This window comes from Halomonas sp. NyZ770 (genome assembly GCF_020616575.1).
GTDB lineage: Bacteria > Pseudomonadota > Gammaproteobacteria > Pseudomonadales > Halomonadaceae > Vreelandella > Vreelandella hamiltonii.
Genome location: NZ_CP085143.1, coordinates 2067100 through 2180137, shown reverse-complemented (window position 1 = coordinate 2180137; position 113038 = coordinate 2067100). Strand labels below are relative to the sequence as shown.

At 59.0% G+C, this 113038-nt stretch carries 107 protein-coding genes, 4 tRNA genes, 2 rRNA genes and 1 pseudogene (2 of these 114 running past the window's edge); 77 read left to right on the top strand and 37 right to left on the bottom strand.

Annotation, left to right across the window (positions count from 1 at the left end; all coding sequences use genetic code 11):
• On the bottom strand, nt 1–869 hold the 5' portion of the coding sequence (locus LG409_RS10075) for a hypothetical protein (RefSeq protein WP_227406584.1). The gene continues 448 nt to the left of window position 1, outside the view; only the first 869 of its 1317 coding nucleotides appear in the window; the start codon lies at nt 867–869; the stop codon falls past the left edge of the window.
• Nucleotides 870–1095: 226 nt separating this feature from the next.
• Between LG409_RS10075 and LG409_RS10070 the strand changes: the two genes are divergently transcribed.
• The 9 genes and pseudogenes from LG409_RS10070 (at nt 1096) to LG409_RS10030 (ending at nt 8112) form a co-directional block, all read left to right on the top strand.
• Complete coding sequence (locus LG409_RS10070; protein WP_227406583.1) at nt 1096–1416, top strand: hypothetical protein; 321 nt, start codon at nt 1096–1098, stop codon at nt 1414–1416.
• A gap of 325 nt (nt 1417–1741) precedes the next feature.
• Nucleotides 1742–2107 (top strand): glyoxalase superfamily protein, encoded by a 366-nt coding sequence (locus LG409_RS10065; RefSeq protein WP_227406582.1) that lies wholly within the window; start codon nt 1742–1744, stop codon nt 2105–2107.
• A gap of 87 nt (nt 2108–2194) precedes the next feature.
• Entirely contained in the window at nt 2195–2584 is a 390-nt protein-coding gene (locus LG409_RS10060) for a DMP19 family protein (RefSeq protein WP_227406581.1), read from the top strand.
• 66 nt (nt 2585–2650) lie between these two features.
• Nucleotides 2651–4582 (top strand): AAA family ATPase, encoded by a 1932-nt coding sequence (locus LG409_RS10055; RefSeq protein ID WP_227406580.1) that lies wholly within the window; start codon nt 2651–2653, stop codon nt 4580–4582.
• 483 nt (nt 4583–5065) lie between these two features.
• Nucleotides 5066–5180: pseudogene (locus LG409_RS10050) on the top strand (transposase); the annotation flags it as partial.
• A gap of 73 nt (nt 5181–5253) precedes the next feature.
• Entirely contained in the window at nt 5254–5766 is a 513-nt protein-coding gene (locus tag LG409_RS10045; RefSeq protein WP_264477634.1) for a DUF523 domain-containing protein, read from the top strand.
• Nucleotides 5747–6712, top strand: a complete 966-nt coding sequence (locus tag LG409_RS10040) for a 5'-nucleotidase (RefSeq protein WP_227406579.1) — start codon at nt 5747–5749, stop codon at nt 6710–6712. Before LG409_RS10045 ends, LG409_RS10040 begins: the two co-directional genes overlap by 20 nt.
• Before the next feature lie 30 nt (nt 6713–6742).
• Nucleotides 6743–7363: a LysE family translocator gene (locus LG409_RS10035; protein ID WP_227406578.1), complete on the top strand. Its 621-nt coding sequence runs from the start codon at nt 6743–6745 to the stop codon at nt 7361–7363.
• A gap of 188 nt (nt 7364–7551) precedes the next feature.
• Nucleotides 7552–8112 carry a GNAT family N-acetyltransferase gene (locus tag LG409_RS10030; protein WP_227406577.1) on the top strand — a complete coding sequence of 187 codons (561 nt, stop codon included), beginning with the start codon at nt 7552–7554 and terminating at the stop codon, nt 8110–8112.
• A gap of 159 nt (nt 8113–8271) precedes the next feature.
• Here the strand turns inward: LG409_RS10030 and LG409_RS10025 are convergent, their stop codons facing one another.
• Nucleotides 8272–9183, bottom strand: coding sequence for a LysR family transcriptional regulator (locus tag LG409_RS10025; protein WP_227406576.1), 912 nt, complete (start codon nt 9181–9183; stop codon nt 8272–8274).
• A gap of 95 nt (nt 9184–9278) precedes the next feature.
• Between LG409_RS10025 and LG409_RS10020 the strand changes: the two genes are divergently transcribed.
• The 3 genes from LG409_RS10020 to LG409_RS10010 all read left to right on the top strand — a co-directional run bounded on the left by LG409_RS10020 (nt 9279) and on the right by LG409_RS10010 (nt 10862).
• Nucleotides 9279–9800, top strand: coding sequence for a DMT family transporter (locus tag LG409_RS10020; RefSeq protein WP_227406575.1), 522 nt, complete (start codon nt 9279–9281; stop codon nt 9798–9800).
• Nucleotides 9801–9878: 78 nt separating this feature from the next.
• Nucleotides 9879–10400, top strand: coding sequence for a GNAT family N-acetyltransferase (locus tag LG409_RS10015; protein WP_084123792.1), 522 nt, complete (start codon nt 9879–9881; stop codon nt 10398–10400).
• A 51-nt stretch (nt 10401–10451) separates the two neighbouring features.
• The gene (locus LG409_RS10010) at nt 10452–10862 is read left to right on the top strand and encodes a thiol-disulfide oxidoreductase DCC family protein (RefSeq protein WP_039179873.1); all 411 of its coding nucleotides are present in this window, start codon (nt 10452–10454) and stop codon (nt 10860–10862) included.
• Between the two features lie 109 nt (nt 10863–10971).
• Here the strand turns inward: LG409_RS10010 and LG409_RS10005 are convergent, their stop codons facing one another.
• Together LG409_RS10005 and LG409_RS10000 are read right to left on the bottom strand one after the other, a co-directional pair.
• Nucleotides 10972–11259, bottom strand: a complete 288-nt coding sequence (locus tag LG409_RS10005; RefSeq protein WP_039179876.1) for a type II toxin-antitoxin system RelE/ParE family toxin — start codon at nt 11257–11259, stop codon at nt 10972–10974.
• Nucleotides 11252–11473, bottom strand: a complete 222-nt coding sequence (locus LG409_RS10000; RefSeq protein WP_016914058.1) for a TA system antitoxin ParD family protein — start codon at nt 11471–11473, stop codon at nt 11252–11254. The genes LG409_RS10005 and LG409_RS10000 overlap by 8 nt, the downstream gene beginning before the upstream one ends.
• 107 nt (nt 11474–11580) lie before the next feature.
• Between LG409_RS10000 and LG409_RS09995 the strand changes: the two genes are divergently transcribed.
• Nucleotides 11581–12168 carry an NAD(P)H-binding protein gene (locus LG409_RS09995; RefSeq protein WP_227406574.1) on the top strand — a complete coding sequence of 196 codons (588 nt, stop codon included), beginning with the start codon at nt 11581–11583 and terminating at the stop codon, nt 12166–12168.
• A gap of 116 nt (nt 12169–12284) precedes the next feature.
• Here LG409_RS09995 and LG409_RS09990 read toward each other — a convergent pair whose 3' ends face one another.
• A complete protein-coding gene (locus LG409_RS09990) occupies nt 12285–13211 on the bottom strand; it encodes a LysR family transcriptional regulator (protein WP_227406573.1) in 927 nt (308 codons plus the stop codon).
• Nucleotides 13212–13332: 121 nt separating this feature from the next.
• On the opposite strand from LG409_RS09990, the gene LG409_RS09985 reads away from it, so the two are divergent.
• The 5 genes from LG409_RS09985 (at nt 13333) to LG409_RS09965 (ending at nt 17601) form a co-directional block, all read left to right on the top strand.
• Nucleotides 13333–13764 carry a VOC family protein gene (locus LG409_RS09985; RefSeq protein WP_227406572.1) on the top strand — a complete coding sequence of 144 codons (432 nt, stop codon included), beginning with the start codon at nt 13333–13335 and terminating at the stop codon, nt 13762–13764.
• A 12-nt stretch (nt 13765–13776) separates the two neighbouring features.
• The gene (locus LG409_RS09980; RefSeq protein WP_227406571.1) at nt 13777–14379 is read left to right on the top strand and encodes a glutathione S-transferase family protein; all 603 of its coding nucleotides are present in this window, start codon (nt 13777–13779) and stop codon (nt 14377–14379) included.
• A gap of 432 nt (nt 14380–14811) precedes the next feature.
• Complete coding sequence (locus tag LG409_RS09975; protein ID WP_227406570.1) at nt 14812–15174, top strand: GtrA family protein; 363 nt, start codon at nt 14812–14814, stop codon at nt 15172–15174.
• 29 nt (nt 15175–15203) lie between these two features.
• Nucleotides 15204–16133 (top strand): glycosyltransferase family 2 protein, encoded by a 930-nt coding sequence (locus LG409_RS09970; RefSeq protein WP_227406569.1) that lies wholly within the window; start codon nt 15204–15206, stop codon nt 16131–16133.
• Nucleotides 16120–17601, top strand: a complete 1482-nt coding sequence (locus tag LG409_RS09965) for a glucosyltransferase domain-containing protein (RefSeq protein ID WP_227406568.1) — start codon at nt 16120–16122, stop codon at nt 17599–17601. Before LG409_RS09970 ends, LG409_RS09965 begins: the two co-directional genes overlap by 14 nt.
• Before the next feature lie 112 nt (nt 17602–17713).
• Here the strand turns inward: LG409_RS09965 and LG409_RS09960 are convergent, their stop codons facing one another.
• Nucleotides 17714–18601: a LysR family transcriptional regulator gene (locus LG409_RS09960; RefSeq protein WP_227406567.1), complete on the bottom strand. Its 888-nt coding sequence runs from the start codon at nt 18599–18601 to the stop codon at nt 17714–17716.
• A gap of 169 nt (nt 18602–18770) precedes the next feature.
• On the opposite strand from LG409_RS09960, the gene leuC reads away from it, so the two are divergent.
• The 18 genes from leuC (at nt 18771) to LG409_RS09870 (ending at nt 38663) form a co-directional block, all read left to right on the top strand.
• Entirely contained in the window at nt 18771–20222 is a 1452-nt protein-coding gene (leuC, locus tag LG409_RS09955) for a 3-isopropylmalate dehydratase large subunit (protein ID WP_081138978.1), read from the top strand.
• Between the two features lie 3 nt (nt 20223–20225).
• Complete coding sequence (gene leuD / locus LG409_RS09950; protein ID WP_227406566.1) at nt 20226–20873, top strand: 3-isopropylmalate dehydratase small subunit; 648 nt, start codon at nt 20226–20228, stop codon at nt 20871–20873.
• Between the two features lie 30 nt (nt 20874–20903).
• The gene (gene leuB, locus LG409_RS09945) at nt 20904–21989 is read left to right on the top strand and encodes a 3-isopropylmalate dehydrogenase (protein WP_039179899.1); all 1086 of its coding nucleotides are present in this window, start codon (nt 20904–20906) and stop codon (nt 21987–21989) included.
• Nucleotides 21990–22149: 160 nt separating this feature from the next.
• Complete coding sequence (asd, locus tag LG409_RS09940) at nt 22150–23262, top strand: aspartate-semialdehyde dehydrogenase (RefSeq protein ID WP_039179900.1); 1113 nt, start codon at nt 22150–22152, stop codon at nt 23260–23262.
• A 195-nt stretch (nt 23263–23457) separates the two neighbouring features.
• On the top strand, nt 23458–25518 hold the full coding sequence (locus LG409_RS09935; RefSeq protein ID WP_227406565.1) for a FimV/HubP family polar landmark protein: 2061 nt from the start codon (nt 23458–23460) through the stop codon (nt 25516–25518).
• A 9-nt stretch (nt 25519–25527) separates the two neighbouring features.
• On the top strand, nt 25528–26466 hold the full coding sequence (truA, locus tag LG409_RS09930) for a tRNA pseudouridine(38-40) synthase TruA (RefSeq protein WP_039179907.1): 939 nt from the start codon (nt 25528–25530) through the stop codon (nt 26464–26466).
• Nucleotides 26463–27095, top strand: coding sequence for a phosphoribosylanthranilate isomerase (locus tag LG409_RS09925; RefSeq protein ID WP_227406564.1), 633 nt, complete (start codon nt 26463–26465; stop codon nt 27093–27095). Before truA ends, LG409_RS09925 begins: the two co-directional genes overlap by 4 nt.
• Before the next feature lie 72 nt (nt 27096–27167).
• A complete protein-coding gene (gene trpB, locus LG409_RS09920; protein ID WP_039179913.1) occupies nt 27168–28406 on the top strand; it encodes a tryptophan synthase subunit beta in 1239 nt (412 codons plus the stop codon).
• 8 nt (nt 28407–28414) lie between these two features.
• Nucleotides 28415–29218, top strand: a complete 804-nt coding sequence (gene trpA, locus LG409_RS09915; RefSeq protein WP_189463530.1) for a tryptophan synthase subunit alpha — start codon at nt 28415–28417, stop codon at nt 29216–29218.
• A gap of 95 nt (nt 29219–29313) precedes the next feature.
• Nucleotides 29314–30315 carry an acetyl-CoA carboxylase, carboxyltransferase subunit beta gene (gene accD / locus LG409_RS09910; RefSeq protein ID WP_039179919.1) on the top strand — a complete coding sequence of 334 codons (1002 nt, stop codon included), beginning with the start codon at nt 29314–29316 and terminating at the stop codon, nt 30313–30315.
• The gene (gene folC, locus LG409_RS09905; RefSeq protein WP_227406563.1) at nt 30308–31603 is read left to right on the top strand and encodes a bifunctional tetrahydrofolate synthase/dihydrofolate synthase; all 1296 of its coding nucleotides are present in this window, start codon (nt 30308–30310) and stop codon (nt 31601–31603) included. Before accD ends, folC begins: the two co-directional genes overlap by 8 nt.
• 17 nt (nt 31604–31620) lie before the next feature.
• Complete coding sequence (locus LG409_RS09900) at nt 31621–32304, top strand: SPOR domain-containing protein (protein WP_144983242.1); 684 nt, start codon at nt 31621–31623, stop codon at nt 32302–32304.
• Nucleotides 32305–32306: 2 nt separating this feature from the next.
• Nucleotides 32307–32855, top strand: a complete 549-nt coding sequence (locus LG409_RS09895; RefSeq protein WP_039179928.1) for a CvpA family protein — start codon at nt 32307–32309, stop codon at nt 32853–32855.
• Nucleotides 32856–32959: 104 nt separating this feature from the next.
• Nucleotides 32960–34480: an amidophosphoribosyltransferase gene (gene purF / locus LG409_RS09890; RefSeq protein ID WP_227406562.1), complete on the top strand. Its 1521-nt coding sequence runs from the start codon at nt 32960–32962 to the stop codon at nt 34478–34480.
• Nucleotides 34481–34570: 90 nt separating this feature from the next.
• Complete coding sequence (locus tag LG409_RS09885; protein WP_144983245.1) at nt 34571–35770, top strand: O-succinylhomoserine sulfhydrylase; 1200 nt, start codon at nt 34571–34573, stop codon at nt 35768–35770.
• 221 nt (nt 35771–35991) lie between these two features.
• On the top strand, nt 35992–36567 hold the full coding sequence (locus LG409_RS09880; RefSeq protein WP_096922870.1) for a cytochrome b: 576 nt from the start codon (nt 35992–35994) through the stop codon (nt 36565–36567).
• Between the two features lie 70 nt (nt 36568–36637).
• Complete coding sequence (locus LG409_RS09875) at nt 36638–37222, top strand: YceI family protein (protein WP_193461891.1); 585 nt, start codon at nt 36638–36640, stop codon at nt 37220–37222.
• A gap of 109 nt (nt 37223–37331) precedes the next feature.
• A complete protein-coding gene (locus tag LG409_RS09870; RefSeq protein ID WP_446719100.1) occupies nt 37332–38663 on the top strand; it encodes an MATE family efflux transporter in 1332 nt (443 codons plus the stop codon).
• A gap of 13 nt (nt 38664–38676) precedes the next feature.
• Here the strand turns inward: LG409_RS09870 and LG409_RS09865 are convergent, their stop codons facing one another.
• The 4 genes from LG409_RS09865 to LG409_RS09850 all read right to left on the bottom strand — a co-directional run bounded on the left by LG409_RS09865 (nt 38677) and on the right by LG409_RS09850 (nt 42851).
• Entirely contained in the window at nt 38677–40161 is a 1485-nt protein-coding gene (locus tag LG409_RS09865; protein WP_227406560.1) for an NCS2 family permease, read from the bottom strand.
• A gap of 218 nt (nt 40162–40379) precedes the next feature.
• The gene (locus LG409_RS09860; RefSeq protein WP_096922872.1) at nt 40380–41570 is read right to left on the bottom strand and encodes an amino acid aminotransferase; all 1191 of its coding nucleotides are present in this window, start codon (nt 41568–41570) and stop codon (nt 40380–40382) included.
• A complete protein-coding gene (locus tag LG409_RS09855) occupies nt 41571–41909 on the bottom strand; it encodes a 4a-hydroxytetrahydrobiopterin dehydratase (protein ID WP_096922873.1) in 339 nt (112 codons plus the stop codon).
• Between the two features lie 30 nt (nt 41910–41939).
• On the bottom strand, nt 41940–42851 hold the full coding sequence (locus LG409_RS09850; RefSeq protein WP_144983261.1) for a GGDEF domain-containing protein: 912 nt from the start codon (nt 42849–42851) through the stop codon (nt 41940–41942).
• A 291-nt stretch (nt 42852–43142) separates the two neighbouring features.
• On the opposite strand from LG409_RS09850, the gene cobA reads away from it, so the two are divergent.
• The 4 genes from cobA to dcd all read left to right on the top strand — a co-directional run bounded on the left by cobA (nt 43143) and on the right by dcd (nt 46760).
• Nucleotides 43143–43958: a uroporphyrinogen-III C-methyltransferase gene (cobA, locus tag LG409_RS09845; protein WP_227406559.1), complete on the top strand. Its 816-nt coding sequence runs from the start codon at nt 43143–43145 to the stop codon at nt 43956–43958.
• A gap of 178 nt (nt 43959–44136) precedes the next feature.
• Nucleotides 44137–45228 carry a kinesin gene (locus LG409_RS09840; protein ID WP_144983264.1) on the top strand — a complete coding sequence of 364 codons (1092 nt, stop codon included), beginning with the start codon at nt 44137–44139 and terminating at the stop codon, nt 45226–45228.
• A gap of 153 nt (nt 45229–45381) precedes the next feature.
• Nucleotides 45382–46182, top strand: coding sequence for an iron-sulfur cluster carrier protein ApbC (apbC, locus tag LG409_RS09835; protein ID WP_052196470.1), 801 nt, complete (start codon nt 45382–45384; stop codon nt 46180–46182).
• A gap of 11 nt (nt 46183–46193) precedes the next feature.
• Entirely contained in the window at nt 46194–46760 is a 567-nt protein-coding gene (gene dcd, locus LG409_RS09830) for a dCTP deaminase (RefSeq protein ID WP_039182260.1), read from the top strand.
• Between the two features lie 100 nt (nt 46761–46860).
• On the opposite strand, the gene purN is transcribed toward dcd, so the two are convergent.
• Nucleotides 46861–47604: a phosphoribosylglycinamide formyltransferase gene (gene purN / locus LG409_RS09825; protein ID WP_227406558.1), complete on the bottom strand. Its 744-nt coding sequence runs from the start codon at nt 47602–47604 to the stop codon at nt 46861–46863.
• A complete protein-coding gene (gene purM, locus LG409_RS09820; RefSeq protein ID WP_227406557.1) occupies nt 47601–48680 on the bottom strand; it encodes a phosphoribosylformylglycinamidine cyclo-ligase in 1080 nt (359 codons plus the stop codon). The genes purN and purM overlap by 4 nt, the downstream gene beginning before the upstream one ends.
• Before the next feature lie 192 nt (nt 48681–48872).
• Here purM and LG409_RS09815 point away from each other — a divergent pair, with 192 nt between their 5' ends.
• Both LG409_RS09815 and hda read left to right on the top strand, forming a co-directional pair.
• Nucleotides 48873–49976 carry an AI-2E family transporter gene (locus LG409_RS09815; protein WP_039182252.1) on the top strand — a complete coding sequence of 368 codons (1104 nt, stop codon included), beginning with the start codon at nt 48873–48875 and terminating at the stop codon, nt 49974–49976.
• Nucleotides 49973–50677, top strand: coding sequence for a DnaA regulatory inactivator Hda (gene hda / locus LG409_RS09810; protein ID WP_039182250.1), 705 nt, complete (start codon nt 49973–49975; stop codon nt 50675–50677). Before LG409_RS09815 ends, hda begins: the two co-directional genes overlap by 4 nt.
• A 100-nt stretch (nt 50678–50777) precedes the next feature.
• Here hda and LG409_RS09805 read toward each other — a convergent pair whose 3' ends face one another.
• Nucleotides 50778–51152, bottom strand: coding sequence for a phasin family protein (locus LG409_RS09805; protein WP_039182247.1), 375 nt, complete (start codon nt 51150–51152; stop codon nt 50778–50780).
• A gap of 353 nt (nt 51153–51505) precedes the next feature.
• On the opposite strand from LG409_RS09805, the gene LG409_RS09800 reads away from it, so the two are divergent.
• Complete coding sequence (locus LG409_RS09800) at nt 51506–52882, top strand: class II fumarate hydratase (RefSeq protein ID WP_193461895.1); 1377 nt, start codon at nt 51506–51508, stop codon at nt 52880–52882.
• A gap of 37 nt (nt 52883–52919) precedes the next feature.
• Here LG409_RS09800 and LG409_RS09795 read toward each other — a convergent pair whose 3' ends face one another.
• Nucleotides 52920–53990 (bottom strand): endonuclease/exonuclease/phosphatase family protein, encoded by a 1071-nt coding sequence (locus tag LG409_RS09795; protein ID WP_227406556.1) that lies wholly within the window; start codon nt 53988–53990, stop codon nt 52920–52922.
• A 181-nt stretch (nt 53991–54171) separates the two neighbouring features.
• Between LG409_RS09795 and LG409_RS09790 the strand changes: the two genes are divergently transcribed.
• Together LG409_RS09790 and LG409_RS09785 are read left to right on the top strand one after the other, a co-directional pair.
• Nucleotides 54172–54248 (top strand) — tRNA-Val (locus LG409_RS09790).
• A 20-nt stretch (nt 54249–54268) separates the two neighbouring features.
• Nucleotides 54269–54345, top strand: a tRNA-Val gene (locus LG409_RS09785).
• A gap of 42 nt (nt 54346–54387) precedes the next feature.
• On the opposite strand, the gene LG409_RS09780 is transcribed toward LG409_RS09785, so the two are convergent.
• The 4 genes from LG409_RS09780 to LG409_RS09765 form a co-directional block, all read right to left on the bottom strand.
• The gene (locus LG409_RS09780; RefSeq protein ID WP_096922881.1) at nt 54388–54855 is read right to left on the bottom strand and encodes a GAF domain-containing protein; all 468 of its coding nucleotides are present in this window, start codon (nt 54853–54855) and stop codon (nt 54388–54390) included.
• A gap of 95 nt (nt 54856–54950) precedes the next feature.
• A complete protein-coding gene (locus tag LG409_RS09775) occupies nt 54951–55745 on the bottom strand; it encodes a MetQ/NlpA family ABC transporter substrate-binding protein (RefSeq protein WP_227406555.1) in 795 nt (264 codons plus the stop codon).
• A gap of 136 nt (nt 55746–55881) precedes the next feature.
• On the bottom strand, nt 55882–56535 hold the full coding sequence (locus tag LG409_RS09770) for a methionine ABC transporter permease (RefSeq protein WP_026001709.1): 654 nt from the start codon (nt 56533–56535) through the stop codon (nt 55882–55884).
• Nucleotides 56516–57559, bottom strand: a complete 1044-nt coding sequence (locus LG409_RS09765) for a methionine ABC transporter ATP-binding protein (RefSeq protein WP_039182229.1) — start codon at nt 57557–57559, stop codon at nt 56516–56518. Before LG409_RS09765 ends, LG409_RS09770 begins: the two co-directional genes overlap by 20 nt.
• 462 nt (nt 57560–58021) lie before the next feature.
• Here LG409_RS09765 and LG409_RS09760 point away from each other — a divergent pair, with 462 nt between their 5' ends.
• The 10 genes from LG409_RS09760 to moaE all read left to right on the top strand — a co-directional run bounded on the left by LG409_RS09760 (nt 58022) and on the right by moaE (nt 65802).
• A complete protein-coding gene (locus LG409_RS09760; RefSeq protein WP_227406554.1) occupies nt 58022–58648 on the top strand; it encodes a riboflavin synthase subunit alpha in 627 nt (208 codons plus the stop codon).
• A 192-nt stretch (nt 58649–58840) separates the two neighbouring features.
• Nucleotides 58841–60139, top strand: coding sequence for an NCS2 family permease (locus LG409_RS09755; protein ID WP_227406553.1), 1299 nt, complete (start codon nt 58841–58843; stop codon nt 60137–60139).
• 34 nt (nt 60140–60173) lie between these two features.
• On the top strand, nt 60174–60719 hold the full coding sequence (locus tag LG409_RS09750) for an adenine phosphoribosyltransferase (RefSeq protein WP_039182221.1): 546 nt from the start codon (nt 60174–60176) through the stop codon (nt 60717–60719).
• A 6-nt stretch (nt 60720–60725) separates the two neighbouring features.
• Nucleotides 60726–61205: a xanthine phosphoribosyltransferase gene (gene gpt, locus LG409_RS09745; protein WP_016914007.1), complete on the top strand. Its 480-nt coding sequence runs from the start codon at nt 60726–60728 to the stop codon at nt 61203–61205.
• 1 nt (nt 61206) lies between these two features.
• Nucleotides 61207–61890 (top strand): uracil-DNA glycosylase, encoded by a 684-nt coding sequence (gene ung, locus LG409_RS09740; RefSeq protein ID WP_227406552.1) that lies wholly within the window; start codon nt 61207–61209, stop codon nt 61888–61890.
• Between the two features lie 97 nt (nt 61891–61987).
• Nucleotides 61988–62617, top strand: a complete 630-nt coding sequence (gene upp, locus LG409_RS09735) for a uracil phosphoribosyltransferase (RefSeq protein ID WP_039182214.1) — start codon at nt 61988–61990, stop codon at nt 62615–62617.
• An 89-nt stretch (nt 62618–62706) separates the two neighbouring features.
• Nucleotides 62707–63936 (top strand): uracil-xanthine permease family protein, encoded by a 1230-nt coding sequence (locus tag LG409_RS09730; RefSeq protein WP_144983286.1) that lies wholly within the window; start codon nt 62707–62709, stop codon nt 63934–63936.
• Between the two features lie 23 nt (nt 63937–63959).
• Nucleotides 63960–64520 (top strand): molybdopterin-guanine dinucleotide biosynthesis protein B, encoded by a 561-nt coding sequence (gene mobB, locus LG409_RS09725; RefSeq protein ID WP_227406551.1) that lies wholly within the window; start codon nt 63960–63962, stop codon nt 64518–64520.
• 4 nt (nt 64521–64524) lie between these two features.
• The gene (moaC, locus tag LG409_RS09720) at nt 64525–65319 is read left to right on the top strand and encodes a cyclic pyranopterin monophosphate synthase MoaC (RefSeq protein ID WP_227406550.1); all 795 of its coding nucleotides are present in this window, start codon (nt 64525–64527) and stop codon (nt 65317–65319) included.
• A 3-nt stretch (nt 65320–65322) separates the two neighbouring features.
• A complete protein-coding gene (gene moaE, locus LG409_RS09715) occupies nt 65323–65802 on the top strand; it encodes a molybdopterin synthase catalytic subunit MoaE (RefSeq protein WP_096922888.1) in 480 nt (159 codons plus the stop codon).
• Nucleotides 65803–65834: 32 nt separating this feature from the next.
• Here the strand turns inward: moaE and LG409_RS09710 are convergent, their stop codons facing one another.
• On the bottom strand, nt 65835–67433 hold the full coding sequence (locus tag LG409_RS09710) for a ribonuclease J (RefSeq protein ID WP_227406549.1): 1599 nt from the start codon (nt 67431–67433) through the stop codon (nt 65835–65837).
• Nucleotides 67434–67707: 274 nt separating this feature from the next.
• Here LG409_RS09710 and purU point away from each other — a divergent pair, with 274 nt between their 5' ends.
• Together purU and LG409_RS09700 are read left to right on the top strand one after the other, a co-directional pair.
• Entirely contained in the window at nt 67708–68562 is an 855-nt protein-coding gene (gene purU / locus LG409_RS09705) for a formyltetrahydrofolate deformylase (RefSeq protein ID WP_189464045.1), read from the top strand.
• 23 nt (nt 68563–68585) lie between these two features.
• A complete protein-coding gene (locus tag LG409_RS09700) occupies nt 68586–69257 on the top strand; it encodes an energy-coupling factor ABC transporter permease (protein ID WP_189464044.1) in 672 nt (223 codons plus the stop codon).
• 34 nt (nt 69258–69291) lie between these two features.
• Here LG409_RS09700 and lexA read toward each other — a convergent pair whose 3' ends face one another.
• Nucleotides 69292–69969, bottom strand: coding sequence for a transcriptional repressor LexA (lexA, locus tag LG409_RS09695; protein ID WP_096922892.1), 678 nt, complete (start codon nt 69967–69969; stop codon nt 69292–69294).
• A 224-nt stretch (nt 69970–70193) separates the two neighbouring features.
• Here lexA and LG409_RS09690 point away from each other — a divergent pair, with 224 nt between their 5' ends.
• From LG409_RS09690 to LG409_RS09675, 4 genes are all read left to right on the top strand, one after another.
• The gene (locus tag LG409_RS09690; RefSeq protein ID WP_039182189.1) at nt 70194–70880 is read left to right on the top strand and encodes a TetR/AcrR family transcriptional regulator; all 687 of its coding nucleotides are present in this window, start codon (nt 70194–70196) and stop codon (nt 70878–70880) included.
• Nucleotides 70858–71373 (top strand): L,D-transpeptidase, encoded by a 516-nt coding sequence (locus LG409_RS09685; RefSeq protein ID WP_144983298.1) that lies wholly within the window; start codon nt 70858–70860, stop codon nt 71371–71373. The genes LG409_RS09690 and LG409_RS09685 overlap by 23 nt, the downstream gene beginning before the upstream one ends.
• An 83-nt stretch (nt 71374–71456) precedes the next feature.
• A complete protein-coding gene (gene nagZ / locus LG409_RS09680) occupies nt 71457–72476 on the top strand; it encodes a beta-N-acetylhexosaminidase (RefSeq protein WP_039182183.1) in 1020 nt (339 codons plus the stop codon).
• Between the two features lie 30 nt (nt 72477–72506).
• A complete protein-coding gene (locus LG409_RS09675) occupies nt 72507–73085 on the top strand; it encodes a hypoxanthine-guanine phosphoribosyltransferase (RefSeq protein ID WP_096922894.1) in 579 nt (192 codons plus the stop codon).
• A gap of 9 nt (nt 73086–73094) precedes the next feature.
• Here LG409_RS09675 and ppsR read toward each other — a convergent pair whose 3' ends face one another.
• The gene (gene ppsR / locus LG409_RS09670) at nt 73095–73928 is read right to left on the bottom strand and encodes a posphoenolpyruvate synthetase regulatory kinase/phosphorylase PpsR (RefSeq protein ID WP_016913992.1); all 834 of its coding nucleotides are present in this window, start codon (nt 73926–73928) and stop codon (nt 73095–73097) included.
• A gap of 357 nt (nt 73929–74285) precedes the next feature.
• Here ppsR and ppsA point away from each other — a divergent pair, with 357 nt between their 5' ends.
• Both ppsA and ggt read left to right on the top strand, forming a co-directional pair.
• Nucleotides 74286–76670, top strand: coding sequence for a phosphoenolpyruvate synthase (ppsA, locus tag LG409_RS09665; RefSeq protein ID WP_227406548.1), 2385 nt, complete (start codon nt 74286–74288; stop codon nt 76668–76670).
• Nucleotides 76671–76852: 182 nt separating this feature from the next.
• Nucleotides 76853–78640 carry a gamma-glutamyltransferase gene (gene ggt / locus LG409_RS09660; RefSeq protein WP_039182172.1) on the top strand — a complete coding sequence of 596 codons (1788 nt, stop codon included), beginning with the start codon at nt 76853–76855 and terminating at the stop codon, nt 78638–78640.
• Nucleotides 78641–78662: 22 nt separating this feature from the next.
• Here ggt and LG409_RS09655 read toward each other — a convergent pair whose 3' ends face one another.
• The 3 genes from LG409_RS09655 to acnB form a co-directional block, all read right to left on the bottom strand.
• Nucleotides 78663–80546 carry a glycerophosphodiester phosphodiesterase family protein gene (locus tag LG409_RS09655; protein WP_052196471.1) on the bottom strand — a complete coding sequence of 628 codons (1884 nt, stop codon included), beginning with the start codon at nt 80544–80546 and terminating at the stop codon, nt 78663–78665.
• Nucleotides 80547–80633: 87 nt separating this feature from the next.
• The gene (gene rraA, locus LG409_RS09650; protein WP_193461906.1) at nt 80634–81128 is read right to left on the bottom strand and encodes a ribonuclease E activity regulator RraA; all 495 of its coding nucleotides are present in this window, start codon (nt 81126–81128) and stop codon (nt 80634–80636) included.
• 143 nt (nt 81129–81271) lie between these two features.
• Complete coding sequence (gene acnB, locus LG409_RS09645; RefSeq protein WP_096922897.1) at nt 81272–83875, bottom strand: bifunctional aconitate hydratase 2/2-methylisocitrate dehydratase; 2604 nt, start codon at nt 83873–83875, stop codon at nt 81272–81274.
• Between the two features lie 531 nt (nt 83876–84406).
• Here acnB and miaE point away from each other — a divergent pair.
• Together miaE and LG409_RS09635 are read left to right on the top strand one after the other, a co-directional pair.
• Nucleotides 84407–85063, top strand: coding sequence for a tRNA-(ms[2]io[6]A)-hydroxylase (gene miaE, locus LG409_RS09640; RefSeq protein ID WP_026001703.1), 657 nt, complete (start codon nt 84407–84409; stop codon nt 85061–85063).
• Between the two features lie 30 nt (nt 85064–85093).
• A complete protein-coding gene (locus LG409_RS09635) occupies nt 85094–88999 on the top strand; it encodes an AAA family ATPase (RefSeq protein ID WP_193461908.1) in 3906 nt (1301 codons plus the stop codon).
• Here the strand turns inward: LG409_RS09635 and LG409_RS09630 are convergent.
• Genes LG409_RS09630 through queC form a run of 4 tightly spaced genes read right to left on the bottom strand, consistent with a single transcriptional unit; the run spans nt 88996 to nt 91491 of the window.
• Complete coding sequence (locus LG409_RS09630; RefSeq protein ID WP_052196469.1) at nt 88996–89280, bottom strand: YkgJ family cysteine cluster protein; 285 nt, start codon at nt 89278–89280, stop codon at nt 88996–88998. The genes LG409_RS09635 and LG409_RS09630 overlap by 4 nt on opposite strands.
• Nucleotides 89277–90110, bottom strand: a complete 834-nt coding sequence (locus LG409_RS09625) for a 6-carboxytetrahydropterin synthase (RefSeq protein ID WP_039182156.1) — start codon at nt 90108–90110, stop codon at nt 89277–89279. The genes LG409_RS09630 and LG409_RS09625 overlap by 4 nt, the downstream gene beginning before the upstream one ends.
• Complete coding sequence (gene queE / locus LG409_RS09620) at nt 90110–90784, bottom strand: 7-carboxy-7-deazaguanine synthase (protein WP_193461909.1); 675 nt, start codon at nt 90782–90784, stop codon at nt 90110–90112. Before queE ends, LG409_RS09625 begins: the two co-directional genes overlap by 1 nt.
• Complete coding sequence (queC, locus tag LG409_RS09615; RefSeq protein ID WP_227406547.1) at nt 90784–91491, bottom strand: 7-cyano-7-deazaguanine synthase QueC; 708 nt, start codon at nt 91489–91491, stop codon at nt 90784–90786. The genes queE and queC overlap by 1 nt, the downstream gene beginning before the upstream one ends.
• A 193-nt stretch (nt 91492–91684) precedes the next feature.
• On the opposite strand from queC, the gene LG409_RS09610 reads away from it, so the two are divergent.
• Together LG409_RS09610 and LG409_RS09605 are read left to right on the top strand one after the other, a co-directional pair.
• Nucleotides 91685–92101, top strand: a complete 417-nt coding sequence (locus tag LG409_RS09610; protein ID WP_039182150.1) for an SRPBCC family protein — start codon at nt 91685–91687, stop codon at nt 92099–92101.
• Entirely contained in the window at nt 92094–92762 is a 669-nt protein-coding gene (locus LG409_RS09605; protein ID WP_096922902.1) for a VTT domain-containing protein, read from the top strand. The genes LG409_RS09610 and LG409_RS09605 overlap by 8 nt, the downstream gene beginning before the upstream one ends.
• A 9-nt stretch (nt 92763–92771) precedes the next feature.
• On the opposite strand, the gene LG409_RS09600 is transcribed toward LG409_RS09605, so the two are convergent.
• The 8 genes from LG409_RS09600 to LG409_RS09565 all read right to left on the bottom strand — a co-directional run bounded on the left by LG409_RS09600 (nt 92772) and on the right by LG409_RS09565 (nt 101109).
• Nucleotides 92772–93011 (bottom strand): DUF2789 domain-containing protein, encoded by a 240-nt coding sequence (locus tag LG409_RS09600; protein WP_039182146.1) that lies wholly within the window; start codon nt 93009–93011, stop codon nt 92772–92774.
• Nucleotides 93012–93096: 85 nt separating this feature from the next.
• On the bottom strand, nt 93097–94167 hold the full coding sequence (locus LG409_RS09595; RefSeq protein ID WP_144983322.1) for an asparaginase: 1071 nt from the start codon (nt 94165–94167) through the stop codon (nt 93097–93099).
• A gap of 29 nt (nt 94168–94196) precedes the next feature.
• Complete coding sequence (locus LG409_RS09590) at nt 94197–95399, bottom strand: MFS transporter (protein WP_193461911.1); 1203 nt, start codon at nt 95397–95399, stop codon at nt 94197–94199.
• A gap of 9 nt (nt 95400–95408) precedes the next feature.
• Nucleotides 95409–95912, bottom strand: coding sequence for a hypothetical protein (locus tag LG409_RS09585; RefSeq protein ID WP_039182141.1), 504 nt, complete (start codon nt 95910–95912; stop codon nt 95409–95411).
• Between the two features lie 75 nt (nt 95913–95987).
• Entirely contained in the window at nt 95988–97244 is a 1257-nt protein-coding gene (locus LG409_RS09580; RefSeq protein ID WP_039182139.1) for a DEAD/DEAH box helicase, read from the bottom strand.
• Nucleotides 97245–97491: 247 nt separating this feature from the next.
• Nucleotides 97492–98088, bottom strand: a complete 597-nt coding sequence (locus LG409_RS09575) for a PqiC family protein (RefSeq protein ID WP_096922905.1) — start codon at nt 98086–98088, stop codon at nt 97492–97494.
• 11 nt (nt 98089–98099) lie between these two features.
• Nucleotides 98100–99773 carry an intermembrane transport protein PqiB gene (gene pqiB, locus LG409_RS09570; RefSeq protein ID WP_039182135.1) on the bottom strand — a complete coding sequence of 558 codons (1674 nt, stop codon included), beginning with the start codon at nt 99771–99773 and terminating at the stop codon, nt 98100–98102.
• Entirely contained in the window at nt 99766–101109 is a 1344-nt protein-coding gene (locus LG409_RS09565) for a paraquat-inducible protein A (RefSeq protein WP_227406546.1), read from the bottom strand. Before LG409_RS09565 ends, pqiB begins: the two co-directional genes overlap by 8 nt.
• A 185-nt stretch (nt 101110–101294) precedes the next feature.
• Here LG409_RS09565 and LG409_RS09560 point away from each other — a divergent pair, with 185 nt between their 5' ends.
• The 6 genes from LG409_RS09560 (at nt 101295) to LG409_RS09535 (ending at nt 109318) form a co-directional block, all read left to right on the top strand.
• Complete coding sequence (locus LG409_RS09560) at nt 101295–102269, top strand: calcium/sodium antiporter (RefSeq protein WP_096922908.1); 975 nt, start codon at nt 101295–101297, stop codon at nt 102267–102269.
• A gap of 221 nt (nt 102270–102490) precedes the next feature.
• Nucleotides 102491–103906, top strand: a complete 1416-nt coding sequence (locus LG409_RS09555) for a cytochrome ubiquinol oxidase subunit I (RefSeq protein ID WP_039182128.1) — start codon at nt 102491–102493, stop codon at nt 103904–103906.
• A 3-nt stretch (nt 103907–103909) separates the two neighbouring features.
• Nucleotides 103910–104911 carry a cytochrome d ubiquinol oxidase subunit II gene (gene cydB, locus LG409_RS09550; RefSeq protein ID WP_039182126.1) on the top strand — a complete coding sequence of 334 codons (1002 nt, stop codon included), beginning with the start codon at nt 103910–103912 and terminating at the stop codon, nt 104909–104911.
• 3 nt (nt 104912–104914) lie between these two features.
• Nucleotides 104915–106591 (top strand): thiol reductant ABC exporter subunit CydD, encoded by a 1677-nt coding sequence (cydD, locus tag LG409_RS09545; RefSeq protein ID WP_227406545.1) that lies wholly within the window; start codon nt 104915–104917, stop codon nt 106589–106591.
• Nucleotides 106588–108294: a thiol reductant ABC exporter subunit CydC gene (gene cydC, locus LG409_RS09540; protein WP_227406544.1), complete on the top strand. Its 1707-nt coding sequence runs from the start codon at nt 106588–106590 to the stop codon at nt 108292–108294. Before cydD ends, cydC begins: the two co-directional genes overlap by 4 nt.
• Before the next feature lie 31 nt (nt 108295–108325).
• Entirely contained in the window at nt 108326–109318 is a 993-nt protein-coding gene (locus LG409_RS09535; protein ID WP_227406543.1) for an adenosine deaminase, read from the top strand.
• A 40-nt stretch (nt 109319–109358) separates the two neighbouring features.
• Here the strand turns inward: LG409_RS09535 and LG409_RS09530 are convergent, their stop codons facing one another.
• A complete protein-coding gene (locus LG409_RS09530; protein ID WP_096922911.1) occupies nt 109359–110342 on the bottom strand; it encodes a cytochrome-c peroxidase in 984 nt (327 codons plus the stop codon).
• A gap of 405 nt (nt 110343–110747) precedes the next feature.
• Between LG409_RS09530 and LG409_RS09525 the strand changes: the two genes are divergently transcribed.
• The 4 genes from LG409_RS09525 to LG409_RS09510 all read left to right on the top strand — a co-directional run.
• A 16S ribosomal RNA gene (locus tag LG409_RS09525) occupies nt 110748–112280 on the top strand.
• Nucleotides 112281–112365: 85 nt separating this feature from the next.
• Nucleotides 112366–112442, top strand: a tRNA-Ile gene (locus LG409_RS09520).
• 114 nt (nt 112443–112556) lie between these two features.
• Nucleotides 112557–112632 (top strand) — tRNA-Ala (locus LG409_RS09515).
• Between the two features lie 244 nt (nt 112633–112876).
• Nucleotides 112877–113038: ribosomal RNA gene (locus tag LG409_RS09510) — 23S ribosomal RNA — on the top strand (it continues 2732 nt past the right edge of the window).
• The 16S and 23S rRNA genes sit together here with 2 tRNA genes alongside, the layout of an rRNA operon.

The following is a 113038-nucleotide window of genomic DNA, read 5'->3' as shown; positions in this document are numbered from 1 at the left end:
GTGTGCTGACGCAAACGGCGCAGGGTAAAGCGCGGCCCCGCAGGCAGGTTGCTCAGCAGCGCCACGCCGGGAATCAGAAAGGTAATGATGCTGACGATGCTCAGCGCAGGCGTCAGCCAAACATGGAACAGCATGACCAGCGCCGCCATGCCCGCAGGCATGAACAGGCTACGCGGCGATAGCGAAAAGCCATCCACCTCGCGCAAATCGAACCGCCGCCGTAGCTCCCAGGTGGTAAACAGCCCCGCCAGCATGGCCAACGGAAACCCCACCACGGCAATCTGCGCGTACTGCACCTCTGGCGCCAGGGCGATGACCACCGCCATGGAGGCAAAAAACGGCGACCACAGCGCCGCGCTGCTCAACCCCCGGTTCAACGCCAACAGCTGCGGCGTGGTCAACGGCCCGCGCCGGGCCAGCCGGTCGCCCACCATCAGCACCGTGGAAAGGTTCAGAATGGTGCCCAGAAAATGCACCCCCAACCAGGTACGCAGCACGCCCGCCGCCCCCGTCAACCGCCTGCCCGGCGCACGCTTGTTGCCCTGGGTGCCGATCAGGGAAATAAAGCTCACCCCCACCAGCATGGTGGCCACGAACACATTGCCCTGCAGCATGGCAGGCCAGTCCACCGCCGCCCCATACACCGTGTGCGCCACCACCAGCATCGTAGCCCCCAGCGCGCTCAACACCCCCGCCTGACGCCGCGAACGCCGAGGAATCTCCCGCCACAGCAACGCCACCGCCGCCCACAGCAGATAGCTCACCCCCTGCGCCGCCGCGAAAGCCCCGGTAAAGCCCACCACCTGCATCAACAGCCCCAGCAACAACAACCCACCCGCCACCCGCTGCCGCCTCGTCGTCTCTTGCATCGCACACCCTTACTGGTTGAGTTAGCAGGCTAAGCTGCTTTGCAAAAGAAGGCCAGCAGCAAGAGCGAGGGAAGAGGTGAGACAGCAGATGCTGGGGATGCACCATGTGAGAGATGGCAGATTCGGGGGATAACAGATGTGAGAAATGACAGCGGTGCGAGCTGACATATGTGAGAGATCACAGTTGTCAGAGTTGGACGGTGTGGGGAAAGGGCAGGCATGTCAGATGAAAGATGTGGGAGGACGCTTCAGCGCGCGACGATCAAGCCACCAACCCAACGATAACGCCTCCAACACCGACAACGCCTCCAACAACGATAACGCCTCCAACAACGATAACGCCTCCAACAACGATAACGCCACCAACAACGATAACGCCACCAACAACGATAACGCCACCAACAACGATAACGCCACCAACCCCGTAGCGCGGCGTAACGAGCAAAGCGAGGCACCCGCGAAGCACCGCAACGCGGTGCCGATAAAGCCACCCAAGCCAATCACAAAGCAAGAGACCACTTCAGCCCGCAAAGATCAAACCACCTAGCCAGCCAACCCCGTAGCGCGGCGTAACGAACGAAGTGAAGCACCCGCGAAGCACTGCAACGCGGTGCCGATGCAGGCACCCAAGTCACGAAAAAATTTTCGCCAGATAGGTGACCTAAGCAGATTTTATGAATAGAGTATGATTGAGCAGGCAAAACGAGCGGGCAAGATAATAGGGGATATGTAGCCTGATCTAATTGAGTGTTTCTTAAAATCAATAGGTTAGGTGGTTTTTGGGGCTGTATAACATCAATGACTGTGATCGCTTAGTTATTGGGGTTATGTAGCGGGCTATATAACCAGTGTTATGTGTAAGGAGAGCATGGATGCAATTTCAAGCCATCCCAATTATCCGAATCTTCGATGAAGCCAAGGCCAAAGAGTTCTACCTAGAGTTTCTTGGCATGTCGCTGGATTGGGAGCACCGCTTTGAAGCGGGCTTTCCTATCTATATGCAGGTTTCCCGCGGGGATCTGGTCTTTCACCTTAGTGAACATTCCGGTGATTGCACTCCCGGTTCCAAGACGTTCGTGAATACAGATGAGCTTGAGACCTTGCATCACGAAATCACGTCTCGGGATTATAGGTACTCTAGACCGGACATTACGACAGCGCCCTGGGGCGACAAGGTGTTCGAAGTGGTAGATCCGTTTTCAAATAGAATCCTGTTCAATGAACGCACCATCACATAACCAGGCGCTCTTGTCGGACAATTTCTCCACCGCTTCGCGGCTACAAAATTGCCGCAAAGCTCTACGTTATGTACTCAAATGTTCGAGATGAGCTACAAGATTCCATGTACAGAATGTGGAGTAATGGTTTTGCCAAGTACCGCAGAGCGTATAGGCGGATTTTGCATGTCCTGTAAAAATGGTACCCGTAGGAATATTGAAAAAGTTCAAGAGTGCTGCAAAAGAGAAGGAGAACTCAATAAAACTTACCCCTTCCATGAGTTGTGTAGAGAACTAGTCGTTAAAGTCTACAAACAAGAAGCTCTGTCGGATGACGAAAAATTGTATTATTCCGTTAATACGCTTGGCGGCGAAGTCTACAACGGTGGCTTTGTTCAATATTTCGAAAACTCTTCTGGCGAGCACTATCGTGATGCAGAGCTTGGCATTTTTCTTTTGGAAAAAACCAACTCTTTAAGGTTGTCGATACCGTGTTAATTTAATGCTTGAGTAATGGGTAGTATCTAAATTGGGAAGTGCAATTTTTATTGAATGGGATAGATAATGATCGTCGGCCTGCTTTTACGAAATATAAAATGTTACAAAGGCATAAATTTCATACCACTTGTTGATTATGAGACTGAAACAGTAACTATACTGACTGGAGGAAACGGGGTAGGGAAGTCAACAGTGCTAGAATCAATAAACTATATCTTGAATTCTCAAGATGTAGTTGAGTGGGAAATTACCATTGATGAGAAAAAAGACAGAGGGTTTGTTTGTCCTGTTTTTCTTGTAGATTCAGAAGATTTTGCTGATGATCCTAAGAAAAAGAAAATATCAGATGTCTTTTGGAATGCAGATTTAGCTAAATTTCATCAACATGGGGACTGGGTAAAAGATTTTATTAGTTGGCGAGACAATTTAAGAGAAGTGACGGATACTTCCAAGAAGTTTCTGATTCCTATTGGGAGAACTAGCAAAAACGATATTGTTTTCACATCCACTTTTCATAGCTTGATAGAAAACAGAAAGGTTGATGGTATGTCGAAATCTTACTTTAAGGATTTGCTATCAAGAATACTCGGATTGTATTCTTATATATACATACCCGTGGAATCATCAATAAAGAGCATACTTTCAATCCAAGCAAAAGAGATGCAAGCAATGATGGACAAGAGGATAATAGATGAAATAAAAGGAATTTTAGAAAAAAAGTCAAGTGCAAAAGAAAGCATAATGGATATTATAAATAAAAACCTTCATGAGTACATAGATGGCTTGAATTCCAAATTCCATGATGGTTATAAATATCAGCCGCGAGGCTTGAAAAAGAATCTATCTACAATCGACGTAACTAAACTAGTTGTCAAAGAGTTTTTTGAAAATAGAATCCTAACAAAAAATGGCAAACTTATAACAAGTCTAAGTTCCGGGCAACAGAGGTTGGCATTGATTGATGTAGCAACAACCATGTTGTCTTCTGATAACAATTCAAAGTATATTATACTATCAATAGATGAGCCTGAGGCATCACTTGAGGTGTCTCAAAGATTAAAGCAGTTTAACAGGCTTTCAGAGCTCTCAGATAAATTTGGTCATCAATGTTTTTTTACTACTCATTGGTACGGGATGTTATTGAAGCCATTTAACGGCCATTTAGTTCATATTAGAGATGATGAGCAGCCACCAAATATTAAGGGCTTTCGTCTTGATTCTTTATTTGGCAAACGGAGTGATATCCCTGATGATATTGAGCTTAAAGGCTTTTTTGATTTCATGAGTTCATTGATATCTACAATGAAATCAAGTGACGAAAATTGGATTATATGTGAAGGGGTTGAGGACGCAATATATTTAAAGTGCTACCTACACAATAAGGTTAAAAATTTAAACATAATACCTTTTAATGGCTGTGGAAATATCAGGAAATTGTTCAGGTTTTTAGAAATTCCCTTTTTAGATGATGCAGAAAGAAGCTCTATAAAAGGAAGAATTATGTGTCTTGTCGATACAGACGAAAGAAATTTGATCATAGAGCAGACATATAAGAATTCTTCTTATGGGAAGAAGCTTAACTTTTCTAGAATTTCAATAAATAGAGAAAAAGACGTTTCATCTATAGTTAGCATAGCAAACCCAAATGCCATAAATACAGAAGTTGAGGATCTATTGCACGTAAAGCCTTATACCGAAACTATTTTACATCTGAGTAAGATGCAGTTAGAAATATCGAGTGAGTTGGCCGAATTTTTAGAGCTTTATAAAGTTGATTATACGAATCATAAGCATGCTAAAACAAGTAGAGGGTTAGGTCCTTTCAAGCCAAAAAATATGGAGGGACATGAGAGGAAAGATGAGTTTGTTGCTTTCCTAAATAGTAATAAAATGAAAATGGCAATAGCAAAGAGTTACCCGCAGTTTCATAGCCAACATGAGTCTGAGATTGGGGAAATGGGATGGGTCAGTGACATAGTGGATTTTTTTTTAAAATAGAAAGCTGATTTTTCGAAAATGAACATAGGTTGCCAAAATTGAAAAATCTACTCTTGTTTTTTTTGAAAATAAAAAAAGCCGTTATTAGGTAAAGCCAAAAAAGGGCTTATAGGCCAAGGCCCTGTGCCGCAGGGCCAGGCTCAGCGTTGTGCGGCAATCATAACACATAGTGATGAGCCAGATTGAGATAGTTTGGATGCAGAATTTTATAAAGCCCAAGATCAACTGGATAAAAAATTAGAGAGTTTCGCAATTGAGGTTAGGTTGGTAAATAATGCATAATAAGTCAAAGCGCTAAGCTTGGTAAAGCTGTCACCTTTTTTGTTTCATAAAAGCTGCCATTTCCGCCAAGCCGGTATTTGAGGCCTTAAATATATCCAAGTTGGGAGTGTTAGTTGGAAATATTTATGGGGTGGATCGACATAACCCCGGATTGAGTAGCGCTAAACTTTAGAGTCCAATCCTATGCTAAGGAGATGGGACATGAAGAGGCGTTTCAGCGAAGAACAGATCATTGGCTTCCTGGGCGAAGCCGAGGTGGGACTGCCTATCAAGGCACGGCTTCTCAGAGGCCAGTTACTATCTGTGGCGCAGGCGACGTCGGTTGTACTGCTGATGAGAGTAGGCGTCTGCATCACAGTGGCAGGGGGATAAATGTGAAAAAAGTGCTAATGAGTGCCTGTCTTCTAGGGAAAAGTGTCCGATACGACGGTGGTAGCCTACCGGTACATGATCAAATCGTGGCGCGGTGGATGTCTGAAGGCCGAGTGGTATCTGTTTGCCCAGAGGTGGAAGCAGGCATGAGTATTCCCAGGGAGCCTGCGGAAATCTTCGAGGGCTGTGGAAACAGTGTGTTAGACGGTAAGGCCGACGTCATGGAAAAAGGCGGCCACATTGTGTCTGATAGTTTTATTGCTGGTGCGTCGGTGGCCCTGGAGCTGTGCAAAAGGTTTCATATTGAAATAGCCGTGCTGGCTGAGGCTAGCCCCTCCTGCGGCAGTTCATTCATCTACGACGGTCACTTCTCAGGAAATAGGAACCCTGGGATGGGGGTTACCGCTGCGCTGTTGCGCCGACACGATATTCAGGTATTTAGCCAGCATGAAATCGAGGATGCTAATAAGGCACTTGACGCAACAAGCCCACCACCCACAAAGGACACGCATGCCCTACGAACTCGATAACCGTCTGGTCATTGGCGTTGCCTCCAGTGCGGTCTTTGACCTGAGCGAATCCGATGCCGTCTTTCGCCGCGAGGGGGAGGAGCAGTACCGCGAATATCAGGAAAAGAATCTTGAGGTTCCGCTCCCCAAGGGCATCGCGTTTCCGTTTATCAAGCGGCTACTGGCGTTGAACGACTTGAGCCCCAGCCCGGAAGACCCGCTGGTGGAGGTGGTGCTGCTGTCACGCAACGACCCGGATACCGGCTTGCGCGTCATGAAAACCATCGAGCACTACGGGCTGGGCATTACCCGGGCGATCTTCATGCAGGGGCGTTCGCCCTATGAGTACATTCCCGCGTTGAACATTGCGCTATTTTTGTCTGGCCACAAGCCAGACGTGGAGGCCGCCATTGGCAGCGGGCACCCGGCGGGGCAGGTGCTGGATTCCATGTTTGACGACGATGAAGACGACCAGACACTGCGCATCGCTTTTGACTTTGATGGCGTGCTGGCGGGCGACGAATCCGAGTCGGTCATGCAGGCATCAGGTCTCACGGCCTTCCACGATCATGAAGTAAAGAACGTGATGCAGCCCCACCATCCTGGGCCACTGAAAGAGTTCTTGGTACGCATTTCAAGAATCCAGTCGGCGGAAGAAGCGTACAAGCAGCAGCACCCCGAGTATGAAAACCGTATACGCGTGTCGATTGTCACGGCCCGCAATGCGCCTTCTCACGAACGCGCCTTGAAAACGCTGAAAAGCTGGGGCGTCATGGCCAACGATGCGTTTTTCCTCGGCGGCATTGAGAAGGGCAGGGTGCTGGGTGTGTTGAAGCCGCACATCTTCTTCGATGATCAGTCTGGTCATTTGCAGTCCGCCAGTGCGGTGGTGCCTTCTGTTCATATTCCGTTTGGTGTCACCAACCAGCCCAGAGCGAAGGCAGACGAGCTTGCTGCCGGGAACTGACCCTATTTACTTTACAAGTTGGGAACCGACATGACCCTGATGACGCTCCTGTTATTCATACCTGCATGTTTTGCCCTGAACATGGCCCCCGGCCCCAACAACCTGCTCTCCATGGCGAATGCCAAGCGATACGGCATACGGGTGGCCTGCTATGCCGGGATGGGGCGGTTGGTGGCCTTCGTGGGCATGATTACATTGGCCGCTACCGGGTTGGCCACCGTGCTGCATACCTCCGAAAAGGTGTTTCTCGCCGTCAAAATCGTCGGTGGGCTGTACCTCTTCTGGCTGGCGTATCAGCTCTGGAACGCAGACCCAGCAGAAGGCGATAGCGAGGCGCCGGGTGGCAAAAACCTGCTTCAACTGGCGAGACAGGAGTTCCTGCTGGCAGCGGGCAACCCCAAAGCCATCCTGATCTTTACCGCGTTCCTGCCCCAGTTTGTCGACCCTGCGGGTTCCGTAGGGCTTCAGTTCCTGATACTCGGGGCGCTATTTCTGATGCTGGAGTGGGTCGCCATCGCCGGTTACGCGTTCTTCGGCAAGGCATTGCGCCACTGGTTCTCGCGCCCCTCCATGCGGCGCCTGTTCAATCGAGTGTGTGCCGGGTTATTGGGAAGTGCGGGAGCAGGGCTGCTATTGGCCCGCCGTGAGTGACAATGTTGCTGGGTGCATTTCGCTCAGCTCAGTGGCGCGGCCTCGCGGGTGCCTCGCTGATCGCTCGTTACCACGCGCTACAGGGGTGGCTGCCCTTGGTGGCGCGCCGTGTGCGGCTTTGTTTCGCCAAAGGGTTAAATTGACTGACTTGGTGATGGTAGCTAGCCAGTGCTAGATATGGAAATGGAGTGCTGACATTGAAAGGATTATTTTTCCCCGTGCTTGAAACTGCGCGGTTGATACTCAAACCCTTGGCCATCGATGACTCGGATAGCCTGCTGGAAATCTTTTCTGATCATGAGGTCATGCGATACTGGAACACTGCACCTTGGGCAACGATTCAGGACGCCATTGATTTCATTAATGGAAGTCATGAGTCGATGCGCCGTGAAGTGTCGCTGGTGCTCGGCGTGTATGTGAAGTCGACAGGTGAGTTGGCTGGCAAGTGCATGCTGTTCAGCTACGATCAAGCATCCAAACGGGCTGAAATCGGGTTTGGGTTGGGCCGTTCATGCTGGGGGCAGGGGTATATTCATGAGGCTGGCGAGGCGTTGATTCAGTACGGCTTCAACTCATTGGGGCTCCGGCGGATTGAAGCAGAGATTGACCCAGAGAACCAGGCGTCAGCGAAAGCACTAGGTAAGCTCGGGTTTTCTCAAGAGGGGCTGCTAAGGCAGCGCTGGGAAGTCAATGGCGTTGTCTCTGACTCGGCAATGTATGGGCGCTTGGTCAGTGATCTTCCCACATAGCGGATGGCGGTGTCCGCCCGCTGGTGGAGCCTGGATGGCTGCCTACTTTTCTATTGGTGGCGCTGCCTCGCGGGTGCCTCGCTGATCGCTCGTTACCACGCGCTACGGGTGTATTACCTTGGGTAGCGGGTAGCATCGTCGTGAGGCGATGCGCTCATATCACGCGCTTTCTCGCAGTATTTCAATGATCGTTTGCCTTAGCCAGTTGTGCCCGGGATCGCTTTCTCGCCGTGAGTGCCAGACCATGTCGTATGCAAACGGGTCGATGGGGTAAGGGGGCGCGAAGAGCTGCAGCGGTGAGTCTTCCAGAAATAGATCGAAGCTGCGCTGGGCGGTTGTCACGATCAGGTCGGTGTTGGCCACCACACGGCTGGCGGCGCCCCAGTGGGGCAAAGTGATGGCGATCCGGCGGGTGACGCCTTCGCGATGCAGCGCGTTCTCTATCTCGTTGCTTTCACTGCTGTGCATGGCCACCAGCACGTGGGGCCTCGAAAGCCACGCCGTTTTATCCAGGCTGCCTGTGCTGGGCAGTGTGTTTTTATCCGCCGCACAAACGAAGTGTTCGATGAAGAGCGTATGGGTGCGCAATTCATCGGAAAGGGGCGACGGGAACACGCCAAACGCCATGTCGATCTCTCCATCATGGACCCCTGCCAGCATCGAGGCTCGGCTGCCTTGCGCGACTTGAAGCTCGACCCCCGGGGCGTCGGAGCGCAAGCGCTGTACCAAGCCCGGCAGAATTACCCGAGAGCCATAGTCCGACATGGTCAGCCGAAACACCCGCTTTGCCTGGGCGGGGTCGAAGGCGGGCTGGTCGAGCAGTGCGCCGAGCTGATGCAGCGCTTCCGTCAATGCCGGTAGCAGCTCGCTGGCGCGAGAAGTGAGCTCCAGTTTGCCTGTTCGTCGCACCAGCAGCGGGTCGTCAAAGATGGCACGCAGGTGGGCGAGTGCATGGCTCACGGCAGGTTGGCTTTTATGTAAGCGGCGTGCTGCTCGCGAGACATGCTTTTCCACCAGTAGCGCGTGTAGGGTAACCAGCAGGTTGAGATCGATGCGTCTTAAATTATTCATAGCTCGAATAGTTGAAAATAAAAAAAGGAATTTCAATTCTTGAAATGAATTATACAAGATAAAAGGCACCTTACAGATGTATCAGGAGTCTTGGCATGAACTCATTTTTCAGCGTAGTGGCACTGGCGGCAGTGGCGGTTATCGCGGGCGCTTTGGTGCCGTTTCAAGCAGGTAGCAACGCCGAATTGGGCCGAGCGCTGGGCCATCCTCTTTGGGCGACACTGGTCTCTCTGATGGTGAGTATTCTGGTCGTTATCCCCATTGCGCTGGCGATGCAGGCAGCGCCTCCTGTTCTGGGGGCTACCAGGCACCTTCCCGCTTGGGCATGGCTGGGCGGCGTGGCAGGCGCTATCTATGTGACGTCGGCGCTGATACTGGTGCCGCGAGTGGGAGCCACCAGCTTCATGGTGTGTGTGATTGCAGGGCAGTTGATCGCATCGCAGCTGCTGGATTACCACGGCTGGATGAACTTGCCTGTCAGAGAGCTCAGCATGGGGCGTGTGTTGGGAGTGGCGCTGGTATTGGCGGGCATGGTGACGGTGCTGTGGTTCTCACCGACCCATACACCACCTCGACAAAGTGCTGGACAGGTGGTGACGGGCAACGTTTCCTCATGAAGCGGCTAGGCATTTTGGTTAACCTTATCCATCCAATAGGTCCACCCAATAGCGCTCGAACAGTCAAGGAGCGGCATCATGAACGGAGTAACGCTGCGTACAGCTCACGATCATGAGTTGGGGGCGCTGGTAGCCATCGACGATGATGCGGGCCAGCTGTTCGTTCGTGCTGGGCTCGACATCGATATCGAGCAGGGGCATCCTTTTGTTGTATCGGAACAGCAGCGGTGGGCTCTTGCCATTGAACGCGGGCTTGCCTTGGTGGCCGCTGACACTGGCAATAGGCCTGTCGGCTTCATGATCCTCGGTGGCGTTGATGGAGAGCCTTATCTGGATCAACTTTCCGTACGCACGGGCCATATGCATCAAGGGATAGGTAGCATGCTGGTTCATCACGCTATTTCATGGAGCGGTCATCGGCCCCTCTGGCTTACCACCTATGCGCATTTGCCCTGGAATAAGCCCTTCTACGAGAAACATGGTTTTGTGAAGCACCCGGAAGAAGAGTGCGGTGCAGAGCTCTGCGCTATCTTGCGAGAACAGCGCGCAGCGCTTCCCGACCCGATGCAGCGGATTGTAATGGTGCGCCGTTGCCCGTAGTGTCAGGCAACCTACCCATGTCGAACGAACGCCTTCTTTTTTCAGGAGCCTATGGATAATCGGCATATCGTGATATTCGATGGTGTGTGCAACTTCTGCAACGGCGCGGTGAATTTCATCATCCAGCGAGATCCAGAGGGCGTCTTTGCCTTCACCCCGATGCAGAGTGAGTTGGCCCAGGAGCTGACGGAGCGCTTCGACGTTCCTGATGTGGGCACGGACACCCTGGTGCTGATCAAGAAGGGTGAGTGTTATGTGCTCTCGGATGCTGCCCTTGAGATCGCCAAAGACCTGAAAGGGCCTTGGCGGCTGTGCTATGTATTCAAGAGGGTGCCCAGGCCGATCAGGGACGCGGCTTATAAACTATTCGCGCGGCATCGCTATCGGCTCTTTGGTAAGAAAAATGCCTGTATGGTGCCGTCAGCAGAGGTGAAGTCGCGGTTTGTGGGGGTTGATACCTGATTCGTGAGGCGGGTGTATTCAGTCAGGTGATGGTGAGGCGTGGGTTGCTTACCTTTTCTCTCGGTGGCGCGGCCTCGCGGGTGCCTCGCTAATCGCTCGTTACCACGCGCTACTGTCGTTTGATATCGCGGTAGAAGTTTTCGTGTGAGCCCAGTGCCATCAGCTCAAGCACAAGAACACCCTCATGGAAGCTATAACCCAGGAGGGGCAGTTGCTTGTTCATTTTGAACTTGTGTACTCGCAGGAAAGCCAGGTCGCCTTTCTTCTGTTCTCCCATATAGGGGTCGGCCATTAACTGCCTGATGACGGAGTCCAGGTCTTTTTTTTGATTTGGCTTGAGTTTTTTGACCGCTTTCTTGAAGGAAGGCGTTTGTAATACGCTGGTAGCGCTAATCAAAATCGTAGGCCTCCAGCTTTCCAGCATCACGTTCTGCCTGTGCGATGATGGCTTGGCGGACAAAGTCGTAGGGCAAATCGGGGTTGTCTTCCATCATCTCGCCGATTTTTGCCCAGTGTTCTATTTGCTTGGGTGTTGTACGGTGTAAAGCCCTTGCCATGATGGCCGCTTTATCCACCAGTTCTTTATCTAAGCGTATGCTTGCAGTAGACATCAGTCACTCCTGTCGTTGGACTTAAAAAACTGTAGCGTGACGCTACACCAGTAGCAAACTGCTGCGTACTGGCTTGACCAGACGTTCACATTTTCAAGAGGTCAATCATGCCCACCACCGCCATCGTTCTTGGTGCCACTGGCGCCATTGGCCAGCACCTCGTGACGCAGCTTTCCCAGCGCGATGAGGTGGAGAGCGTCATTGTCTTGACCCGCCGCGAGCTGGATATTGCCCGTGAATTTCCCCACGCGAACGCTTCCAGGCTTCAGCCTGTGCTGTTGGATTTCGAACAACTGGAAGCTGAGGTTGCCGAACGGGTGCCCGCTGGTGCCATGGCGTTTGTAGCGCTGGGCACCACGAAAAAGCAGGCAGGGAGTAAAGCGGCGTTTCGTCGCGTGGATCATGGGTTGGTGCTGGCGTTTGCCCGTGCCTGCAAAGCGGCGGGGGTGAGCCGGTTGGCCGTGGTGACGACGCACGGTGCCAATGCTCGCTCGTCGATATTTTATAACCGCGTGAAAGGCAAAGTGGAGCGGGATATTCAGGCGCTGGGGTTGCCCTGTGTGTTCTTTGCTCGGCCTTCGCTGTTATTGGGGCGGCCGCAGGATGGGCGCTTGGCAGAGACGTGGGCGAGCGCGGTGCTGGCGCCCGCAGCAGGCTGGATGCCCGCCTCCGTGAGGCCCATTGATGTCCGCTAGGTGGCTACTGCCATGACGGTGGCGGCTCTGGGGGAGGCTCCGGGAGCCACGTCGCGGGTGTTGTCGAATGCTGATATGCACCGCTGTAGTGCGGCTGTGGGGCAAGGGGCTAGTGGCTAGTGGCTAGTGCCAGGGTCGATGTGGATGCTGTGTGATGCCTGAAGCCGTGCTTGCAAAGGAGCAGCGACGCTATCCAGAAAATGCCGAACACGGGGCGACAGTAAGCGGCTGTGGGGAAACACGAACTGCACGGGCAGGGCGGGTGCGCTGTAATGTGAAAGCACGCGTACCAGGGTGCCGCTCTCCAGGTCTTCCTGCGCCTGGTAGCTGAGAACACGACAAATGCCTAATCCGTCGCGGGCAGCCGCCAGGCTGGCATCTATCTGGTTGGCACTCACCACCGGGTTGACGCGTTGCTCCCAGCGCTCTCCTTCTACTTGCAACACCCAGACATCGCCCGCGGGCGCAAAGCAGATAGTGGGCCAGTCTGCCAGCTGCGACGGGTGTTCGGGTTCGCCATGCTGAGCGAGGAAAGCGGGGCTGGCGCAGAGCACGTAAGGGGTTTCACCAACAGGGCGCGCCACCAAGGAGCTGTCGGCGAGGTGGCCGATGCGTAGCGCCAAGTCGAAGCCTTCTTCAATGACATCCACCACTCGGTCCATCAAGGCGAGTTCTACGCGCATGGTGGGGTTCTGCTTCAGCCACTGGTTGATGAGCGGGGCTAGGTGCAGGCGGCCAAACATCACCGGAGCCGTCACCGCGAGCTTGCCTGAAGGAACACCGCGACGATGTTCCAGCTGTGCTTCGAAGGCCTGAATTTGTGAAGTGATTTGGCGGGCATGCTCCAGATATTCCTGGCCTTCCAGTGTGAGCGCTATGTGCCGCGTGCTTCGGTTGAGCAGGCGAACGCCAAGCTGCTTTTCAATATTGGCCAGGGTACGCACCACAGCGGGGGGAGATTTACCCAGTGCCTCGGCGGCGGCGGAGAGGCTGCCGTGTTCCGCGATGGCGATAAAGGTCGCCATGGCCTTGAGCTTATCCATCAGCGGGCACCTTCGAAGGGGATGATTTGTGCAAAAAGCTGAATGATCCTGACAGCCTGACACCATTTATCGAGCATACAGAATAACGTCTACTGGGGGCCTCATCCACCAGGAGTGTGCCATGCAGCAGCCCCAGGCAATACGCCAATTCGATCATGTCGGTATCCGAGTCAGCGACCGAGAGGAAGCCGTCGCCTTTTATGAGCGGCTGGGTTTCAAGGAAGTGCGGCGCTTTGAAAAGTACGAAGCCAATGAGATGGAAACCACCGATGGTGTGAGAATCAATCTGATCTACAACGCGACCCGCTTGCCTCATCAACGCAACGTGCTACTGGACGAGCCGATCAAGCTGCCAGGCGTCACCCACCCGGCCTTCGTGGTGGATGACCTTTACGCGTTGCGCGAGTGGCTGATCGCTGTAGGTATTCCCATCACGGAAGACATACACCCGCTTGGCCCACGCCGCATCACGCTATTCATCCGCGACCCGGACCGCAACGTGCTGGAGTTCAACCAGCTGTTGCCCTCGCCAACCCTAACCACACCCCATTGACCAGGTGACACGATGACACTCTACGATCTTGACGTATCAGGTAATTGTTACAAAGTGCGCTTGCTGGCAGCCTTGGCAGGTATCGAGCTGAATTTGGTGTCGGTTGACCTTGCCCATGGCGAACACAAGCAGCCGCCGTATATCGACACCGCTCCTTGGGGGCAGGTGCCGTTTCTGGAGGACGGCGAGGTCAGGTTGCGAGATTCTCAAGCCATTCTGGTTTATCTGGCGCGCAAGTATGCGGGGCACCAGTGGTGGCCCGATGGTGCAGCCCAGCAGGGTGACGTCATGCAGTGGCTCTCCACCGCCGCCAATGAGATTCATGCAGGCCCCAATGCGGCTCGGCTGATCGACAAGTTCGATGCCGCGCTGGACAGGCCCCGCGCGTTGGAGATCAGCCACCAGGTGCTTGCACTGCTGGAGCAACACCTCACCCAGCATGCCTGGCTGGCCATAGGCCGTCCTACCATTGCAGAGTGTGCGATGTATCCCTACGTTGCGTTGAGTGAAGAGGGAGGAATTTCATTGGCGGAGTATCCTGCCATTCAAGCGTGGTTGATGCGCGTACGACACCTGCCGGGATATATCGGTATGCCGGGAGTGCCTGACGCATAACGGGGCTGGCGCCATGGGGAAGTGAGCGCTTTCCCATGGCTGATTAAGAGAACAGCAACTTAGGTCGTATTCTAACATTGTCGCAACTAAGCACATTGGTCACATGATTTGTAAGAGAAATATGATTATCTCGCGCTATTGAGCACAATACTTGTCTCAACGGCAGCTTCCCTGTGGTGCCGTCGCCCAAGGCAGACTTAACGCAAAACATGTACTATCAATTCAATTAGTGATGATTGTCAGTTTCAAATTTTGTTCTTTAGATACGAGGGTTTTTTATTTTTTTAAATATTTATTTTTAGTTTTATATATGTGTTTACGCAACTACTTTTTCTTTCACTGCAATATGCATTTTAATTTGATATTTTGTTTTTTTTAGTATATCATTCAAGGCTTTGGTTTTTGTCATCTGAATGGTATAGATTTTGCTTCATGAAAAATATATTTAGCGTTCTTAGGTTTTTGCTGGTCGGAGGGGCGGCAACAGCTATCCATTTGGTTGTAGCATTCATTTTATTTGCGGCATTTTCGGATATTAATGTCTATTTAGTGAATGTGATAGCTTTTCTAGTGGCTTTTCTTTTTTCATATTTTGGGCACAGGTTTTTTACTTTTCGGAAATATGGGAGTTTCTATCTTTTTTTGATGGTTGCTCTGTCTGGTTTCTTTATTAATAATTTCATATTATTTGTTCTTTCGGCTGTAGGGGTTTTTGGTTTTGTTGCTTTATGTTTTTCTACATTGAGTGCTGCGGTTTTTACTTATTTTCTGTCGAGATTTTTTGTGTTTAAATAAGTATAGAATTCTACGCTGTGGGAGGCGGTATGCTGGTTTCTTTGCTAGTCCCTGTTTATAATGAAGAAGAGTCAATAGAAAAGTTTTTGGATGTCATTGATAGTGACCTGGATGGGCTTGATTGTGACCTGGAGATCATTTTTATCGATGATGGGTCCGTAGATAAAACCATGAATGTCATTAAAAAGTCCATGTCTAAAGACTCGCGTGTCAGATATATAAAGTTATCGCGTAATTTCGGTAAAGAAGCTGCGATGACAGCTGGACTTGACTATGCGCTTGGTGATGCAGTAGTGCCAATTGACGTTGATCTACAAGACCCACCTGCTCTGATACACCAATTTGTCCACTTGTGGAAACAAGGTTATGACACGGTATATGGGATGCGAGCTTCTAGAATTGATGATGGGCGCAGGAAGCGTGCTTCAGCAGGGCTTTTTTATAAGATTTTCAATAGGTTGTCAAATACAGCAATTCCCTCGAACGCAGGCGATTACCGACTGATGAGTCGGCGCGTAGTTGAAGTCATTAAAAAAATGCCTGAACGGAATCGCTTCATGAAAGGTGTTTTTGCTTGGCCTGGGTACTCTTCTGTAGGTGTTGAGTATGATCGGCCAGCTCGCTTTGCTGGCAAAACCAAGTGGAATTATTGGAAGCTATGGAATTTTGCTTTAGATGGGTTGACTGGATTCTCTACTTGGCCTTTAAGAGTGTGGTCTTACGTTGGAGGTGTAATCGCATTAATTAGTTTGCTGTATATGCTGTATATAATATTGCGCACCTTGATTATGGGTGTTGATTGGCCGGGCTACGCTTCTTTAATGTCAGCTGTGCTATTCTTTGGTTCTGTCCAGTTGATATCAATTGGTGTGCTTGGAGAATATATAGGCAGGTTGTATGTTGAGGTAAAGGGCAGGCCGGTTTACGTGGTGGAGAGTTCGTCTGATGAAGGGAAATGAAGAAATGCATTTTGAACGCTTTGACAAGCGAAATCTGCTGATATTTGTACCTTGTCTGTTGTTTGCTATGCCAATTATATTCTCTGGTGTTTTTTATAGAGATGATTACTGGAGAGTCGTTACGGGAGAAAATTTCTGGGGCTGGGCTGGTAGGCAAGGAGCTGACCAAATTGCACATGTGCTGTCACTTAGCAAATTCCATGTGGATTCTTATCCCTTGGGCTACATTCTTTCAATTGTATTTATATGCTATGTGCTATTTATTATTTCGAAGCATTATGCAATAAAAAAAGATTATGCGATTTTGTCTTTGTCTTTTCTATTTGTCAGCCCTTTCTTTTTGCAAAATTTAGCCTATCGTTTTGACGCGCCTCAAATGGTACTAGGCGTGGCTCTCTCCATTTTGGCTTTTTATAGATCCAATGGGAAGTCTGCCAATACTATGGTTTCGGCATTGTTATTGGTATTGGCTTTGTGTCTTTATCAACCGGTTGTTAATATTTTTCTTGGGCTTGTAGCGGCGAATTTTTGTTTCTTGATTAAAAAATTTTATCGAGATAGATTCGTAATGTATGTATGGGATGTGGCTGTTTTTGTTTTAGGCTATGTTCTTTATTATTTTTTTCAGGTTTTAATAAATGGCGGGGTGGCAAGAAGTGGTACTGTGAATTCAACAGAACTTTTGGGTTCATTGATGGACGTATTTGTATATGTATACGAAATTTCAGCCTCGCTTTTTGTGGGGTATTCATTGTATTTCTATGGGTTGTTTTTTCTGCTATCTATTTTTTGCATGTTTTTACTGTATTGGGATTTTGTTAAAAGTCATTTGTCAGTGAGAAAGAAAGTGCTGGCTTCTTTGGTTTTGTTAAGCATGCCTGTACTATTGTTTTTCTCGGCGACTGGCCCCTCTTTTGTTTTGGAAGAAGGTGTTACTGATGTAAGGGTGCTGGTTGGGTTTGCATCGGTTTTTATGTTTTTTGCAATTCCTATACTTAAAAAAATGCCATTCCATATGTCGACAGTAGTGGCTCTTCTACCTGTTTATATAGCGATTGTGCTGTCTTTTCAATTTGCAAATGCTACTAAAGCGCAAAGAATTTTTGAGGATAGGATTTTGTCCAATGTCTCATATGATCTAAGCTTTTCTGATACTGATTTTGGGGATGTTTATGTTGCAGGCGTAATGCCTACTGCTCCTATGGCAAAAGTGATTGTTGAAAAGCAGCCGTTTATAGATTTTATTCTAAGTCCAATGGCTTCATGGATTTCAGGTCCAGCACTTTTTGGTCAAGGTAATGAAAATGTTAAGATAAGTTGGGAGCTTATTGGGCAAGATTTGGTTGATGATATTTGTTTGAACGTGGAAAGCCCCCAAATTGAAAGAAAGTTTTATTCTATTTACAACTATGAAGGACGTTCGATTGTCTATGTTGGGGAAGAGGACTTGCTATGTGATGAAAGTTAATCGTTTTTAATGTGTGTCATTTTTTTGGTGGTGAAATGAAAGAAGCGTAGCTGGCGCGTGCATAAAAATATTAAAAGGAGGCATTAGAATATTACGTGATTGACCAGTCTGCTCATGGGTCTTGGGCATTCTCCAGCGCTTCGATCATCCTGCGGGCAGCGTTGGAGAGCGTGCGGTTGTGGTGCACCAGATAACCCAGTGGGCGGTGGATGGGGTCGGTATCCACCGGTAGCTCGACCAGTTCGCTGTCGAGCATGCTTTCCGGCAGCAGGCTCCAGCCTAGCCCGACGCTGCACATCATCTTCAGGGTTTCCAGGTAGTTGGTGGACATGCTGACCGGCAGGGTCAGGCCGGCGGCCTGGAAGCGCTGGCCGATCAGGGTGTGAGTGAAGGTCTTGGCTCCAGGCATAACGCAGTTCACCTCGCACAGTTCGGCCAGGCTCAGCGTGGCCTGGGTGCGGCTGCGCTGGGCCAGCGGGTGGTCTTTGGCGCAGACGAAGCAGAGCCGGTCGCGCCAGAGTTCGACCACCTGCAGCTGCTCCACCGGGTGGGGCGCCAGGGTGACGATGGCCATTTCCAGGGTGCCATCCACCACGCCCTGATAGGCAAGCTCGGAGTCCAGGAAGTGCAGGTCGAGGGCCACTTCCGGATGGCGCTGGGTGTAGAGCTTGAGCAGCGGCGGCAGCCGGTGCAGGCCGATGTGGTGGCTGGTGGCCAGGGTGAGCTTGCCGCCCACCTGGCCGGAAAGGTTGGCCAGTGCGCGGCGGCTGTCGTCCACGGTGAACAGGATACGCTGGGCGCGGGGCAGCAGCAGGTTGCCCGCCTCGGTGAGGGTGATTTTTCGCCCGATACGGTCGAAAAGCCGCGTGCCCAGCAGCTCTTCCAGCGTGGCAATGCGCTTACTCACCGCTGGCTGCGTGAGGTGAAGCTGCTCGGCGGCCCGGGAAAAGCTTTGGGTTTGCACTACGGCAAGAAAGGCTTGCAGGCTTTGGGTATCCACGGCGGCTCCCTGGTCATCTATTCCTGTTTGGAATCTAAAGTATGAATAACATGAATTGCTTTTATGTGCGAGTCGGGTAACACTCGGGTCATCGTCCATGACGCCCGCGACAAGAGCGGCCCGTAGAAGCCGCCAACACGACTAGCAGGGCACTGCCCAGGAGAGCCACATGTCAGGTCAAACCCTTTACGACAAACTCTGGAACCAGCACTTGGTCAAGCAGCGCGATGACGGCACGGCGCTGATCTACATCGACCGCCAACTGCTCCACGAAGTGACCTCGCCACAGGCGTTTGAAGGCCTGCGTCTGGCCAACCGCAAGCCCTGGCGTCTGGATGCCAACCTGGCCACCCCCGATCACAACGTGCCCACCACGGTGAAAGAGCGTGCCGAGGGCAACAGCGGCATCAAGGACCCGGTCTCGTTGATTCAGGTGCAGACCCTGGACGACAACTGCCAGGCCTTCGGTATCGAAGAGTTCAAGATCAACGACCCCCGCCAAGGCATCGTGCACGTGGTGGGCCCCGAGCAGGGTGCCACACTGCCCGGCATGACCGTGGTGTGCGGCGACTCGCATACCGCCACCCACGGCGCCTTTGCCGCGCTGGCCCACGGTATCGGCACCTCGGAAGTGGAACACGTGCTGGCTACCCAGTGTTTGCTGGCGCAGAAGATGAAGAACATGCAGGTGCGCGTGGAAGGCGAGCTGGGCCTGGGCGTGACCGCCAAGGACGTGGTGCTGGCCATCATCGGCAAGATTGGTACCGCCGGCGGCACCGGCTATGCCATCGAGTTTGCTGGAAGCGCCATCGAATCGCTCTCCATGGAAGGCCGCATGACCGTGTGCAACATGGCCATCGAAGCGGGTGCCCGGGTGGGGCTGATTGCGGTCGATGACACCACCATCGATTACCTCGCCGAGCGCCCCTTTGCGCCCACCGCCGAGCAGTGGGAAGCCGCCGTGGCCGACTGGCGCCAGCTGGTCTCCGATGCCGATGCCCACTTCGATAAAGTGGTCACCCTGAAGGCCGAAGAGATCGAGCCTCAGGTAAGCTGGGGCACCAGCCCCGAAATGGTCACCGGTATTTCCGGTCAGGTGCCCGACCCCCAGGCCGCCGATGACGAAACCGTCCAGCGCAGCCACTCCCGCGCGCTGGAGTACATGGGCCTGCAGGCCAACCAGAAAATTACCGATATCAAGCTGGACAAGGTGTTCATCGGCTCCTGCACCAACTCGCGTATCGAAGACCTGCGTGAAGCCGCCAAGGTGGCCAAGGGCAACAAGGTAGCCGATACCATCAAGCTGGCCATGGTGGTGCCGGGTTCTGGCCTGGTGAAGCGCCAGGCGGAAGCCGAAGGCCTCGACAAGATCTTCATCGAAGCGGGCTTCGAGTGGCGCGAGCCGGGATGCTCCATGTGCTTGGCCATGAATGCCGACAAGCTGGGCGCTGGCGAGCACTGCGCCTCGACCTCCAACCGTAACTTCGAAGGTCGTCAGGGGTATGGCGGGCGTACGCACCTGGTGAGCCCGGCCATGGCCGCTGCGGCCGCCATTGCTGGCCACTTCGTCGATGTCCGTACCTTGCCCGCCAACGATGCCACCCACGCCCAGGAGGCCTGAGCCATGAAAAAGTTCGAACGTTTTGAAGGCATCGTCGCGCCTCTGGACCGTGCCAATGTCGATACCGATCTGATCATTCCGAAGCAGTTCCTGAAGTCCATCAAGCGGACCGGCTTTGGCGTGAACCTGTTCGATGAGCTGCGCTACCTGGACGAAGGCCAACCCGGTCAGGACTGCTCCCAGCGCCCGCTGAATCCGGATTTCGTGCTGAACCAGCCGCGCTTCAAAGGCGCCGAGGTACTGCTGGCACGGCGTAACTTTGGCTGCGGCAGCTCCCGCGAGCACGCGCCCTGGGCGCTGGAAGATTTTGGCTTCAAGGTAGTGATTGCCCCTAGCTTTGCCGATATCTTCTACAACAACGCGTTCAAGAACGGCATCCTGCTGGTGACACTGGCCGAAGAGCAGGTAGATCGTCTGTTTACCGAGGTGGATGCCAACGAAGGCTACCAGCTGGACGTCGACCTGGAGCACCAGCGCGTGATCACGCCCAGCGGCGAGATTCTGGAATTCGAGGTCGATGAATTCCGCAAGCACTGCCTGCTGAACGGCCTGGACGATATCGGCATTACCCTGCAAGACGAAGAGGCCATTCGCAGCTTCGAAGCGCAGCATCGTCAGCAGCGCCCGTGGCTGTTCCGTCAGCCCGCGTAAGTCTTCCATTTTTTGTGCTAAGGATTGAGCATGACTCATAAGGTGTTACTGCTGCCCGGTGATGGTATCGGCCCGGAAATTGCCGCCCAGGCGGCGCGTTTGTTGAAAGCCTGCCAGGACGCTGGTCTGGACATCGACGTGGAAGAGGGCCTGGTGGGCGGCTCGGCCTACGACGTACACGGCGAGCCGCTGCCCGCCGAAACGTTGGAAAAAGCCAAGGCTGCCAGCGCGATTCTGCTGGGTGCCGTGGGCGGCCCCAAATGGGACAAGATCGAAGACCTCTCCAAGCGTCCTGAGAAAGGCTTGCTGGGCCTGCGCAAGAACCTGGGCCTGTTTGGCAACCTGCGTCCGGCCATGCTCTACCCGCAGCTGGCCAGCGCTTCCAGCTTGAAGCCCGAGCTGGTGGCCGGGCTGGATATCATGATCGTGCGTGAACTCACCGGCGGCATCTACTTCGGCCAGCCCCGGGGTATCGAAGTGCGCGACGGCGAGCGGGTCGGCTTCAATACCTATATCTACTCTGAAAGCGAAATCGAGCGCATTGGCCGTGTCGCCTTCGAGATGGCCCAGAAGCGCGGCAAGAAGCTCTGCTCGGTGGACAAGGCCAACGTGCTGGAAGTGACGATTCTGTGGCGTGAGGTCATGGAGCGGCTGGCACCGGAATACCCGGATGTAGAGCTGTCACACATGTACGTGGACAACGCCGCCATGCAGCTGGTGCGTGCACCGAAGCAGTTCGATGTGGTGGTCACCGGCAACATGTTTGGCGACATTCTCTCCGATGCCGCCGCCATGCTGACCGGCTCCATCGGCATGCTGCCTTCTGCATCGCTCAACGAGAGCGGGCAGGGCATGTACGAGCCTTGCCACGGCAGCGCGCCGGACATCGCAGGCCAGAACGTCGCCAACCCGCTGGCCATGATGCTCTCGGTGGCCATGATGCTGCGCTACTCGCTCAATGAGCCCGCCATGGCCGAGCGCATTGAAGCGGCAGTGGGCAGCGTGCTGGACGACGGCCTGCGCACGGCGGATATCGCTTCCGAAGGCACCCGTCGGGTCTCCACGGTGGAGATGGGCGATGCGGTGCTGGCGGCCTTTGCACAACGCTCAGCCTAAGGCTTGCAAAAAGAGCATGGGCAAAAAGGAAGCCTGCTAATGGGTTGATTCGCTTCGACTCGTCGCAAAGCAACCAACGTCGGCTGCCCCAAGGGGTGGCCGACGTCGTGTCGGATATTTGTGTATAATACTTATCTCATTCTTGGTTGGAGGACTTCACATGTTGAAAGTCGGTTTCGTGGGATGGCGTGGCATGGTGGGCTCTGTGCTGATGCAGCGCATGCAGGAAGATGGTGATTTCAACGGTATCGAGCCGATCTTTTTCACCACTTCTCAAGTTGGCCAGCCCGGCCCCGACATCGGCGTGGACGTGCCTCCGCTGAAAGATGCGTTTGCACTGGATGACCTGAAAGCGCTGGACGTGATCATCACCTGCCAGGGCGGTGACTACACCAAGAAGGTCTACGGCGACCTGCGCAGCGGTGGTTGGCAAGGCTACTGGATCGATGCCGCCAGCACCCTGCGGATGGAAGACGAAGCCACCATCATCCTCGACCCGGTGAACCGCAAGGTCATCGATGCGCAACTGGCGAAAGGTGCCAAAACCTTCGTGGGCGGCAACTGCACCGTCAGCCTGATGCTGATGGGTCTGGGCGGCCTGTTCGAGGCCGATATGGTCGAGTGGATGACCTCCATGACCTATCAGGCGGCGTCCGGCTCCGGTGCCAAGCACATGCGCGAGCTGCTCAACCAGATGGGCCACCTGCGTGATAGCGTGGCCAGCGAATTGGCCGACCCGGCCAGCGCCATTCTGGATATCGACCGCAAGGTCACTGCGGCCATGCGTGGCGGCGACTTCCCCACGGAAAACTTCACTGCGCCGCTGGCGGGCAGCCTGCTGCCGTGGATCGACACCAAGCTGGAGAGCGGCCAGAGCCGCGAAGAGTGGAAGGGCAGCGTCGAGACCAACAAGATTCTGGGTCTGCAGAACAACCCGATTCCCATCGATGGGCTTTGCGTGCGCATCGGTGCCATGCGTTCCCACAGTCAGGCGTTCACCATCAAGCTGAAGCAGGATGTACCGCTGGACGAGATCGAAGAGCGCATTGCCAAGCACAACGAGTGGGTTCGCCTGATTCCCAACGACAAGGAAGCCACCGTGGCAGGCCTGACCCCGGCAGCAGCCACGGGCACGCTGCAAGTGCCGGTAGGTCGGCTGCGCAAGCTGAACATGGGCGGTGAATACCTCTCGGCCTTCAGCGTGGGCGACCAGCTGCTGTGGGGGGCCGCCGAGCCGCTCAAGCGCATGCTGAAGATCCTGCGCGAGCAGTAATCCAGCGCCGGTCGTCAGGTAAACCAGTGGGAAGCTGTTCGCAGCTTCCCATTTTTTTGCCTGTCAGGCGTGTCGAGGGTGCATTGGCCCAAGCGGCATGTTAAATACGTTATGATAAAAACGAATTAAGTCATTGTGATGGGTGAACGTCTCGGCACAATGTAACGCAGGGAATCGCAGGCAGTAGGGGCCGTAATGAAAAACAAGCTGGCATGGTTGTCATGGCTGCCGCTAGGTGCGGTAAGCCCGTTGGCGCTGGCCGTGGGGCTGGGGCAGGTGACGGTCAACTCACCGCTGCAGGCACCGCTGAATGCCTCCGCACCCATCGTGGATGTCTCCGAGGCTGCGCTGGGCGAGTTACGGGTGGAGGTCGCTGACGAAGCGGCCTTTACCGCCCAGGGGCTGGAGTGGACCCCGCTGGCGGCCAGCGTGCGCGCCGAGATTGAGCGCCTGCCCGGCGGTGCTCGGGTGGTGCTGCGCACCGAGCAGGCGGTGCTGGAACCCTGGCTGGATCTGCTGTTGACCATCAGCGGCCCCGATGGGCGTAGCGCCGAGGCGTTCACGCTACTGTTCGACCTGCCGGAGAGCGCCGCCAGTGCGCCGGTGGCGGCACCGGCCAGCAATGTCAGCCTGTCCGCGACGGCTGCACAAGCCCCGCCACAGGCAGTCTCTTCTTCGCCATCGCCATCGTCCGCATCCGTGGCCAGTGCGGCCCAGGCGCCTGGCGGAACGGCCTATGTGGCCAGCGGTGATTCACTGTGGGGCGTGGCGGCGCGGGTCAAGCCCGCCGAGGTCAGCGTCCAGCAGATGATGCTGGCCCTGGTCGAAGCCAACCCGTCGGCGTTTCCTTCCGGTAACCCGGATGAACTTCTCGCCGGGCAAACCCTGGTAGTGCCAGGTCGCGAGCAAATCATGGCACGTAGCCCCAGCCAGGCATCCCAGGCGGTGCAGGCCATGCGGCAAACGGCGGCGGCGCCCGCGCCTGCGTCAACCCCTGCGGCGAGCGAACCCGAGGCCACGGCGGCGGCGCCATCGTCAGGCGAGGAGCCGGTGCTGGCCGACGAGGCGCTGGCCGCGAGCGAGCAGTTGCCGCAGGGCGCGCCAGAAGGCCCATTGGCCGAGGGTAATGCCGAGGGCGATACAGAGGGCGAGACAGAGAGCGAGCTGGCAGGGCTGACCCTCAACGACCTGGCAGAACAGCTGCGCGAAAGCCAGGCCATGCTGCAAACCGTCCTCGAAGAGCGTGATCTGATGCGGGCGGAAATGGCCGCGCTGCGTCAGGAGGTGGCCTCGTTGACGGAGGCGCTACAGGCGTCTCAACAGGAAACCCAGCGTGCCCTGGCCGCCGCAGAAGCCATGGCGGCCAGCGCGGGTCAGGCGGCTGGTGCGCGAGCGTCTGGGCCGGGGGGGATCGCACGGCTGGAGGCCTATCAATGGCCGCTGGCCAGTGCCGCCCTGGCGCTGTTGCTGGGGGCACTGGTGTGGTCACGCAAACGCCGCGAGCGCCAGTGGGAGGACGTGCCAGCGCCCGCTGCTGCCGTGGAAACGTCCCCACGGCGCGCCGAGCCAGTCATGGAAAGCACCGGCACCGCTGGCGCGCCTCTGGCGGAGCCGCCCCTTGCCGAACCACCGCCTTTCGATATCCCGAAAGCGCCGCCGCAGGTAGCCGAGCGCTATGAGCAGGTGTCTGCTGCTGACGAGCCGGTGACCGACGAGCTTGCTGTCCAAGAGCCTGTTGCTCAAGAGCCTGGTGAGCATAGCCCCTTGGAGGAGCCATCTTCGCAAGCCAGCTCCCCGGAGTGGAGTTCAAGCGAGGAAGAGGTCGAATCCGCTGTCGATGAAGATGAAGCCGCCCTGGAAGCGGCTTTCCTGGACACCCCCGAGCCCGTCGAAGAGCCAGCGCCGCGGCCGCCGCTGGCGCTGGAAGAGCCAACGCTCGTCGAGCCGACGCCCGCCGGAGTGAATCAGACCGCGCCCGACGCTTTGCCGGAACGGGAGGAGGATGCTGCGGAGCCGTCGACGCCCCAGGCGCCTGCGCAACCGGTGCCGGACGATCATCGGGCGCACTATATCGATTATCATCCGCCCTCGCTGCAGGCCAACGAGCCAGACGAGGCCGAGACTTCCTTGTCAGGAAAAACGGACGCGCCACCGCTGCGCACCCGCTATACCCCCGAAGAGGAGTGGGAAATCGAAGAGGTGGCATTCGAGCCGCGACGTCGGGATAATAGCGACTCTTCCAAATCCTCCAAATGACGTGGCTTGATGACGCTGTTCTACCACTTTGATGAAACACAACCGCTGGCTGGCCGACTGGCCATGGGCGTCGAATATGACGGCACACGTTTTTGTGGCTTTCAGCGCCTGAAGCATGCCGCCTCCGTGCAACAGGCCATCGAAGATGCGCTGGGCAAGGTGGCGGGGGCGCCCGTGCATATCTACGCCAGCGGCCGTACCGATTCCGGTGTGCACGCCACGCGCCAAGTGATTCACTTCGACCCGCCGGTACAGCGCACTGAAAAAGCGTGGATCTTCGGCTCCAATACCAATCTGCCCCGAGACGTGGCGGTGCGTTGGGTGAAGCCGGTATCCGACGATTTTCATTCGCGCCTTGGCGCGCTGGCACGCCGTTACCGCTACATCTTTCTGAATCAGATCAGCCGCCCGGTCATGGAGCGCCACAACGTCACCTGGTGTCGCGACCCGCTGGATGCCGATGCCATGCATCGTGCGGCCCAGGTGCTGGTGGGCGAGCACGATTTCAGCAGCTTCCGCGCGGCGGGCTGCCAGTCGAAATCCCCCTGGCGCCAGATGCACTTCGTCGAAGTGAAGCGTTACGGCCCGCTGGTGGTGATCGATATCCAAGGCAATGCCTTCCTGCATCACATGATCCGTAACATTGCCGGAGCGCTGGCCAGCGTTGGCCGGGGGGCGCAGGACGAAGGGCATATCGCCCGCCTGCTGGCGATGAAGAATCGCCAGAAGGGCGATGTCACGGCGCCTGCCTGCGGCCTGCATTTCGTCGACTCCCTCTACGACGAACGTTTCGAGATTCCCAAGGAGCCGCTGGGGCCCAATCTGCTGGCCTTCACCGGCGAGTGGACCGGCGAGCGGGCGCTGCCGGAGACGCCCAGAGTGGCCGCCCGGCGCCAGCTCACCTTTACCCAGCAAGCCAGCCCTGAACAGCAGGAGAGCGCCTCATGACCGCACCTGGTCGCACGCGTATCAAGTTTTGTGGCTTTACTCGCCACGAGGACGTGGCCCAGGCCGTGGCGCTGGGGGTCGATGCGCTGGGGTTCGTCATGTGGCCCAGGAGCGCGCGGGGTATCGACCCTGATGCGTTGGCGGCGCTGGCAGCACCGGTACCGGCTTTCGTGACGCGGGTGGGGCTGTTCGTCAACCCTGACGTGGCGCTGGTGGAGGCGTGTTTGCCGCACCTGGATTTGATCCAGTTCCACGGTGACGAGCCCGCCGACTTCTGCGCCCAGTTCGATCGCCCCTGGATCAAGGCGCTGCGCATGCGTGACGACCTTGACCTGCATCAGGCAGCGCAGCAGTACGCGGCCGCCCAGGCACTGCTGCTGGACGCCTACCGACCGGGCGTGCCTGGTGGAACCGGAGAAACCTTCGACTGGTCTAGAATCCCCGCAGCCCTGCAAAAACCTGTTATTCTGGCGGGTGGGCTGACGGTCGAGAACATTGCCGCCGCGGTGGCGCAGGTGGCTCCCTATGCGGTTGATGTATCAGGGGGAATCGAAGCCGCCCCAGGCCAAAAGGATGCTCGGCGAATGGCCGACTTCGTGGCTCAGGTCGGGCGGGCCGATCAGCGCTGACGAGGGGCGTGAAACCCTTCTTCCGCCTTTACGTATTCATTCATCTTTGCCTTTCTGGCGATCCTGTGAGGTATGCCTGTGACAGTCTCAGCAACTGAAACCAAGTTCAGCGACCTGACCCGAATGCCGGATGCCCGTGGTCACTTTGGCCCCTATGGCGGCCGGTTCGTGTCGGAAACCCTGAGTTACGCTCTTGAAGAGCTGGAGCAGACCTACTTCAGCCTGCGCGACGACCCGGCCTTTCAGGCGGAGTTCGACCGCGACCTGGCGCACTATGTGGGTCGCCCCTCGCCGCTGTATCACGCCGAGCGCTGGTCCAACTCACTGGGTGGCGCACAAATCTGGTTGAAGCGCGAAGACCTCAACCATACCGGTGCCCACAAGGTGAACAACACCATCGGTCAGGCGCTGCTGGCCAAGAAGACCGGCAAGCCTCGGGTCATCGCTGAAACCGGCGCGGGTCAGCACGGTGTGGCCACGGCCACGGTTGCTGCGCGGCTGGGGCTGGAGTGCGATGTCTACATGGGCGCCGCCGATGTCCAGCGCCAGAAGCTGAACGTGTACCGCATGCGGCTGCTGGGCGCGCGGGTCATTCCGGTGGAGTCCGGCACCCGCACGCTCAAGGACGCCATGAACGAGGCGTTGCGTGACTGGGTCACCAACGTGGACAACACCTTCTACATCATCGGTACCGTGGCCGGGCCGCATCCGTACCCGCTGCTGGTGCGCGATTTCAACGCCGTGGTGGGGCGTGAGGCGCGCCGCCAGTCGCTGGAGCAGATCGGCCGCTTGCCGGATGCGCTGGTAGCATGCGTGGGCGGTGGCTCCAATGCCATTGGCCTGTTCTACCCGTTCGTCGAAGATGACGCCGTGGCCATGTACGGTGTCGAGGCAGGGGGCGACGGGGTGGAAACCGGCCGCCACGCCGCGCCGCTGTCTTCCAATGCACCGCGTGGCGTACTGCACGGCAACCGCACCTACCTGATGTCCGATGAAGCGGGTCAGGTGATGGATACTCACTCCATCTCCGCAGGCCTCGATTATCCTGGCGTTGGCCCCGAGCACGCGCTGTGGAAAGACGCCGGTCGCGTGCAGTATGTGGCCGCCAACGACCAGCAGGTGCTGGAAGCGTTCCGCGAGCTGACCCGCATGGAGGGCATCATGCCTGCGCTGGAGTCTGCCCATGCCTTGGCCCATGCCAAAGTGCTGGCGCCCACCATGCGGCCTGATCAGCATATCGTGGTGAACCTTTCAGGGCGTGGTGACAAGGACATCATGACCGTGGCTAACATCGACGGCATCGAGTTTTAAGGGCTAGCATGAATCGAATCGACCAGCGTTTTTCCGAATTGAAGCAGCAGGGCCGCAAGGCTCTGATCCCTTACATCACCGCCGGGGACCCTGCGCCCCAGTACACGGTAGGCTTCATGCACGCCCTGGTGGATGCCGGGGCCGATGTGATCGAGCTTGGCGTGCCGTTCTCCGACCCGATGGCGGATGGCCCGGTCATCCAGAAGGCCTGCGAGCGGGCTCTGAAGCAGGGCACCCGGCTGGTGGACCTGCTGGACATGGTGGCCGAGTTTCGCCAGACCGATACCCAGACACCCATCGTGCTGATGGGCTACCTGAATCCTATCGAACGCATCGGTTACACGGCCTTTGCCGATAAAGCCGCCAGCGTCGGTGTGGACGGCGTGCTGGTGGTGGACATGCCGCCGGAAGAGGCGGACGAGTTCGGCCCGCTGCTCAAAGCGCGCGGCTTGGCAGCGATTTTCCTGGTTGCGCCTACCACTTCTCATGCCCGTGCCGCTACAATATGCGCCCACGGTGAGGGGTATCTTTACTATGTGTCGCTCAAAGGCGTGACCGGGGCGGCCACATTGAACGCAGCCGATGTCGCTGAACACCTGGCGCCGCTGCGTGACATGACCGATTTGCCGCTGTGCGTTGGGTTCGGCATTCGCGATGGGGTGACGGCCGCCGAGGTGGCGAAAGTCGCCGATGGCGTGATCGTCGGCAGCGCGCTGGTCAACCGCATTGCGGACAGCGTGGAGGCCCCTGAAACCATCGCCGGACAGTTGAAGAGCGTGTTGGCTGAAATGCGGACCGCCATGGATGCCTGAGTGCATCCTCTCATCGTCTACACTGAATCTTGAATTGACGACACTCATCAAGCTTGGCTTTGCCAAGCGTTGACGTATACGGAAGCCTTTTTGATATGAGCTGGTTAGACAAGATCGTGCCCTCCATGGGGCGTATCCAGCGGAAGGACCGTCGTGCCAGCGTGCCCGATGGCCTCTGGCGTAAATGTCCCAAATGCGAGGCGGTGCTGTACCTGCCGGAGCTGGAAAAGCACCACAGCGTCTGTCCCAAGTGTGACCATCACTTGCGTCTGACCGCCCGCAAGCGCCTTGACTGGTTCCTGGACAAGCAGGGGCGCGAAGAGGTGGGGGCCGAGATCGAGCCCAATGACCGCCTCAAGTTCCGCGACTCCAAGAAGTACAAGGACCGCCTGACGGCTGCCCAGAAAGAGACCGGTGAAAAAGACGCGCTGGTTGCCATGCGTGGCGAGCTGGATGGCCTGCCGGTCGTGGCCGTGGCCTTCGAGTTCACCTTCATGGGCGGCTCCATGGGTGCCGTGGTCGGCGAAAAGTTCGTGCGCGCGGCCACCATTGCGCTGGACGAGGGTATTCCGCTGATCTGCTTTGCTGCCTCGGGTGGCGCGCGGATGCAGGAAGCGCTGTTCTCGCTGATGCAGATGGCCAAGACCTCGGCAGCACTGGAGAAGCTCAAGCAGGCGGGCGTCCCCTATATTTCCGTGCTGACCGACCCGGTGTTTGGTGGCGTTTCCGCGTCGCTGGCCATGCTGGGTGACCTGAACATTGCCGAACCCAACGCACTGATCGGTTTTGCAGGCCCTCGTGTCATCGAACAGACCGTGCGCGAAACGCTGCCGGAAGGTTTCCAGCGCAGCGAGTTTCTGCTCGAACACGGCACGGTCGACATGATCGTACATCGTCATGACATGCGTGCGCGTGTCGGTGGTGTGCTGCGCAAGCTGACCCATCAGAACCCACTGCACGTCAGCGGTGAGCCGGAAGTCGATGCCGAGATCGCGGAGCCAGTGGTGGATGAAGCAGCTCTGGCCGATGCCGCAGAAAGCAGCGCTCAGGCAGAGCCTGCCAAGCCTGCGAGCGATGACGCGTCGCGCAATGCCTAGCACGTTAGCCGAATGGCTGAATCATCTTGAGACGCTGCATCCGGTAGGCATCGACATGGGCCTGGAGCGGGTGTCGCAGGTGGCCCGGCGCATGGGGCTGCTGGACCGCCCCCTGGCCCGCCAGGTGATTACCGTGGCAGGCACCAATGGCAAGGGCTCGACCCTTGCCATGATCGATGCGGTGGCGCGGGCGCATGGCCTGCGCACCGGTACCTACACGTCTCCTCATCTGCTGCGCTATAACGAGCGGGTCACACTGGAAGGGCGCGAAGCCAGTGACCAAACCCTGGTCGAAGGCTTCATTCAGGTGGAGGATGCTCGCCTGGAAGCGCCCGCCATCAGTCTGACCTACTTCGAGGCGGGCACTCTGTGTGCGCTCTGGTGTCTGGCCAATGCCGAGCTGGATCTGGCGGTATTGGAGGTAGGGCTGGGCGGGCGGCTGGATGCCGTCAACATCATCGATGCCGATGTGGCCATCGTGACTACCATCGCGCTGGATCATGCCAATTTCCTGGGGACCGATCTGGCTCAGATCGGGCGCGAAAAAGCAGGTATCTTTCGCCCCCTGAAACCCGCCGTGCTGGGAAGCTTGACGCTGCCCACGAGCGTGCTGGACACGGCCATTGCCGTGGCTGCGCCCAGCTACGTGCTGGGCGTGGGTTTCAGCCATAGCGCGGGTGACGAGCCGCCAGGAACTCCTTGGTGCTGGCATGGGCTCAACCGTGAAGGGGATACTCTTTCTCTTGACGCGCTGCCAGACCCAGGCTTGCCCATCGACAATGCGGCGACGGCGCTGCAGGCGCTGGCGCTGGCAGGCGTGCCGTTGAAGGTGCGGCCGGTCAGTGAAGCGCTGGCCACGGTGACGCTGCCGGGGCGCATGCAGTGGAGCGGGCAGTGGTGCCTGGACGTGGGGCATAATCCGCATGCGGCCAGCTATCTGGCGCGCAGGCTTCCCGCGCCGCCTGCCGGTGGTCGCCAGTGGGGGCTGCTTGGCATGCTCAATGACAAGGATGCCGACGGTGTGATCGAGGCATTGTTGCCGCGTATCCGTGACTGGGTCTGCGTCAGCCTGGAAGGCGAACGTGGCCGCTTGGCCAGCGAGCTTGCCGAGCGTATTACGTCGCTGGGCGGGCGCGTGTATCATTGCGCCGATTCTCCGCAGGCCGGGGCAGAGTGGCTGGCTCAACGGCTGACGCCAGAGGATCGGGTATTGGCAACGGGGTCATTCTTTACCGTGGCAGCGCTACTGGCGATGTCACTGCCTCAAGCATCGCCGCAGGCACGTTAAGCTGGAGGGAGAGGGATATGAAATACGGTAAAACGGAACGCATTAGCGGTCTCGTGATTCTGCTGGCCGTGCTGGCGATCATCGTGCCGTGGTTGATGAGTGACCCGGCTCCCCGGGAGGAGCGTCCGCAGCCCACCTTCGTGATCGAACAGCCGGTGAACGTGGTGCGTCAGGACGTTCCTGTGCCCGAGATGCCTGCTTCCATCAACGCGCCGTCTCCCCTCGAGCCGCTGGAGAATGCCGAGGTAGTGGACGAGCCCATCGAGGTCGTGCCGCTGGAACCGCAGACCGAGGCCGTTGCCAGTGCGCCCGCTGAGACGCCTCCGCCAGCGGCACCCGCCGAAGCGCCGCGCAGCGAACCGACGCCCGCTCCCGCCAATGACCCGATTGCCGAGCTGGTGGCTGCTAACCAGAACCGTGGCAGCAGTAGCAGCGGCAGCAGCAATGGTTCTGCTCCCCAGGCTCAGCAGCAGGGCGAATGGGCCGTTCAGGTAGGCAGTTTTGGCGATGCCGCCAATGCCCAGCGAATCAGCGACCAACTTACCAATCAAGGTTTCCGCGTTTTCCAGCGCCCGCGTGACAACAACCTCACCACCGTGCTGGTGGGCCCGTACGGCTCTTCAGAAGATGGCGAGGCGGCGTTGGCGCTGGTGAAAGAGCGCGCCAATGTTCAAGGCCTTCTGGTGCGGGTAAGAGACTGATCATGGCGCTGACCTGGATTGATGCCGTTTTTCTGGCCGTGCTGGCGCTATCGATGCTGGCAGGCTTCGTACGGGGCTTCGTGCGTGAATCGCTGGGGCTGGCTGCCTGGGTCGTCGCGCTGATGGTGGCGCGGGTGCTGGCCGAGCCGGTGGCCGAGCTGATGGCCGGCTTCATCGAGAGTTTCGATGCTCGCCTGGTGCTGGCCTTTGCGCTGGTCATCTTTGCGGTGATTCTACTGTGCGGAATCGTGATACGTATCGTTCACGCCGCCGTGGAGTGGGTGGGCATGGGGCTGTTGAACCGTTTTGCGGGCGCTGCGTTCGGGCTTGCCCGTGGCGCGGTCATCCTGCTGGTGGTGACCGTGCTGATCACCTTGACACCGTTGGCAGACCTTCAGGCATGGCAGGAAGCCTCGCTGCGCCCCACCTTCATCGAGTTGCGGGACTGGGCCGTAAGCCAACTGGACCAGTGGGAGCGTGAGCTGCCGACGCCACCGGCGTCGCTGCGCGATGTCTCGCTCCCCGAATTGCGCGTACCCGTTCAGCAGTAGCCGAGCGGTGGATGTCGTGCCGCTGTCTGGCAGCGGCACGAGTAAGTTTGATGATCATACGGGTTTGCACCAGCAAGCCGTGGTTTTAAAGCGAGGTAACTGGAATGTGCGGTATAGTGGGCCTTCTGGCCAAGCAGGCGGTAAATCAGGGAATCTACGATGCCCTGACCGTACTTCAGCATCGGGGCCAGGACGCTGCCGGCATGATGACCTGGAGCGAGGGACGCTTCCTACTGCGCAAGAGTAACGGCCTGGTCCGTGACGTTTTCCATACTCGCCACATGGCGCGCCTGAAAGGCAACCTGGGCATTGGTCACGTGCGCTATCCCACTGCAGGCTCCTCCAGTGAGGCCGAGTCTCAGCCGTTCTACGTCAACTCCCCCTACGGCATCGCGCTGGCCCACAACGGCAACCTGACCAACTCAGAGCAGTTGAAGCAGGAGCTGTTCTCCACGGACCTGCGCCATATCAATACCAGCTCCGACTCGGAAGTTCTGCTCAACGTCTTCGCCCACGAGCTGGGCAAGCAAGGGCTTCACCTGGAAGCCGAGGACATCTTCGATGCGGTGCGTCGCGTGCATCGTCGCTGCAAGGGTGGCTATGCGGCCGTGGCGATCATCAACGGGTTCGGTATGGTCGCTTTCCGTGACCCCCACGGCATTCGCCCGGTAGTGTTCGGCACGCGCCAGGACCCCAACGGCCAGGAAGTGATGATCGCTTCCGAGTCGGTGGCGCTGGACGTGGGTGGTTTCGAGCTGGCGCGTGACCTGGCGCCGGGCGAGGCCATCTTCGTCGACATGCAGGGTCAGATTCACACCCAGGTATGTGCCGACCGCCCCGAACTGCGTCCGTGTATCTTCGAGCACGTCTATCTAGCGCGCCCCGACTCCATCCTCGATGGCGCTTATGTCTACGGCACGCGCATGCAGATGGGTCGCAAGCTGGGCGACCGCATCATGAACGAGTGGCCCGACCACGATATCGATGTGGTCATCCCGATCCCGGACACCTCACGTACTTCGGCACTGGAGATGGCCCAGCATCTTGGCGTCACCTACCGCGAAGGCTTCATGAAGAACCGCTACATTGGCCGGACCTTCATCATGCCAGGGCAGACCCAGCGCAAGAAATCGGTGCGTCAGAAGCTGAATGCCATCGATGTCGAGTTCAACGGCAAGAACGTACTGCTGGTGGATGACTCCATCGTGCGCGGCACCACCTGCAAGCAGATCATCCAGATGGCCCGGGATGCCGGTGCCCGCAAAGTCTATTTCGCCTCGGCGGCGCCCCCGGTGCGTTACCCCAACGTTTATGGCATCGACATGCCCGCGGCCACCGAGCTGATTGCCCATGGCCGCACGGAAGATGAAGTGGGTCAGCTGATCGGCGCCGACCGCATTTTCTATCAGGACCTCGAAGACCTGAAGAGCGCCTGTCGCGAGGTCAACCCCGAGATGGAAGCCTTCGATTGCTCGGTGTTCGATGGCAACTACGTCACCGGCGATATCGACGAGGCCTACCTGGCGGTACTGGAAGCTAGCCGTAACGATGCGGCCAAGGACAACAGCGCGGGTGACCATGCGCTGGTTGACATGCACAATCAGGACGATGACCTGGACGACTGAACGCGCATGCGCTGGCAACTTTCCCTAGGGGGAGTTGCCGGGGGAATGGACGTTTTGGAAGCTGGACGTTTTGGAAAAGAGGGCGCTGCCATGCATGATGATCATCACCAGGAGGAGTGGTCGCTCGAAACGCTCGCCATTCGCGCGGGGCACCACCGCACGTTTGAGCAGGAGCATGCCGAGCCGATTTTTCCCACCTCGAGCTTTGTTTACGAGAGTGCTGCCGAAGCTGCCCGCAAGTTCGGTGGTCAAGAGCCGGGTAACGTCTACTCGCGCTTCACCAATCCGACGGTACATACCTTCGAACGCCGACTGGCGGCCCTCGAAGGCGGTGAGCGCTGCGTCGCCACCAGCTCTGGCATGGCTGCCATTCTTTCCACTGCCTTGGCACTGCTGTCGGCGGGGGATGAGATCGTGGCCTCGCGTTCGTTGTTTGGCTCTACGGTCAGCCTGTTCGACAAGTATCTGGGCAAATTTGGCATTACCACGCGCTATGTGGAGCTTTCCAATCTGGCAGCCTGGGAAGCCGCGGTGACGCCCGCAACTCGGCTGATGTTCGCCGAAACGCCGTCCAATCCGCTTTCCGAAGTGGCCGATATTCCGGCCCTGGCAGCGTTGGCGAAGCGCAGCGGGGCCTTGCTGGCCATCGATAACTGTTTCCTTACGCCTGCTCTGCAACAGCCGCTGGCACTGGGGGCCGACCTAGTGATTCACTCGGCCACCAAATACCTGGATGGCCAGGGGCGCGCCGTGGGTGGAGCGGTGGTGGGGCGTCATGACCTGCTGGAAGAGGTGTTTGGCGTCGTGAGGACCTGTGGCCCTTGCCTGAGTCCGTTCAACGCGTGGATCTTCACCAAGGGGCTCGAGACCCTGTCGCTGCGCATGAAGGCCCACTGCGAGAACGCCTTGAGCCTGGCCCGCTGGCTCGACCAGCACCCCGCCGTCACTCGGGTGTATTACAGCGGCCTGGAAGCGCACCCTCAGCATGCGTTGGCCAAGCGCCAGCAGCAGGGTTTTGGTGCCGTGCTGGGATTCGAGGTGCTGGGTGGGCAAGAGGGCGCCTGGCAGGTGATCGACGCCACGCGCATGCTGTCGATTACCGGCAATCTGGGCGATGTCAAAACCACCATCACTCACCCGGCCACCACGACCCACGGGCGCCTTTCCGATGAGCAAAAGGCCGCCGCAGGGATTGCGCCGGGGCTGATTCGGGTAGCCGTCGGGCTTGAAAGTCAGGCGGATATCCAGCGTGACCTGGCCCGTGGCCTGGATGCGCTGGCTGCTCGTTGAAGTACGATATTGTGACGACTGACCGGCCGAGAGGCCGGTTTTTTATTGGCGAAATACGCCGACGTTTCATAAAGTGACACGGTACGGGCACGATGAAACGGTTTTTCCGAACGATGCGTTCTGCTTTTTTCAGCAGTGTTTTGTCATGCGAAAGGTTATGATTTTCATAACAAGTGAAGCATGCTGTGGGGCAGCGTGCAGCCGTCAATGGGGAATCAAGGATGTGGCGTAATACACGCAGTGGCTGGGGGGTGATCAGTATCGCGTTTCACTGGCTGAGCGCTTTGACCATCATTGGGTTGTTCGCGTTAGGCTGGTGGATGACCGGGTTGGGTTATTACGACCCTTGGTACAATCAGGCTCCCTGGATTCACCGCTCGGTGGGTGTGCTACTGCTGCTGGTCACCTTTGGCCGATTGGCTTGGCGTTTCATGCAGCCGACCCCCGCGGCCGAGGGAGGGCGATTCGAGCGTCTGGCGGCTCACCTTGGCCACATCGCACTTTACGTTTTGATGCTGACGGTACTGTTCAGTGGCTACCTGATTTCGACCGCCAACGGGCGTTCCATCAGTGTGTTTGGCTGGTTCGATGCCCCTGCCATCCTGCATGGCCTGCCCAATCAGGCCAGCGTGGCGGGCGACATACACTGGTACAGCGCGTTGGCGCTCATGGTATTGGCAGGTGGGCATGCGTTGGCGGCATTGGTGCATCATTGGCGCTGGCGGCACGACACGCTGCGCCGCATGGTCAACCCGCGCCATGCGCAGCCAAAGCCCCATGCCCAGCCAAAGATTTGAACCCCTGTTCTACTCACCGCGGACTCATGATGGATCCGCAGTTTTGACCAAGGAAAGCGAGGAGATAGCAATGTTGAAGAAGACAGCGATTGCCACGGCACTGGCCGCAGCGGCTCTGATTCCCTTGAGCCAGGCTCAGGCGGCTGATTATCAGATCGATATCGAAGGCCAGCACGCATTCGTGCAGTTCAAGATCAACCATCTGGGCTTCTCTTACATTCTGGGCAGCTTCGAGACCTTCGATGGCCAGTTCCACTACGATGCCGACGACCTGGATGCGTCTTCCGTCTCCATGGAAGTGCAGGTCAACAGCCTGACCACCAACCATGCCGAGCGTGACCGTCATATTCTGAGCGCTGACTTCCTCAACGCCAGCGAATTCCCCACGGCGACCTTCACGTCCACTGGTTTCGAAGCCACGGGTGACAACGAAGGCGTGGTGACCGGCGAGCTGACGCTGCACGGCGAAACTCAGGAAATCGAAATGCCGGTGACCCTGATGGGCGAAGGTGAAGATCCCTGGGGTAACTACCGCGCTGGTTTCGAAGGCAGCACCATGCTGACGCTGAGTGATTTCGGCATCGACATGAGCGACTTCCCGGAAGCCATGCACGAGCTGGAGCTGTACGTCACCTTCGAAGGCATCCGCCAGTAAGCGATGACTGATCAGAACGCTGCCACCTTCACGGGTGGTGGCGTTTTTTGCGTTTTAAAGCCCCCGTAAATCGAGCAATACACCAAGGAGGCCGCCGTTGGCAGCCGCTATGCAACAACGTGAGTTGGCTATCACCCTGTGGCGTCAAACCTGGCCCATGGCCATTGGTGTTCTGGCGCTGCTCGGGTTTCAACTGGTCGACAGCGCCTTCATCGCGCGGCTGGGCACGGCCCCGCTGGCCGCGCAGTCGTTCACTTTTCCGCTGTCGTTTTTGATCATTGGTATTCAGGTGGGGATGGGCATCGCCATTGCGGCGCTCATCTCCCGAGCCCTGGGGGCCGGTGAGCAGGCCAGAGCCAGGCGCTTGAGCAACCTGGTGCTGTTGGCGGGTGGTGCGGTCATCGGTGTGCTGGCCGTCGTGCTTTGGGCGTTGCAGGAGCCCTTGTTCAGCCTGCTGGGGGCCGACCAGCGTGCGCTAGGGCACATCCGAGCCTACTGGGCGCCGCAGCTGTTCGCCGCCTGGTTGGGCGCCTTGCTTTACTTCATCTACAGCGTGTTTCGCGCCCACGGCGATACTCGGTTGCCTGGCAAGATGATGGTGGTCAGCAGCCTGGTGAACCTGGTGCTGGACCCGCTGTTCATTTTTGGCCTAGGCCCCTGGGAGGGGTGGGGGTTACCGGGTGCTGCCTGGGCCACGGCCATCGCCTTTGCCGTGGGCTTGTGGTTTACCTGCCGCAAGCTCTATCGGCGTGACTGGGCGACCTCGGTGGCGCTGTGGCCAGAGATCAAACGCTCCTGGCGGCCTTTCACCGGCATTGCCGCGCCAGCCATGGTCAGCCAGCTGATGCCGCCGCTGGCCGCCATGCTGGCGATTGCGGCGGTGGCGGGGCTGGGGGATACCCAGGTCGCGGCCTGGGGGTTGGCCAGCCGATTGGAAACCCTTTCGCTGATGGTGATTCTTGCCATGACCATGTCGCTGCCCCCCTGGTTGGGGCGCTGCTATGGGGCTGGAGACTGGGAGCAGATTCATCGTCTCATGCGCCTGGCGCTGACCGTGGCCGTGGCCTGGCAGTTGGCGTTGGGCGTGTTGTTGGCGCTGGCGTCACCCTGGGTGGCCATGGCGCTGGCCGGTAATCCGGAAGTGCAGAGCGAGCTGGCGCTGCTGATACGTTTTCTACTGCCCAGCTATGCGGCGCTGGGCGTGTGCATGCTGGTGGTGTCGGCGGGCAATGCGCTGGGCTGGCCGCTGCGGGCCATGCTGCTCTCCAGTGCGCGGCTGTTCGTGTGCTACCTGCCGTGCCTTTGGGTGGGTGCGCAGCTGTTTGGCTGGACGGGGCTGGCTGCGGGTGCCGCGGTGGGGAATGTGCTGGCAGGCCTGATGGCCTGGGGAGCGCTGCGGCGTATTCTCTCCCGCCCGCATCGGCGGGCGGGAGTGTCATGACCCGACGACAGGTTCAGTGCTGGCGGCGTGATTCCTGAAACGAGAAGTACAGGAATAGCAGCGCCATGGCGAGGTAGCCCATGACGAAGTCGGGGGCCGCATTGAAGGCCAGCTGGGGTGCATGCATCAGGCCAACGAATGAAAAGCCCGCCGCGATGGCGGCAAAGGCCGCTGCCCTGCGGAACTGATGGTCGATCACCGACACGGTCATGGCGCCCAGCAGGATGGCCATGAACATGGCACCTTGCCCCAGCACGACGATGGCGCTGGAGATGTCGCTGACCACCTCACCTGCTCCCCGGTTGAAGCGCGTCATCACGTAATTGGCGAAGTAGGGCAGCATCGCCAGGGCGATGGCCGGGTAGTAGCGGGTATCGTTGGCCTGGAACGCAGTGGCAATCATGGACATTCCCACGAACACCAGAATAGGCGCCACGACGGAGACCGGGATGATGGCCGCCAGGGCAGCAATCAGCCCGAACATGGTGGCCAGCGCGTAGACGGCGCCGTTCAGCAGGCTATAGCCGCGCCCGGCGCCCATCCATTTGGCACCCACCGTGGCAATGTAAACCGTCGTCGGGAACACGCCCCCAAACAAGGCCCCGATCATGGTGCCTGCACCATCCACGGCCTGGCACTCCCGTACATCGTACTTGTCGCCTGCGGCTTCCATGGCCTCGACGTTGTTCATGGTTTCGATGGCGTTGTACAGGGTAATGGGCAGCACCACGGTCAGGACGGCCAGCATGCCGGTGAACAGCAGGCCCAGCCCTTCGAACCAGGCGAGATTGGGCAGCAAGGGGTAGAACCCCAGGTGGGTGAAGGCATCGCTGAAGCGCTCGGTGCCTGCATCGCCAATCAGGTAGGCCATGGTCGTCCCGATGACGATGGCAAACAGCGAGGTGGGGAGCTTGAAGGGCATGCTCACCCTGGCGACCAGGCCCACGATGATGATCCCCAGCACCAGTAGCCCGATCACCGGCATTTCCAGTGTCTTGAACAGCATTTCACCCGCAATGAAGGTCAGCGCAACGCCTGCCACGGCACCCAGCATCGCGGCTCTGGGCAGGTGATACTGTACCCAGCGGCCCACGACGCTGATCAGGGCTTCGATGGCACCGCTGATGAAGCAGGCGGCCACGGCGACTTTCCAGGCGAGTTCGGCATCGCCGGTCAGCTGTTTGGCGGGCAGCAGCACCCCGAACAGGAAGACGAACATCACCGGCGTGGAAATACCGTAGGAGAGCGCCGTGACGTCGCTGCGGTTCTCCTTGCGCGCCAAGCGAGCGGCGCTCCAGGCGTAGTAGAAATTGCCCACCATGACGGCGACCGCCGCCCCTGGCAGCACCTGCCCATACACGATGGAAGCAGGGAAACCCATGCCCAGCATGGTAATGGCGATAATGACGAAATTGGCGATGTTGTTCTGGAACAGCGCAAAGAAAGCGTCGGTATCTTCTTTTTTGTACCAGGGGTAGGGAGTGCTGGCAGCCGCCATGTTGTGCCTCTCGGTTATGGTGTGTTGTATACAAGGCTACGCTGAGTGTGCCGAATATTTGACTAATCGGTCAAGCGTTGCGTTGTCACGGACGCCGCGCGGGCGCCCCAGGCTCTGGCGGCGAAGGCGCAATTGTACACATCATTGCCCAAGAGGTTGATCTTTCTAAACAAAAACGCCCAGGCCAAAGCCTGGGCGTGATACGTCGGTGCGCGAGATCAGTCGTTGACTGCCGCGATGGCCTTGGCCAGGTAGGGGAGGTTCTCGTGGGAGAAGCCTGCCACGTTGGCCCGGCCCGAGCGCACCATGTAGATGCCGAACTCGTCGCGCAGGCGGTCTACCTGTTCCGGAGTCAGGCCTGTGTAGGAGAACATGCCGCGCTGCTCGGCTACGCAGGCGTACTTTTCCGCCAGACCGTAAGGCTTGAGTGCCTCGACGAAATCGCGACGCAGGGTATTGATACGGTCGCGCATCTCCGTCAGCTCTTCACGCCACAGGGCGGACAGCTCGGCATCGTGGAGGATTTCACTGACGATGGCGCCGCCGTGGGCGGGCGGATTGGAGTAGTTTTCCCGAGCAACGATGGCCGCCTGAGAGCGTACGTTTTCCATCTGCTCGGCGTCCTTGGCCACCAGAATCAGGCAGCCAGTGCGCTCGCAGTAGATACCGAAGTTCTTGGAGCAGGAGCTGGTGATGATCACCTCATCCAGGTTTTCAGCCAGCAGACGAACGCCGTAGGCATCTTCTTCCAGCCCTTCGCCGAAGCCTTGGTAGGCGAAGTCGATCAGCGGCAGCAGCTTGCGCTCTTGCAGAACGGCCATGACTTCCTGCCACTGGGCTTGAGAAAGATCGAAGCCGGTGGGGTTGTGGCAGCAGGCATGCAGCACGACCACGTCGCCTTCGGGGATCTGCTTGAGTGCTGCCAGCATGCCCGCGAAATCCAGACGGTTCTCGGCATCGACGTAGGGGTATTTGTGCAGCGCAATGCCCGCCGCGGTGAAGATGCCGTGGTGGTTGGGCCAAGTGGGGTCGCTGACCCAGATGCCTTTGCCGGGCAACTGGCTGGCAATGAAATCGGCCGCCAGACGCAGAGCGCCCGTGCCGCCCGGTGACTGCGTGGCGCTGGCACGGTTGGCTTTCAATACCGCTGAGTCGGCACCCAGTACCATGGGCAGCACGGCATCGCCATAAGCAGGCGCGCCATGGGAGCCGATGTAGGTCTTGGTGGTTTCATTCTTGAGCAGGCGAGCTTCTGCTTCCTTGACCGCACGCATGACCGGGGTATTGCCCGCTGCGTCACGATATACACCGACACCAAGGTCCACCTTCTGCGGATTGGTGTCTTTCTTGAAAGCTTCGATCAACCCGAGAATGGCGTCTCCAGGGACTCGCTCAATTTGCTCAAACATTTATTCGACTACCTCGTCGGTTCTGGCGGCAAGAATGAAATCATTGAGATGCAGGCCGCGCAGGGTATGCGTCCACCAGGTCACGGTGGTGTGCCCCCACTCGGTCACGATGACCGGGTGATGCCCAGCCTGCTCGGCGACCTCACCGACACGCTGGGTAAATGCCAACGCATCCGCGAAATCACGAAACGCAAAGCGTCTCGTCAACTTCATGATGCCATCGTGTTCGATAATCTGCCACTCTGGAAGTGCGGCCAGATGGGGTTGGCATGCCTCATGAGCGAGCGGCATGGCATCTGACGACACGGGCTGGAAGGCAGTGCGAGCGAGGCTTTGCATGGTGGGTCTCCGAAGGCGACGTTACTAGCGTCAGGGTAGAAGACGCACGCAGTCCCGGCCAACCTCCTTGGCGCGATAGAGCGCCTGATCCGCACGCTCCATCAGGCTGGTCAGGGGTTCGCCACAGCGGTACTCCGCAACCCCGATGCTCAGCGTGACGCTGCTCTGGCCAATGCCGAAATCGTGCTCGGCGATGGTTTTGCGCAGGCGGTCGGCAAGCGCATGGCATTGCTGCAGCGAGGTGAGCGGCAACAGTACCATGAACTCTTCACCTCCCAGGCGGGCAACCACGTCTTCACAGCGCAGCAGCGAGCAGGTCAACGTGGCGAGCTGTTTGAGTACCTTGTCGCCCTGCAGATGTCCCCAGGCGTCATTGAGCTGCTTGAAGTGGTCGATGTCGATCATCATGACCGACAGTGGTGAGCCATGGCGCGTGCTCAGGGAGCTCAAATGCGTCAGTTGCAGCATCAACTTGCGCCGGTTGGCCAGGCCGGTCAGCGGGTCGGTGTCGCAAAGCCGACGCAGGCGCTGCTCTTCCAGCACCTGGTCGGTGATGTCCATCATGATACCGCTCCAGCGCACGCCATTGGTGAAAGGTTCGGGGTTGGCGCTGACCGCGATCCAGCGAGGGTTTTCTTCTGGAAAGGGGAATCGGAAGCGGGTGGTCAGCGGCAGCATCCAGCGTGCTGAGCGTTCGATGGCCGACATGATCTTTGGGTAGTCGCTGCCAGTGAGTTGTTCCAGCAGCGGCTGGGCATCTTCGGCGAGCTGGTGTTTGTCGATATAGGCAAGTGCCATGCCACCCCCTTCCAGATAGGGAAAATGCATATGGCCAGCGTGCGTGCGGTAAAACTGAAAAATGACCCCTGGGATGCTGCTGATCAACTCTTCCGTGCCCGGGGCGGCAGGCTTGGAAGTAACGGATGCCTCATTCACGGACATGCGTGAATCTCCAGACGATAGGCCTATTATAAGTTAGCTGTGAAGATTAGCCCTAAATAGGTAAATGGGATGTAAGCCATTGCTGACAAATTGTCTTTTATTAATAATTTTTTGGAATTAAAAGCAGATTTTAAATTCTATATGGCTCGTTTTTGGCGGAGATGGCCTGTGCAGAGCGCACCATTCGGTTTAAAATTACTTTTCGGCATATGAATTATTATTCTTATTACTTTGGTGGCGGGTTTGGCTGCACAGCAATCACACGAGGTGGATACGTCCATAATGGCAACCATGAGCGCACAGACAGGCGTTGGCCGTGTCAGTTTGGTAGGCGCAGGGCCAGGCGACCCGGAGTTACTGACCCTGAAAGCCTTTCGTCGGCTCAAAAGTGCCGAGGTGGTGCTTTATGACCGTCTGGTGAGTGATGAAATCATCGCGCTGCTGCCACAGGAAGCCGCGCGCTACTATGTGGGCAAGGCGCGTTCGTCCCACAGTGTGCCTCAGGAGGGAATCAATCAGGCATTGGTGGAATGGGCTCGGCAGGGCAAGCAGGTGGTGCGTCTGAAAGGTGGCGACCCGTTCATTTTTGGGCGTGGGGGGGAAGAGCTGGAAACCTTGGTGGCTGCCGGTATCGAGGTAGACGTCGTGCCCGGCATCACCGCCGCCTCGGGGTGTGCGGCTTATGCTGGCATACCGCTGACCCATCGCGATCATGCGCAATCCGTGCGTTTCGTGACCGGGCATTTGCAGCAGGGCGAGTTTACCCTCGATTGGCCTACTCTGGCGCAGCCTGGCCAGACCCTGGTGTTTTACATGGGACTGAGTAATTTGACGGCCATTTGTGAGGGGCTGATGGCCCATGGTTTGCCACCGGAAACGCCCTTGGCGCTGATCGAGCAGGGAACCACGCGTCAGCAGCAGACCCATACGGGCACCCTGCGGCAACTGCCGACGGCTTTTCTGCAAGGTGCCATCCAGCCGCCTACGCTATTGATCGTGGGAAGCGTGGTGACATTGCATGCGCGCCTTTCGTGGTTCGAGGTGGAACAGGGAGCCGCTCAGGGCTTTGGTGAAGAGAGCCATCTTTGCAAAGTGCATCGCCCGTGACGGCATCTGGCCACTCGAGAGAGGCAGGCTTCGAAGCCGTATCTTGCTGAGCGCTGGCGATATGCGGGTGGCTGTGTATGCTGGTAAGGACTACTTTTAGAAACGATCGTTGACGATAGCGAGCGATTTGACACTCACGTTGCTATTACCAGCAGCCAAGCGAAGAGAGGGATGCAGCATGTCAGAAGCAAACCACCCAGAGCCGCACACACCTGCTGGCAAGCCTGATATGAAGACGCTGTTTCAGGATAACCGCGTCAAGGGGATTGCCGGTATCGCGGCCATTGCGGTGATATGGGCCATCATGGCGCAGTCCAATGCAGGCACCCATCGTGATCGCGTCGAGCGGCTGGAAGGCCAGCTCAACAGTGTCGAGCAGGAGAATGCCCAGTTGAGCCAGCGCCTGGCCGAGGTCGAAGAAGCCGAAGCCGACCTGACCGCCATGCGTGAAGAAATTGCCTTGTTGGCGCAGCAGCAGGAAGAAGCTTCTGAAACGCTGGCGTCTGCTCAGGGCGAGGTAGGCACCGTGCAGTCGCGTCTGGAGGAGTTGGAAGCGCAGCGGGATGCCCTTGAGCAGGAAGTGACGTCACTGGAAGAGCGTCTGGCGGGCGCCGAGAGCGAGATGGAAAGCCTGCGCGAAGCGCGCGACCAGATCGTCAGTGAGCGTGATGAGGCCGAGTCTAGCCTGCAACAGATCGAAGATGCCCGTGAAAGCGCGGAGCAGGCGCGTCAGGAGGCTGAAGCGGCTCGTCAGGAAGCCGAAGAGCAGCGCCAGCAGGCGGTAGAAGAGCAGACGGCTGCCGAAGACGAGCTCAGTGAGCTGGAATCCCAGGTCAACGAGGCCAATGAGCGCCTGGCCGAGCTGGAAGAGCAGATTGCCAGCCAGCAGAGCGAGCTGGAGTCGCTGCAGGAAGAGCGCGATAGCGTGACCAGCGAGCGCGATGCGATGCAGTCCGAGATCGAGTCCATGACCCAGCTGCGCGAGGAGGAAGAAGAGAGCCTGAGCCAGGTGCGCGGTGAAATGGATGACCTTATGGTGGCGTTGGACATTGGCCGTGAGGAAGTCGCCAATGTCGAGAGCGATATCGAGACTCGCGAAGAGCAGCTGGAACGCTTGGAGAGCCAACTGCGCGAGTGGCGTGAAGAGCTGGCCGCGCTAGGCGACCGCCTGCACGTGGATGATGCTGCCAACGATGAGGTGCCTGACCTGTCAGGTGATCAAGAGAGCGATGGCGACGACGCTGACGCTGACGATACGCAAGCGCAGTAAACGGAGTTCCGATGGCTGAGGCCATCGTGTTCTTCCAAGAGCGGGCACGGGGCTTCCCATGCCCGCTTTTGTTTTTGTCGGTTTAGAAATGGGCGGTGGAGGAGTATCATTCCCGCCAGACCATGCAGGTATTCAACAACGGGAGAGCCATTGATGGATGGTGTGAAACATATCGTGGCCGTGGCCTCGGGCAAGGGTGGTGTCGGCAAGTCGACCGTGACCGTGAATCTGGCGCTGGCATTGTCGGCTCAGGGCTACCGTGTGGGCGTGCTGGACGCCGATATCTATGGACCCAGCCAGGCCCAGATGCTGGGCGTCAAGGAGGGCATGCGTCCTCAAGCCGGGGAGAACAATACATTTTTGCCCCTGGAAGCACACGGCATCCAAGCCATGTCGATGGCGTTCATGGTCAATACCCGTGATGCCATGGTATGGCGTGGCCCTATGGTGGTGGGGGCGTTCCAGCAGATGCTCACCCAGACCCAGTGGGACAACCTGGACTTCCTGCTGATCGACATGCCGCCCGGTACCGGCGACATTCAGTTGACCCTGGCGCAGAAAGTGGCCGTGTCGGGTGCGGTGATCGTGACGACACCTCAAGACATCGCGCTGCTGGATGCTCGCAAGGGCATCGAAATGTTCCGCAAGGTCAATGTGCCTGTGCTGGGGGTAGTCGAGAACATGAGCCTTTACCACTGTGAGCAGTGCGGCCATGAAGCGGCGATCTTTGGCACCGGTGGCGGTGACCGCATTGCCGAAGAGTATGATACGGCGGTGTTGGGTCGGCTGCCGCTGACCCTGTCGATTCGTGAATTGGCCGACTCCGGGCGCCCCAGCGTGGTTGCCGAGCCGGAGAGTTCCGTGAGCCAAACGTTTGCCGAGATTGCCCGTCAGGTGGCGCAGTCCGTCAACGCCCATCAATCCGGTGGCCCGACGATTTCCTTTAGCGAGTGATGAAGTAACCGATGAGCATTAAATCAGACAAGTGGATCCGCCGTATGGCGCAGAGCGATGCCATGATCGAGCCCTTCGAAGCCGAGCAGGTGCGCTACGTCAACGATCAGCGGGTGATCTCCTACGGCACGTCCAGCTACGGATACGATGTGCGCTGTGCCGATGAGTTCAAGGTGTTTACCAATATCCACTCGGCGATTGTCGATCCCAAGTCGTTCGATGACAAGAGCTTCGTCGATGTGAAAGGGGACGTGTGCATCATTCCCCCCAACTCGTTCGCGCTGGCACGCACGGTGGAGTACTTTCGTATTCCGCGTAACGTGCTGACCATTTGTCTGGGCAAATCGACCTACGCGCGCTGCGGCATCATCGTCAACGTGACGCCACTGGAGCCGGAGTGGGAAGGCCACGTGACGCTGGAGTTTTCCAACACGACCAACCTGCCTGCCAAGATCTATGCCCATGAAGGCGTTGCCCAGATGCTGTTCCTCGAATCCGACGAGGTCTGCGAAACCTCGTACAAGGATCGCGGCGGCAAGTACATGGGACAGCGTGGGGTGACCTTGCCCAGAACGTGATGGGGAAGGACTTAGCGATCAGTCATCGTCAGATGGCAGGATAAAAAACGCCCTGATGCAGTGATGCATCAGGGCGTTTTGGGTTGGGCGCAACGATGGGTCAGGCGTCGTTGGCTTCTTCGTCCAGCTCTTCGGCGGCATCCGCATGGGAAAGACGCATGCCGTGGGGCGGTAACAGGTGGCCATCCATGCGTGCGCCTTCGGCGGTGTATTGCAAGCGTCCTTCAAGGAACCAGTGAACGGCAATCGGGAAGATCAGGTGTTCACGGGCGTGGACCTTCTCCTTGAGGGTCTCGACGCTGTCGTCGGCGGTGACGGCGAGCTCGGCTTGCAAGACCACCGGCCCTCCGTCCAGCTCTTCGGTGACGAAATGCACGCTGCAACCATGCTGGGCAACGCCATCGGCCAAGGCTCTGGCGTGGGTGTTGAGGCCCTGGTAGGCAGGCAGCAGCGACGGGTGAATGTTGAGCATTTTGCCCAGGAAGCGCTGTACGAAGCGTGGCGTCAGAATCCGCATGAAGCCCGCCAGAACAATGAGATCCGGCTCATGGCGTTCGATCACCTTGATCAGCGCGCCGTCGTAGGCGTCGCGGCTATCGTATTCACGGTGGGGCAAAGCCACCGCTTCGATACCCGCTTCGTGGGCGCGCTTCAGACCGTAAGCGTCCGGCTCGTTGGAGATGACCGCGACGATTTCGCCGCCCAGACGGTCGTGCTGCTGGGCATTGATCAAGGCCTGCAGGTTGCTGCCGCTACCGGAGATCAACACCACGACACGACGTGCTCCCACGGGTTCCGGGGTCAGGTCGTTGATGGTATCCGTGCTGTACTCGGTACTGCTCATGCCTGCGGGCCTGCCTTGAGGTTGTTCAGCACCACGGCCTCGTCCTCGCGTGCCACGATGTGACCAATCTGGTACACGGTTTCACCTTGAGCCTGCAAGTGAGCCTTGGCGGCTTCCGCCTGGCTCGCAGGCACTACTACCACCATGCCGATGCCGCAGTTCAGCACGCGGTGCATTTCGGTTTCGTTGACGTTGCCCTTGGCTTGCAGCCAGTTGAATACTTCCGGGCGCTGCCAGGTGGTCAGGTCGATCTTTGCCGCCAGGTGGTCGGGCAGCACGCGGGGAATGTTTTCCAACAGGCCGCCGCCGGTGATGTGCGACAGCGCATGTACCGCCAGCTCCGTTTCACGCATCATCGAGAGCAGCGATTGCACATAGATGCGCGTGGGGGCCATCAGTGCCTCGCTCAGCGGCTTGCCGTCCACCTGCTCTTCCAGCGACGCCTGGCTGACTTCGAGGATCTTGCGAATCAGGGAGTAGCCGTTGGAGTGAGGGCCGGAAGAGGCGAGGCCCAGCAGTACGTCGCCTTCGGCAACCTTGCTGCCGTCCAGGATCTCCTCTTTCTCCACGACGCCAACGCAGAAGCCGGCCAGGTCGTAGTCGTTGCCTTCGTACATGCCGGGCATCTCGGCGGTTTCGCCGCCCACCAGGGCACAGCCGGCCAGTTCGCAGCCTGCACCAATGCCGGTGACCACGTCGGCGGCGATATCCACGTCCAGCTTGCCCGTGGCATAGTAGTCGAGAAACAGCAGCGGCTCGGCACCGGCCACGATCAAGTCGTTGACGCACATGGCTACCAGGTCGATCCCAATAGTGTCATGCTTGCCCAGGTCCATGGCCAGACGCAGCTTGGTGCCTACGCCGTCGGTACCAGAGACCAGTACGGGTTGACGGTAACCCGCAGGCAGCTCGCACAGGGCGCCGAAACCGCCGAGGCCGCCCATGACCTCCGGGCGTGACGTGCGCTTGGCCACATGCTTGATGCGGTCCACCAAGGCATTGCCTGCATCAATATCGACGCCTGCGTCCTTGTAGCTGAGAGAGGGAGTCGACTGGGAAGAGGAGGTCTCGGTCATGACGGGTCCTGTGAAGCCTATGCAAAGCGATTGTGCTGGCAAATTGCCAGTGCCGGAGCGATAACGGCCTGCGATTGTATCACTGCGCGACGTAAGTCGCACCGATGGACACGTTATCAGATGCGTGCTGGCCAGGTTTTGTTACTATTCATTGCTTGACGCTGACCGTTTATCCAGGAAGGAGAGAGTGAAATGCGACATTCGTGGTGGGGCATCCTGTTTTTGGTGGCCCTGGTTGGCGTTGTATATTTGCTGGATGCCGTCTTGATGCCCTTCATTGCCGGACTGATTCTGGCGTACCTGGCAGACCCGTTGACCAACTATTTTCAGCGGCTGGGCCTCAAGCGGGTGTGGGCGGTCAGTAGCGTATTCCTCATTTTACTGCTGGTGCTGGCCATCAGTCTGTTGATTCTGATTCCGCTGGTCATCCAGCAGATCAAGCAGCTTGGGGAGATGGTGCCGGGGGTGTTCGACTGGGTGGAAAACTACCTGGCCCCGCAGGTGCAGGAGTGGACGGGGTATGACCTGCGTTCCGAGCTGGACAATGTTCAGGAGACCCTGGCTGAAAATTGGCGCGATGCCGGTAGCTACCTGGCCCAGGCGCTTGGTCAGATCGGCCGTTCGGGCATGGCGTTTGCCACGTGGGTGACCTATGTGGCGTTGATCCCGGTGGTCACCTTTTACCTCTTGCTCGACTGGAACCGGTTGCTGAACAATCTGATCGACTTGATTCCGCGTCACTGGGTCGATGACGCCACTCGGCTGGCCAAGCGCTGTGACGAGGTGTTGGCGGCTTTCCTGCGCGGGCAGTTGCTGGTCATGCTGTGCCTGGGCATTATCTATGCGGTGGGTCTGACCCTGATGGGGCTGAATTTTGGCCTGTTGATCGGTGTCATTTCTGGCCTAGTGAGCATCGTCCCCTTTCTGGGGTTCATCGTTGGGCTCAGCAGTGCCTTGGTGGTGGCATTGTTCCAGTTCGACAGCTGGTGGGCGCTGTTGGGAGTGCTGGGGGTATTCAGCCTGGGGCAGGTCATCGAAAGTGTCGTGCTGCAGCCCAAATTGCTGGGTGACAAGATTGGCTTGCACCCGGTGGCGGTCATTTTTGCGGTACTCGCGGGGGGCAATCTGTTTGGCCTGACCGGGGTGCTTCTGGCCTTGCCAGCGGCTTCGGTCATCATGGTGCTGCTCAAGGAAGTCAAAGAGCGTTACCAGAACAGTGCCTTGTATGATGAGACGCTGGAGCCGACGTCGCCGCCGCACGAACTGGGTCTCCAGGACAAAAGGGAGTCTTCATGAGCCGATTGCCGGCACAGTTACCGCTCGGGGTGGGGTTGCGTGATGACGCAACGCTGAACAATTACTATCCCTCGAGCGGTAATGCAGCTCTGGTGCAGCATCTGACGCAACAGCTGTCGCCAGATGCCGAGCCGTTCATCTATCTTTGGGGCGCGCCGGGCAGCGGCCGTAGTCATCTGTTGCAGGCGGCCTGCCACGCGGCGTCGGATCAGGACAAGCGTGCCCTTTACCTGCCGTTGGCCGACCTGGGCCATTTCCCACCGCTGATGCTGGAGGATATCGAGCGTCTTGACCTGGTGGCCATCGACGACCTCGAATACGTCATCGGGCGCAAGCGTTGGGAAGAGGCGTTGTTCCATGCGTTCAATCGCTTGCGAGATGCTGGCAAAGCGCTCTTGATCGCCGCCAATGCGCCGCCCAGGCGGCTGGACGTCGTGCTACCGGATCTGGCCTCACGGTTGACCTGGGGGGTGACGTTTCATCTTCACCCGCTGGATGACCAGGAGCGCCTGGCCGCCTTGAAGCTGCGGGCTCGGGTCAGGGGAATGGAGTTACCCGACGATGTGGGGCGGTATATCCTGCATCGCGGCCCCCGGGAGCTTGGCGAGCTGTGTCGGGCGTTGGAGACCCTGGATCAGGCGTCGCTGTCGGCCAAGCGCAAGCTGACCATCCCTTTCGTGAAAGGCGCACTCAACTGGTAGACATCATTGGCAGGCACCATGAAAAAGCCCCGAGCACAGCGTGCTCGGGGCTTTTTACGTTGGGCTGGCCTCACTCACGTGCCACCAGCCTGGCGTTTGATCAGGCGCTCTTGCTCATTTTGCTGGCGGCTGCCTGAGCCTGCTTGACGTTTTCTTCGGTCAGCTTCTGGCTTTTCTGCAGGAAATCCTGCTGCAGCGATACTACCTTGTCAGCGTCGCCCTTGACGCGCTCGGCCAGGTCCTTGGCCACTTTTTGCTGGCTTTCCATGTAGCTGCGCAGGCCATCGGCATCCTTGACGCTCATCAGCTGACGCACCTGAGCGATGCCGGTGTCCACGTACGCTTTGTTCGCGTCCAGCTGGGCATTCAGCAGTTTTTCAGAGTAGTCGATGCTCAGGGTCATGTAAGCACGGGCAGGTGCCATGAACAGGTTGTCGAACTGCTGAGTCATTTCGTTGGTGTTGAAGGTACGCATGGTGATGTCTCCTGGCCTTGTTTTGGGCAAAGTCTTGGGCAAAGTCTTAGGCAAACGGATTGCTGATCGAGTAGGGCAATCCAATATTCAAGGCTCAGCAACCGCGTTCCTGAAATCGCTACTGCAACTGCTGACCTCATCTTGCTTTGCAGCATAACAGCTGTTTTTGTGCAGTGCAACATGGCGCAATCGCCTCTTGCCCTCCATGCTGTGGGGACGCTGTTTACCGATCCACGGAACATCGCTACACTTTAAGTTATGGATAATCATTATCATTTGTTCGTCGGTGCTGGCTATGCCAGCCATTGACGAGCGAACTGAACTCGATGAGCCAATTGGAAAAGGAGAGCACCATGAGCACGCGGATTGAACGAGACAGCATGGGCGAGCTGGAAGTGCCCGCAGAAGCCCTCTACGGTGCCCAGACACAGCGGGCGGTGAACAACTTCCCGGTGTCGGGCACCCCGCTGCCCGCGGCGTTCATTCACGCCGTGGCGCGCATCAAGCTGGCTGCCGCGCGCAGCAATCAGGCGCTGGGGCTGCTGGATGAGCAGCGCGCCGCGGCCATCGAAAAGGCGGCCATGGCGGTGATCGACGGGCAGTACGATGAGCACTTCCCAGTGGATGTGTTCCAGACGGGGTCGGGCACCTCCACCAACATGAACGTCAATGAGGTGCTGGCGACCCTGGCCAGTCGTGAAGGGGTCGAGGTCACGCCCAATGATCACGTCAACATGGGGCAGTCCAGTAACGATGTCATCCCGACCGCCATTCATCTGTCCGCGGCGATTGCGGTACATGAACAGCTCCGACCTGCCTTGGTGCAGCTGAAAGAGACCATCGACCGCCGTGCCGAAGCGCTTTCCCACGTTGTGAAGACCGGGCGCACGCATTTGATGGACGCCATGCCGCTGCGCATGGACCAGGAACTGGGTGGTTGGTCCAGCCAGGTGGGGCAGGCCATCGAACGTTTTGACAGCGCTCAGCAGCGGCTTTGCCGATTGGCGCAAGGCGGTACGGCAGTGGGCACGGGTATCAATACGCCTGAAGGGTTTGCCGAACGGGTGGCCGAGGACCTGAGTCGACAAACAGGGCTTTCTCTGGTGCCCAACGACAGCTTCTTCGCCAGCCTGGGCTCTCAAGATGCTGCCGTGGAGCTGTCCGGGCAGCTGCGCGGCTTTGCCTGTGTGGTGATGAAAATTGCCAATGACCTGCGCTGGATGAACTCTGGACCGCTGGCAGGGCTGGGTGAGATCGAGCTGGAGGCGCTGCAGCCGGGGAGCTCCATCATGCCTGGCAAGGTCAATCCGGTGATTCCCGAGTCCGCGGCCCAGGCGGCGGCTCAGGTGATCGGCCTGGACACGGCGGTGACCGTGGCCGGGCAGAGCGGTAACTTTCAGCTGAACGTGATGCTACCGCTGGTGGCGGCCAATCTGCTGACCTCCATTACGCTGATGAGCAACACTGCCACGCTGCTGGCCGAGCGGGCCATCGCCACTTTCAAGGTGCGCGAGGACAATTTGCAGGGGCCGCTGGCGCGCAACCCGATTCTGGTCACGGCACTGAACAGTGTCATTGGATATAACGCTGCCGCGGCCATTGCCAAGAAGGCGTATCAGGCGGGTCGGCCCATCATCGACGTGGCCGAGGAAGAAACCGACCTGGACCGCGCGACCCTGGAGCGCTTGCTTGACCCGGCGGTGCTCACGCGTGGGGGGATTCCTCAGTAAACAGCCGCGCTCTGGCCTGGTTCAGGCCAGTTTGGCGTCAGGTCTGCTGCTCTTCGCTCTTGCCTTGCGCAATGGTGGCACTGGCTTCCTGACGCTCTTCCGAACTGGCGGAAGGGGTGTCGTGCTCATCCTGGCGCGCCGGCTGGTAGCTGAGCGTCGCCAGGATGGGGAAGTGATCCGACCCGAAGTCTTCCAGGCGCTCCATGTGGGTGAGCGTAAACTCCTCACTGACGAACACATGATCCAGCGGCCAGCGCAGCACAGGGTAGTGGGCGTGAAAGGTGCTGAAGAGCCCGCGGCCGCGCCGGGGGTCGAGCATGCCACTGACCCTGCAGAACAGCCGCGTGGTGCGCGACCAGGCCACATCGTTGAGATCGCCCGCCACGATGGTGGGGAAAGGCTCTTCGTGGACTTCCTGGCCTACCCATAGCAACTCGGCGTCGCGCCACAGCGACTTTTCGCTCTCGCTGGGGGCGGGCGGTCTGGGGTGCAGGGCGTAGAAGCGAATCTGTTCGCCGTTGTCCAGGGTGACGCGCGTGTGGATGGAAGGGATGTCGTCCTGAATGAGCCACTTTACCTGTGGGTTGCTCAGCGGCAGGCGCGAATAGAGATGCATGCCATACAGGTTGTCCAGCGGCACCTTGACGCTGTGGGGCCACCGTTCGTGGAGAACGCTATCGAGCTGCTCTTGCCACCACTGGTCGGATTCGAGAGTGAGCACCACGTCTGGCTGGTGGCGCTCGATCATGGCCAGCAGTTTCGCTGACTGGCGGTTGGGCGTGAGCACGTTGGCGATCAGCAGCGTCAGCGTCGGGGCCTGGCTGTCGGCGTGGGTGGCCTTGACCTGGACTGGCCAGCAGCGGGTCCAAGGGATAATGTAGCGCAGTTGAAGCAGCAGGCTCACCAGGGAAGCCGCCAGAGCAATGTTCTGCCAATTGCTAGCAGGCAGTATCAGCCCGCTCAGCAGCGCACAGAGCGCCGCTGCTGTCGCCAGCTGCAAACGTGGAAATTCGACGCTGCGAATCCACCACCAGCGTAGGCGGACTCTGGCCAGCAGCGTGGCGAACAGGAGTGTCAGAGCGGTACAACCCAGTAATGGACCGAGCAAGCGATACCTCCTGGCATCATGATATGGCGATTTAACGTAGATGCAGCTTAGTGGTTACGTTTATCAAGTGTCGATATAATTCTTCCAGCTCAGGCGGTTGCCAGAGCCTTGCAGAGAAGAAGACGTAAAAATGACTTGCAATTCAGCTATAAAGCCGTAGAATACGCATCCGTTGCACAGCAGGACCATAGCTCAGTTGGTTAGAGCGCCACGTTGACATCGTGGAGGTCGGCGGTTCAAATCCGCCTGGTCCTACCAATCATGTGCAGCCACGTTTCAGGACCATAGCTCAGTTGGTTAGAGCGCCACGTTGACATCGTGGAGGTCGGCGGTTCAAATCCGCCTGGTCCTACCAGATTCTCCAAAAAGCCCCGAGCACTGCTCGGGGCTTTTTGCGTTATGGGCGGGGCAGATCGGTCTGGCGAATGAAGGTATCGACCAGCGCCTCGATGCCGGCCTGGTCCTGGGCGCTGAAGCGGGCCAGCTGGGGGCTGTCGATATCCAGAACGCCCCATAGCCAGCCATCCTGAACGATGGGGACGACCAGTTCGGACTGGGAGGCCGCATCGCAGGCAATATGGTCGGCTACGGCGTGTACGTCGTCGACTCGCTGGGTGGTGCAGCTGCGCGCCGCTGCGCCGCATACTCCCTTGTTGAACGGAATGGGGTTGCAGGCGGGCTTGCCCTGGAAGGGGCCTAGGGTCAATATTTCCGGCTGGCGCTGCAGGTAAAAGCCTACCCAGTTGAGCTGTTCCAGCGATTGCTGGATGAACGCGCTGGTCTGGGCGCTGTTGGTCAGCCAGTCGCGTGTGTCCAGCAGGGCAGCGAGCTGACGATTGAGCAGGTCATAATCGATGGGGGTCATGTTGTTTCCCGGTTCGGATCAATGTCTCGGATAAAAACGCATCAGGCCAGCCTCGCGGCTGGCCTGATGGCAAAGCGTGTGTGCTGCTCGGCGGATTATTCTTCGATCCAGCCAGGTACGGCGGCACCTTTGAACAGCTCGGTGGCTTTCTCGATGACTTCGTCGCGCTGGTAGGCTTCGACCAGTTGGCGAATCTCTTCACGCTCTTCGTCACCGCCACGTACGGCAATCAGGTTGACGTAGGGAGACTCGGGGCCTTCCTTGATCAATGCGTCATCCAGGCTGAGGCCTGCTGGCTGAGCAAAGGTGTTGTTGATGAAGGCCATGTCCACGTCGGGCAGTACGCGAGGCAACTGCGCTGCTTCGATTTCACGGAAGCGGAAGCCGCGCGGGTTTTCAGCGATGTCGATGGGGGTGGCTTCCAGGAGCGTCGGATCGTTCAGCGTGATCAGACCTTCGTTGTGCATCAGGATCAGAGCGCGACCTTCATTGGAAGGGTCGTTCGGCAGGGCGATCTGAGCGCCGTCCGGCAGTTCATCGATGCTGCTGTATTTTTCAGAGTAGGCGCCAATGGGGTACACGAAGGTGTAGCCGGCGATGGCAAAGTCGTAGCCACGGTCGTTGATCATGGCTTGCATGTAGGGCTCGTGCTGGTAGGCGTTGGCATCCAGGCTGCCATCGGCCAGTGCCGCGTTGGGCGTCACGTAATCGGTAAACTCGATGATTTCGACGTTCAGGTCGAACTCTTCCTTGGCAATGCGCGCCGCGACTTCCATGACTTCGGTTTCCGGGCCAGCGACCGTGCCCATCTTGATGGTGCGCGTGTCGGCGTTGGCGACGTTGATGGCCAGTGCCAGGGCGGTCAGGCTGCCAATAACGAGTTTTTGCATGGCGTTGCTCCAGTGTTGAGGTGAATCGTGTTGCAATGATGCGGTAATAAGAAGCGCAAGTCTAATTCGTTTTCGCTATATGTGGCTATGCTGATCAAAGCTAAAAGCTATGTCATTTCGCTGAGCCGTCGGTGGCTTACTTGCGATCGCTTTTGCGTACCAGATAGTCGCCCAGGCTTTGGAAACCTTGCACCATGACCACCAGAATCACCACGGTGATCAGCATGATGGTCGGGTTGAAGCGGTTGTAGCCATAGCGAATGCCCAAATCGCCAAGGCCGCCGCCACCAACGGCGCCTGCCATGGCCGAGTAGCTCACCAGGGTCACCACGGTAATGGTGAGACCGGTGATGATGCCGCCGCGTGCTTCAGGGATCAGCACCTTGGTGATGATTTGCCAGGGCGTGGCGCCCATCGACTGGGCGGACTCGATCAGGCCGGGCGAAATTTCGTTGAGCGCGCCTTCGATCAGACGGGCGACGAAGGGGATGGCCGCGATGGTCAAAGGAACCGAGGCGGCATTGATGCCGATGGAGGTGCCGACCAGCATTCGCGTGAAAGGAATGATGGCGACCATCAGAATGATGAACGGAATCGAACGGCCTACGTTGGTGATGATGCCCAGTGCCTGGTTGAGTACCGGCATGGCCAGAATCTGCCGGGGCCGCGTGACGTACAGCAGCACCCCCAGCGGCAGGCCCAGCAGTGTGGCGATGACGCCGGACACGGCCACCATGTAAAGGGTGTCCAGCGTCGCCTGTAACACGAGATCAAACATTGCGCTGGACATGACCCAGTACCTCCACCTGTAGTTGATGCGATTCCAGATAAGACATGGCTTGCTCGGTCTGTGCCGGAGTGCCCAGCAGCTCGGCGATCATCAAGCCCAGCGTGCGCTCCTGAATCGACTCGACCTTGGCCTGCAGAATGCTGACATCCACGCTGCATTCGCGCGCCAGACGTGAAATCAGCGGCGTGGAGACCGCATCGCCCGAGAAGGTCAGCCGCACCACTGGGTGGGTCTGCTCGCCGGGCTGCGCTTGCAAGCGCTCCAGCAGCTCCTTGGGTGGGCTCAGCTGCAGGAAGTCGTTGAGGAACTCGCGACCTAGCTGGGTGGCTGGTGCGGTAAAGAAATCGCCGACTTCGGCGTCTTCTACCAGTCGCCCGCCGGAAATCAGACTGACGCGATGGCAGATCGATTTGACCACTTCCATCTCATGAGTGATCAGCAGAATGGTAATGCCCAGCTGCTGATTGATGTCGCGCAGCAGTTCCAGAATGGAGCTGGTGGTTTGCGGGTCCAGGGCCGACGTGGCCTCGTCGCAGAGCAGTACGTTGGGCTTGCTGGCCAGCGCCCGGGCAATGGCCACGCGCTGCTTCTGACCACCTGAGAGTTGCGCGGGGTACTGCTTGGCCTTGTCGGCCAGACCGACCATGTCGAGCAGTGGCAAGACGCGGTTCTTGATGGCGCTGCGCTTCTCGCCCATCAGCTCCAGCGGCAGCGCCACGTTATCGAAGACTGTGCGCGTGGTGAGCAGGTTGAAGTGCTGAAAGATCATGCCGATACGATGGCGTGCCTGATTCAGGTCGCGGCGGCTCAACTGAGTCATTTCCTGGCCGTCGACCTGTACCTTGCCACTGGTGGGGCGCTCCAGCAGGTTGACGCAGCGGATCAGGGTCGATTTGCCTGCGCCGGATAGGCCGATGACGCCGTGAATGCTGCCCTTGGGGATCGTTAAATTGACATCCCGAAGGGCGTGAACGGCGCTGGGGCCGCTACCGTAGGTTTTGCTTACGTTGCTAAGTTCAATCATAGCGTCTGCCTTAATGTTAGGCCGAAGACGGAGTGCGGGGGAGGCGAGCGTAGGGAGGGTAACAAAAAAAAGGCCACCCTTGCGGGTGGCCATCAACGCTGGACACACCCTTTTAGCTGCACTTCACGTGGTTACAGGAACCGCGTGGACGCCCGCAATCTGGGTACAAATCGGCGTCATTACATTTGCGGCGAAAGTCTAAAGAGAGGTGGGTGAATTGTCAATTAAATACGGTCTATTTCATGTTTAAGCGTGCTTATACAGAGTTTTTCGCTTTTTTAGGGCTTGTTTTTAGTTTTTGATACTGAATTGGGTCTTTTCAGGCTGCGTTGGACAGCAAAAAACACGCTGTTCAAGCACTTGCCGGGCCTGCACTGCACAAGGTTGGGGCATAGGGTGTAAGCTTGCGGAAATTTTTACAGCTTGAGCCAGTTCGCTGGCGAATCAACAGAGGGAAAGTCCATGTTCACCGGTATTGTGCAAGGTATCGCCGAAGTCGTCGAAGTGCTGGAGCTGGAGGCGTTTCGTACCCACGTGGTGGCGCTGCCCGAAGAGCTGCGTGAGGGGCTGGAAATTGGTGCGTCGGTAGCACACAACGGGGTCTGTTTGACCGTCACGCGCATCGAAGGTGAGAAGGTCAGCTTTGATTTGATGCGTGAAACGCTGCGATTGACTAATCTTGGTGCAATCGAGGTGGGGCAATGCGTCAATATAGAGCGTGCAGCCCGTTTTGGTGATGAAATTGGCGGGCACTCCATGTCCGGGCACATCATCTGTATGGCCAAGGTCGTGACCATCGAGGAAGCCCCCAACAATCGTCGGCTGTGGTTCTTGCTGCCCCCCTCCATGGCCAAGTTCGTGTTCGAGAAAGGCTACATTGGCGTGGATGGTATCAGCTTGACCGTGGGGGACGTACGACCGGCTGGCGCTGGGGAAGGGGTGGAGTTCAGCGTCAACCTGATTCCCGAAACGCTGTCGCGCACCATGCTCAAGGAGCGACTGGTCGGAGACTGGGTCAATATCGAGATCGACCCGCAAACCCAGGTCATCGTGGAGACCGTGGAGCGGGTGCTGGCGAGTCGGCTGTAGAAAATTATCGGCCAGTGTTGACCAATCGGTTAGCTTATGGCCTGAAGTTTGCTAATCATAAGATAGGGGCGCCATCGCCCTTTCATTCGCTGCACACGGGGTACTCGCATCGCGCAGTGCCTTTCGGTAGTATGTGCGGCTTTTCTCGCACCAAGGGACGCATCCAGCGTAAGCGCGAAGGATAAAAACGACATGAAATTTCTGGACGACTACTTCAAGCTCGCCGAGCAGAAGACCAACGTAAAAACCGAGGTGATTGCAGGGGTCACCACGTTCCTTACGATGGCCTATATCATCTTCGTCAACCCGAGCATTCTTTCCGAAGCCGGCATGGATTACGGTGCCGTGTTTGTGGCGACGTGTCTGGCGGCGGCCATTGGCTGTTTCGTGATGGGGCTATGGGCCAACTACCCCATTGCCCAGGCGCCGGGGATGGGTTTGAACGCCTTCTTTACCTATGGTGTCGTGCTGGGAATGGGCTACACCTGGGAGGCCGCGCTGGGGGCGATATTCTTCTCGGGCCTGACCTTCTTTCTGCTGAGTATCTTCAAAATTCGTGAGTGGATCATCAACTCGATTCCGCTGTCGCTGCGATTGGGCATTGCGGCGGGTATCGGCCTGTTCCTGGCGATGATCGCCCTGAAGAATGCGGGCATCGTGGTGTCCAATCCGGCGACCTACGTGGCGCTGGGCGACCTGTCCCAGCCGCCGGCCATTTACGCCTTGTTGGGCTTTTTCGTGATTACCGCGCTGGCCTACCTGCGCGTGACCGGTGCGGTGATGATCGGTATTCTTGGTGTGACCGTCATGGCCATGGTGCTGGGCCACAACCAGTATGGCGGGATCATGTCCATGCCGCCTTCCATCGCGCCGACGTTCATGGCCATGGATCTGATGGGTGCGCTGGACGTGGCCATGCTGAGCGTGATTTTTGCGTTCCTGTTCGTGGACCTGTTCGACACCTCGGGTACGCTGGTGGGCGTGGCACACCGTGGCAAGCTGCTGGACAAGGATGGCAAGCTGCCGCGCATTGGTCGTGCCATGATGGCTGATAGCACGGCGTCCATGGCCGGTGCTGCGCTGGGTACTTCCACCACGACCAGTTACATCGAGTCGACAGCGGGCATTGCCTCGGGCGGCCGTACCGGACTGACGGCGGTGGTCGTTGGCGTACTGTTTTTGATCAGCCTGTTCTTTGCGCCGCTGGCGGGTTCCATTCCGGCCTATGCCACGGCGGGCGCTCTGCTGTACGTGGCGGTGCTGATGGCGGGTAGCCTGGCGCATGCCAACTGGGAAGACCCCACAGACGCCGCGCCGGTGCTGATCGCTGCGCTGGCCATGCCGCTGACCTTCTCGATTGCCGAGGGTATTGCCCTGGGCTTCATCAGCTACGTTGCCATCAAGACCCTGTCAGGTCGATTCAGCGACCTGAATCCGGCAGTGGTCGTGCTGGCGCTGCTGTTTGCAGCAAAATTCCTGTTCCTGGGCTAACTGCCCGCATTTTGACTAATCAATGAGAGACGCGATGAGCATCTACGGCGATTACATTAAGTCCGTTATTCGCACGGTTCCTGACTGGCCAGAGCAAGGAGTGAACTTCCGTGACATCACTCCGCTGCTGCAAAACAGCGCTGCCTTTCGCAAGCTGATCGATAGCTTCGTGCACCGCTACCAGGAGATGAACCTGGATGCCATCGCGGCGATTGACGCTCGTGGCTTCATTATTGGCGCCCCGTTGGCCTATGAGCTGGGCTGCAGCTTCGTGCCGGTGCGCAAGAAGGGCAAGCTGCCGTTCAAGACGATCAGCGAGACCTATACGCTGGAGTATGGTCATTCGGAAGTCGAGCTGCACGCCGATGCTTTCCAGCAGAATGACCGTATTTTGTTGATGGATGATCTGATTGCCACCGGCGGTACCATGCTGGCAGCGGCCAACCTCATTCAGCGCTGCGGCGGCCAGGTCGTCGAGACGGCAACGATCATCGACCTGCCTGAACTGGGTGGCTCTACCAAAATTCGCGATGCGGGCTATAGCGTATTCGCGGTCTGTTCCTTTAATGAAGACGAGTAACGCCCCATGAGCAGCGAACGCTACCACCAACACTTCACCGTCTCCTGGGATCAGATTCATCGTGACGTTCGTCAGCTGTGCCATTTGCTGATCGAGCGTGACTTCAAGGGGATCGTGGCGATTACCCGAGGCGGATTGATTCCTGCGGCGCTGATTGCCCGTGAACTCAACATCCGCCTGATCGACACGATCTGCATCAAGAGCTACGACCACATGAACCAGGGTGGCCTGGACATCATGAAGGGCGTCGACCACGACGGCGAAGGCTGGCTGCTGGTGGATGATCTGGTCGACACCGGCAAGACGGCGCGTGCGGTGCGTGAAATGCTGCCCAAGGCGCATTTCGTGACCATCTACGCCAAGCCCGAAGGTCGGCCGCTGGTGGATCAGTACCTGACCGAAGTGGCACAGCAGTGCTGGATTCAGTTCCCCTGGGACATGGGCATTGCCTATGTCGAGCCTCTCGCCGACCAGATGAAGAAGTAACATGTCGACTCCGCTACCCAATGACTGGCAACAGTGGCTGGGGCAAGAGTTCAAGGCCGACTACATGTCGGCCTTGAAAGCCTTTCTGGCTCAGGAAAAAGCGGCCAAGAAGGTCATTTATCCTCATTCGTCCCACTGGTTTCGTGCGTTCGAGCTGACCCCGCTGGCCTCGGTCAAGGTGGTCATTCTCGGTCAGGACCCCTACCACGGCCCCAACCAGGCACATGGCCTGTGTTTTTCGGTACAGCCAGGGGTGCCGGTGCCGCCGTCGCTGGTCAACATCTATAAAGAGTTGGCGGCGGACGTAGGTTTTACACCGGTGCGCCATGGCTTCCTGGAACCCTGGGCCAAACAGGGCGTATTGTTGCTGAACACTGCGCTGACCGTGGAGCAGGGCAATGCAGCGTCGCATCGCGGCAAGGGCTGGGAGGCGTTCACCGACCGGGCCATCGAAACCGTCAGCCAGCACGGCGAGCCCTGTGTGTTTCTGCTCTGGGGCAGTCATGCCCGCCAGAAGAAAGCGCTGATCGATACCCAGCGCCATTTGGTACTGGAGTCGCCACATCCTTCGCCACTGTCGGCACACCGTGGTTTCTTCGGTAATCACCATTTTTCCAAGGCAAATCAGTTCCTCCAGCAGCAGGGCCGTACGCCTATTACGTGGCAATTGCCGGAAAAGCCTTAACCTGATGGTCAGTTGCGGGTAGAATGGCGCGCAATTTTGATCGCGTGTCGATGCGATCCTGATTGCCATCCCGAATCCCCTGTAGTGAGGAAGTCCCATGAGTGTGTACGCCATTAACCATCCGCTTGTTCAGCATAAACTGGGACTCATGCGTGAAGCTGACCTGAGCACGAAAAGCTTTCGTGAATTGGCGGGTGAGGTGGCCAAGCTGCTGACCTACGAAGCGACCAAGGGTCTGGAACTTGAAAATCACGAGATTCAGGGATGGAACGGTGAGCCTATCGCGACACAGCGTCTCAAGGGTAAAAAAGTCACCATCGTGCCCATTCTGCGAGCGGGTCTGGGCATGCTGGAAGGCGTGACCGACCTCATCCCCAGTGCCAGGGTGAGCGTTGTAGGCCTTTACCGTGATGAGGAAACGCTGCAGCCGGTGCCATACTTCGCCAAGTTTGCCAACGATATCGAAGAGCGCATGGCCATCGTCATCGACCCCATGCTGGCGACCGGTGGTTCCATGGTGGCGACACTGGACATGCTGCGTGAGCGCGGTTGTGAACACATGAAAGTGATCGTGCTGGTGGCTGCCCCTGAAGGGATCAAACGGGTGCAAGATGCTTATCCTGATGTAGAAATCTACACCGCGTCGGTAGACGACCGACTCGATGAGAATGGCTACATCGTCCCCGGCCTGGGAGATGCCGGCGACAAGATTTTCGGAACGCGTTAAGCGCTCCGTAACATACAGCCCCTTACGCACCGCGTTGGGGGCATTTTTTTGCCTCCGTTATCTACGATAAACCTTCCTGGAGTGGTGCAATGACAACGAATAGTGCACAAGAGTCGTGGCCTAAACTACTGCTGACCGGCGGACAAATGCTGTTCGTCGCGTTTGGTGCCTTGGTGCTGGTGCCGCTGCTGACGGGCTTGGACCCCAGCGTGGCCTTGTTTACCGCTGGAGTGGGCACGCTCGTTTTCCACGGCATTACGCGCCAGACGGTGCCGGTCTTTTTGGCTTCTTCCTTCGCTTTCATTGCCCCCATTCAGGGGTCGATTGCCAGCTTTGGAGTCTCTGCCACCATGGGCGGGCTGATGGCCGCCGGGTTGGTATACGTGGCCATTTCACAGGCCGTTCGACTGAAAGGCACGGCCTGGTTGCACCGCTTGTTGCCACCGGTGGTGGTGGGGCCGGTCATCATGGTCATTGGTCTTGCTCTGGCGCCAGTGGCGGTCAGCATGGCCACGGGTGAAACCAGTGACAACATTGGTTACGGTGCGGCGATCTTTCTCTCCATGGCCAGCCTGTTGGTGACCCTGGTGCTGGCCGTCTTTGGCCGCGGCTTGCTGCGTCTGGTGCCCATCATGGGCGGTATTGCGGTGGGCTACCTACTGGCCCTGCTGATGGGGGTGGTCGATTTTACCCCGGTCAGGGAAGCGGCCTGGCTATCGGTGCCAAATTTCACTGCCCCTAGTTTTCACTGGGCCGCAATTCTGTTCATGATTCCGGTGGCCATCGCACCCGCTGTGGAGCATATCGGCGACATGGTGGCGATTGGTTCGGTGACTCGCAAGAACTACCTGGAAAAACCCGGCCTGCATCGCACGCTGCTGGGTGACGGCCTGGCCACGACCACGGCGGCGCTGTTCGGTGGTCCGCCCAATACCACTTATTCCGAAGTGACCGGCGCGGTGACGCTGACCAAGGCGTTCAACCCGAAATACATGGTGATTGCCGCCGTGCTGGCCATCGTGCTGGCATTCGTCGGCAAGCTGGGTGCCTTGCTGCAAACCATTCCCGGTCCGGTGATGGGCGGCATCATGACTCTGCTGTTTGGCTCGATTGCCGTGGTGGGCATGAATACCCTGGTGCGCGCAGGGCAGTCGCTGACGGCGGCGCGTAATCTGGTGGTGGTGTCGCTGATTCTGGTCTTCGGCATTGGTGGCATGCAGTTCGGGGGTGGTCAATTCACCTTGCAGGGCGTAAGTTTGGCAGCCTTGGTGGGCATTGCGTTAAACTGGCTGTTGCCTGCAGAGAAAGAAGGCGAATAGTCGCTCAGTTGACGAGGTATGCCATGAAAGAGCCACCAAACTGTGGGTTTCCGGTGCTGGGCGTCGCCGCGTGGAGCGGGACGGGAAAGACCACGCTGCTCGAACAGCTGCTGCCTCGGCTGCGAGCACTTGGCCTGTCGGTGGCGGTGATCAAGCATGCCCATCACCAGTTCGAGGTGGATCAGCCTGGCAAGGATAGTTACCAGTTGCGCAAGGCCGGAGCGGCCCCGATGCTGGTGGCATCGAGTCGCCGTCTGGCACTGATGATGGATCTGCCGACAGAGGAAGAGCCGGATCTGGCGTATCTGCTTTCGCTCATGGCACCGCATGCGCCAGACCTGGTCATCGTCGAAGGTTTCAAAGCCTGGCCCATCACCAAGCTGGTGCTCTACCGAGAGGGCATTGGTGATGCGCACATCCTCGATGACCCGCATGGGGTGGCCGTTGCGCTGAGTGGCGCGGCGCCTGTGCCTCTGCGTGAGGATGTGATGCGGCTGAACCTCGACGACATTGATGGTATTGCCCGCTGGGTGTTCGACTGGGCTGCCGAGCAGCGCCACTCTCTGATTGATAGCAAAAGGTGACACGATGCAGTTAACCCACCTCAATGCCCAAGGCGAAGCCAACATGGTCGATGTTGGCGACAAGGCTGAGACACGCCGAGAGGCCGTTGCCTCTGGACGAATCGTGATGAGCGCTCAGACGCTTCAGCTGCTGACGGACGGTGCCTTGCCCAAGGGTGATGTGCTGGCCACGGCGCGCATCGCCGGTATTCAAGCGGCCAAGCGTACCCACGAGCTGATACCGCTGTGCCACGCCTTGGCGCTTTCCAAGGTATCGGTGGACTTCGAGATCGACCACGACAACGGTTGGGTCAACGTCACGGCGCTGTGTCGCCTGAATGGCCGGACGGGGGTAGAGATGGAGGCCCTGACGGCCGTGTCCGTGGCCTGCCTGACGCTGTATGACATGTGCAAGGCCGTCGATAAAGAGATGCGCATCGAAGCCGTGCAGTTGGAGAGCAAGCAGGGAGGCAGCCGGGGAGACTACCAGCGCCTGATGCCCGCGCCCATCGTGACCGGCGAAGGGGTCTCCGGGGAAGTAAGCCTTGGGGAGCGTTGCTCATCTCCCTGCGTGCGGGTCAAGTTTTTGGCCGAGCTGCGCGAGCGAGTCGGGGAAAGCGATGTGTCGGTGGATCTGGACCGCTTGCCGAGCCGCAACGTCGCGGGCCTGAAGGCGGCGCTCAGCGCTCAGGATGCGCGCTATGCGCTGTTGTCCGATCAGCGTACGTTATGTGCCATCAACCAGGTCATGGCCAGCGACAGTTCGCGCATTACCGACGATGACGAAGTGGCGTTCTTCCCACCGGTCACGGGAGGCTAAGCCATGGCGCTGCTTGAGCATCCGCATAAAGCGCTCGTTGTCGAGGTCACCGAGGACAGCTTCTCCATGGCGCATGGCTACGAGCAGGCGCTTCGGGGTCGCACGGATATCGGCGCGGTGGTCAGCTTTACCGGGCTGGTGCGCGACTTCAACGAGTCGCCCGATGTACTGGGCTTGACGCTGGAGCATTACCCGGGAATGACCGAGCGCAGCCTGATGGAGATCGCCGAGCAGGCCTGGCAACGCTGGTCGCTCCAGGCGGTGCGCATCATTCATCGGGTGGGAGATTTGGCGCCAGGTGACCCCATCGTTCGCGTGCTGGTCGCCAGTGCGCATCGCCGGGATGCCTTCCTGGCCTGCGACTTCGTCATGGATTATCTCAAGACTCAGGCGCCGTTCTGGAAAAAGGAGCGTGCACGGCAGGGGACGTATTGGGTCAAGGAGCGCAAGACCGATCAGCAGGATGCCGAGCGCTGGTCGTGAGCTGCTCTTCAGCCTGCTGACCTGGAAAGGGACTACTGTCGGTCCAGTTCCTCTTCGGTGGGCATGTCGGCTGCCATGATCTGCAGATGCACCTCTGGCATGTGTTGCAAGTGGTTGGTCAGCCAGTGCATCAGGCGCGGCTGCAGGGCGTGTCGCAAGTCTGCCAGCGTTTCCGCTTCGATCTCTTCCAGCTGCTCGTCCAGCCAGTCGCTGAAGCTCTCTTCGTCCAGTGGGCTGGCCCCCGTGGTATCCAGCATCATCCGGCCAATGCGCCACCAGCCAGTCTCGGTGGCGGTGACCGGTAGTGCCAGAAACAGGCTTCCGCGCCGTGCGCCGGGAGTCTGGTGCTCGAGCCCGGGGTGGGGCCTCACGCTGTTTTGATCGACGATGCAAGGTGGCTGGGGGTGGCGTGTTTCCAGGCGCAGGCCCTGGTTGTCCAGCGCGATCATGTCGCCATTGAGCGGCGCAAGGGGCGCGCTGATGCCCAGCTGTTCGGCCAGTGCCTGGTGGGCCTGCTGATGTCGAGCTTCACCGTGCACGGGTAGCAGGGCTTTTGGGCGCACCCATTGGTAAAGCTTCTTGAGCTCTTCTTGGGCTGGATGCCCTGTGGCATGCAGCTCGGGATGATTGTTTTCATCGAAGAGGTCGACACCCAGCTGTAACAAACGTTTTTTAAGCTGTTCGATGGGGCGCTCATTGCCCGGGATGGCCTTGGCGGAAAAAATGACGCTGTCACCGGGCTCCAGGTCGACGAAGGGATGACGGCGTTGCGCCAGTCGTTGAAGCGCAGCGCGTGGCTCACCCTGACTGCCCGTGGCAATGATCACGACTTCTTCGGGAGGCAGGTATCCCAGATCGTGGGACGGGACCAGCGGCGGGAAGTCGTCCAGGTAGCCCAACCCTCTGGCCACGCTCACCATGCGCTCCATGGAGCGGCCCATCAAGCTGACGCGGCGTCCGCAGGCTTGTGCGGCACGCCCGATGGCCAGAACCCTCGCCAGGTTGCTGGCGAAACACGATACCACGACGCGCCCCTTGCACTTCGCAAGGGTGCTGGCCAGTGCCTTGGCGACATCGCCTTCGCTGGCCGACTGCCCTGGCATGGGGGCATTGGTAGAGTCACCCACCACCAGGTCCAGAGGGGCCAGCGCGCGGAAATGGGCGGCATTCACCGGCGCACCGATGAGCGGCTCCGGGTCCAGTTTCCAGTCACCCGTATGCAGAACCCGATAGTCGCCTGCCTGCATCATGATGGCGCAGCTTTCAGGTATGGAGTGGGTGACACTCAAGTAACGCAGGGTAAAGGGCCCGCGCTCAACCGCATCGCCGGGTTCGATGATTTCGATGGCAGCGCTGCTGAGCTGGTGTTCGGCAAACTTGTGGCGCAGCAGGCCCGCCGCCAGCGGGGTGGCAAAAATAGGGCAGCCCCAGCGCGGCCATAGCCAGGCGACGGCGCCGATGTGGTCTTCATGACCATGGGTGATGAACAGCGCGGCAGGCGTGATACCGAGGGTCTGCAGGGTGTCGGTGTTGGGTACCTGCAGCGGCGAGTTGGGCAGATCTTGACGAATCATCATGCCGCAATCGACGGCGATCCACTGATCGTCGTATCCATACAGCGTAAGATTCATTCCAATTTCACCGCATCCACCTAGCGGAAGCAGGTGCAGGGGCGGGCGGCGACGGGGACGAAGTTGAACGCGTGGTGGATGCATCGGTCATGAAAAGCCTGGGAAGTAATCTCTTAACTATACGGGAAGGGAGGGGCCTGTAACAATCATCGCGGCACTGCACCACAGTGCTTGGTCGCAGCGCTTGCGTTACACTAGCGCGCCTGGTGAGGCTTGCCTGTCGGCAGGTAAGTCCCTGGCGAACGTGCCGTTACATACGCAAGAGTGTTCATTGATGTCTCATTATTACCGTTTAGTTGTGTCGTGCCCGGATCAGGTGGGCATCGTGGCGCGTGTTTCCAGCTTCATTGCCCAGCAGGGCGGCTCGATTACCGAGGCCAGCCAGCACTCCGACCTGGAGACGGGTCGCTTTTTCATGCGTTACGAAATTCTCGCCGATTCATTGGGCATGTCGGCCGAGGCGCTGCGCACGGCGTTCGAACCCGTCGCCGCCGAATTCGATATGCAGTGGTCACTGGTGGACACCCAGAAGCGCCGCCGCGTGGTGTTGATGGTGTCGCGGGAATCCCACTGCCTGGTGGATCTGCTGTATCGCTGGCAGGCAGGCGAGTTGGATTGCGATATCGTCAGCGTCATTTCCAATCATGACGACATGCGTTCACTCACCGAGTGGTACGGCATTCCTTATCATCACGTGCCGGTGGACCCGGCCAACAAGCAGGCGGCTTTCGAGCAGGTACAAACCCAAATCGATGCGGCACGGGCCGACTGTGTCGTGTTGGCGCGGTACATGCAGATACTGCCCCCCTCGTTGTGCGAGCGCTATGCCGGGCGCGTCATCAATATTCATCACAGCTTCTTGCCCTCCTTTGCCGGGGCAAAGCCTTACCACCAGGCTTACGAGCGTGGCGTCAAGCTGATCGGTGCCACCTGCCATTACGTGACCGAAGAGCTGGATGCGGGGCCCATCATCGAGCAGGATATCCATCGGGTAAGCCACTGCCACACGCCCACCGACCTGGTGCGCTTTGGCCGTGATGTGGAAAAAGCCGTGCTGGCTCGCGGCCTGCGCTGGCATCTGGAAGACCGCGTATTGATTCACGGTAACAAGACCGTCGTGTTCAGCTAACTCGCCCACCGGGGAGGGGCGCCATGTCCTTTGCACAAAGCGTGCTGGCCACCTGGGCACTGCTGGTTACCTGGCTGGTGTCGGCAGGTGCGCTGGGGTGGGTGCTTTGGCAGCGCCCCTGGCAGCCGCTGCTGGAAGATACCGGTTTGCAGCATCGCTGGATGGCCGCGACGCTTGCCGTGATGCTGATGTGGCAGCTGCGGGCCCAGGCGGTCGATTGGTTGACCCTGCATCTGGTGTTCACGGTGCTGATGACATTGGTGTTCAAGGTGCCCCTGGCCTTGATCAGCAACCTGCTGCTCAACGTGGCGATGGTGGTGATCGGGCGCAATGCCTGGGAGCTGTTGGGGCCCAACGTGTTGGTGACGGGACTGGTGCCCGCCGTGATCACGGGGGTGGTATGGCGTATCGTGGATCGCCGCTTGCCGGACAATCTGATGGTGTTTCTGTTTGCCTGCGGTTTTTTCGGTGCTGCGCTGGCCACGCTAGGAGGCGGGCTGGCGGCCGTGGGGTTGATTCTGGTGGCGGGCACCGACCCTGAAGCGATCTATCTGGCTCAGGAGTATGCCCGCTTTTTACCCTTGCTGATGCCCTCGGAAGCCTTCATCACCGGCATGCTGCTGAGTATCTTGCTGGTCTACCACCCGCACTGGGTCGCCACGTTCAACGACCATCGTTACATCGATATGCAGTAGGCGGTGGCTTGGTCCAGTGCCCTGGCCCAGTATTTTAGCCCAGTGCCTGGCCGTTCCCGCCTCGGATGACGCCTACCCCGACGCCTTCGATATCCAGCTGTTGAGTTCTCAGGTCGATTTCGATGGGGGCGAAGTCTTCGTTCTCGGCGAGCAGCGTGACGTGATGCCCCTGACGTTTAAAACGCTTGACCGTGACTTCGTCTTCCAGGCGCGCGACGACGATCTGACCGTCACGCACGCGGTCGGTACGATGCACCGCCAGCAGATCGCCTTCCAGAATGCCCACGTCCTTCATCGACAGGCCGCGAACTCGCAGCAGATAGTCGGCCTTGGGGGTGAAGTACTCTGCAGGGAGCGGGCAGTAACGGTCGATATGCTCCGCTGCCAGAATGGGACTGCCCGCCGCGACTTCGCCAATGACCGGCAGCCCGCTGGGCGTGGCATCGTTGGCGGCGCTGGCAGGCTCGGCTGCCGGGGGCGTGGCGTCGAGCGGTTCCTGGTTGGGCAGGCGAATGCCGCGGGACGTATTGCGAATGATGCGAATGGCACCTTTGCGCTCCAGAGCGCGCAGATGCTCTTCGGCGGCGTTGGGGGAACGAAAGCCCAGCGCCTTGGCGATTTCGGCGCGGGTAGGGGGGTAGCCAAGCTCGCCCATGGTCTTCACGATAAAATCATATACATGCTGCTGGCGTGCGGTGAGTGGGCGTGACATATCAGACTCCAAACAGTGAAAAGACAGTCGCTACATGTCCGTAAAATCAGTATGTGTTTAAGTATACAGTATGTTGCTCTGTCCAGTACATGATGAGTTGCAATCCGTACCGTGGCACGCAGCCTGAACCTTGAGCGGGATAATCGTTTGAGCCAGCAGGGGTAATGGCATACTATTCGCCAACGCGATCGCCATGTTTTAAACACCTGTTTTGGGAGGGCGCTATGGCCCAGTCGGATACGGTCACACGTATTTTGGATACGGCAGAGGTGCTCTTTGCAGAGCGGGGGTTTGCCGAGACATCACTGCGCAATATCACCAGCAAAGCGCGGGTCAACCTTGCTGCCGTCAATTATCACTTCGGGTCGAAGAAAGCGCTGATACAGGCGGTATTTGCCCGTTACCTGGACCCGTTCTCCGAACGCTTCCATACTGCGCTGGACGAGCTGGAAGCGCGCTACGAAGGCCAGGCCATTCCTCTGGAGGTGCTGCTGGAAACCATGGCCACTACCGTGCTGGCCGTGCCTGCCGAGCGGCATAGCCTGAAAGTGTTCATGCGGCTGCTGGGGCTGGCTTACAGCCAGGCGCAAGGACACCTGCGTCGCTACATTCAGCAGCAGTATGGCGATGTCTTCACGCGCTTCACGGAGTTGGTGCGCCGGGCGACCCCCGAGCTGCCAGATGCCGAGCGTTTCTGGCGGCTGCACTTCATGCTGGGCACGGTGATTTTCACTCTGTCTGGCCTGGATGCACTGCGCGATATCGCCGCCAAGGATTATCAAGAGCAGGTAACGGTACGCGACTTGATCCGACGTCTGCGCCCCGTCGTGGTGGCGGCCATGAGCGCGCCGATGCCGTTGCCCGCAGCAACCGTGGATGAGAAGCCCCATGCACACGCCCAGATTGGCTGACCTGCCGCCCGTTGACGGTGGCTGGATGGAAATCGACACCGAGGCCCAACGCCTGCGCTGGTGGCAGGGGAGCGCGCTAGAGCATGAATGCGCCATTTCGACGGGCAAGGCCGGCGTAGGGCAAGAAGAGGGCAGTGGACGTACTCCGTTGGGTTGGCACTACATTCGAGCAGCGATTGGCGATGGGCTACCCGAGGATGCGGTCTTTCGGGGGCGTCGTTGGACCGGAGAGGTCTACTCTGCCGATTTGGCGGTCGAATTCCCCGAGCGCGACTGGATCTTGACCCGCATACTGTGGCTATGTGGCCTGGAGCGCGGTATCAATCGCGGCGGCTGTGTCGATTCCCAGCGTCGCTACATCTACCTGCACGGTACTCCCCCTGACCAGCCCATGGGCCTTGCTGCTTCTCACGGCTGTGTGCGTCTACGTAATCCCGACCTGCTCTGGCTTTTCAAACGGGCTGTGCCGGGTACGCCAGTATGGCTGCATTGACGTTTTCCCCGCTGGCATACTCCACATTTTGAAAGATCACACGGGTGGTCTAGAATGACGCCCTTTTTCCTGGACCCAGTACGATGACTCAACCTTTAGGCCCGGTCATGCTCGACCTGGAAGGCCAGACCCTGACCAAGGAAGACAAGCGCCTGCTGAAGAATCCCGCGGTAGGTGGCGTGATTCTGTTTGCTCGTAACGTGGAAAGCGCCACCCAAGTGCGGGAGCTGTGTGACAGCATTCGTCGTGTGCGCGGCGACCTGCTATTGGCCGTCGACCAAGAGGGCGGTCGGGTCCAGCGTATCCGGCAAGGCGTGACGCGCCTGCCGCCCATGGCTCGGATTGGCGACGTGTTTGCCCATGATCAGTCGGTAGGGCTGGCGCTGGCCAAAGATACCGGCTGGCTGCTGGGCATGGAAATGGCCGCCTGTGGCCTGGACATCAGCTTTGCCCCCGTGCTGGACGTGGACAGCGGTATTTCCAGCGTGATCGGGGAGCGCAGCTTCAGCCGAGACCCTCAGCACGTCGCCTTGCTGGGGCAAGCCTTCGTGCACGGATTGCATGAGGCGGGAATGGCAGCTGTGGGCAAGCACTTTCCCGGCCACGGCGGCGTGGGGGCCGATTCGCACACCGCCCTCCCTGTCGATGAGCGTCCGCTCTCGGCCATCAAGGAGCACGACCTGGTGCCCTTCAGCCAGCTTGCCACGCTGCTCAACGGCGTCATGCCCGCCCATATCGTCTACTCTGCCTTCGATTCGCGTCCGGCCGGTTTTTCGCCCAGTTGGCTAGGCATGCTGCGTGAGTCGCTGGGCTTCAAAGGCTGCATCTTCTCGGATGACCTGAGCATGGCGGGGGCTCATGAGGCGGGTGGCCCCGCCGAGCGTGCCAAGGCTGCCCTGGCAGCGGGCTGCGACATGCTGCTGATCTGCAACGACCGTGAGGCTGCGCTGGAAGTGGTGCAGGCCTGTCATGACGTATTCAACAAGCGGCCCGCCAAGCTGCGTTATGGTCGCGCGCGACCGCAGCTGGAAGCACTGGCCGCGCTGGGCCGTTGGCGCAAGACCCACGCCAGGCTGGAAGCGCTGGTCGCTGACGCCAGCTAATTGACCCATAAACTGTTTTGGAGAGGCTCGATGTCCAAATTGGATAAAGAGGCGCTGGAGTCGCTGGACTCCATGCGCGAGTTGATGGACAACGCCGACTGCTTGATTTCACAGGAGCAGGTCGAGCGTGCGCTGGACCGTATGGCGGAAGAGATTACCCGTGACCTGGGCGATAAGCTGCCGGTTTTCTACTGCGTCATGAACGGAGGGTTGATCACCACCGGTCATCTGCTGACGCGTCTGGGTTTCCCACTGGAAGTGGACTACCTGCACGCTACCCGCTACCGCAATGAACTGCGCGGCGGCGAGCTGTTCTGGCGGGTCTCTCCGGAAGTCCCCATGGCGGGTCGGCATGTGGTGATCGTCGACGATATTCTCGATGAAGGCGCCACCCTGGCGGCCATCCTGGCGTACTGCAAGGAAGCCCAGGCTGCCAGCGTGACCACTGCCGTCCTGGTGGACAAGCAGCACGACCGCAAAGCGGTGCCTGGCCTGAAGGCCGATTACTGCAGTCTGGAAGTCGCCGACCGCTACGTCTTCGGTTTCGGCATGGACTACAAAGGCTACTGGCGGAATGCCCCGGGGATTTTTGCGCCCAAGGGCATGTAAAGCACTGGCCTAGCGGGGCGAGAAACGTCTTGCCAGGCCGGTTTCGGCAATCATGCGGGTGGAGATCTCCTCCACGGAGAAGCGTGTGGTGTCGATGAAAGGAATGTTCATGCTGCGGTAGAGCGATTCGGCCTGCTCGACTTCCTGCAGGCACTGATCCATGGAGCTGTAGCGGCTGTTGGGGCGACGCTCGTTGCGAATGGCCGCCAGTCGCCGGGCATCGATGGTCAGGCCGAACAGCTTGTGCCGGTGCGGTGCCAGCGCTTTCGGCAATTTCAAGTGGCCATCTTCATCCAGGTCGTCCTCGGTCAGCGGATAGTTGGCCGCGCGAATGCCGAATTGAAGCGCCAGGTACAAGGACGTTGGCGTTTTACCGCAGCGAGATACCCCCACCAGAATGATGTCTGCCTTGTCGTATTGATGGGTGCGGGCACCGTCATCGTTATCCAGTGCAAAATGCACCGAGTGGATACGGTCCATGTAGACATCGTCGCTGCCTATGGAGTGGGTGCGCCCCACGCTATAGGAAGAGTGCGTTCCCAGCTCTTGCTCCAGCGGTTCCAGAAACGTCGAGAAGATATCGACCTTGAAGCCGGAGGCCTGTCGGATGACGTTGCGGATCTGCTGGTCGACGATGGTGTCGATGATGATGGGGCGAACACCGTCGCGCATCGCGGTGGACTCGATGATCTCGGCGACGGCTTGAGCCTTTTCCAAGGTGTCGATGTAGGGCTTGGTGATCATGTTGATGTCCACGTCACTGAACTGCGCCAACAGGCTGCGCCCCAGGCTTTCTGCCGTGATCCCCGTGCCATCGGAAATAAAAAAGGCTGTTCGTTTCATAGTCTGTCCGCCATCCTCACCCAACTGATTTACGAGCGCTCATTGTGTGCCGTGTGCCATGGCAGTACAACGTTTTCGAGTGCAGGGTTTTCGAGTGCAGGGTTTTCGAGTGCAGGGTTTTCGTGAGCAGGGTTTGCGTGTGCAGGGTACTTGCGATTGGCCTCGCAATTGTGCTCGCGCAAACAGGTCTGCGTCCTGTCCGGACTACATAAATGCCATGTTTCCGGCCGATGTTGTAAAAATCCTCCACTCCCTGCGCTGTTAGACCAATGGCGAATAGGGGGCCGCGATGCTAGGGTGACAGCGTGAATGGGTGTCGTCCCAACGGTTGCATCAATGTCTGAGTGAGGGGGTTGCGTGGAAGAGTACATTCTGTGGTTCGATCAGCTGGGTATGGCGGACGTCGAACGCGTGGGTGGTAAGAACGCCTCGCTTGGCGAAATGATCTCCAACCTGGCCGGTGTGGGTGTCACGGTGCCCGGCGGTTTCGCCACTACGGCCCATGCATACCGCGAGTTTCTCTCCCACGAAGGCCTCAACGACCGTATCAACGACACCCTGGCACGTCTCGACGTCGACGACGTCAAGGCGCTGGCCGAGGCTGGCAAGCGTATCCGCCAGTGGATCATCGAGACGCCGTTGCCGCCCACCTTCGAAGCGGCATTGGAGCAGGCGTACCAGCAGTTGCAGGCAAAACACCCCGGCCTGAAGGTTGCGGTGCGCAGCTCGGCAACGGCGGAAGACCTGCCGGATGCATCGTTCGCCGGTCAGCAGGAAACCTTCCTCAATATCGAAGGCCTGGCCAACATCAAGCATGCGGTTCACGAAGTCTTTGCCTCATTGTTCAATGATCGCGCAATTTCCTACCGCGTCCATCGGGGCTATGCCCATGAGAACGTTGCCCTGTCGGCCGGTGTGCAGAAAATGGTGCGCTCCGAGATCGGTGCGTCCGGTGTCATGTTTACCCTGGACACCGAGTCCGGCTACCGGGACGCGGTGTTCGTCACCGCCTCCTGGGGGCTGGGCGAGACCGTAGTGCAAGGGGCGGTCAACCCTGACGAGTTCTATGTGCACAAGCCCACGCTGGCCGCCGGGCGTCCGGCCGTGTTGCGTCGTACCCTGGGGTCGAAACTGATCAAGATGGTGTACGGCAAGGATGCCAGCGCAGGTCGTTCGGTGGAAACCGTTGACGTGCCTTACAAGGATCGCGGGCGTTTCTGTATCGACGACGAGCAGATCATGGACCTCGCCCGTCAGGCGGTCACCATCGAGCAGCATTACCAGCGGCCCATGGATATCGAGTGGGCGCTGGATGGTGATGACGGCAAGCTGTACATCGTGCAGGCACGTCCTGAAACCGTCGTTTCCCAGCAGGAGGGCGGCAAGCTGGAGCGCTTCCAGCTGCGCGAAAAGGGCCGCACGCTGATCACTGGTCGGGCCATTGGGCAACGCATTGGTCGTGGTGCGGTCAAGATTGTGCTCAGTCCTGACGAGATGGACAAGATTCAAGAGGGTGACATTCTGGTCACCGACATGACCGACCCCGACTGGGAGCCGATCATGAAGCGGGCATCAGCCATCGTCACCAACCGAGGTGGGCGTACCTGTCATGCGGCGATCATTGCCCGTGAGCTGGGCATTCCCGCGGTGGTGGGGTGTGGAGATGCCACCACGCAGCTGCAGGAAGGCTGCGACGTGACGGTCTCCTGTGCCGAGGGCGATACCGGCCATGTGTATGAAGGCCTGCTGGCCTTCGATTGCAACGTCTCCAGCGTCGATGCCATGCCGGAGATTCCCTTCAAGATCATGATGAACGTGGGCAATCCGGACCGTGCCTTTGGCTTTGCCAGCCTTCCCCACGCGGGCGTGGGGCTGGCGCGCCTGGAATTCATCATCAACCGCATGATTGGTGTGCATCCCAAGGCGCTGCTGGATTATCAAACGCTGCCGGTTGACCTTCAGCAGGTGATCGACCTGCGTACGGCAGGGTACGCCGACCCGGTCAGTTTCTACGTGGACAAGCTGGTGGAGGGGATTTCCACCTTGGCGGCGGCGTTTCATCCGCAGCGGGTGATCGTTCGCCTCTCGGATTTCAAATCCAACGAATACGAGAACCTGATAGGCGGCAAGCTGTACGAGCCAGGTGAAGAGAACCCCATGCTGGGCTTCCGTGGCGCTTCTCGCTACATTTCCGATGCCTTCCGCCCCTGTTTCGAGCTGGAGTGTCGGGCGCTGAAGCGCGTGCGTGAAGAGATGGGCTTCACCAATGTCGAGATCATGGTGCCTTTCGTACGCACCACGGATGAAGCCCGTGAAGTGGTCGAGCTGCTGGCCGCCAACGGCCTGAAGCGCGGTGGCAGCAGCGACCCTGACGGCCTCAAGGTCATCATGATGTGCGAGCTGCCTGCCAATGCGCTGTTGGCCGACGAGTTCCTCGAATATTTCGACGGCTTCTCGATTGGCTCCAACGACCTGACACAGTTGACCCTTGGGCTGGATCGTGACTCGGGCATCGTGGCCCACCTGTTCGATGAACGTAATCCGGCGGTGAAAAAACTTTTGGCCATGGCCATTCAGGCGTGCAAGGCACGAGGCAAGTACGTGGGGATTTGTGGTCAGGGGCCTTCGGATCACCCGGACCTGGCCAAATGGCTGATGGAGCAAGGAATCGACTCGGTGTCGCTGAACCCGGACGCGGTCCTCGAAACCTGGTTCATGCTGGCCGGAGAGAGTATCGCCTGAGTGGCATGACATTCGTTAGCCTGCTGTTTGATTTTGCGCCCGGCCATTGTGCCGGGCGCACGGGTTTTATAGGCTACGCTTTGTTCTGGATAACACCGCTCTGGATGACGCCGCTCTGGATGACGGCGCCCCCGAGGCGCTGTGCGATGTCTGCCTGTGTCCTGGTTAAAAGGAGAGAAATTATGCTGCCTAAACGGGCAATCCCCCTGACGGGCCTACTACTCGTTCCTATGGTGAGCTGGGGGTTTAGTTACCAAGCCCCCGAGATGTCGCCGGAAGTAGGCTCAGGGTATGAGGAGAAGCCCGGTTGGGCCGTTGAATCCTTTGCCGTTGCTGCGGCGAACCCGCTGGCCACTGACGCGGGTTATCAAGTGCTCAAGGCCGGTGGCAACGCCATCGATGCGGCGGTGGCCGTGCAAATGGTGCTGACCCTGGTAGAGCCGCAGTCCAGTGGGATCGGCGGCGGCGCCTTCTTGATGCACTACGACGGCAGCAATGTGCAGGCCTTCGATGGTCGCGAGACCGCGCCTGCCGCGGCCACCGGTGAGCTGTTCATGGAAGATGGCGAGCCGCTGCCGTTCATGGAGGCGGTGGCCAGCGGTCTCTCTGTGGGGGTGCCGGGGGTACTGCGTATGCTGGAGCAGGCCCACGCCGAACATGGCCAACTCGCCTGGCGAGAGCTTTTCACCCCTGCCATTACGCTGGCGGAAGAGGGCTTTGCCGTCAGCCATCGGCTGCATACCAGCCTGGCCAACGATACGGCGCTGCGCGAGGACCCGTTGGCCCGAGCGTTCTACTACGATGAGCAAGGCGAGCCGCTGGCCGTTGGTGACACATTGACCAATCCCGCGCTGGCCGCCATTTTGCGCCGAGTGGCAGAAGAGGGCAGCAGCGCGTTCCACGAAGGTGCGATTGCCGAGGATCTGGTGGCCCGAGTGCAGTCCCATCCGCAGCGTCCGGGCGAGATGAGCCTGGACGACCTCAGCGGCTATGAGCCGGTGGAGCGTGAGCCGATCTGTACGCCCTGGCAGGAGTGGGAAGTGTGTGGCTTCCCGCCGCCGTCGTCGGGTCATATCACCGTCATGCAAATCCTCGGTATTCTCGATCAGCAGCCGTTGATCGAAGCACCGCTGGATAACGGTGCTCCCAGTAGCGGTTGGCTGCATCAGTTCCTCGAAGCGTCTCGGCTGGCCTTTGCCGACCGAGGTCGCTACATCGGCGATCCTGATTTTGTCGAGGCGCCGGGAGGCGATTGGCGCACGATGCTGGCCCCTGAATACCTCAACCAGCGTAGTCGCCTGATGGGCGAAGCGTCACTGGGCGATAGCGTCGAGCCTGGCAACCCCGGTGAGCTGGAAGTGAGCTTTGCCAGCCAGCCCGAACAGCCTGAGTATGGCACCAGCCACATCAGCATCGTGGACGGCGATGGCAATGCGCTGGCCATGACCACGACCATCGAGCAAGCCTTTGGGTCACGTATCCTGGCAGACGGGGGCACGGGGCTGGCAGGGGGCTATCTGCTCAATAACGAGCTGACCGATTTCGCCTTCGAGCCGGAAAGTGAAGGCCTCCCCGTGGCCAACCGCGTTGAGCCCGGCAAACGTCCCCGTTCCAGCATGAGCCCGACCCTGGTCTTCGATCTGGAAAGCGGTGAGCTGGTGGCCAGCCTGGGCTCGCCAGGTGGCGCAGCGATCATTCATTACACGGCCAGAAGCCTTGTGGCCATGCGTGACTGGGGGCTCGATGCTCAGGAAGCGCTGGATCTGCCTCATGCCATCACCTTGGGAGGCGATGTCTACCTGGAGGAGGGGCGATTCTCGGAGGAGACCGCCGAGGCACTGCGTGGGCGCGGACATCAGGTGAGTGAGCGGGAATTGACCAGTGGCCTGCAAGCCATCATGAAGCTGGAGGACGGCACCTTGTACGGTGGCGCCGACCCGCGTCGTGAGGGCGTGGTCATGGGTGAGTGATGTCCTTGCCCGCCGTCTCGCGCTACTGACGTAGCCAGTTGCGCAGTTTTACCAGCATCAGGCCGCCATCGCTCATGGCATGGCGGTCTTCGATCAGTTCCCTCAAGCGGTCAGGATAGTCGGTGATGATGGCATCCACGCCAAGATCGATCAGCGTCGACATCCTGGCTCGGTCATTCACCGTCCAGGCATGGATTTCATAACCATACAGTGCCGCCAGACGGATTTCCTGTCGGGTAATGCGGTTATGTCGCAAGCCCAGCGCATCGAATTGACGACGGTCGAGCGTGCCGGGGAGTATCAGCTGCGCCAGTAGTGTCACCCTCAGCTCGGGCGCCCGCTGCTTGATGAAGTTGACCAGCGCGGGCGACATGGTGGCCATGCGCATTTCCAGCAGCGTATGCGGGAATCCGCAGGCGGCCATTCCATTCAAGGCATCGTGCTGGGTGGCCCAGCAGCGGTAGCGACGATCGTTTTCCTCATCCAGTTCATCCAGTACCGCTTGAGCCAGCGCTTCCTCCTGGCCCGGGAGCGGTTTCATGTCGATCATCAGCGCGGCGCGGCCCTTCACCAGCGCCAGGGTCTCGTCCAGCCCGGCGATTCGTTCGTTCTGGAAGGCATCGCCAAACCAGCTGCCCACATCGAACTCGCTCAGTTCGTCGCGGGTCAGTTCGCCAAACTCCCTGGGGTCACCGGTGAGCCGAGCCAGCGTGCGGTCGTGGTAGAGCATGACCTGCTGGTCGGCGCTGAGACGCACGTCCAACTCGACGGCATCAGCACCATCGTCCAGTGCCTGGCGCACGGCGGCCAAGGTGTTTTCAGGCGCCACCATGGAGCTGCCTCGGTGGGCGATGATGGCGACGTTGTCGCGTATTTCGAAGCTGTTGAGTATCCACCAGGCTTGCAGTGCGGCAATCAGCAAGACGCACACTTCCAATGCCCAGGCCAAACGGCCTGTCTGTTCGCTCTCGGGAGCGGCAGGCCGAGCCTCCCGATAGGCAAGCTGCAAGTAAAGGCAGGCCGACAGCAGCGCATGGGTGGTAATACCCAGAAACGTGATGGTCAGGGTGATCAGGACATAGCCGGTCAGATAGGCCAGCATCGCCGGTACCAGGACGGCACTGTGCTCGGGCAGCCACCAGAGCAGCGGCGTGACGAGTGTGTCATAGAGCCAGGTGGTGGCAATCGGCAAGGCAATGATGACGAGCAGTAACAGCAGCACCGCCGCGCCAATGGAGCGGTGCCAGCCCCGGGTAAGGTGCACGCTGCGCTTCAAGGCCTGCAGCGGGTGGCACTGTTCCAGCGCCACCAGCGGCAGAGCCAGTAGCCAGCGCAGATACAGCCAGGCAGCCAGGCTCATCCACAGCAGCACGACCGGCAACGCACAGGCAATGAAGTACCACAGCGCCGGAGGGCGTACACGCTGTAGATAGTAGGGGTCAAGACCGCTGAGCCAGAGGTCGTATAGCCAGGCGATGGCGACCATGAAGGGGGCCAGCAGCAGCAGGTGGGCACCCACCTGCAGGATCACCAGCAGCAGCAGTGCTGGTAGGCGCCGAGTGCTGAGCCACAGGGCCTCCAGTGCCAGGCGGTAATGGTTGTCCTTGGGCCTGCTGGCCACTTGAAGCATGCCCGCTTGCTGCCAGTAGATCAGCAAGAAAGTGACCGCAAGGCCTGCCAGAAGGGTGAACAAGCCCAGGGGGCTGAACAGCAGCGCCAGCAAGGCATCGTTGGTGACCACGGTTCGGTTGAGCTGCGCCATGAATCGCTGGGAAGCCCAAGCCACCAGCGGCAACACCACGGCCGATGCCAACAGCGTGAACAGCAGGTGGTAGGCAATCAGTGGGCGCAGGTGGTCACGAAGGGTGCGAAGTAGGGCATAGCCCAGTGGCTTGAGCGGCTGCATGGTGTCCGTGGCATGAAAATGAAATATCAGGGTGGCACTATCTGCCACCACTGACAAGTCTGGCGGGTTAGCTGGGGTTAGGCGCGTTCAAGAGAGTTTGAGCGGCTGTTCGGCGACGATGATGCCGTTATTGTCGGCGTAGAGCCATTGACCCACCTGCAGCGTGACGCCTGCAAAGGTCACTGCCACGTCGCGCTGGCCTTCGCCATGTTTTTCGCTGCGACGAGGGTGGCTGCCCAGCGCTTGCACGCCCAGTGGCAGGGTGGCCAGAATGTCCACGTCTCTCACACAGCCATACATGATGACGCCTGCCCAACCGTTTTTGGCGGCTTGTTCAGCCAGCATGTCGCCCAGCATGGCGCAGCGATGAGAGCCGCCTGCATCCACCACCAGGATGGCGCCTTCACCGGGCTCGGCGACGGCCTGCTTGACCATGGAGTTGTCTTCGAAGCATTTGACGGTACGAATAGGCCCGTAAAAGTGATCGACGCCGCCGAAGTTGCCAAACATCGGCTCGAGCACCTTGACCTCAGGGTACTGGTCGCACAGATCGGGGGTAACGACGTAAGGTGTGGTCGTCATGAGGGTCTCCTGTCAGTGAGTGACGCCGCTGATAATAAAAACGCCCCGACCTGCGAAGGAAGGGGCGTTCGGTCATCGGCTCAGAGTCGCGTGGCGTCTCTGCGATGTTGCGAGCATCGGCGATGGGGCAGTAGCCGTGGCGCTTAGGCCTCTTGGGCTACTGGAATCACGTTCGAGGCGACCTTCTGGTACTCCTCGATTTCGTGGAAGTTCATGTAACGATAGATTTCGCCAGCCAAGGCGTCAAATTCGCCCATGTAACGCTGGTACTCAGCGACTGTCGGCAAACGGCCTTCCACCGCTGCGACCGCTGCCAGCTCCGCCGAGGCGAGGTAGACGTTCGCGCCATCTCCCAGGCGGTTCGGGAAGTTACGTGTAGACGTAGACACGACGGTGCTCTTGGCAGCCACACGCGCCTGGTTACCCATACACAGTGAACATCCCGGCATTTCCATGCGGGCGCCTGCACGGCCGTAAATGCCGTAGTAACCCTCTTCGGTCAGCTGGTGCTGATCCATCTTGGTCGGCGGCGCCAACCACAGGCGGGTCTTCAGGCTACCCGCAGGCTGTTTCTCCAGCAGCTTACCGGCGGCACGGAAGTGACCGATGTTGGTCATGCACGAACCGATAAACACTTCGTCGATCTTCTCGCCAGCCACGTCGGAGAGCAGGCGAGCGTCGTCCGGATCGTTGGGAGCGCAGAGAACAGGCTCCTTGATCTCGCTGAGGTCGATCTCGATGATTTCGGCGTACTCGGCATCTTTGTCCGCACGCATCAGTGACGGGTTGGCCAGCCAGGCTTCCATCCCCTCGATACGGCGGCTGATGGTACGGGCATCGCCATAACCGTTGGCAATCATCCACTTCAGCAGCGTGATGTTGGACTTCAGGTACTCGGTCACGCTCTCTTCGGACAGCGTGATGGTACAGCCAGCCGCACTACGCTCGGCCGAGGCATCGGAAAGCTCGAAAGCCTGCTCGACGGTGAGGTCTTCGAGGCCTTCGATTTCCAGCACGCGGCCGGAGAAGGCGTTTTTCTTGCCGGATTTCTCGACCGTCAGCAGACCCTGCTTGATGGCGTAGAGAGGAATGGCGTGAACCAGGTCGCGCAGCGTGACGCCAGGCTGACGCTCACCCTTGAAACGCACCAGAACGGACTCGGGCATATCCAACGGCATGACGCCAGTGGCAGCAGCAAAGGCAACCAGACCAGAACCTGCCGGGAAGGAGATGCCGAGCGGGAAACGGGTGTGGGAGTCACCGCCGGTGCCGACCGTGTCCGGCAGCAGCATGCGGTTCAACCAGCTGTGGATGATACCGTCGCCGGGGCGTAGTGAAACACCGCCGCGGTTCATGATGAAGTCGGGCAGGGTGTGGTGAGTGTCCACGTCCACCGGCTTGGGATAGGCTGCCGTGTGGCAGAAGGACTGCATGACCAGGTCGGCCTGGAAGCCCAGACAGGCCAGGTCTTTCAGCTCGTCACGGGTCATCGGGCCAGTGGTGTCCTGGGAGCCGACGGTAGACATCTTCGGCTCGCAGTACATGCCGGGGCGAACGCCGTTCAGGCCGCAGGCCTTGCCAACCATCTTCTGTGCCAGCGTGAAGCCTTTGCCGGTATCGGCAGGCTGGTCCGGCAGACGGAAAACGTCTGACGGCGCCAGTCCCAGGGACTCACGCGCCTTGCCGGTCAGGCCACGGCCGATGATCAGCGGAATACGACCGCCTGCACGCACTTCATCGAGAATCAGCTGTGTTTTCAGCTCGAAAGTAGAGAGCACTTCATCGGTGCCGTGCTTGCACACTTTGCCTTCATAGGGGTAGATGTCGATGACATCGCCCATTTCCAGTTTGGAAACATCCATCTCTACCGGCAGGGCGCCTGAATCTTCCATGGTGTTGAAGAAGATCGGGGCAATCTTGCCGCCAAAGCAGAAACCGCCGCCGCGCTTGTTGGGCACGTAAGGGATATCGTCACCGAAGAACCACAGCACCGAGTTGGTGGCTGATTTGCGCGAAGAGCCTGTGCCGACTACGTCGCCCACGTAAGCCACTGGATGGCCTTTGGCTTTGACGGCTTCGATTTGCTTGAGCGGGCCAGTGGTGCCGGGCACTTCGGGCTCGATACCGTCACGCTCATTCTTGAGCATGGCGTTGGCGTGCAGCGGGATGTCCGGGCGCGACCAGGCATCCGGCGCGGGCGACAGGTCGTCGGTATTGGTTTCACCCGGGACCTTGAAGACGGTCAGCGTGATTTTTTCTTCCAGCGCAGGCTTGGAAAGGAACCACTCGGCGTCGGCCCAGGACTGCATGACGTCCTTGGCGACGGCGTTGCCATTCTTGGCGCGCTCTTCCACATCGTGGAACGCATCGAACATCAGCAGGGTGTGCTTGAGCTGCTCACCTGCTTCACGGGCCAGCTCCTCGTTATCGAGCAGCTCGACCATGGAAACGATGTTATAGCCGCCCTGCATGGTGCCCAGCAGTTTGACGGCATGGACCTTGTCGATCAGCGGCGAGGACGCCTCGCCTTTGGCCAACGCGGTCAGGAAGCCCGCTTTGACATAGGCGGCTTCGTCGACGCCCGGCGGTACCCGGTTGGTGATCAAGTCCAGAATGAACTCTTCTTCTCCGGCCGGCGGGTTCTTCAGCAGCTCGATCAGGTCGGCGACTTGTTCGGCGGTCAGGGGCTTGGCTGGGACGCCCTCTGCAGCGCGTTCCTCGACATGTTGGCGGTAAGCTTCAAGCACGTTGGGGCCCTCTCATCTTCTTGGTAGTGATCATCAGTGGTAGCAAAAGACGCCTGCACGGTAACAAGGACATCCTTCGATCACATGACATACGCCTGAGAATCAGCGTCTGGTGGATGGCTCGGATTCTACGGGAAACTGTCGACAATGTTAAGAAGTCAGGCAGGATGCCTACTTGTACTTTGTGTTGAGATGTTGAAAGACGCTTTCCTGAGGGCAGCTTTTTTGATTAATGTGCCGTAAACATGAAAGTTTTTTACCAAGAGGCGTGTTTTTGGGTGACGGCTGGTGTGATTATCGTGATGCCGCGTTACCATGGCTGCCAAGCGAGCGCTGGCCTGTAGAGCTGGGTAGCCTCGGCAAGCATGATTCCCGTGTGGAGCGTGATTCAGGCTTGCTATACATTAGTGTCAATGCATTTTTAAGCGAGGCTGGAAGACACGTTTGTTCATCCTCGCACCAATCAGGGAACGGACGCCATTGGCGTTTATATATTGTACAATAGTGTGATAAACGCTTGGTGCTGGTGTTATGTCGATACAATTAATGGCGTTGCAAACAGCGGAACATGCGCTGCAAGCGGATGATCTGTTGCCAGAAAGTTTGCATGACTTTTTAGCTTGCCCGACCCCCGATGCCTGGTTGCAATGGGCATTGGCCAACCCGGAAACACTGCTGATCGATCACGCACAGTGTGAAAAAAAAGCGGCTTCCACGGCCATGAGCCTGCTGTATCGCTACGTGGATCAGCCGCTGCTGTTGAGCAAGATGTCGCAATTGGCCCGCGAGGAGCTGCTTCATTTCGAGCAGGTAGTGGGCTTGATGGAACGCCGTGGTGTTCCTTATCGCCATCTGACGGCGTCACGCTACGCCGAAGGCCTTAGAAAGCATTTACGCAGTCAGGATCCTGAGCGCTTGATCGACCTGTTGATCATCGGCGCTCTGATCGAGGCGCGCAGCTGTGAGCGCTTCGCGCGACTCATTCCTTACCTGGACGAAGAGCTGGCCAAGTTCTATCGCACCCTGGTCAAGTCCGAAGGGCGTCATTTCGAAGACTATCTCTTGCTGGCTCGCCAGCAGACCGATGCGCCTATCGACGAACGCATCGCCTTCTTCGTTGCTCGTGAGGCGGAACTGATCATGTCTCCAGATACGGCTTTTCGTTTTCATAGTGGCGTGCCTGCGTGATGCGCCGCTAGCCAAGGCAGGATGTGTAACATGCGTGATGCTCAACAGACAGATCAGTTGACCCTGTTTGGTCACTTCTCCTTGACTCAAGGGGAGGACGTGCTCACTCATTTCAGCTACGACAAAGTCAAGGCGCTGCTGGTGTACCTGCTACTTCATCGCCAGCCCGTCAATCGTGCCGCCCTTGCGGAGCTGCTGTGGCCAGACCAAGGCCTCTCCTCAGGCAGAACCAACCTGCGTCATGCGCTGCACTGCCTGCGCCAATCCATGGGCGAGCATGCCGATCACGTCCTCAACGTGTCGCGGCAGACCATTGCCTTTCATCTGCCGTCCCACTGGCAGGTGGATTTGCATGAGCTGCAGCAACTGCTGGAAGGGCCCAAGGATCTGGAGACGCTGGAAGCGCTGATGGAGTGCTACCAGGGGGATCTGATCGAGGAACTGCAGCTCAGCAACTGCAGCGAGTTCCAGCGCTGGCTGGTGCAAGTGCGCAATGAGTGGCGCCAACGAGTCATCCGTTTTGCCGAACAGGTGCTGGAAGCACACGCCGAAGTGCCGGATGCCATGCTGGAAGGACTGGTCAGCCGCTTTTCAGGCTACGGCCCGTTCCACGAGCGCTGGGTGCGGCAGCTAGCCGAGCAGAACCAGATGGCTGCGGCTCACGAGCAGTACAACAGCTACCTTCAACTGCTGGCGCTCTCCGGACAACAGCCTGAGCCCAGTTTCGTGCAATTGGCCAGTTTCTGGTCGGATGGTCACCACGACCCCCGCGCGATGTCGCCACAAGGGGCCTTTTCGCGCGCGTTGGCTGCGGACAGCAAGCCGCTGCGCGAAGATGAGATCGAGCTGCGTCAGCTTTCGGTGATGGCCATCCGCTTGCGCTTGAAGGGTGACTGGCCGGATCGCGCGGCTACACGCAACTGCTTGGCCCTGCAGCTGGAACTGTTGAGATGGTTGGAGCAGCAGTGCCACCATCTGGGTGGTTTCTGGCTGCCGGGGGCAACAGGGGGCTTGGGTCTGGCCTGCTTCGGTACCCATGGCCCCGCCCATCAACTGGCGGAGCTGGTGGCGCTTTATGAACACTGCCGTCAGGCGCTACCCCAGGAGAGCCGTCGCCACTGGGCCGGGGACGCCGAACCGCCGGTGTTCGAACTGGCGGCCGGACTGCACAGCGGGCGCGTGGTCTACTTGCCCGAGCGCCAGCTGGCCGACCCGCTGGGCCAGGTGACGCAGGAGTCTTTGGAGCTGATGAGTGCCGCCGAGGGAAGCGAGCTGGTCATCTCTCAGGAGGCCAGCCAGCACATGCCCCCCGCGCTGGATCTGCAGCCCAGGCTGGTATCGCGCTTGGTGGCCAGCGATGGCCGAGTGCGTTTGCGTGCGCTGGTGCTGGGTCAGAACGAAGGCGGGCGTGACGCTTTGCCGCCGAGCCTGGTGGGAAGGGAAACCTCGCTACGCACCTTGCGCGATGCGCTGGCACGTGCCGGCATCGGTTTGCGGCAAAGCGTGCTGGTGCGTGGTGCCTCGGGCATGGGCAAGTCGGCGCTGATGGTGGGATTCCGGCAGCTGGAGTTGAGTCGCGATGCGGCAATCTGCTGGCTTCCGACCACTCGGCTTTCGGTACTGGACCCTTACGGGGTGGCGCGTTCACTGCTGGCTTGGCACCTTGAGCACCCACCAACGCTCGAGTCGGTGCATGCACTGCAGGCAACGTTGGGGCTCGATACTGCTGACGGTGCGCGTCAACAGCTGCTCGAAGAAGCTCTGGGGGTCCGCGAAGTTCAGGAAATCACCCAGCTGACTCAAAATGGCGAAGCCGTGGAGCTGGTGGTGAAGCTCTTGCACCGGTTGATCGACCATCGTGCCGCGACACAAACGCTGGTGCTGATGATCGATGACCTTCAGTGGCTCGATGAGCCGTCTTTCAAGGTGTTGGCAGGGCTGCAGGCCCGCCTGCCGATCAATACGGCCTTCATGATGGTGGCCAGCCACCACGGCCGCGAACCGCTACCGGTCAAGCTGCACTGGGACCAGCAGATCACCCTGGGCAGGCTGGATGCATTGCAGTCCTCACGGCTGCTGTCGCAGCTTTCTCGTCGCTACCGTATTCATCTGAGCCCACGGCTGCGCAACCAGATCATTGAGCGCTGTGATGGCGTACCGCTTTACATGCAGGAAATTTGTCGGCGCCTCGACATGGATCGTCGCGAAGGTCGCAGCGTGCACCTGGACGAGCTGCCCAAGGGGCTGCTGGGGCTCCTGGCCAGCCGAATCGATCAGTTGGAAGGTGATCGTGTCATTGCCCATATCGCAGCGGTCTTGGGCAAACGTTTCCGATTGGATTTTCTGACGGAATGCAGCGGTTGGGAAACGCCGCGATTGTGCCAGGCGCTGGAGCACATGCGCGCGTTGGAGATCATCGAACCCATCGACAAGGAGGGCGGTGATCACGAGTACCAGTTCAGCCACCAGCTGCTTCAGGAGGCTGCCTATCTTTCCTGTCCTCGTGATGTCAGGGTCAAGCTGCATCAGCAGGTCGTGACCTTGATCGAAGAGCGTTTTCCGGTATGGATCAGTCGCCATCCGGGAGACTTTGCCACGCATCTGCGGCGCAGCGGCCACTATGCACGTGGGGCCCGCTACTTCGAGCTCTCGGCGCGCGAAGCGCTCAAAGTGAGCGCCAACCGCACGGCGCTGCGCATGGCCGATTTCGGCCTGGCCAGCCTGCGCCACGTAGCCCATGAGGTGGAGCGTGAAGTCAGCCTGCTGACGGTGCGTGGCCAGGCAGCGTTCGCCCTGGAAGGGCACGGTTCGCCTACAGCCCATGAAAGCTTTGTGAGAGCCCGGGAGCTGCTGCGTCAAAGCGGCGGCGACACCCCTGAAGACCCGGAAGACCTCGAGCAGATTTTCCTGGTCAAGTGGGGGCTATGGGTGGGGCGTAGCCAGCGCTATGCCCATGCCGACGCCTTTGCGTTGGCATCGACCCTGGCGGATATTGCCGCTCGGCTGGAAGACCCGCGCTACCGTCGACTGGCAGATTACGCACGAGCGCACTGTGAATACTGGGCGGGGCGCATTCAGCAGGCCCACGACCATCTGGACGAAATCGATCCGCTGAATGCCCCGATGATGATCGAGTGGCTGCCGTTCTCGGACCATCCCCAGGTAACGGCGGCCTGTTTTCAGGGCTGGGCGCTCTGCTTGCGAGGTGATTACCATCGCGCTGAGCGGCATGTCTCGGCGGCCATTCGGCTAGCGGAGCAGATCGGCCATCCCGGCACCCTGGCCATGGCGCTGATGTTTGCAGCAGCGCTGTATCGTCAGTTGGGCCATGTGCATTTGGCGGCCCGGCATGCCGAGCGAGCCGCGGCCATGACAGGAACGCCAGACCTTCAGCTGTGGCAGATTTCCGCTCAGGGAGTGTTGGGTTGGCAGCGTGCGTTGGCGGGGGATCAGGGGGGCTTGGTGCAAATGCGCGACAGCCTGGATCAGATGGCCGAATTGAACGGCCGAGACCGCTTCCAGCGGCCCGTGTTGTGGTACTCCGATGCCTGTATCGAGCTGGGTGAGCTGCACGCAGCCGAAGAGTATCTCGACCAGTGCCTGGTGATTGCCCGTGAGCGCACGACGCTTTTCCTGCCCGAACTGGCCACCCAGCTGGCCCGCGTGCGTGACCTGCTGGGCCACCCTGCCCACGAGGTCAAGGCGTTGGCGGAAATGGCCATTCAGCAATCCCGCGAGCATGGCAACCGCCATCAGGAGTTGGCGGCGCTGGAGCTATGGCTTACGCGTATAGAGCCCAATGACCAGAAAGCGAAAGAGGTGTTTCGTCGACTGTTGGGCGAGGTAAGCCATAGCGATGCGCCGGTGCTGGTGCGCTGGATCAGCCTGCTGGACCGTCGCTTGCCGCACCCGGTGAGCCTGGGAGGCGAGGTCTAACCGGCTGTGGCGGTTTCCCACCAGTAGAGTGTGGCGAGGGCCTCTTCTCGGTCCTCGCCACATACCTCCTTGTCGAAGTCGAACTGGCTGCATACGGCAGGGCGACGGGCATCACCAAAGAGCATGCAGAGATGTTGCTCATTCAACTGAACACAGCGAACGCCTGAGGGCTTGCCGTCTGGCATGCCGGGAATGGGCGAGCTGATGGACGGCGCTATGCAGCAGGCGCCACAGCCCATGCGACAACTGCCCTTTCGGTCACTGGTGATCAGAGTCGTCATGGCGCTGCCTGTGCCGTAGCCCCCTTGTTGATACCTTCGAAGGCTTCCACGTAGGTTTCCTGCTGAGTTTGCTGGGCGATACTGTCGGCCAGCCAACGGGCGATATTTTCCACGGTCGTGGGCGCTGGCAATACGCTGCAGCGGTGAGCGGGCAGGGTGATCGAGAACTCACCCTGTTCGGCTGTGTAGCGACAGGTCAGTGTGGTGGCTGTCTGTTCCGCCACATCGGCCTGTTCCAGCAGGTAGCGGTTATCCAGCCATTCACTCCATTGTGCCTCAAGGGCAGGTTGGCGCTGTTGCTGTTGATAGACATGCAGCCGGGAGCGGTGGCCATGGGCGATACGCTGGCAGTTGCCCAGGTGACGTTTCAGGCCGTGACTGTAACCATAGGATGCGCCTTCGATACGCTCTTCCTGCAGGTTCAGGGTGACACGGGTGACGTTGCGAGGCCGAGCGCGTGTCAGCTCTTCGCTCAGGAGCTGAGTCACCCTGGCCAGCGAGATGTGTTCCCAGGGGAGCAGTGTGAACGCCTGGGCAGGACCGCGAACTTCCATCGGATAGGGCGTGGCTGTGCGAACGCACAGGCCTTCTGGGCACTCGCTGATGTCTATGCCGGGCGCTTTGGTGGGCACCAGCAGCGTATGATCCAGCCCGTTGTCCAGCGTGCGCTTGATCCAGGGTTTCACTTCACCAAAATCGAACAGCATGCCGTCTTCACCCAGTTCGCCATCCAGATGGGCGTCGACCTGCCAACTGCAGCCGGTCAAGCCGCGCTCAGGGCACCAAAGGGAGACATCGATATGGGTCAGGTGGTGAACGAATAAAGCCATCAATCGAATCCTGCGATCTTGTGGGTTTGCAGCGACAAGCGCCACTGGGGGTGGGTCATGCAATAGGCCGTCGTGGCGGCCACCGTGGCGGCATTGCGCTCAGCGACAGTGGTATGGATCGTGTTGGCATGCTGGGCGACGTGATCCATGGGCTGCAGGTAAAAGTGTCGAAAGTGCAGCGCGGCAAACTGCTCGGGCGGGGCGTCGTGCTGTGGGTACACCAGCTTCAGCTCATCCCCTTGGTGAATGGCCAGCGGGTTGCTGCCCTTGGGGCTGACGCATAGCCAGTCGATTCCGGCGGGCGCGGGCAGCGTGCCGTTGGTTTCCACGGCGACCTCGAACCCTTCGCTGTGCAGCATGGCGATGAGCGGGGTATCGAGCTGCAGTAACGGCTCTCCTCCGGTAAACACCACATAGGGCACCGCGCTGCCTGCGTTGGCTGGCCACAGCTGTTTGATATGCCGTGCCAACTGCTGCGGGCTTTCGAAGCGACCGCCATTGGCGCCATCGGTGCCGATGAAATCGGTATCGCAGAAAGTGCACTTGGCCGTGGCTCGGTCGGCGTCACGCCCCGACCAGAGATTGCAGCCCGCAAAGCGACAGAAAACGCTGGCGCGCCCCGCCTGGGCACCTTCGCCCTGCAGCGTGTAAAACGCTTCTTTGACGTGGTACATCAGCGGCCTCGCTCGCCAGGGGTGGCGTAAGCAAGGGGGTCGGTGACCTGGTTGGCGGCAAAGGCCGCCAGCCGTTCACGGCAGCTGCCACACTGCCCGCAGGCGAGCTGCTGGCCTTCGTAGCAGGTCCAGGTATGGCGGTAATCCAGGCTCATGGCGAGCCCATCACGCAGGATGTCGGCTTTGCTGGAGGCCAGATAAGGGGCATGGACGGTGACGGGTTCGAAGTTGGCAATCTGCGCCACATCGTTCATGGCTTCGACGAAGGCCGGGCGGCAGTCGGGGTAAAGCACGTGATCGCCGCCGTGCGCGCCATAATCCACTCGGCTGGCACCGATATTGACTGCCTTGGCAATGGCCAACGACAGCAGAATCATGTTGCGATTGGGCACCACGGTGCTGTGGAGCGAGTCGGCATCGTACTCCCCTTGAGGCATGGTCAACGCAGCGTTGGTCAATGCCGAGTTGTCGATCAGCCCGTGGATGGCGCGAATATCGACGACCTGATGAGGGATGGCCAAGGACTCACATACCTGACGTGCAACGTCCAGTTCACGACGGTGGCGCTGACCGTAATCGAAGGATAGCGCATGGACAGCGAGGCCCTCGCGTAGCGCACGGTGAAGGACGGTATAGGAGTCCATGCCGCCGGAGTAGATGACGACGGTGGATGGCGCCTGGGCGCCGGATGATGTAGTGGATGACATGCTGGGTACTCATGGTCGGAGAATTTATGTCGTGCCTGCCCAAGCAGCAGGGCGGTGTTCCGGGGTCCGGTCCGGAAGGCGGGCAGTTTACGCAATGCCGCTCTTGCTGACCAGTGTTCTGGGTGGTGGCATCCGGTGTGCCAATGGAATTGGCGTGATAAGCTACTCATCTACAGCCGCTAGAGATGGACGCATGGCCACCATAGAACATAGTGAAATCGTTAGAGCCTCCCCGGAGCGCGTATTTGACTTGTTGCGCCGAGTGGAAGATTTTGCGGATTATTCGGACCTGATACGCTCGATCGATCGTCTTGGCGAAAACCGCTACCGCTGGCACGTGCGGGCAGTGGGCATGGATTGGGCGTTTGATGTGGAGGTAACCGATATCGATCCTCCAACGGTGCTGGCCTGGGAATCCCTGGAAGGTGTTAAAAACCAGGGGCGCTATCAGCTGCGTGCCGTACCCGAAGGGACGGAGGTGTCGCTGACGCTGAGCTATGACATCCGCAATCGTCTGATGGAAAAAGCGGTGAACAAGGCGGCCAAACCGCTGGTCGGAAAGGTCAGTCGACAAATTCTCGAGCGGGTTGAAGCACGCCTCAATGCGTAAATTATCTCTCTATTCCTGGCGTTGGGCGGCCGCGTTTGCGGTGGCTGCCATGCTGGCCTACATATGGCTTTGGTACTCTCCGGACCTGATGGCGGTGAAACGCTGGGCCGCGACCATGTCTCATCATCCCGTGGTCGTGGTGACGGTCATGCTGACCATGGCGGTCACCCTGGCGATTGGCTTGCCTGGCAGTATTGGACTGTGGTTGATTGCCCCCTTTTATCCCCCCTTGGTCGCTACGGTGATGTTGACCATCAGCAGTGTCGCGGGTGCCTGGGGAGCCTATCTGCTTGCTGCACGGGTCGGTGAGCGTTGGCAGCCCAAGGGGCTGACTCTCAAGGTCATGGACACGCTGAAAGCGCGTAGCGATCTGCTGACGCAATGTGCCATGCGTGTGTTGCCGGGCTTTCCACATTCAGTGATCAATTTTGCGGCAGGCTTGGGGCATATTGCCCTGGGGCGTTATCTGCTGGCTGCAGCCTTGGGGCTGGCCGTGAAATGGGCTGTCTACAGCAGTGCCATTTACGGTGCGCTGGAAGCCATCGAAGAAGAAGACCCGCTGCAGATGGACGTACTGCTGCCGCTTCTGGCGTTGACGGCCTTGTTGCTGGCGGGTGCCTGGTACCGGCGCCGCCTGGAGGCAGCGCGGGAGCAGGCTTGATGCGAAGGCCTATTCGGCTTTGTGCATCGAGGCATCCAGATGATCGACGACCTCGGCCCAGTCGGCATCTTCTTCCACTGCTTCGCGTAGAAAATCCGCTTGGCCCTCGTTCCAGCAGGGGGCGTCGGCCAAGGGCATTTCTTTGGGCAGCGGGGAGTTGCGTTCGATAAAGCGTTCGATGGAGGCTGAATCCGAGCGCAGCCCCAGTTGCTCAAACAGTTCGCTAAAGTGATGTACCGGTTGATCCATACGTTTCCACCTGTTTCAGAAGGTTATGTTGCACTCCATGTGTTCTGTTTAACCATAGCCATTCTGTGCCGGGATGCCAGTCTGGCTACCGCTCGCCCACTAAGGGAGTGACAAAGCGCGTTGCCCGGTCTTCGTGAGCAAGCGGCTGCGCCAGCAAATGTACCAGCTTGGTGTAAGCCGCCTCGGGCGTCATGGAGCCCCCGGAAAGCACGCCAGCATCCGTCAGGCCATGGCCCGCCGAGTACGCGCCCAGGTGAAGGGTTCCCTGTGGACACTGGCTGACCGCCGCGATCAGTTTTCCTTCCCCGCTGGCACGCGCCAGTACCGCTAACAGATCCGGGTCGTCAGGCAGGTTGCCTGCTCCCCAGAGTTGCAACAGTGCTCCCTTGACGCTGTCGTGAGCCAACCAGCTGGAGAGCTGCCAGGCGGCCATGCCTGGCCACAGCGCAATGCGCACTACTTGCCCCTGGGCAAGGCACCTGTAGTCTGGGAGTTCGAAACGGGGGGCGCCGCGCTGATGCATTGCCAGCCCTCGGCTGGGATACAGCACGCAGTCATCGTCTACCCGTTCACCCAGCAGGGGGTAGTTGGGGGAGGCAAACGCGGTCATCGCTTCACAGTGCTGCTTTACCGTTCTGACACCCCGCATCAGGCGTCCGGCAAAGTAGATCGCCACTTCCTGCAGGGCGCTCATGGCCGCGAATTGCAGGGCGCCGCATACGTTGTCCAGAGCATCGCTATTGGCTGCCTCCAGCGGTTGCATGGCCCCCGTCAATACGACCGCCTTGTCCAGCCCCTGAAGCTGATAGGCCAGGCTCGAGGCGCTCCAACTGAGCGTGTCGGTGCCGTGCAGGATGACAAAGCCTCGGTAGGTTGCAAAGCGCTCGGCGATGTCGGCGGCCAGCGTTTGCCACGTCGTGGGCGTGGCGGCACTGGAGTCGATCAAGCGGTCATGGCTGATGATGTCGTAGGCAGGCAATGTCTGCTGGCGAGCGATAGGCAGCTGTTGAAGGGCGTTTTGCAACCTCTCGGCAAAGTTGCCCGCGGGCACCAGACCCTCGGAGGTGGGCTGCATGCCGATCGTACCGCCGGTGTAGATGACCAGTACCCGCTCATGTGGGTAGGGGGTGTCTGTCAAACGAGGAGCGTTACTCATGGCCATGTCCTGGTAAAGGCAAAAAAGAGCTATTGAAGGTAGACGCGCAGCTGACCGCCTTGATCATCCAGCTGCCGATTGCGACCTGCCAGACAGGCAAAGCCGCAACAGACCAGAATCAAGCCGATCAGCAGCCAGGCAATGTGCGCGGTCGAGGCGCCCATCTGCAGCATCACACCCACGCCAAAAGGGCCCAGTGCGGCCAGTGTGTAACCGCCTCCCTGAACCAGTCCGGAAAGCTGTCCAGCCAAGGGTGCGTTGGCGGTGCGGAGTACGAGCAGTGCCAGGGCCAGGCTGAAACTGCCACCCTGACCAAGGCCCAGCAGGACGGCGCCCGGCCAGCGCCAAGCCATCGGGGCAATCAACAGCAGCGCCAAGCCGATGGCCGTGGCGGCCAGTACCATGAGGAGGGAAGGTCGTTGGTCCTTGTGCCGGCGGGCAACCCATGGGGCCGCCAGCGCCGAGGCCAGTTGGCTCATGATGGAGACGGCCATGGTCCAGCCAGCGTCTGCTTCGCTATAGCCACGGTCGATGAGCAGGGTGGGCAGCCAACCAAACACGATGTAAGCCATGGAAGACTGAATGCCCATGAAGAGCATCACATGCCACGTCAAGGGTTGGCGTAGCAAGGCGGCAAGCGGCACTCGGAAGGTGGGCTGAAGCGATGGCGCTGCGACGGGGCGTGGCGCAAAGCCCGACCATAGCAGCCAGGCTGCCAAGGCCAGTAGTGACCAGCTCATCAGGCTGAGTTGCCAACTGCCCAGCCAAGTCAGTAGCGGGACGCTCAGTCCTGCTCCCAAGGCGCCACCAAAGCAGAGCGCCATGGTGTACAGTCCTGTCAGCAGGTCGGCGCTGTGCGGCAGTTCGCGTTTGACCAGGGCGGGAAGCAGTGTGCCCGCTATCCCGATAGCACCGCCTGCCATGGCCGACCCCAGGTACAGCAACCCTGGCCAGGGAGCGCCCCGTACCAGCAGGCCGGTCGCCAACAGCAGCAGTGCGGCACTCAACGCCCGCTCACTGCCCAGGCGTTTGCTGAGCCAGGGTGCCAGCGGTGCGGCAAGACCCAGGCACAGCACGGGCAGCGTGGTCAAAATACCGGCAGCGGTAGGCGACAGCCCCGCGCTTTCCTGCAGCCTGTGCAGCAGGGGGGCCACCGAAGACATGGCCGGGCGTAGATTGAGCCCAACCACGAACATCAAGAGGATGAAGCTGACGGCGCGGCGTGTCACCATGACGAGCGCTTATTTCATGTAAGGACGCAGGTCACCGCGTACGGCATCCAGCAGGGTGATGAAGTGGTAGTCCTGGGGCGTATCGATGGCATCCACACGTACCTGGGTGCGCATGCCTTTGTTGATGTCCAGCTTGTCGTAGATTTCCAGGGTCAGCTTGCGTGCCGGTTTGTCGCCTAATGCAATGGCGCCATCCGCCAAATTGAAGGTTTCCAGCAGTGTTGCTCTGATGCGAGTGCTGTTGCCTTCACTCAGCACGCGACGCACGAACAGCCAGCCTTCACAAGGCAGGGAGGCGTTGTCATCGCATTCACGCAGAAACAGCGTTCGATAGCAGGCGCCTTCGTTCGAGGCTTTTTCAGCCATGCTGCGATAGGCCTGAATGACCTGTGCCGAGGAAGCGCGAGCATCTTCCAGACGCTGTGAGATACCCTGATGCTCGCGGCTCAGCTGCTCCTGACGCTGAAAAGTCAGCCACTGGCGATAATCTGCCATCAGTTGTGAAGACGCCATAGTCACTCCATGAATTGGTTCAGCGAAACGCCGGAATATGCGAGGCGATACCTTCGCACATTCCGGTCGTTGGGGCTAGCGGCGAGCGCGACGGCGGCGCTCGCCGCCGTTGTTGGCTTGCGGGCTCTCGGACGCGCGACGGGCGCGAGGTTGACGCTGGCTGCGGCGGCCATTTTCGATGGGTTCGGGCTTGGCATTGGGGTCAGGCTCGAAGCCGGGCTCGACGTGCTTGGGCAGCGTTTGATTGATCAGCCGCTCGATGTTCTTGAGCAGGCCATGCTCATCGACGCATACCAGTGATACCGCTTCACCGTTGCTGCCCGCGCGGCCTGTGCGCCCGATGCGGTGCACGTAATCTTCGGCGACGTTGGGCAGGTCAAAGTTGACCACGTGGGGAAGTTCGCTGATATCCAGGCCACGTGCGGCAATGTCGGTGGCGACCAGTACCTGCAGGTCACCACTCTTGAAGGCCCCGAGCGCTCGAGTACGCGCGCCCTGGCTCTTGTTGCCATGGATCGCCATGGCCGGAATGTCCTGCTTGGTCAGCTGCTCTGCCAGGCGATTGGCGCCGTGCTTGGTACGCGTGAAGACCAGTACTTGAAACCAGCCATGACGCTGAATCAAATGGGCCAGCAGGTCGCGTTTCTTGTCGCGGTCCACGCGGTAGATGGCCTGCTCGATTTTTTCGGCAGTGGTGTTGCGCGGGGCCACTTCGATCATCGCCGGGTTGTTCAGCAATTGCTGGGCCAGGGCCTGAATCTCGTTGGAGAAGGTGGCCGAGAACAGCAGGTTCTGGCGCTGTTTGGGCACCAGGCGCAGCAGGCGCTTGATGTCGTGGATGAAGCCCATGTCGAGCATACGGTCGGCTTCATCGAGCACCAGTATTTCCACGCCAGACAGATCTACGTGCCCCTGCTGGTGAAGGTCCAGCAGGCGGCCCGGGGTAGCCACCAGTACGTCCAGACCGGCTTTCAGGGCGTCTACCTGGGGCTGTTGGCCGACGCCGCCGAAAATGATGTGCGAGCGCAGTGACAAGTGCTGCCCGTAAGCGGTGACGCTTTCACCAACCTGGGCGGCCAGCTCCCGAGTAGGGGTCAGAACCAGTGCACGGACCTGGCGTTTGCCGGGGCGTTTGCCTTGCATCAGGCGTTGCAGCATGGGCAGCGTGAAGCCTGCGGTTTTGCCGGTGCCCGTCTGGGCGCTGGCCAGCAGGTCTCGGCCTTCTAGTACGACGGGAATGGCCTGGCGTTGAATCGGGGTGGGCTGATGATAGCCCTGCGCGCCAATGGCGCTGAGTAGATCAGGGTGCAGACCAAGGTCAGAAAAGCTCATGCATTCTCCGCAGTCGCCAACCCCTCACTCTCTAAGTGAGGGGTTGGCGTCATGTTCAAGATACGAGGATGTAATTGCGCCATGAAGGCGCATCTAAGAATCAGATCGGGCAGCCACGATGGGCGTTCTAAAGCCACGCAGCCATTGCCCGCAGGGCTGCGTGGAAGTGATGGGGTGCGCTTGCGAAAAGCGCTGGCGCCGAGTGTAACACGAAAGTCTCACTCAGCGCTGTCGATGCGGACGTGAATTAGCCGCCAGTGAAATAGCCATTGCGCCGAATCTGCTCGGCGATTTCCACGCTCAGCAGGTTCCAGCTTTCACCCAGCGCGCGTACCAGGGCAGGGTAGCCATCTTCTTCCAGGGGCGTTTGCGTAGTGAAGCTTTGCAGTGTGACCAGGCTATTGTCTGCGCGGCGCAGCTGCCACTGCCCGCTGGCTACCGCCATGCCATCGTGGCGCCCCTGGAACTGATCAACCTCCACTGAAAGCGTCAAGGCGTCTGGCAGGGCGCCCTCTGAACGCACCACCTGCAGCTGGGGAAGCTGCAGGGCCAACTGCGCCCGCAGGCTACGTTCCAGCTGACGGCCAATGCCCTCGGCCCACTGGTGTTCACGAGCCTGGTTCAACGTGATGTCGTCCAACTGCATGACGATGCCATCCACGTCCAGATAGTGCGCCAAGCGTGGAGCGCGGATGGCCAGCGTGCCCGTGGGTTGGCTAGGGGCGCTGCTGGCCGCGGGGCTGGGCAGCATGTAGCGAGCTGGGGGAGTGACGCTGCTTGCGCACGCGGTCAGGGCCATGCAGGCAGCGGCAATGATCAGCAGTCGTGTAAAAGGTTGAATCATGATCTCTCCTGTCAGCGCGGGGCGCGGGGCGTCGGGTCCTGGGTGTCGAGGTTGTCGAACAGCAGGGCGCGAGGATTTTCATTCAGCGTACGCGTAAGCGGCTGCAGGTCTCGCATCAGGCGGTCCAGCCGCTCGATGGCCGTGGTCAGCTCCTGATAGGCGGGCGACGACGGCGATACCCCCTGCAGTGTGCTGCGCAGCTCTTCCAGCGTGCTGTTCAAATTGCCGCCAATCGCGCGAGTATCCGGGTCGCTCAACAGTTCGTTGATCGAACGGCTGACGTCACGCACTTCGTTGAGCACATGCTCTGAGGCTTGCAAATTGCGGTCCAGACCTGCCAGTAGTGGTTCGACCTCGAGTGCGTTGAGCTTTTCCAGCAGATCGGTAATCTGCCCCTGAATCTGGGCAAAGCCACCGGCGACGGTGGGGAATACCGTCCGTTCCGAGAAAGTTTCCGCTATGTATTCATCGGCCAGGTCGCGCTGGAAGTTCAGATCGACGAACAGCGCCCCGGTGAGCAGACTGCCGTTTTTCAGCGATGCGCGCAGTCCCAGGCCAAACATCCTGGTGAAGCGATTGTCCCAATCTTCCAGATCGATATCTGAATTCTCGATGCCCAGCCGTTGTGGCTCGATGCGAATCAGTACCGGTATCGCGAACCGCGCTCTGGAATCTGGCTGAGGCGCGGTAAAATTCCAGGGTACCGCTGCCACGGTACCGATGCGCACGCCGCGAAACTCCACTGGCGCTCCGCGGGAAAGACCACGCACCGTGTCGTCGACCAGCAGCACGTATTCCAGGTAGCGGTTGAAGGTACCTTCGCGGGCGTCGTCTTCATCGGCGTAAAGATTGAAGCGCGCGTTATGCTCAACGGGTCGTCCCATGGGCAGATCTTCGGGCACGCCAAAGGTCACACCGCCGCCCAGCAATGCTTCGAGCGATTCGACATTGACCCGAAAGCCATTGGCATCCAGGCGAAAATCAACGCCGCTGGCCGTCCAGAATCGGGTGCTGTCGGTCACCAATTGGGAATAAGGTTCTTCGATGAAAACCTGGTGATACATGGTGCGCGAATCGGCATCGAAGCGGGTGTCTTCGACGCGACCAACGGTATAGCCCTGATAGGAAACCGGGTCGCCGACGCGCAGGGAGTTGCCCAGTTGGCTGACCAGGCTGATTTGAAGTCCGGCCTGTCCTGCCGTGGCCACCGGCGGCACGTCGCTGACGGAGAACTCCCTTCTCGGTTCGTCCGATTGGCCGGGCTCCAATTGAAGGTAGGCTCCGGATAGCACGGTGCCCAGGCCGCTGATGCCTTCGCGGCCAATGCGCGGCTTGACGACCCAGAATCGGCTGTCCTCTCTGAGCATGGCTTCGGCTTCGGGCTGGATTCGGGCGGTCATCACAGCTTGTGAGAGGTCGTCCGACAGGCGCACGCTTTGTACGCGACCAATCTCGACGTTGCGGCTGCGTATCAAGGTGCTGCCTGCCTCGATGCCTTCGGCGTTGCTCATGGTCAACGTGATCAAGGTGCCACGGCTGGTGTAGTTGTCATACACCAGCCACAGGCCAATGATGACGGCCACGAGCGGTACGATCCAGATGGGCGACAGGCGTGTCTGCCGAGAGGCTTTGGCTCGGTGGAGTTCGTTGTCAGTATCGGTGTTGGGGGTTACATCATTAGCCATCAATAGCGTCCTTGGTGGCCGTCGTGCGGCGGGCAGGGCATGGAGCCGGGGAGTCCCAGATCAAGCGAGAGTCGAACGTCATGGCGGCCAGCATGGTCAGCACGACCACGGCGCCAAAAGCGAGTGCTGCGGGGCCGGGGGTGATCGACATCAGCGAACCGGCACGGATCAGGGCAACGAGAATCGCTACCACGAATACATCCACCATGGACCAGCGGCCAATGAACTCGGTGATGCGATATAGCCGCGTGCGGCTGTTGGCGTTGAGCTCGTCGCTGCGATTGATCATCAGGCATAACCATACCAGCGCGACCAATTTGCCGACAGGCACGATGACACTGGCAATGAAAATCACCGCAGCCACGGGCCATGACCCCATTTGCAGAAGCTGCACGACACCGCCAATGATGGTCGAGGGTGCCGTATGGCCAAGGCTGGTAGTGGTCATGATGGGGTAGACATTGGCAGGAATATACATGATCGTCGCAGCAAAGAGCAGCGCCCAGGTGCGCTGCAAGCTGTACGGAAGCCGTGTGTGCAATTTTTCGTGGCAGCGAACGCACCGTCCATGGCCCTTATCCAGGCGGTTGACCAGCCCGCAGGTGGGGCAGCCCGTCACGTTCTGGCTCGCCGCCGTGGCACCCGTCAGGGTGCCTTCCGGTGCCAGTGGCTCGCCCTCCAATGAAAACCACATCCAGTCCGCGTCGATGGACTGTGTGGTCATCAGTAGCAGGATCGCGAACACACAGAAGGCCCAAAAGGAGATGCCCAGCTCGATCTGTGCCATGCCGGCCACTTTGATCAGGCTGACCAGCGCGCCGATGATGAATACATCGGCCATCATCCAGGGGGTCAGGTGGGCCAGCGAGCGAGCGATATCACGACTCAATGGCAGCGGGCGGGCGCGCAGTAGCCCGAACTGTAGCCAGATGACCCCCGTCAGGTAGACCGCAGGCAGTACCACGATGGTCATGATCACTGCGATGGCCACGACAGGCTGATGAAAATTGATCAGCGCCGTGGCCGTCTGGGTCAGCTCGATGCGGTTGCCGATACCGCCTACGCTGAAGCTGACGAAAGGAAACGAAACGGCCAGGATGAGTGCCACCAGTGAGGCAATGGCCAGTGCCATGCTACGTTGCGCGGGGTAGCGGTGGCGCTTGACCAGCACATGGGAGCATCGTGGGCAGGAGGCCTTCTCACCGGAGCCCAAAGGGGGCAGGGCCGAGACCCAGTCGCACTCATGGCAGGCGCGCAGCCGTCTGCGCTGGACGCGTGCCTCGGGGGGCGTGCAGTCCACGGCGGGGGTATGCATGGAAAGGGTGGGTCGTTTCATGAAAGAGACATCAGGTAATAGCAAACTCTCGATAGTTGGCGCATTTTAAATCAATATAGAGCCGAGACGTGAGTGTCAAATCAGGGACACCTCGCTTCTCTTGAACTCGGTGCTTGACCCCGCCTCCCGGTTCGACAAGGATGCAGCCGCGATAGTGCCTAATACGATGACATTAAGGAACCGAAATGTTGCTTGCCTTTGTAGCAGTGGTGGTAGGGCTCGTCCTGCTGATCTGGAGTGCTGAAAAATTTATCGATGGCGCTGCTGCTACCTCGCGGTGGTTGGGGTTGTCGCCACTGCTGATCGGTATGCTGGTGATCGGATTCGGAACGTCGGCCCCTGAAATGATGGTCTCCGTACTGGCGGCCATGCAGGGTAATCCCGGGCTGGCGGTAGGCAATGCTTACGGATCCAATATTGCCAACATAGGGCTGGTGCTGGGTTTTGTGGCGCTTATAGCGCCGCTGGCGGTGCACTCCAGCGTTATTCGCAAGGAGATGCCGCTATTGGTGGCGGTCATGCTGCTGACCGGTTACATGCTGATGGATGGCTGGATTTCTCGCGGTGAGGCAGTGTTGCTGCTGGCCGCGCTAGGGATATTCATTACGGTCAGTATCATCCAGTCACGGCGTCATCAGGCGGATGCACTGACCGATGAAGTGACGGAGAGCCTGGACAGCAAGCCGCTGTCACGTGGTATGGCATTGATGTGGACGCTGGTGGGGTTAGTGCTGTTGGTAGCCAGCTCGCGTCTGTTGGTGTGGGGCGCGGTAGAAATTGCCGTAGGATTTGGTGTCAGCGATCTCATCATCGGTTTGACGGTGGTGGCCGTCGGTACGTCGCTACCCGAGCTTGCCTCGTCCATCAGTGCCTTGAGGCGCAAAGAGCACGATATGGTGCTGGGCAACGTGGTGGGCTCCAATCTGTTCAATAGTTTGGCCGTGGTAGGGTTGGCGGGGGTCATCACGCCTATCGAAGCGGGTCGTGAGGTGCTGGTGCGTGACTGGAGCGTGATGACCTTCATGACGCTGATGATGGTGCTGTTTGCATTCTCCTGGCGTGGCCGTCCGCGGCGGATCAATCGTCTGGAGGGTGGCGTGCTGTTTTCCCTGTTTGTCGCGTACACCGGCTACATGGTCAGTCTGGTGGTGATGACATGACTTTTTTTAATTGAAAAAGAGCAGTTTGCCTGAATGGCATGCGTCAATGCGACACAGCTTTTTGGGCAAACTTGCGCTGTATAACGGGTGTCGAAGCGTTAAAATGCAACACAGCTAAAGAATAAGCTTAGTGCTTATAACTAAAATGCGGTGCCATTAAGGCTCAACTAAGCTTGTGTAACCCATTGATGGGATATTGATCCAGGTCTTAGGAGCGTGTGATGGAACTCGACCCCCTTGTACTATCGCGAATGCAGTTCGCCTTCGTTGTATCGTTTCATGCGATCTTTCCGGTCTTCACCATCGGACTGGCGTCTTACATAGCGCTGCTTCATGGGCTGTTCTTCAAGACCAACAACCCCGCCTGGGACCGCCTGGCACTGTTCTGGACCAAGGTGTTTGCCGTGGTCTTCGGCATGGGCGTAGTCTCCGGGATCGTCATGTCTTTCCAGTTTGGCACCAACTGGAGCAACTTCTCCCAGGCAGCGTCCAACTTCCTCGGGCCGGTGCTCAGCTACGAGGTCGTTACCGCTTTCTTCCTTGAAGCGGCATTCCTCGGTGTCCTGCTCTTTGGCCGAGGCAAGGTGCCACAAGGGGTGCACCTGTTTGCTGCCATCATGGTGGCGATCGGTACGTTCATTTCGTCGTTCTGGATTCTTTCTGCCAACAGCTGGATGCATACACCGGCAGGGGTAGAACTCATCGACTATCGGTTCCACGTGGTTTCCTGGACCGAAGCGATATTCAATCCCTCCTTTCCTTACCGCTTCGCGCACATGGCCATGGCATCCTTCTTGACCGGTGGCTTCGTGGTGGCCGGTGTGAGTGCCTGGTTCCTGCTTCGTGGTCGCGACCCGGAAGCCAACCGTCGAGCGCTTTCCATGTGCCTTTGGTTGCTGCTGTTTCTGGCGCCAGCCCAGGCGGTCGTGGGTGACTTCCATGGTTTGAATACACTGGAGCACCAGCCGGCCAAAGTGGCGGCCATGGAAGGGCATTGGGAAACCTCTGGCAACGTTCCGTTGCTGCTGTTCGCCATCCCGGACCAGGAAGCGCAAACCAATCGCTTTGAAATCGGCATTCCCAATCTTGCCAGCCTCATCCTGACCCACTCTACGGATGGGGTTATTCAGGGGCTGAATGAATTTGCTCCTGAAGAGCAGCCACCGGTCTGGATCGTCTTCTGGGCGTTCCGCGTGATGGTGGGGATCGGTCTGTTGATGATTGCCACCGCCCTGACAGGACTGTTGCTGCGTCGCAAAGGCAAATTCCATCAGCACACCGGGTTCCTCAAGACGCTGGTGTACATGATCCCCATGCCGTTCGTCGCCGTGCTGGCTGGTTGGATCGTGACCGAGTCAGGACGTGCCCCATGGCTGGTATACGGCATGATGACCCATGCGGAAGGCGTTACGCCTTCGCTGACCGGCCCCATGGCGCTGTTTACGCTGGTGGGCTACGTGCTGGTGTACGCGGTGGTGTTCTATGCCGGTATCTACTATCTGACCCGCGTGGTACGTAACGGCATGCTGCCCAAGGAAGAGCGTGAAACGGCAGGCGACAATTTCAGACGCCCCATGCGTCCACTGTCGGCCACGGAAACTCCCTTTGATGACGATGTCGACCCGGTGAGGAACTGAGACATGGAAATGTTTGATCTGACGATAATCTGGGCAGGCATCATCGGGTTCGGGTTGATGATGTACGTGCTGATGGACGGTTTCGATCTGGGGCTTGGAATTCTGTATCCCTTCGCCCCGGACGAAGACGCCCGGGATGTGATGATGAACTCCGTGGCGCCGGTCTGGGACGGCAACGAGACGTGGCTGGTGTTGGCGGGTGCCGGTTTGCTCGGGGCTTTCCCGCTGGTCTATTCGGTCTTCCTGCCCGCACTCTATATTGGCGTGTTCTTGATGCTGGCGGGGCTTATTTTTCGGGGGGTGGCCTTCGAGTTCCGCTTCAAGTCCCGGCGCAATCGTCGCTGGTGGAACCGCGCCTTCTGCTGGGGCTCCGGCGTAGCCGCTTTCGCTCAAGGGGCGGTGGTCGGTGCTTACATTCAGGGGTTTCATGTCGAAAACTTTGCCTTTGCAGGTGGCGCTTTCGATTGGCTGACGCCATTCTCGGTACTGACCGGCTTCGGCCTGATGGCAGGTTATGCGTTGCTGGGAGCCACCTGGCTGATCTTGAAATCCGAGGGCCATATTCAGGAGTGGGCGTACAAGATCACGCCGCTGCTGTTGGCGCTGGTACTGGGCGTCTTCGGTATCATCAGCATCTGGACTCCGTTCGTGAATCCGGTGGTCTGGGAGCGCTGGTTCGGTCATTTGCAGCTGATCTGGGTGTTCCCGGCATTGGCGCTGCTGTCGGCCTTCATGGTGTATCGCTCCGTGAAACGTCGTGACGAGGGTATTCCCTTCGTGGCCACCATCGGCATCTACGTGTTCACCTACCTGGGGCTGATCGTCAGCAAGTGGCCCATCATCGTGCCCCCCAACTACACGCTGTGGGATGCCGCCTCCGCCCCTGAATCTCAGCTGTTCCTGCTGATCGGTGTGCTGTTCGTCATTCCGATCATCCTGACCTACACCGCCTGGACCTACTGGGTCTTCCGCGGCAAGGTGCGCGTCGGCGAAGGGTACCACTGATTCATGGCCCCTCCTGCGGCCCAGTCGAATTCGTTGACGCCGCGCCGTTGGCTGAGCACGCTGGCTCGTCGTGAGCGTGCTCGGCTGGCGCTGGCGGCGTGCTTCGGCGTGCTGTCCGGCGCTCAGACGATCTTGCTGGTGGTCGGGTTGGCGTGGTCGATCGAGCAACTGGTCGTTCATGGCCGCTCACCTGTCACGCTGGTGCCCGTGCTGCTCGGCCTGGTGGTCGCCGTGGCGTTGCGCTCACTGTTTCTTGCCCTGCAAGAGTCGTTCAGTGCAACTGCCAGCTTGCGCATCCGTCAGTACGCTCGGGAGCAGGTCTTGAACAAGATCGCCGCGCTAGGCCCGGTCTGGATGACGCGGCAGCAGAGCGGGGCCCTGGCGACCCAGTCGGTCGAGCACATCGAAGCCCTCGATGGCTATTTCGCGCGCTTCCTCCCGCAAATGCGCATCGTGCTTTTGCTGCCACTGCTGATTGCCGTCGTGGTGGGCTGGCTCGACTATCTGGTGGCCATCTTCTTGCTGCTCTCTGCGCCATTGATTCCGCTGTTCATGGCGCTGGTCGGCATGGGGGCAGAGCGTCTCAACAAGGAGCAGTTTGCTTCCGTTGCCAGGCTCTCGGCGCATTTCGTCGACCGCGTACGCGGCATGACGACGCTGCAGCTATTTGGTCATACGCGTGCTGCCCAGCAGGACGTCTGGTATGCCACCGACCAGTATCGCCGCCTGAGCATGCGCACTCTCAGGCTGGCATTTCTCTCGTCAGCGGTATTGGAATTTTTTGCCTCGGTGGCCATCGCCGTCGTCGCCATGTACGTGGGGTTTGGTCTGTTGGGCTATATCGATTACGGTCCTTCCCCCTCGCTGACCCTGTTCAGTGGTCTGGCGGTGTTGCTACTGGCTCCGGAGTTCTTCCAGCCTTTGCGTACCCTCTCGCAGCATTATCACGACCGTGCTGCGGCGCTGGGGGCGGCAGAGAGTATCGTGACCATCCTCAATGAGCCTGACGTGGTGCCGACCCGGTTTGACGCCCCCGTCGAACCCGATGCATTGATTGAATTGGTGGATGCCGAGGTGGGCTATGGTCGGCACTCGGCGGTCTTGACGGGTGTCTCGGCCACGATACGTCAGGCAGATGTGGTGGTCATTACCGGAGAGTCAGGCAGTGGCAAGTCTTCCTTGCTGGCGCTGATGGCCGGTTTCATGGCGCCTCTGCGTGGCGCTTGCAGAGTCCGCCAGGGCGAGCAAGTGGCGTGGCTGGATCAATCACCCTGCATCATTCAAGGTTCGTTGGCCGATAACCTGCGCCTGGCGGCGCCTGATGCGACACTGGCTGCCATGCAGGAGGCCCTGGAAAACGCAGGCCTGGGTGAACTGTTGGCTGCCTTGCCCCATGGCCTGGAGACGGTGGTAGGGGAGCGCGGGGTCGGCTTGTCGGGAGGTCAGGCGCAGCGCTTGACCCTGGCTCGAGTATTTCTCAGCCAGGCACCGCTGGTGTTGTTGGATGAGCCCACGGCCAGCCTTGATTCGGCGACGGAAAAGAGCGTGATCGACGCACTGCTGGCCTGGTCGGCGGAAGGGCGAACGTTGGTCATGGCAACACATCACCCTGCGGTGATGTCCGTTGCCACTCGCCACTGGGTGTGTCGAGACGGCCAGCTTCACGAGGTGGCACCATGAAGTTTCTGCACAATGACCTGAGCCCATGGCTGGCGCTCATGTTAAGGCGCAGGCAGCGCTTCCTCGTGGGTGCGCTGCTGGTATGGGTAACGTTGCTGGCGGGCCTAGCGCTGCTGGGTTTGTCCGGCTGGTTCATTGCGGCGTGTGCCCTGGCGGGCATTGCGCTGGCGGCTGGGTTGCCGTCATCACTGGATATTTATGTGCCCGGCGGCGGCATTCGTTTTTTTGCCTTGCTGCGCACCGTCGCTCGATACACCGAGCGGCTCTACAACCACAATACCGTGCTGACGCTGCTGGCGGATTTACGCTATCGCGTCTTCGGTGACTTGACGCGCCTGGATGACGCATCGTTGCGGCGTCGGCGAGTCGGTGAGTGGTTGAGTCGCCTGACGTCGGATATCGATGCCCTGGATAGCCTGTATCTGCGCCTGCTGGTGCCGCCAGTAGTGGCCTTGTTGAGTGTCTGGATCATTGCAGGTTTCATCGCTATCTGGTTGCCGCTGGTGGGAGCCGTCGTGGCCAGTGTATTGACGCTGCTGTGGCTGGTCATCACCCTGGGCTTTGCCAGGCTGGGTTTCACAAACAGCCATCGGCAAGTGGATGATCAGGAGGAGCTTCGGCGGCTGGTGTTGGATCAGGTACAGGCGTCCGCTGAGCTGATGAGCTACCGAACCAGTGACTGGTATCGCAGGAAAATACGATCTCACGAACAGCAAGCGCTGGATAACCAGCGTCAGCTGGCCGTGAAGGCCGCGCTGGGAAATGCGCTACTGATGGCGGTAACGGGGCTGTTGATCATTGGTGTGCTCTGGTTGGGGAGTCTGGCACTGGCCGAGCAGCGCGTGGTGGGCCCCATCATGGTCATGGCCGTGATTGCCGTGTTTGGTATCAATGAGGTGCTGGCCAGCCTGCCTGCCGCTTTTGTGCGGTTTGGCGCCAGCCACGGGGCGGCCCAGCGGCTGAATGCTCTGCAGGCGACACAAGGGCAAACGCGTGTGGGCTCGCTTCCGGATGACGAGGGTGGCCATGCCCTGCAACTGCGTGAGGTCATGTTCCGTTATCCGGATGCGGCGGGCTGGGCGATATGCCAGGTTTCCCTGACCCTGCCCGCCGGTCAACGCGGTGCCATCATGGGTATTTCGGGTTCGGGCAAATCGACGCTGGCCAATTTGATCATGGGCCGCATCTCTCCCACTGAAGGGGACGTGTGGGTGGCGGAGCATGCACCCTCGGCCGTTACCCTCGAAAGTAGCGCAGCACATATGGGGTACCTCCCCCAGCAAATAGACCTGTTCGATGGTTCGCTGGCCGATAACCTGCGGATCGCCAAGCCTGACGCGACAGACGAAGAGCTTTGGCAGGTGCTTGCCCAGGTCGCTCTCTCGGACTGGGCGAAACGCCAGCCTCGTCAGTTGGCGACTCAGGTGGGAGAAAGAGGGCAGCAGCTTTCAGGCGGGCAGGCGCGCAGAGTGGCGTTGGCGAGGCTGTTCTTACGCTCGCCCTCGGTGGTATTGCTGGATGAGCCCTTCGCGGGAGTGGATGCGGCAACCGCCCGGCACGTGGCGGCCTCGCTGGACGCCTGGTTGGTAGGCCGTACGGCGATTTTCTTTGTTCATCAAGTGGATGATGCGGCCCTGGTGCCGGGTTTGGCTCATCAATGGTGGCTTGATGGTGGTAAGTTAATTCACGATACTTCACTTTGATATTCACCGAATCGGCAAGTAGGCGGCGACCATGAACGACTTTTTACGACACCTTCCCAAGGCTGAGCTTCACTTGCATATCGAAGGTTCTCTCGAGCCAGAACTGATGTTCCAACTGGCGGAGCGTAACGGCATCGAACTCCCCTATGCCACGGTCGAAGAGGCCAAGGCAGCTTACGATTTCAAAGACCTGCAAGGGTTTCTGAATCTTTATTACCAGGGCATGAACGTCTTGCGCAGCGAACGGGACTTCTATGACCTGGCCATGGATTATTTCAAGCGTGCCCGCTCGGAAGGCGTGCTGCATATCGATATGCACTTCGATCCCCAGGCTCACCTGCAGCGTGGAGTGCCTCTGGAGGTGGTCATGGCGGGACTGCTCAGGGCCAAGCAGGAGGCCGAGAGTCAGCTGGATCTTTCAGTGGGCATGATCATGGCCTTCCTGAGAGATCGGCCAGCCGACGAGGCACTTCACGTTCTCGAGCAGGCGGCACCCTACTGGAAAATGCTGGATGCCATTGGCTTGGACAGCGCCGAGCGTGACAACCCGCCCGAGAAGTTTCAGGCCCTGTTTGCGCGCGCCAAGGAGCTTGGGCTGGTGCGTGTGGCCCATGCGGGCGAGGAGGGGCCTGCCGCTTACATTACGCAAGCCCTGGACCTGTTGGACGTTCAGCGCATCGACCACGGCGTGCGCTGTCTCGAAAGCGAAGACGTCGTGCAGCGCCTCAAGGAGTCTCAAACGGTACTGACCGTGTGCCCGCTCTCCAATGTCAGCTTGAAAGTGGTCGATCAATTGGATCAGCATCCGCTACCGGCGTTGTTGGAAGCGGGGCTGAAGGTCACTATAAGCTCTGACGATCCTGCTTATTTTGGTGGTGGGCTGCTCGAAAATCATATCGCCTGTGCCGATGCCTTTGGCTGGGGAGAAGATACCTTCAAATGGCTGAACCGCAATGCCATGGAAGAAGCCTTCGTCAGCGACGCGCGACGCGCCGAACTGCTGAAGCGCCTGGAGGCAGCCTGACATAGCCTGCCGCCGCCCCTATGGGCGGCGGCATAGTGCATCAGGGTAGAGCGGGCACCTCGAAATCGGGCATTTCACCTGTCAGGGAGTGCAGAAACGCCGTGATGTTATCGATGGTGGGTTCGTCAAACTCACGTCCCAGCATTTCCTGGCCCATGATGGCCACCGCTTCTTCAAGCGTTTCGGTGGCACCATTGTTCATGTACGGGTAAGTGACGCCGACATTGCGCAAGGTGGGAGTGCGGAAGCGGTACTGGTCTCTTTCCTCGCCAGTCACCACGTAGCGACCCAAATCTTTCGAGCCCGGCACCTGAATGGCGTGGAACTGGCTATCGGTAAAGTTGGCGCCGCGATGGCAGGCGATACAGCCATTATCCACGAAAGCTACCATGCCCTCTTTTGCCTGATCGCTGATGGCGTCCATATCACCCCGCAAATAACGATCGAAAGGTGCATTGGGCGTGTTGAGCGTTCTCTGGAAGGCGGCCAGTGCCTTGGCCAGGTTCTCGGCATTGATGGGGTCATCCTGGTCGGGGTACGCTTCCGTGAAGCGCTCCTGGTAGAGCTCGAACTCTGCCAACCTGTCCAGGGCGTGTTCCAGCTGCATGGCCATCTCGACATCGGCTTCGATGGGGCCCAGCGCTTGACCCTCCAAATCCGGCTCCCGTCCATCCCAGAATTGCGATCCCAGGAAACCACTGTTGAGTACGGTGGGTGTGTTGCGTTCGCCAACCTGACCGTTATGGCCCACGGCTCTAGGAATGCGATCCGACCAGCCGAGCGCCGGGTTATGGCAAGTGGCACAGCTGATGACACCGCTGGCGGAGATCCTGGGCTCGAAAAACAGCATGTTGCCCAGCATCACCTTTTCATCGGTCTGTGAATTGTGGGCAGGTAAAGGTGGTAAGTGGGGCAGCGGTTCGAACCTGTCGCGGTAGCTACCGAGTTCGTCGTCTGCCCACAGTGCAGTCGTGCCTAATAGCGCGACACTCGCAAGTCCGATGGCAATACGTGATGTTGTCATGGTTTCCCCCTCCTGTTTGACCGGTCTGGTGTGCACCGTTCTTTTCAGCGGTGCTTCAACAAGTCTAAAAAAGCGGGGAAGGGCGGGGCTTGCCTCAGGTCAACTTTCCGGCCATTGGTGACCCGCAGGTGCTTGAACGGTGAATGAGAAAAAAGCTTGACGATCAAAAAGAATTGGGTAGAATACGCCCCACATCGAACGGCAACGCCGATAGATGGCTCTTTAACAATTTGATCAGGTAATTCATGTGGGCGCTTGCCGATGAGGGTGAATCATCACCTAATATCAAGGCAAGCGAACATCAAGATACTCTTCGGAGTATCGCAGTGAATTCGTTTGAACCTTGAGCCAAGTTTGATCCGCTTTTGTTGCCTTCGGGCAGCGAGTAAGGATCGCATTGATCTTAAACTGAAGAGTTTGATCATGGCTCAGATTGAACGCTGGCGGCAGGCCTAACACATGCAAGTCGAGCGGTAACAGGGGTAGCTTGCTACCCGCTGACGAGCGGCGGACGGGTGAGTAATGCATAGGAATCTGCCCGATAGTGGGGGATAACCTGGGGAAACCCAGGCTAATACCGCATACGTCCTACGGGAGAAAGGGGGCTTCGGCTCCCGCTATCGGATGAGCCTATGTCGGATTAGCTAGTTGGTGAGGTAAAGGCTCACCAAGGCGACGATCCGTAGCTGGTCTGAGAGGATGATCAGCCACATCGGGACTGAGACACGGCCCGAACTCCTACGGGAGGCAGCAGTGGGGAATATTGGACAATGGGGGGAACCCTGATCCAGCCATGCCGCGTGTGTGAAGAAGGCCCTCGGGTTGTAAAGCACTTTCAGTGAGGAAGAACGCCTGGTGGTTAATACCCATCAGGAAAGACATCACTCACAGAAGAAGCACCGGCTAACTCCGTGCCAGCAGCCGCGGTAATACGGAGGGTGCGAGCGTTAATCGGAATTACTGGGCGTAAAGCGCGCGTAGGTGGCTTGATAAGCCGGTTGTGAAAGCCCCGGGCTCAACCTGGGAACGGCATCCGGAACTGTCAAGCTAGAGTGCAGGAGAGGAAGGTAGAATTCCCGGTGTAGCGGTGAAATGCGTAGAGATCGGGAGGAATACCAGTGGCGAAGGCGGCCTTCTGGACTGACACTGACACTGAGGTGCGAAAGCGTGGGTAGCAAACAGGATTAGATACCCTGGTAGTCCACGCCGTAAACGATGTCGACCAGCCGTTGGGTGCCTAGCGCACTTTGTGGCGAAGTTAACGCGATAAGTCGACCGCCTGGGGAGTACGGCCGCAAGGTTAAAACTCAAATGAATTGACGGGGGCCCGCACAAGCGGTGGAGCATGTGGTTTAATTCGATGCAACGCGAAGAACCTTACCTACTCTTGACATCCTGCGAATTCGGTAGAGATACCTTAGTGCCTTCGGGAACGCAGAGACAGGTGCTGCATGGCTGTCGTCAGCTCGTGTTGTGAAATGTTGGGTTAAGTCCCGTAACGAGCGCAACCCTTGTCCTTATTTGCCAGCGCGTAATGGCGGGAACTCTAAGGAGACTGCCGGTGACAAACCGGAGGAAGGTGGGGACGACGTCAAGTCATCATGGCCCTTACGAGTAGGGCTACACACGTGCTACAATGGTCGGTACAAAGGGTTGCCAACTCGCGAGAGTGAGCCAATCCCGAAAAGCCGATCTCAGTCCGGATCGGAGTCTGCAACTCGACTCCGTGAAGTCGGAATCGCTAGTAATCGTGGATCAGAATGCCACGGTGAATACGTTCCCGGGCCTTGTACACACCGCCCGTCACACCATGGGAGTGGACTGCACCAGAAGTGGTTAGCCTAACGCAAGAGGGCGATCACCACGGTGTGGTTCATGACTGGGGTGAAGTCGTAACAAGGTAGCCGTAGGGGAACCTGCGGCTGGATCACCTCCTTAAACGATGTCTTCCCCTCGCGGCAAGCGCTCACAATGAATTACCTGATCAGATGATAGAGCAAACGGTTTTCGCACGACCCCTCTTGGGTCTGTAGCTCAGTTGGTTAGAGCGCACCCCTGATAAGGGTGAGGTCGGCAGTTCAAATCTGCCCAGACCCACCAAATTCCTGTTACGCCGAAACGACGACATCGCCCCCTGCAGCTTGCTGCAATGTGCGGTTCATTGACGTGTCTGCGAGGAATTTATAACAAGAGGTTGGTCTTGCATAACACGATGGGGCCATAGCTCAGCTGGGAGAGCGCCTGCCTTGCACGCAGGAGGTCAGCGGTTCGATCCCGCTTGGCTCCACCATATCGCGTCGTACCAGGTGACACCTCCTGTGCTTCTCGTACCGTTTGTTGGTTTTGTGACCATTGATAAGCCAGAACGCACTGCGTCGTCTTATCACTGTTCATAGAACAGTCGCTCTTTAACAATGTATATCATGCTGACAGAAACGTGTTTAACACGTTTCTACGTAAATTGTATTGTGATACGTCTCAAGCGTATCCGGCAATCGTTATCATTGCGAACCCCAGACTCCTTCGGGTTATAGGGTCAAGCAATGAAGCGCACACGGTGGATGCCTAGGCAGCCAGAGGCGATGAAAGACGTGGTAGCCTGCGATAAGGTTCGGTGAGGTGGCAAACGACCTGCGACCCGGACATCTCTGAATGGGGAAACCCACTCATCACAAGATGAGTATCTTGCGCTGAAT

Excerpts from the sequence above, each read along its gene's own strand:
- LG409_RS09855 (WP_096922873.1), bottom strand. The coding sequence starts at position 41,909 with ATGCAAAGCCTCGCTCGCACTGCCTTCCAGCCCGTGTCGTCAGATGCC.
- LG409_RS09595 (WP_144983322.1), bottom strand. The coding sequence starts at position 94,167 with ATGAGTAACGCTCCTCGTTTGACAGACACCCCCTACCCACATGAGCGG.
- ggt (WP_039182172.1), top strand. The coding sequence starts at position 76,853 with ATGCTGCCTAAACGGGCAATCCCCCTGACGGGCCTACTACTCGTTCCT.
- LG409_RS09585 (WP_039182141.1), bottom strand. The coding sequence starts at position 95,912 with ATGGCGTCTTCACAACTGATGGCAGATTATCGCCAGTGGCTGACTTTT.
- folC (WP_227406563.1), top strand. The coding sequence starts at position 30,308 with ATGCCTAGCACGTTAGCCGAATGGCTGAATCATCTTGAGACGCTGCAT.
- LG409_RS09925 (WP_227406564.1), top strand. The coding sequence starts at position 26,463 with ATGACCGCACCTGGTCGCACGCGTATCAAGTTTTGTGGCTTTACTCGC.
- LG409_RS09990 (WP_227406573.1), bottom strand. The coding sequence starts at position 13,211 with ATGGATAAGCTCAAGGCCATGGCGACCTTTATCGCCATCGCGGAACAC.
- LG409_RS09895 (WP_039179928.1), top strand. The coding sequence starts at position 32,307 with ATGGCGCTGACCTGGATTGATGCCGTTTTTCTGGCCGTGCTGGCGCTA.
- LG409_RS09760 (WP_227406554.1), top strand. The coding sequence starts at position 58,022 with ATGTTCACCGGTATTGTGCAAGGTATCGCCGAAGTCGTCGAAGTGCTG.
- LG409_RS09840 (WP_144983264.1), top strand. The coding sequence starts at position 44,137 with ATGTCAGAAGCAAACCACCCAGAGCCGCACACACCTGCTGGCAAGCCT.
- ung (WP_227406552.1), top strand. The coding sequence starts at position 61,207 with ATGTCGACTCCGCTACCCAATGACTGGCAACAGTGGCTGGGGCAAGAG.
- LG409_RS09875 (WP_193461891.1), top strand. The coding sequence starts at position 36,638 with ATGTTGAAGAAGACAGCGATTGCCACGGCACTGGCCGCAGCGGCTCTG.
- LG409_RS09860 (WP_096922872.1), bottom strand. The coding sequence starts at position 41,570 with ATGTTTGAGCAAATTGAGCGAGTCCCTGGAGACGCCATTCTCGGGTTG.
- cobA (WP_227406559.1), top strand. The coding sequence starts at position 43,143 with ATGAGCGCACAGACAGGCGTTGGCCGTGTCAGTTTGGTAGGCGCAGGG.
- queE (WP_193461909.1), bottom strand. The coding sequence starts at position 90,784 with ATGTACCACGTCAAAGAAGCGTTTTACACGCTGCAGGGCGAAGGTGCC.
- cydC (WP_227406544.1), top strand. The coding sequence starts at position 106,588 with ATGAAGTTTCTGCACAATGACCTGAGCCCATGGCTGGCGCTCATGTTA.
- LG409_RS09865 (WP_227406560.1), bottom strand. The coding sequence starts at position 40,161 with ATGGCGGCTGCCAGCACTCCCTACCCCTGGTACAAAAAAGAAGATACC.
- LG409_RS09600 (WP_039182146.1), bottom strand. The coding sequence starts at position 93,011 with ATGGATCAACCGGTACATCACTTTAGCGAACTGTTTGAGCAACTGGGG.
- LG409_RS10000 (WP_016914058.1), bottom strand. The coding sequence starts at position 11,473 with ATGTCTACTGCAAGCATACGCTTAGATAAAGAACTGGTGGATAAAGCG.
- LG409_RS09575 (WP_096922905.1), bottom strand. The coding sequence starts at position 98,088 with ATGATTCAACCTTTTACACGACTGCTGATCATTGCCGCTGCCTGCATG.
- LG409_RS10045 (WP_264477634.1), top strand. The coding sequence starts at position 5,254 with ATGAGTGCCTGTCTTCTAGGGAAAAGTGTCCGATACGACGGTGGTAGC.
- LG409_RS10065 (WP_227406582.1), top strand. The coding sequence starts at position 1,742 with ATGCAATTTCAAGCCATCCCAATTATCCGAATCTTCGATGAAGCCAAG.
- LG409_RS09730 (WP_144983286.1), top strand. The coding sequence starts at position 62,707 with ATGACAACGAATAGTGCACAAGAGTCGTGGCCTAAACTACTGCTGACC.
- LG409_RS10040 (WP_227406579.1), top strand. The coding sequence starts at position 5,747 with ATGCCCTACGAACTCGATAACCGTCTGGTCATTGGCGTTGCCTCCAGT.
- LG409_RS09975 (WP_227406570.1), top strand. The coding sequence starts at position 14,812 with ATGAAAAATATATTTAGCGTTCTTAGGTTTTTGCTGGTCGGAGGGGCG.
- LG409_RS09985 (WP_227406572.1), top strand. The coding sequence starts at position 13,333 with ATGCAGCAGCCCCAGGCAATACGCCAATTCGATCATGTCGGTATCCGA.
- LG409_RS09675 (WP_096922894.1), top strand. The coding sequence starts at position 72,507 with ATGTCCAAATTGGATAAAGAGGCGCTGGAGTCGCTGGACTCCATGCGC.
- pqiB (WP_039182135.1), bottom strand. The coding sequence starts at position 99,773 with ATGGCTAATGATGTAACCCCCAACACCGATACTGACAACGAACTCCAC.
- LG409_RS09655 (WP_052196471.1), bottom strand. The coding sequence starts at position 80,546 with ATGCAGCCGCTCAAGCCACTGGGCTATGCCCTACTTCGCACCCTTCGT.
- LG409_RS09610 (WP_039182150.1), top strand. The coding sequence starts at position 91,685 with ATGGCCACCATAGAACATAGTGAAATCGTTAGAGCCTCCCCGGAGCGC.
- LG409_RS09970 (WP_227406569.1), top strand. The coding sequence starts at position 15,204 with ATGCTGGTTTCTTTGCTAGTCCCTGTTTATAATGAAGAAGAGTCAATA.
- apbC (WP_052196470.1), top strand. The coding sequence starts at position 45,382 with ATGGATGGTGTGAAACATATCGTGGCCGTGGCCTCGGGCAAGGGTGGT.
- asd (WP_039179900.1), top strand. The coding sequence starts at position 22,150 with ATGTTGAAAGTCGGTTTCGTGGGATGGCGTGGCATGGTGGGCTCTGTG.
- dcd (WP_039182260.1), top strand. The coding sequence starts at position 46,194 with ATGAGCATTAAATCAGACAAGTGGATCCGCCGTATGGCGCAGAGCGAT.
- LG409_RS10025 (WP_227406576.1), bottom strand. The coding sequence starts at position 9,183 with ATGAATAATTTAAGACGCATCGATCTCAACCTGCTGGTTACCCTACAC.
- LG409_RS09685 (WP_144983298.1), top strand. The coding sequence starts at position 70,858 with ATGCACACGCCCAGATTGGCTGACCTGCCGCCCGTTGACGGTGGCTGG.
- LG409_RS09775 (WP_227406555.1), bottom strand. The coding sequence starts at position 55,745 with ATGCAAAAACTCGTTATTGGCAGCCTGACCGCCCTGGCACTGGCCATC.
- purU (WP_189464045.1), top strand. The coding sequence starts at position 67,708 with ATGTCTCATTATTACCGTTTAGTTGTGTCGTGCCCGGATCAGGTGGGC.
- leuC (WP_081138978.1), top strand. The coding sequence starts at position 18,771 with ATGTCAGGTCAAACCCTTTACGACAAACTCTGGAACCAGCACTTGGTC.
- LG409_RS09710 (WP_227406549.1), bottom strand. The coding sequence starts at position 67,433 with ATGAATCTTACGCTGTATGGATACGACGATCAGTGGATCGCCGTCGAT.
- LG409_RS09750 (WP_039182221.1), top strand. The coding sequence starts at position 60,174 with ATGAGCATCTACGGCGATTACATTAAGTCCGTTATTCGCACGGTTCCT.
- LG409_RS10015 (WP_084123792.1), top strand. The coding sequence starts at position 9,879 with ATGAACGGAGTAACGCTGCGTACAGCTCACGATCATGAGTTGGGGGCG.
- LG409_RS09590 (WP_193461911.1), bottom strand. The coding sequence starts at position 95,399 with ATGGTGACACGCCGCGCCGTCAGCTTCATCCTCTTGATGTTCGTGGTT.
- lexA (WP_096922892.1), bottom strand. The coding sequence starts at position 69,969 with ATGTCACGCCCACTCACCGCACGCCAGCAGCATGTATATGATTTTATC.
- LG409_RS09805 (WP_039182247.1), bottom strand. The coding sequence starts at position 51,152 with ATGCGTACCTTCAACACCAACGAAATGACTCAGCAGTTCGACAACCTG.
- LG409_RS09755 (WP_227406553.1), top strand. The coding sequence starts at position 58,841 with ATGAAATTTCTGGACGACTACTTCAAGCTCGCCGAGCAGAAGACCAAC.
- LG409_RS10020 (WP_227406575.1), top strand. The coding sequence starts at position 9,279 with ATGAACTCATTTTTCAGCGTAGTGGCACTGGCGGCAGTGGCGGTTATC.
- LG409_RS09605 (WP_096922902.1), top strand. The coding sequence starts at position 92,094 with ATGCGTAAATTATCTCTCTATTCCTGGCGTTGGGCGGCCGCGTTTGCG.
- LG409_RS09630 (WP_052196469.1), bottom strand. The coding sequence starts at position 89,280 with ATGACGACTCTGATCACCAGTGACCGAAAGGGCAGTTGTCGCATGGGC.
- moaC (WP_227406550.1), top strand. The coding sequence starts at position 64,525 with ATGCAGTTAACCCACCTCAATGCCCAAGGCGAAGCCAACATGGTCGAT.
- nagZ (WP_039182183.1), top strand. The coding sequence starts at position 71,457 with ATGACTCAACCTTTAGGCCCGGTCATGCTCGACCTGGAAGGCCAGACC.
- LG409_RS09980 (WP_227406571.1), top strand. The coding sequence starts at position 13,777 with ATGACACTCTACGATCTTGACGTATCAGGTAATTGTTACAAAGTGCGC.
- moaE (WP_096922888.1), top strand. The coding sequence starts at position 65,323 with ATGGCGCTGCTTGAGCATCCGCATAAAGCGCTCGTTGTCGAGGTCACC.
- LG409_RS09995 (WP_227406574.1), top strand. The coding sequence starts at position 11,581 with ATGCCCACCACCGCCATCGTTCTTGGTGCCACTGGCGCCATTGGCCAG.
- trpA (WP_189463530.1), top strand. The coding sequence starts at position 28,415 with ATGAATCGAATCGACCAGCGTTTTTCCGAATTGAAGCAGCAGGGCCGC.
- LG409_RS09815 (WP_039182252.1), top strand. The coding sequence starts at position 48,873 with ATGCGACATTCGTGGTGGGGCATCCTGTTTTTGGTGGCCCTGGTTGGC.
- LG409_RS10070 (WP_227406583.1), top strand. The coding sequence starts at position 1,096 with ATGAAAGATGTGGGAGGACGCTTCAGCGCGCGACGATCAAGCCACCAA.
- accD (WP_039179919.1), top strand. The coding sequence starts at position 29,314 with ATGAGCTGGTTAGACAAGATCGTGCCCTCCATGGGGCGTATCCAGCGG.
- trpB (WP_039179913.1), top strand. The coding sequence starts at position 27,168 with ATGCCTGTGACAGTCTCAGCAACTGAAACCAAGTTCAGCGACCTGACC.
- LG409_RS09935 (WP_227406565.1), top strand. The coding sequence starts at position 23,458 with ATGAAAAACAAGCTGGCATGGTTGTCATGGCTGCCGCTAGGTGCGGTA.
- LG409_RS09530 (WP_096922911.1), bottom strand. The coding sequence starts at position 110,342 with ATGACAACATCACGTATTGCCATCGGACTTGCGAGTGTCGCGCTATTA.
- LG409_RS09780 (WP_096922881.1), bottom strand. The coding sequence starts at position 54,855 with ATGACCCCCATCGATTATGACCTGCTCAATCGTCAGCTCGCTGCCCTG.
- LG409_RS09580 (WP_039182139.1), bottom strand. The coding sequence starts at position 97,244 with ATGAGCTTTTCTGACCTTGGTCTGCACCCTGATCTACTCAGCGCCATT.
- LG409_RS09635 (WP_193461908.1), top strand. The coding sequence starts at position 85,094 with ATGCGTGATGCTCAACAGACAGATCAGTTGACCCTGTTTGGTCACTTC.
- leuD (WP_227406566.1), top strand. The coding sequence starts at position 20,226 with ATGAAAAAGTTCGAACGTTTTGAAGGCATCGTCGCGCCTCTGGACCGT.
- truA (WP_039179907.1), top strand. The coding sequence starts at position 25,528 with ATGACGCTGTTCTACCACTTTGATGAAACACAACCGCTGGCTGGCCGA.
- purN (WP_227406558.1), bottom strand. The coding sequence starts at position 47,604 with ATGAGCAGTACCGAGTACAGCACGGATACCATCAACGACCTGACCCCG.
- LG409_RS09800 (WP_193461895.1), top strand. The coding sequence starts at position 51,506 with ATGAGCACGCGGATTGAACGAGACAGCATGGGCGAGCTGGAAGTGCCC.
- LG409_RS09850 (WP_144983261.1), bottom strand. The coding sequence starts at position 42,851 with ATGTCCGTGAATGAGGCATCCGTTACTTCCAAGCCTGCCGCCCCGGGC.
- LG409_RS10010 (WP_039179873.1), top strand. The coding sequence starts at position 10,452 with ATGGATAATCGGCATATCGTGATATTCGATGGTGTGTGCAACTTCTGC.
- LG409_RS09965 (WP_227406568.1), top strand. The coding sequence starts at position 16,120 with ATGAAGGGAAATGAAGAAATGCATTTTGAACGCTTTGACAAGCGAAAT.
- LG409_RS09690 (WP_039182189.1), top strand. The coding sequence starts at position 70,194 with ATGGCCCAGTCGGATACGGTCACACGTATTTTGGATACGGCAGAGGTG.
- LG409_RS10055 (WP_227406580.1), top strand. The coding sequence starts at position 2,651 with ATGATCGTCGGCCTGCTTTTACGAAATATAAAATGTTACAAAGGCATA.
- LG409_RS09565 (WP_227406546.1), bottom strand. The coding sequence starts at position 101,109 with ATGAAACGACCCACCCTTTCCATGCATACCCCCGCCGTGGACTGCACG.
- purF (WP_227406562.1), top strand. The coding sequence starts at position 32,960 with ATGTGCGGTATAGTGGGCCTTCTGGCCAAGCAGGCGGTAAATCAGGGA.
- purM (WP_227406557.1), bottom strand. The coding sequence starts at position 48,680 with ATGACCGAGACCTCCTCTTCCCAGTCGACTCCCTCTCTCAGCTACAAG.
- queC (WP_227406547.1), bottom strand. The coding sequence starts at position 91,491 with ATGTCATCCACTACATCATCCGGCGCCCAGGCGCCATCCACCGTCGTC.
- LG409_RS10060 (WP_227406581.1), top strand. The coding sequence starts at position 2,195 with ATGAGCTACAAGATTCCATGTACAGAATGTGGAGTAATGGTTTTGCCA.
- LG409_RS09700 (WP_189464044.1), top strand. The coding sequence starts at position 68,586 with ATGTCCTTTGCACAAAGCGTGCTGGCCACCTGGGCACTGCTGGTTACC.
- LG409_RS09560 (WP_096922908.1), top strand. The coding sequence starts at position 101,295 with ATGTTGCTTGCCTTTGTAGCAGTGGTGGTAGGGCTCGTCCTGCTGATC.
- miaE (WP_026001703.1), top strand. The coding sequence starts at position 84,407 with ATGTCGATACAATTAATGGCGTTGCAAACAGCGGAACATGCGCTGCAA.
- LG409_RS09770 (WP_026001709.1), bottom strand. The coding sequence starts at position 56,535 with ATGTCCAGCGCAATGTTTGATCTCGTGTTACAGGCGACGCTGGACACC.
- LG409_RS10035 (WP_227406578.1), top strand. The coding sequence starts at position 6,743 with ATGACCCTGATGACGCTCCTGTTATTCATACCTGCATGTTTTGCCCTG.
- mobB (WP_227406551.1), top strand. The coding sequence starts at position 63,960 with ATGAAAGAGCCACCAAACTGTGGGTTTCCGGTGCTGGGCGTCGCCGCG.
- hda (WP_039182250.1), top strand. The coding sequence starts at position 49,973 with ATGAGCCGATTGCCGGCACAGTTACCGCTCGGGGTGGGGTTGCGTGAT.
- cydB (WP_039182126.1), top strand. The coding sequence starts at position 103,910 with ATGGAAATGTTTGATCTGACGATAATCTGGGCAGGCATCATCGGGTTC.
- ppsR (WP_016913992.1), bottom strand. The coding sequence starts at position 73,928 with ATGAAACGAACAGCCTTTTTTATTTCCGATGGCACGGGGATCACGGCA.
- cydD (WP_227406545.1), top strand. The coding sequence starts at position 104,915 with ATGGCCCCTCCTGCGGCCCAGTCGAATTCGTTGACGCCGCGCCGTTGG.
- LG409_RS09900 (WP_144983242.1), top strand. The coding sequence starts at position 31,621 with ATGAAATACGGTAAAACGGAACGCATTAGCGGTCTCGTGATTCTGCTG.
- gpt (WP_016914007.1), top strand. The coding sequence starts at position 60,726 with ATGAGCAGCGAACGCTACCACCAACACTTCACCGTCTCCTGGGATCAG.
- LG409_RS09885 (WP_144983245.1), top strand. The coding sequence starts at position 34,571 with ATGCATGATGATCATCACCAGGAGGAGTGGTCGCTCGAAACGCTCGCC.
- LG409_RS09555 (WP_039182128.1), top strand. The coding sequence starts at position 102,491 with ATGGAACTCGACCCCCTTGTACTATCGCGAATGCAGTTCGCCTTCGTT.
- LG409_RS09535 (WP_227406543.1), top strand. The coding sequence starts at position 108,326 with ATGAACGACTTTTTACGACACCTTCCCAAGGCTGAGCTTCACTTGCAT.
- LG409_RS09625 (WP_039182156.1), bottom strand. The coding sequence starts at position 90,110 with ATGGCTTTATTCGTTCACCACCTGACCCATATCGATGTCTCCCTTTGG.
- leuB (WP_039179899.1), top strand. The coding sequence starts at position 20,904 with ATGACTCATAAGGTGTTACTGCTGCCCGGTGATGGTATCGGCCCGGAA.
- LG409_RS09765 (WP_039182229.1), bottom strand. The coding sequence starts at position 57,559 with ATGATTGAACTTAGCAACGTAAGCAAAACCTACGGTAGCGGCCCCAGC.
- LG409_RS09880 (WP_096922870.1), top strand. The coding sequence starts at position 35,992 with ATGTGGCGTAATACACGCAGTGGCTGGGGGGTGATCAGTATCGCGTTT.
- upp (WP_039182214.1), top strand. The coding sequence starts at position 61,988 with ATGAGTGTGTACGCCATTAACCATCCGCTTGTTCAGCATAAACTGGGA.
- rraA (WP_193461906.1), bottom strand. The coding sequence starts at position 81,128 with ATGACGACCACACCTTACGTCGTTACCCCCGATCTGTGCGACCAGTAC.
- LG409_RS09870 (WP_446719100.1), top strand. The coding sequence starts at position 37,332 with ATGCAACAACGTGAGTTGGCTATCACCCTGTGGCGTCAAACCTGGCCC.